The organism is Aliiglaciecola sp. SL4 (genome assembly GCF_041538045.1).
Classification (GTDB): domain Bacteria; phylum Pseudomonadota; class Gammaproteobacteria; order Enterobacterales; family Alteromonadaceae; genus Aliiglaciecola.
Window position 1 is genome coordinate 1 of sequence record NZ_JBGOSE010000004.1, and the last position, 115343, is coordinate 115343.

Below are 115343 nucleotides of genomic sequence, written 5' to 3' on the forward strand. Positions count from 1 at the left end.
CTATGGGTGTCTTCGTAATTGGTCTAACTATGGGTGTCTTCGTAATTGTTTCAAAACTGATCGTAATAGTGCGAAATAACCCCGTCCATTGGCTAATTTAAACTTAGCCAGAAAGATTACCCTTGTGCATTTCGTTATGGGGGGATCAACGTGATTTTGATAACCCTGAATTGTTAGTAATTTTTGCTAGCACTCGTCATCTAAACTACATATTTCACTTCAATAAAACGTTAATTTTTTATTAGTCCTACTGGATTTGAATCAACAAGTGGAAATACACCGAATTTTGTAAGGAAATAAAGTTATTTTAAAAGTAGAATGAGTATTTTCTTATATAATTCAAAGTATTAGCTAGGGTCTAAAAATGAGTATAAACTTAAACTATAAACAGTCGGATCGGGAATGTAAGAACTGTGAACATAAATTACATGAAGTTAGGCGAGGCGCGCCAATGCTTCCTTGGGCTTTTCTTATCGTTATCGCTACAGGGCTCTCTATTCTGTTAATGGTAAGCGGAATGACATGGGCGCTTTTTCTTGGTGTTGCAGCTTGGCTTGCACCTTCAGTTTTAGGTAAAGGTATTTTTATCGGCTGGAGCTGTGAATCTTGTCAAACGGAAATCATCAAAAAAGTTTGAGGTTTCCCTAACAAATAAAATGTTGACCGGCTCTGCTCTAAAACACCCTATCCCTGCATAATTTAAAAAAGCGGGGTGTTAGGCAATATGGGTTTGATGACTTAGATGGGGACTTTGTTACCCTGGCTGATAATGGTAACTATGTTGTTGATAATCTAGAATGAAAGTCCATCTGAGCTTAACTGGGGGCTAATAAATGCGTACCGTCATTGTTTTAGGAGCCACTGGGCTGGTCGGTAAAAACCTAGTTAATCGATTAGTCTTAGATAAGGATGTTAAAAAGGTTATTGCTGTAACGCGGCGGCCAATTGAATATCAATCTAACAAGGTTACTAATCAAGTCGTTAACTTTGACGAGCTAGATAAATACGCTGACATTTTTGCCGGTGATGTGCTCTTTTCATGTCTAGGTACAACCGCCAAGCAAGCTGGCTCTGTGCAAAAACAGCGAAAAGTTGATGTTGAATATCAGTATCAAGCAGCCAAGATAGCCGCAGACAATGGCGTTAATCATTACATTCTTGTTTCATCTAGTGGCGCCAATGCAAAAAGTGTCAGCGCTTATCTAAAAATGAAAGGCGAACTGGAAGATGCCGTTGCTTTGTTACCCTTTGCACGAATAAGCATTTTGCAGCCTTCACTCCTTATTGGGGAGCGGGACAACTTTCGTTTAGGTGAAACCTTGGCAAGTTGTCTACTTCCAGCTTTATGCAAATTGCCGTTTTTTAAACGTTACCGGCCCATCACCGGCGATGAAGTCGCTAAAAAGATGATTTCAATTAGTCATTCTGCAACAACTGCTAAACAGGTATATCGACTTGATGAGCTTTTTAGTTGATTATCTAGATTCAACTCGCCCTCAAACCCCTTGCACAACCTTAGGCTATATTAAAAGTTGGCCACAATAAGTCAGGAGAGCATTATGAAACCGTTTTTTCTATTGATACTATTTTTAAGTGGATGTGCGAACCAGCCCACTTCCCAATTAAAGCAAGAAGCGGAAAAACCAGCCATGGAGCTTGGTAATTTTTCTGTCAGTCTTGCAGTGAAAGATATCGCGGAGTCTCGAAAGTTTTACGAAAAGTTAGGATTCGCAGTGAGAGGGGGGGACCAGCAGCAAAATTGGTTAGTTCTCCAAAATGGAAGCACGATCATCGGTTTGTTCCAAGGCATGTTCGAACAGAATATTATGACGTTTAACCCGGGGTGGGATAACGACGGCGAACAATTACCTGCATTCACCGATGTTCGCCACCTGCAAAAAACCATCAAAGCTAAAGGAATTAAATTGCTTACCGAAACTGATGAGTCAGGCAGGGGGCCTGGGTTTTTTATGCTAGAAGATCCAGATGGAAATCAGATATTGATAGATCAACATGTACCAGCCTTGTAGCCATATTTTGGACTAAATATGACCCAAATAAAGCAGCTCACTCCAGCCATGAGATGGGATATTCAAGCTTGATTGGACGAGATGCACCTTCAGGAGTAGAAATCCCTTGGTAAACTTTAACCAAAACAATGAATATTGGTCAGAAACCTTTACCGAGTTAGATTTATCTGATGAAGAGGTTTCTGGCAAAGAGTTTGAAGGCTGCTCGTTCGATAAGTGCAACTTCAACAACAGCACTTTTAATCGGTGTGTTTTTATCGATTGTGAGTTTACTGATTGTAATTTAAGTAATATCAAAATTGATTTCAGCACCTTTTCAGATGTGAGTTTTCGAGATTCAAAGCTAATTGGTATTGATTGGACAAAAGCGGCTTGGTCAGAGCTAATATATAACTCTCCCGTAAGCTTTCATACATCGATTCTTAATCATAGTTCGTTTTATGGACTCTGTTTACAAGACTTAGATATGCAGGGGTGTAAGGCGATTAGCGTTGATTTTCGAGAAGCTGACTTTAGCCATGCAAACTTCACTTTTACAGACTTGCAAGGGAGTTTGTTTGATAATACAAATTTGACTGCAGTCGACTTTTCAGACGCCACCGATTACCACATTGATATTCACCGCAACACACTCAAAAATGCTAAATTTAGTCGCTTTGAGGCGGTTAGGCTTCTCGAAAGCCTAGATATTCAGCTTATTGACTGAATGCAGTAAGTAAAAAATTAAGTTAGATTTTGTTGTACATCAGCCTTTCAGATAGGGGCAATTTAGGAGTGTTATGAAAATAGCTAAGTGTTTTGGTTTAGTTTTAAGCCTATTAGTTAGCAGTGGTTTATATGCCAACAATAATCCTGAAATAATTGCTAAAAGTAACTTCAGCATTGGAGAGTCCATTGAATTTCGATCGGTCGTTTTGGATGAAAGTAGAACCCTTAATATTTACCTCCCCACTGGTTATGACGCTGCCAGCGATAAAAACTACCCAGTTATTTACCTGCTTGATGGCTCAGCTTCAGAAGATTTCATTCATTTATCCGGTTTAGTACAGTTTGGTTCGTTTTCTTGGATAAATCAGCTGCCAGAAAGTATTGTTGTGGGAATTGAGAATGTTGATAGAAAACGTGATTTTACCTATCCCAGCAGCAATAGCTTAGATCAAGAGGAGTTTCCCACCAGTGGTGGTTCTGCGTCTTTTATTCGATTTATCGAAGAGGAAATACAACCATTAGTTGAAAAAAATTATCGCACTCAATCACCTAAAACCATTATTGGTCAGTCACTTGGTGGTTTATTAGTAACTGAGATTTTGTTTAAGAACCCCAATTTATTTGATAACTATATTATTATCAGTCCCAGCTTGTGGTGGGATGATGGCTCTTTGCTAAAGTTCACAGCATCAAAAGCCAGTTCGCCGAAATCCATTTACATTGGTGTCGGGAAAGAAGGCGAAATAATGGAACAAGCAGCCAACGCGTTATATACAAAAATTGACGTTAATAAGCCTGCAAACTACCAGGTTTACTTTAATTATTTTGAGCAGCTTAGCCATGGCGATACATTGCACCTCGCAGTTTATGATGCCTTTGACAAGATCTTCAAAAACAAACAAAACCAATAATCTTAAAGGCATAATCTAGGAATACTATGTAGGGGCTATTTTAGTTAATCGCCCTTTCAGAACTTTGTTCAAAACAGATGAGTTTAACGATGATAGTCAGGGTTTAACTTTTCCAGCGACCTTGCATAGCGCATTGATTTGCTCGTATCAATATCAGCAAAGATAAAACTCGAAAGTTAGCGGACCAAAGCCCTAGCCAATTAGCAGGTTAGAACACCCAGTAACGAATTAATTTAAGGGAGCCCTATGAAAAAGAAAATTATTGCAGCTTTACAGATTGGTTCGTCTCCTCAAGGAACGGCGCACACGTTACAACGGATCTTAAGTTACAGGGAGCGTATTCTCGAATCAAAATGTGACTTGTTAGTGCTGCCTGAGGCACTTTTAGGGGGCTACCCTAAAGGAGCAGACTTTGGCACCCGAGTAGGCTATCGAACAGAACAAGGCCGAGAAGACTTTTTACACTATTGGCAGCAGGCAATTGATATTGATGGTCCTGAAGTATCAGAGTTGGTTGAACTGGCTAAAAGTTGTGCTACCTCAATCGTAATAGGCATTATTGAACGTGGGGGCTCAACCCTTTATTGCACAGCCTTATTCATTAGCGAAAAAGGTGGAATTAATAAACATCGTAAGTTGATGCCCACCGCCAGTGAACGTTTAATATGGGGTCAGGGTGATGGTTCTACATTGCCGGTATTAGACGTATCTGCAGGGCGCATTGGTGCAGCCATATGCTGGGAGAACTACATGCCGCTGTTACGCTCAGCGATGTATGCCAAAGGTATCGAAATCTGGTGTGCACCTACGGTAGATGACCGTGTTATATGGCAGGCAAGCATGCAACATATCGCCTATGAGGGGCGCTGTTTTTTAGTCAGTGCGTGTCAATATCAGCCATCACCCACGGCGGAAACCCGTATGGATGAAACTTGGCCAAAAGATAAACCGCTAATTCGAGGCGGAAGTGTGATTATTTCTCCCATGGGCGAGGTAGTTGCAGGCCCCTTATACAATGAAGAGGGATTAATTAGTGGTGAGATAGATTTAGACGATATTATTAAAGCGCGTTATGACTTGGATCCCGCTGGACACTATTCCCGCCCCGATATTTTTCAACTAACAGTCAACGAGCAGGCCCGGCCAGCACTGACAATTGTTAACAGTGAGACTAACAAAGATGATTGATTGCTAACTGTGTAATTAACAATTAGTGATGTTTTGCTTGGCTATAAATGGCACAATATTAGGCTGTCGTTTTTGCTTAATTTGGCAAACCATTTTCATTATTAAGTCGAGTTGTATCATTTGCAATATTCACAGCGAGCGCAGGCCATTTCTCCGTTTTTTGCCATGGCCTTTGGGGCGAAAGCCGCAGAATTAGAAGCCCAAGGTCATCATATTGTTAAGCTAAACATTGGCGAGCCGGATTTTGGCGCACCGCCTGAGGTATTGCTGGCAATGCAGGAGTTGGCAACTACAGCGCCTCTTCCCTACACCTCAGCTTTGGGGCTGCCGGAGCTTCGAGAAGCTATCGCCGGGTTTTACAAAACCGCGCATAACGTTGAGCTTAATCCTAACCGAGTGGTTGTTACCGCTGGCGCTTCTGCGGCGCTGTTATTGTTGTCTGCAGCATTTGTGGATGCTGGTGATAATGTCATTATGAGCGATCCCTGTTACCCCTGTAATCGTCAGTTTATTAAGAGCTTTGGTGGCAATGTACAATTAGTGCCTACCCAAGCTCAGTCGCGTTTTCAGTTGAATATGGAGTTGCTTGAAAAACACTGGCAACAAGGAACACGTGGGTTGATGCTTGCTACCCCGTCTAATCCTACAGGGACGGCTGTTGCCCCTGATGAATTAGCGGCAATGTGTGAATTTGCAAAACAACGTGGTGCTTGGCGGATCATCGATGAAATCTATCTAAACCTTCATCACGGTGACAGTAATACTCAGCCGGTCACGGCTTTGGCATTCGATGATGAAGCCTTAATTATCAATAGCTTTTCCAAGTATTTTGGGATGACTGGGTGGCGGTTAGGGTGGTGCGTGGTGCCTGGTGCCTGAACAAGCGGTTCCTGTGATGGAGCGTATGGCGCAAAACTACTATATTTGTCCGTCGACCTTAGCCCAAAAAGCCGCATTAGCCTGTTTTACTTCTGCCTCCATTGCGGTATGTGAATCTCGCCGTGATACCCTCAAATCTCGCAAACAATTGGTTCTAGCTGGGTTGGAAAAGTGTGGTTTAGATGTGCCAGTGCAACCCGACGGTGCGTTTTACGTCTACATTGATGTGAGCCCCACGGGACTCTCGGCTATGGATTTTTGTGACCGCGCATTGCATGCGGCCCATGTGGCGTTAACTCCAGGTAATGACTTTGGTGATTATCACAGTGACCATTTTGTGCGTTTGTCATTTGCTTCGGCTGAATCCGAATTAGAAGAAGGGTTGCAAAGGCTAGCTCGGTTTATGGAAAATATCCAGAGTTCAAAATAAGCCTTAGCGGAGATCACTATGAACTGCACTACATTAGAACTGATGTTAATTGCCGGGTTTTTTGTGTCCTTGTTGTTAGCCAACTTTTCGTCTTGGCGAATGCATAAGTCTACGAATATTAATGGCGACACCGGAGCACAGTGGAAGTTTTGGATAACTGACGCCAACTTACCCAACAAAAAGTTGATGCTCTCAGGCAACTTTTGGCGATGGGTTTCTATATGGGCATTTGTGGCTGTCGTGGTGTTTGGTGGCGCTATTGCCATATTAAACGCCAAAGGCAGTCACTGTTTCGGAATTTCCACTTAGCTAGCCGCTAACCTTCATTTTTACCTTCGATAGCGAGAATTTTAGTGTATATCTCTTCCGCTTCATAAGTGAGCTGAGAATAACTTTTGATATCACCATTACGTTGCGCATGCATGGCCTTTTCCAGTTTTACAGCATGTTGTTTCTTGAGTTTTTTAGTTGGGTCGCTTTTAAATATTGAAAACATGAAATAATTCCTTTTTGTATTAATTTTCCTACGTATAAACAACTAAAAGGTTTAAAATTGGCGTTTAAGCCCAATAATTTACCCGTAAACTGATAGACAACGAGAATTCGCTGAAATTCCATTTACGTGCGGCGACTAATCAAAATAGGGCCAAATATTGGTAATAAATAAGGGATTAATGTGAATTTAGCGGTTGTAAATCGCTGCAATTAGCTTCGCGTTAAGATAGCAAAATGTATCGCCCAGATGCTTAGAATATAGAATTTGCTATCTTAGGGTTGCTGCTATCCATAGATAATTTTACTATTCACTCAAGGTAATGGTTGTCGTTAAAATGAAAAGTAGACACACCGCAACTGCCAAACTAACCAACACAAGGAGAGTTACATGAGTGATAATAAAGAAGAATATTGGGGAATGCCGTTAAATACTTATTGTATGCTTATTCATTTGAGTCAGCTAACGAGTATTATCATTCCAGGCTTAGGGTTTATTTTACCTATCGTCATGTGGGCGACTAACAAAGATAAACATGAACTTATCGATCAACATGGCAAGGTCACTGTTAATTGGCTGATTAGTCTTTTTATTTATTCGATAGTGTGCGGGATTTTAGTGGTTATCGTCGTCGGAGTTTTTGGCCTTATCGCTTTGGCTATACTTAATTTGGTATTTGCCATTATTGCTGCCATTAAAGCCAACAACGGTGAGCTTTGGGTATATCCCCTTAGTATTAAGTTTCTTAAATAGTTTATTGAATCGAAACTTATCAATACAAGTTAAAGTTCAAGTCGTGATGGGTAATTATTTTGCTCTTAACGGCTTGCACGTTTTAACTTCCATGTCATAAAATTCATAATATACCTCGAGGAGGTTATACCCCATGTTGATTACTCGTTTGTTATCTAGCACAGCTTTTTTCCATGCTACTGCGTTTATCCGCTGGACCTTAAAAGGGAGTATTGCTTTGTGTCTTGGCGCGTTAACTGGGTGCGGCGCAACCTCCAATGAAGCCAATGCAACGGCGGTTTATGATGTGGCCTTTACTTGTATGAACGGCGAGAGTTTGCGGGTTCGATTTTATACTGATCAAGAAACGGCTGTGTTAGTGAGACATTCGGATGAAATAACCTTGTCTCAGCGAAAGAGTGCGTCGGGATTTATTTATAGTAATGGCCCCAACACCATTCGTGGCAAAGGCGATAACTTAACCGTTGAAATTGGCAGAATGATGCCGATTCAGTGTGTTAAACAGCCATTATAATATGACGGCTTATAAGTAAGGTCGTGCCTAAGCTATCGCTAATAAATAGCTGCAAAAACTACCGTCAATAGCGTTTTTACTGAGGTTTAAAATGACAGATTCAGCCATTCAAATTGTATGCTCAAGTTGTAATGCAAAAAACCGCCTTCCTAAAAGCAAGCTTGCCGATAACCCTTTATGTGGGAAGTGCGGTAAGCCGATTTTGTCGAACCGTCCTGTTGCTGCAACTGACCAAAACTTTAACCGTTTTATTACTCAAAATGGCTTACCTGTGGTAGTAGATTTTTGGGCTGATTGGTGTGGCCCATGCAAGCAATTTGCGCCTACTTTTGAGCAAGTAGCGGGCGAGATGTCGACTCAGGCCTGTTTTGTAAAGTTAGACACCGAACATAATCAGCGCACGGCTGGTGGCTATCAAATACGTTCAATTCCTACTTTAATGATATTCCACCATGGTAAAGAAATTGCGCGTTTATCAGGAGCCTTACCAGCAGCTCAATTTAAACAATGGTTAGGACAAAATTTACCTGCCGCCTAACACCTACTCCAAGCGACGATGATGGGCTTGGATAGGTTCGGGAAGTGGTTTTTCGCCTAAGATATCCAACAGATTTATTTCAATTGTGCGCGAAATGGCATGAAATGGAAGAGCATTGGCAGACACGCCAAATGGATCTTCTAATTCTTCACTTAACGCGTCCAAATCAAAAGATGTATAGACTATTTGGGCATCGGCCCCCCTAACCTTATTGCGAAAACCAACAAATAACGACAAGGCTACAGGAAATAATGCCTCAGGGTAAAAATGTTTGTCGCCTGCAACACCGGCCCTTAATAAGGTGATAAAGATAATTCTTTAATAGATAAGCGGTATAACAGATCCTCTTATTATAAAAAACAAGCGCAGTGAGTGAGGGTTATCACGTATAATCATAGTTGCCTCTATCTGAATAGTTGTATGCCACTATAATGATATAACGAGCAAATTTCAGCGAACCTTACTATTAGGAGCTAACATGAAAACCGCGTCGTCAGGGAATGGAAAATCCCCTTCATTTGATCCACAAGATAGCCAACGTATTGAAATCAGTTCGCCCAAAGAGTGGGCAGCTGGGATTCCTGCGGTTATTTCTGCGTATAAAAATGTCACATCCAAAGCGGGTCCGTTTAAAGGTACACGTCTACTGTCTGATTTGAATCAAATTGAAGGTTTTGATTGTCCCGGCTGTGCTTGGCCAGATCCTTTAAATAAACGGGCTACCTTTGAGTTCTGTGAAAATGGCGCAAAAGCAGTGGCCGATGAAGCAACCACTAAACGAGCAGATGCAGAATTTTTTGCTAAACATAGTCTTCGTCAGCTAGCAGAGAAATCCGACCGCTGGTTAAACGACCAGGGTCGTTTGGTTGAGCCAATGTGGTTGCCTGAAGGGGCTGAGCATTATCAGCCTATTGATTGGGAAAGTGCCTTTGAGCTTATCGGCAAACAACTAAATGCATTAGATAACCCTAATCAAGCCGCTTTTTATACTTCTGGGCGTACAGGCAACGAAGCTGCGTTTTTATATCAACTATTCGTGCGTAAATTTGGCACCAATAATCTACCAGACTGTTCGAACATGTGTCACGAGTCCAGCGGAGTGGGCCTCAGTGAAACCATTGGTGTGGGAAAAGGTACAGTTAGCCTCGAAGATTTAGAGCATGCCGAGGCGATATTTGTATTTGGTCAAAACCCAGGGACAAATCACCCACGAATGTTGGGCACTCTGCAGGATGCAAAACGTAATGGTGCAAAAATTGTTGCCATTAATCCGTTGGATGAAACAGGTCTCAAACGTTTCAAAAATCCTCAGGAAGTATCGGGTGTTATTGGTCGTGGCACTCCATTACGTGACTTATATTTACCGGTGAGAATAAACGGTGATGTGGCGCTGTTAAAAGGTTTATGCAAGGTTTTAATTGAACGCGACAATTTGGGGCAGCCGATTTTGGATCATGAATTCATCGAGCAGTATTGCCATGGATTTGATGCCTTTAAAACCGATATGGAGCAAACCAGTTGGCAAGATATCGAAAATGGCAGCGGGTTAACCCAAGCCCTTATTGAGCAAGCCGCAGATATTGCTTGTCAGTCGAAAAAGACAATTTGTTGCTGGGCAATGGGCATGACACAACATAAAAACGCTGTGGCCAATATTCAGTTAATGACTAACTTTTTGATGTTACAAGGCAATTTAGGCAAGCCCGGTGCCGGAGTTTGTCCCGTGCGAGGCCATAGTAATGTGCAAGGTGATCGCACTATGGGGATTTGGGAAAAACCTAATCCTGAATTGCTCGATGCCTTAGAGGCCGAGTTTAGCTTTAATCCACCACGGGAAAATGGTGTGGATGCCGTTGAAACTGTGTATGGCATGCAGCAAGGGGAAATTAAGCTGTTATTTGCCTTGGGCGGAAACTTTTTCCGAGCCATGCCAGATCATCAAGCCTGTGAACAGGGACTCAGTCAATGTGAGTTAACGGTGCAGGTGTCGACTAAATTGAATCGCTCGCATTTGTATACGGGTAAACAAGCGTTGATTTTACCTGCTTTAGGGCGCACTGAAATTGATACCCAAGTGAGTGGCGTGCAAACCATCACGGTTGAAAATTCTATGGGGGTTATTCAAACCTCTCACGGCAAAATTCCTCCTGCATCTAATTTACTGAAAAGCGAAGTGGATATTATTGCCCAACTCGCTCAGCGTACCCTTAAAAACGATAGCCTAAACTGGTTAGCTTTACGTGATGACTATCGCCTTATTCGTGACCATATTGGTAATGTGATCCCAGGTTTTGAAAACTTTAACCAGCGTATTGATGAATTAGGTGAGTTTGTTCTTCCCAATGGCGTTCGAGACGCCCGAGTGTTTGTTACGCCTACGGGTAAGGCAAACTTTATAGTGCACAGTATCGACAATGTTGCGGTGCCCGAGGGATGTTTGTTGATGATGACTATTCGAAGTCATGATCAGTTTAATACAACTGTGTACACCAACAATGACCGTTACCGCGGTATTCGTGGCACGCGTAAAGTGTTGTTTATCAATAAACAAGATATTGCAGAGCTAGGCTTGCACAGCGGGCAAAAAGTGAATATTCGTAGCCATTGGCCAAATGATAAAGCCAGTATCCGGGAAGTAACCGATTTTGAGTTGGTGGAGTATGGAATACCCAGAGGTTGTGCTGCTGCCTATTATCCCGAAACCAATGATTTGATACCCATTGATAGTGTGGCAGATAAAAGCAACACACCAGCTTATAAGTCGGTGGTGATCAGTTTGCAGGCCAAGGCATAATTTAACTTAGGGGTTCAATTTATCTAGACGATATTTAGGTGAAAAAACGGCAAGGATTCATACTTTCCTTGCCGTTTTTTAGTTTTTTAGTGTCTGAAACTCGACATTAATGCAGGTATGCCCGGTAGCATACCAACCATAGCCATCACGCTGGTTAAGATAATAAACATGACAAGTGGAATGATCCAACGACTCATGTGCGTTAACTCAGAGCTTCTTTCTTTACAGCCGATTAAACCGAGGTTATCCAGCAGCATGGTGAGTGACCATCCAAACGCAGGGTTCACCAAGGTGGAAGCGAATACCACAATCGCTGCCGATTGCGTGGTTTTCCCTTCCCGTGTCATCTCCATGCCAGCTTCAAGTAAAGGAATAAATACCCCAACGATCAACGCCACACATAATACGGGTTGCCAAATTGCTAGATCCATGGGGTATCCCCAAACACCGGCAATAACACAGAATAAAGCAGTTAAAATTGCACCAGCAGGTATTGGACGTTTGGCAATGGCGGCAGGTACAATATAGGTCCCCCAAGATGATGCAAAGTTAGCTCCCCCTAGAATGGAACCAAAGGTTTGTCTGGCCGATGCACTTAACATAGTGTCATCGATGTTCATTTGTACTTTTTCAGTACGCTGAGGGTAGCTGATTTTTTGAAATACTTGATGTCCTAGGAAGTCAGGAGACCACATGGCTACAGCAAGGATTGCAAAAGGTAAAACGACAACAAAACTTTCGAGGGTAGGCAAACCTAACATCCAGCCAGTGTTTTCTCCCCACCAATACATAGGGTTCATGTTTGGTAGTCCAGGGGCTGTATGGAACTCAAAAGGTGCGCCTAACGCAAAGGCTGTCACTCCACCTAAAACACAGCTTAGTGGCACTGCTAACCAGCGCTTTTTAAAGTGCTCCAAAAAGGCATAAAGTAAAATAGTGGCCAAAATCACGATGAAAGCAATATGGGTTTTATCGATACCTTCAGCCCACACAAACAGCTTTTTGACTTGGGAAATGGTGCCAATAAAGCCTAAATACAGTAGCATGCCTCCACACACGCCTTTACTGGTGAGTCGGGCGAGCAAACTTCCGCCTTTACTGAATGCCAGTATCAAACCAAAGGCACCAATTAGCAGACCAAACGCCATTGGGTGACCCCCAGTGGCAACAACGATGGGAATTAACGGGATTAACGGCCCGTGAGTACCTGCTAAGTTTGCGGTTGGTAGAATAAAACCTGAAAACAAAATAATGAAAAAGGACACTATAAGTAGTTCGTAGCGCACATTTTCTAAAACAAATTCATCGCCTAATCCTAAAGCGCCAGCAAATGTAGCGGCAATGGCGGCAACCATAACTACTTTACCAATGGTCGCGGCCATAGCAGGAATAGTATCTTCGAATTCGAATCGATAATCCTTAAACGGTAAATTAGGCCGCCAACGTTTTGGTTGCATAATTTGCAATTCGTGCTCTAGATATTCATCTCTACTGGCGAACTCAGAGCTTGGTTTGTGCAGTTTTTCGTAGCTTTCGGAAACGGCTGTATTCTCCGTGACCTGTGCAGCCTCAGACGAAATGTCATTTTGCGGCGTGGTATTCATGATTTCCCCGGCAACATAGTTGCTTTTAAAAAATAAAATGTAGCTTTATTTAAAGCAAGTTAATGTTGAGGGCGTAGGATAGATCAGCTTTAAAAAAATTACGATAAGCCTAAGGTCTTACATATTTTCATTAAAATTTGTGAATGCAGGATTTACTAAACTTAAAAAAAGCGATTAATTTAAACATGCAAATCAACTGATTAGCCGTTATAACAAGCAAAAATTCGGTAATTTAGTAAAACTATGGGGATTGTTAGCGTTTCGATAGGTTAAAACAACTTATTGTAGTCTATTCAAGGCCCAAAAATTTCCCAACACAATGCTAATAACTGCGTTAATCATTCAAAAAAAATCTAAAAATTAGACAATAATTTTGCTTTTGACCCTGTTATTTTCTATTCGATGTTGCTTTGTTTTAGGCTTTAAGCACTTCTCAGACCTTTGATGAGCATTGATGTCGGTCAATGTTTTTGTTGTTTGTTCTGCTTGAGGGCGCAATTATTTTGCGCCACCTTGTCGATTTAGAGTATAATTTGTTCAGACTATAGGTTTGTTGTCTTAGCTAATTAGCTTTGAACTGAATAGGCTAAAAACACGCAAAACAGCTCTAATGGGCAGAAAAGTTGGTTTCACGTTCAACGTACGGTATTGATGTCAGCGTAACTGCGCTGTTAAGAATTGGGCAGAAAACTAAGCAATGGTGAGTCGAGCATGATTTGTGTGAATAATATTCTAGACAATCTTCTAGTTAATATTACTTAATTAGCACGTGCAGCTCGAATGCGTTCAAACTGGGGTAGCTCCCGGCAGCATAAAACAGACTAGATTAAGTCAATAGGACATTCGACGCGGTTGTTATTGTGACGATGAAAATGTCTTAGTTGAGTTAATCATTATTTCTATTTTTCAAACTATTTAGTATCAAGGTCCTTCCCTTCAACAGGGATGCTGCCGCAATATTAATTTTTAAGTGAATAAGTGACGTGAGCGTAAAGTAACGACTTTTTCTAAAGCCTCGTTAGCGCACAACTTAAATCAGGCCAAAAATGCTATCTGCACTTAGAAAATCGATACAAAGTAAACCCTCTTACCATGAGATACAGGCTAATGTCCTCGCGGGCTTAACCGTTGGTGTTATTGCCCTTCCCCTTTCTATGGCATTGGCTATTGCCAGTGGCGTACCTCCACAACATGGCTTATATACAGCAATAGTGGCGGGAATTATCATTGCCCTAAGCGGCGGCTCCAAAGTGAATATCTCTGGCCCTACTGCCGCTTTTGTGGTCATTTTATTACCAATTGTGCAACAGTATGGATTAGGAGGGTTGCTGGTTAGTGGATTTATGGCTGGCTTCATCCTTGTGTTGATGGGGGTAGGCAAGTTTGGCAAACTAATTGAAATTGTGCCTTATCCAGTGATTGTTGGTTTTACCTCAGGGATCAGTGTCGTCATCGCCACCTTTCAAATTGGTGACTTTTTAGGGTTGAGCATTGAATCCCTTGATGGTCACTATCTAGATAAATTATCGACTATTCTTTTCGCACTGCCGACCCTGGCATGGCAAGAAACCATAATTGGTGTTTTGACATTAACGGTGTTGTTGGTATGGCCAAAGTTTCGTTCCAAAATACCAGGGCACTTGGTGGCATTGTTAATAGCCAGCACTGCAGCCTGGTTACTTAGTCTATCTGTAGATGATTTTTCGGTTGCCACTATTGGTAGTCGTTTTTCTTTTGATATCAATGGCGTGGTGGGAAATGGTATTCCGCCAATACTGCCTACTTTTGAGTGGCCATGGAATTTACCCGGTGCCGATGGTGCGCCAATTGGGATCAGTTTTGAATTGATTCGTTTGTTGCTGCCATCTGCTATCACCATTGCTATTTTGGGTGCACTTGAATCTTTGTTATGTGCCGTGGTTGCCGACGGTATGTCGGGTAAAAAACATAACTCAAATGATGAGCTTATCGGTCAGGGCATTGGTAATATCGTTTCACCATTATTCGGTGGTTTACCCGCTACCGCAGCCATCGCTCGTACTGCGGCGAATGTTAAAACTGGAGGTAGCCTGCCTCTTTCTTCGGTGATCCACGGTTTGTTCATCTTGCTAAGTATCTTGCTGCTTACCCCTCTTTTATCCTATATACCCATGGCTTCTATGGCAGCCTTATTATTAATGGTTGCGTGGAATATGAGTGAAGCTAAATACTTTATTCGAACTGTAAAAATCGCGCCCCGTGATGATGTGGTGGTGTTGATTTTGTGTTTCCTTCTGACGGTGCTGTTCGATATGACAATTGCTGTTGGTGTGGGTATTGGTTTAGCCGCCATGCTGTTTATTCGACGCAGCATTAGCCTGACTCAAACTGCCGAAATAGAGGCCGATCATGCCGACTATGACATGCCTGATAATACGGTTGTTTATGATATTAACGGTGCGTTGTTTTTTGGTTCTGCCCACAAAGCGTTGAAAACCATCGCCTCTGTGAGACCTGATGTTCGGGTAGTAATCCTAGATATGTCTGAGGTTACTCTTCTTGATATGAGTGCCATAGTGGCGATGGAGTCCATAGCGAATGATTTACAGCAGAAAAACATTGCTTTGATCATCAATAGTTTGCAGCCGCGCATGATTTTAAAACTTAGACGGGCAGGTATTCGCAAAAAAATCGGCAAAATCGCATTTTCCAGAACGTTAAATGACAGTTTCGAGTTAGCCCGCAAAATGCCGAGCTGATCACTAATGCAAACTACCTTTGCAAGGCGCAAAAGATACGGATATTTATTGTGCCTTTTGAAGCCATATAGGCATAACGGCTTTAGCTGTGGTGGAGTGAGAAAGTAGAGTCTGAGACGTCACAAAAAGTCATACTTTAGTATGATTATTCGCAATATTTTTTTGCATATTTTTTCTTGTGCTATTCTGAATGTATAGGTTTGTTGAGTTAAGGGATTTTAACGAGATTTTAGACATGCTTGTTTTATTAAAACTATTTTCACCTAACATTTATCTGACAGCCTTTTGTTAGAAAATCTACTTTTTACACAATTTTCAGTTTGATGATATTTTGTCGAGAGAGCATTTTAATGTTTAGAATTAAGTTTTGCACAGGTTTAGTGCTGCATACCCTATGTCTTGTCGCGTTGATTTTTCAAGGTGGGACTTTGTTTGCCCAGACTCTCGATGGCAGCGGGTCTTCATTACGGATCAGTGGTTTTGGCACTTTAGGCCTGACTAGTACGGATGCACCTGATGGTTGGGGTTTTAGGCGTGATATTGCTCAACCGTCCAATGATGGAGGCTTACGTGGAGATATTGACTCTCGATTGGGGCTGCAATTCAATTATGCGCCAACCGCACAATTTGAACTAGTTGGGCAATTTGTTTTAAAGCGCCGGTCTAGTTATACCCCAGCTAGTGATGCTATAGAGTGGGCATTCGCTGCATATCGACCTTTACCAGACTTCACTATGCGAGTAGGGCGAGTCAATATTGACGCATTTTTAGCTGCAGATTACCGAAATGTTGGATTTGCATATTCATTTGCACGGCCACCAGTTGAGTTCTATGGCTCCTTACCTCACTCTCTTGACGGCATTGATATCAACAAAGATATGCAATTTGATGATAGCTTTTGGCGTTTTAAAGTTTATGCTGGACGTTCACATAGTGGTGACTTGGCCTTTGACGGCCGAACCACAATTAAACCCATTTATGGCCTCACTGTTTCTCGTGAATCTAATGGCTTAACGTTACGCTTAGGACTTGCTTATGCAGGATTAGCAAGCAATCCAACTATCATAAAACCCTTGCTCGAAGGCTTAGACTCAATGGCTGCGGTACCTATTCCAGAGGTGGTGAGCCAAGTCGAAAGTTTTCAATCTCGATTAGATAACACTGACTCCCATGGCATTTATCATTCTTTTGCTATGAATTACGACTTGTTAGACTGGTTATGGACCTTTGAGATGACTAAGGTTACTGGTCACCCAAGCACGCGCTTAACTGCAGGGTATGCAGGTATTGGAAAACGAATTGGCTCGGTTACACTTTTGGCTGGTTATAGTCGTATTTCGACACCAAAGTTACCTGTTTCGGCACCTGATTGGGTAACACCATTGACGCCTATTTTGGGCGAAGCTGTTGCATTTCAAGCTCAAGCTATAGCTTCCGCATCCGCACTAGCTGTCAATAGTTCAGGGGCTAACCAACATTCTATTTCATTGGGGGCTCGTTGGGATTTCCGTCATAACATGGCGCTGAAAGTGCAGTGGGATCAGGTGAGTGTTGATGAGTATGGCGCTAGGTTATGGGCAAACGGTACATTAGAATCAACAAATGCAGACGTATACAGTGTGCTGGTGGATTTTGTATTTTGAACTCACTATTTAGAACAAGGTTACAGTATGCAATATTCTTGATGCTAATTATGTTTGGCAAAATGGCGCACGCTGATTTCTATATAGTTTTGCATGCAAGCAATCCTCAAGAAAGTATGACAAAAAAAGAAGTGGTGAACCTTTTTATGGGCCGCAGCAGGGGGTTTCCTAATGGCGGTTTTGCATTGGTCTTTGATTTACCTAGAGACGATCCTAATAGTGCCGATTTTTATAAAGCTCTGACAGGATGGAGCATGTCACAGGTGAATAGCTATTGGTCTCGCCTAATGTTTTCAGGTCAAAGCATGCCACCACAACCATTGCCGAATGAAAAAGCAATGATTGAAATACTAAAGCGTAACCCAAGTGGAATTGGTTGGTTAAGCAAAGCGCCAGAAGATAATTCGTTACGAACAATTTTAGTCCTTAAGGATTAAGGAGCTTCCTTGAATGAAAGTAAACGCAGATTTGGCCTATTCGCAGGTTTACAAACTCGCCTACTGCTAATCATTATTTTAGGAGCTGTAATTTTTTCAGTTACAGCGGGTTTGTTTGCCTATCATTTAGGTGAACAGCGCGGCATTTCCACTAGCCAAGCTACACTGACCGATCTAGCTCAAGCTGTTGAAAAGACCGTTGCTATTGGGGCTTTTGCATCTGATTCCGTTTTACTCGCTGAAGTGGTCGATGGTCTAGCTCGTAATTCTTTGGTTGCTATGGTGAAGATTGAGGCTGTAAACGGTGATATTTTAGCGCAAAACCCTCGAGCTGAATCGTCCAGTTTAGAAAATTTAGATGTCAATCCGAATACCTACGTGAAACAAGTCTTGTATTCGCCATTTGATGAAACTGAAACTGTTGGCGTGTTGCATATTTATGCTCACCAAGATCTCATCGCTAAGTCTGCAAAACAAGAAGCACTAACCATGGCCTGGATGATGGTTGGACAAACCGTGTTAGTAGCAATCCTTATCTATGCAGTAGTGGCGTCTTTGGTTTCTCGTCCAATAACACGTTTGGCGGAACAGTTACGGCTAATGCCGGCGGGATCTCGTGAGCGCTTAGACACACCTTCTCTGCACCGTGGGGATGAGATAGGTATTTTGATAAATAGTGCCAATGAGTTGTTAGATGCAAACGCCATCGCGTTAAATCGAGAGCGAGAGTTGCGACATGAGATAGAGTTAATGGAGGCACAATATCGTCAAATATTCGATTCCAGTAGCGCGGGAATTTTTGTACTAGACCAAAATGGTGCCTTAATAAACAGCAACCCTACAGTGTCGAAAGTTGTTGGTATACCTTTATCGATGATGCAACAACTCAAGCATGATAACTTTATTGAACGGGTATTTGGGCAACCTGATAAAGTCCGGGCCATGGTACAAAAGTCTATTCTTACTGGTGAGACTGTGCCGGGCGACCTTGAGTTGGTCCAACAAGGAGATGACCATCGTTGGGTACATTGTTTAATCTCTGTCCATACCAGCCCCGCGGAAACAGGTAGTGCCATACCAATAACTACTGAAGGAGTTATGTATGATATCACCGAGCGTAAGAGTCTCGAAACTGCTGTTCGTTACCAAGCTGATCATGATGCTCTCACTGGGTTAAATAATCGCGCTTCAAGTCATACCATTATCGAGCGGTTTTTGGATGAATGCCGAAATAACACCACGGAAGTCAGTGTCTTGTGTATCGATTTAGATGGCTTTAAACAGATCAATGATCAATACGGTCATGAAGCAGGTGATAAGGTTTTAATCGAATGCGCATTGCGCATGAAAAAAGCGGTGCGTCGTTCAACTGATTTGGTTGGAAGGCTTGGTGGCGATGAGTTTGTCGTTGCCCTACGTGATATTGGCCCGAGTGACGAGGCTTTAAGCGTTGTCGCGGATGCCATTATGGATTCTGTATGTCAGCCAATTGTTTTAAAAGACGGGACTAAGGTGCAGGTGGGAGCCAGTATTGGCATCGCTTGTGCTCCAATACATTCAAATGACCGTGTCACCATAATAGATATGGCAGATACCAGTATGTATAAAGTTAAACGAACTGGGAAAAACACATACGCGATGGCCTACCCTAAAAAATACTAAGGACGATGATTTAATAGCACTTATATCATCTAGATCGCAGAATTCTTTGTTAACCTAATCTTTACGCGCTATTCACGAGGTTTTTCAATATACTCTATACTTTAAAAAAAGACTTAGGTAAATCAGCGAACTGCGTTGCCTACGTTTTTAGGCGAAAACCTGAGCTTTCATAGAGAAAGCCAAACCTGACTATAAGAGGGATTTTTTATGTTGAGACGGGCTAAGTCAATCATGATTCTTACCGTGGCAATTTGGGGTTTTGTAGGGGCACTGCATAACTTAATCGATTGGCAGGGAACATTGATCGCTGTGAAAATGGCGACATCGATGATTACCATTCCAGACGGTTCAGAAAGTTGGCAAGCCACCTCAAACCTTATTGTTGTTTGGATTGGCGCGCTGTTTATTTTGGGGGCAAAGTTGACTACTGGCGTTATGTGCACCATCGGCTCAATACGCATGTGGAAAGCGCAAGGTGCCAACAGTAGTGTCTATAATGCCGCGAAACAAATTGCCTTAACCGGCTGTGCGGTGGCGATTATTATGTTGTTCGGTGGTTTTATCATTATCGCTGAAAGCTGGTTTGAGCTTTGGCGTTCAGAAACCATGTTAGCCCCGGTATTGGGCTCTGCTTTTCGTTATGCAGGGATGATTTCCCTGATTTCGATTTTTGTCGCATTGAAGGACTAGCTTTAGTTATTGGCACTAAAAAAGGCGATATAAAAGTACATATCGCCTTAAAAGAGGCATAAAGTTCACCTTTAGTTGGGGTAAACCTTATTTAGAAGTGCATTAGTACATTCACACCATAGGTACGAGGAGCACCCTTTAAGAAGGTGTCAGGGGTTAATCCTGTTGTTGGGAAAAATCCAACATTGTAATCTTCGTCAGTCAAATTTCTCACCCACAATGCAACTTCCCAATTTTCAGTTTCCAAAGCAACTCGCCCATTGGCAATGGTGTATGAATCCACTTGGTCATTGTTATTGATTGTTTGATAATGCTCGCCTGTATTGCTTGCATCAATTTGCGTGCGCAGCATAAAGTTATCATTTATGGAGGTGGCATAAACCACGGTTAGATTCCACGAGAGATCAGGAGAAAAGGGTAAATCATTGCCTTCAATGGTGGTGTCTTCACCTTGGAAGTTATTTATTTCCGATTCAATAATTGCCGCGCCAGCACGAATATCGAGTCCATCGATTGGAGATAAAGTGAGGGCAAACTCTGCACCTTGAATTGTTGCATCTGAGACGTTAGCGCGAACGTTAGTGCTTGCACCTGCTACAAATAAGGTTGCGGTAGATTGATAGTCAGAAAAATCGTAATAAAAAAGGTTAGCTTCAGCTGAAAGTAACCCATCGTCTGAACGATATTTAGAGCCTACTTCATAGGCTACTAAGGTTTCTGAATCAATGGGCAGCGCTTCTTCTGCAGTTAAAATGGTTGAGCCGTCAAAGCCGCCGGCTTTGTAACCTGTGCTAACCGTTGCGTAGAGTCGCCACTGTTTTGCCGGAGTAAAGATTCCGCTAACTTTCCAAGTCACCTCACTATCATCTAAGGATTCGTTGAAAACCAAAGGTGATGATGGGTCAATTGGCACACCAATATACACCTCTCCTGCAGGGAAGAATGTGGGAGCTGTGCCGTAAACGCCATAGGGGTCAAGATTTTGCGTTTGTCCTTCAAACGTCACTTCATCTGAAGAGTAACGAATACCGGCTTCTAGTGTAAACCACTCTACTGGCGTCCAGTCTGATGACGCGAACAAGCCCAATGAGTCACGCTCTTGTACATAATCAGTTTGTACATCGGTTTGCCATAAACCTGAATTCAAGAACAATAGGTTGGTGCCAAAGTCCACTTCATCTTGCAAACTGAATGCACCAAGTAACCAATTAACGTTTTCTGAATAACTACCTGCAAGGCGAGCTTCAACGGTGAATTGGGAAAATTCATTTCTAAATAGATAATCAGCAACGGAAAATGGTAGGTTATCTGAGGTTGTATAGTCACGCTCAAGTGACTCATAACCGATTAAAACAGTTCCCGTAGTACCTGAGGAAAACTCATGTTCAATTTGTAGGTTCGCGCCAAATTGCTCCGAGTCTAGTTTAGGTAGCATATTGGAATACACAGTGAACGGGTCGTTGTCTAATGCATTGGCAAAATCCATTAATGCTGGATCTTGGGGATCCAGAAAAAATGCTGCCGAATTCGCATATTCCACCCAATTATCAGCCGTTACGTCAGGTATGGCTAATTCAGAATTATCTTCACCCAAGGTCACTTTTGCGGTAACTAAGGTGCTGTCTGATACTGTCCATTCTGCGGTCACACGGGCTGAAACACGATCAGTTCCGCCCCAGTCTCCTTGGACTGCAACAGCTTGTTGCGGAGTGATAGTGCCTTCTGCGTAGGTATAGCCTGTTCCAGGGCCCGTGCCTAAGTGTTCATAGAAACCATCTGAAGACTCATATAAGCCAGCAATGCGTACTAGAAAATCATCAGAAATAGGAAGGTTAACTGCGCCTTCACCACGAAATAAACCGTAGTTGCCAACATCTAAGTCTAGGTATCCACCAAAATCTATATCAGGTCGATTGGTTAAGATGTTTACTGCACCAGCGGTGGCATTACGACCGTATAATGTGCCTTGAGGTCCCTTCAATACCTCTACTCTATCAATATCAAAATACTGGCCGTTTAATAAGCCATTTGTGCCTTGGTAGACGCCATTTACATGAATGGCGGCTGATGAAGAACCATTTGGGTTGAAGTCATCATCGCCTACTCCGCGAATGGTGATTCTCGGAGATGAGGCACCAGCATAGGTCTCACTATATATAAGCCCGGGGGTATTTAGTGCTAAGGCTTGGGCATCTGCAGTCCCATTTGCTCGAAGTTGCTTGTTGTTGAGAACATTTACAACGCCAGGGATATCTTGAATTGATTCGACCTTTTTACGGGCGGTTACGGTAACAACCTCGAGGGTTTCTTCCTCTGTATTTGTTACTTGAGCAAGTGCTTGTGAAGGAAGGAGTGTGAGTCCTGAAGCTGCCATAAAAATACCTTTTATGGCTAGGTAAATTGTTTTTTTGCGATAGTTATTCGTACGTACTGTGTGGGTAGTCATATGTGTTCCAAGATTAACGTTAATCATAAACTGCTCATCCAATTGGACGGCGGCTCATTATATTCATTTCTACGTTAACGGATATGGCTGCATACCTTTTATCCATAAATTTAATATAAAATTCATAAAGTTATACTACCTTAATGTTGGCTTATTTGGTTTTGATATAGCTGCTTTGTCTTTCCTTAGGCGCAAAACCGAACTAATCTGGATTGTTTGTTAATCTCACCACGCCACCGCTAATGGATGGCAAATTTGTTTTTAACTCACTGATCAAATTTAGTCAGTCGCACGTATAAATCGCAAACTAAATTCACACGGATTCATTAATCATTATACTAGGAGTGAAATCATTAAAAACTTTGGGAGTGGGGAATGGAAGATTCATTTGAATTCTTAAGCTTAGTTCTTGACTCGATTACTGAACATATTGTCGTAATTGATGAAGCAGGTGACATTAAATACGTCAATCGAAGTTGGTCAGCCTTTGGTAGCAATAATGAGTGTACGGTAGGACATGATTGGCGTGGCGTTAATTATTTAGACGTATGTGATAAAGCCGCTGCTGTTGGCGATGATTTTGGGGCAAATGCCGGTGATGGTATTAGAAGCGTTGTCGCGCAAAACTCCTCTCTTTTTTATTTAGAGTATCCTTGCCATAGCCCTAATGAGCCCCGCTGGTTTATGATGCGGGTATCTCCTTTTGGTCTTGCAGATGCAAACTATTTTGTTATCTCCCATCAAAATATTACGGAGCGAAAACTAGCCGAAGAAAAGGTGCTAAATCTATCTCGAATTGATGAATTAACTGGGGTTGCAAACCGTCGCCATTTTAATGAGTTTATCGAAAGTGAATGGGAGCGATGTCATCGCCATAACATGCCAATTAGTCTTGCAATGATTGATTTGGACTACTTTAAATTATTAAATGATAGCTATGGACATCAAGTTGGCGATAAGTGTTTAAAGTCCATTGGGGAAATACTGCAAAACTATGTTCATAGACCCAGTGATATTTGTGCTCGTTATGGTGGAGAAGAGTTTGCGATAGTGTATGGAGATACTAATTTACAGCAAGCCAAGGGGTTAATTAATAAGCTACTCGAACACATCCGCACCCTCAACATACTAAACGAAAACTCACCCATAGGCCCCACTTTAACGGCTAGCATTGGATTGTATTCGACTCACCCAAATGGTGATAGTAATGTCATTGAACTTATTCGTCGTACCGATGATTTACTCTATTTGGCGAAAAAAAATGGCAGAAACCAAATCTATTCCTAGGTTCATAATCAATTTAGTACCCGTAAATGAGACATATTTTATATGAGGCGATTTTTTAATGCCGATGTTGTTTTTTATAGATGTTATAATTTCTCAACTATTTGCCTAATTAGCCTAGCTGGATACAGCGTTTTGCTATTCTGCAAAGTACTAAGCTTCAACTCGATAAAGCTGAAGTGAGTCCTCAATTAACAGCGCTTTTAGGAAACCTACATGAAAATTTTAGTACGTAATTTAGATCGAACAACCAGTGAAGACGAATTAAAACGTTTGTTCGAGGAGTTTGGTAAGGTGCAATCTTGTAGTTTGGTTATTGACCAAGATAGTGGCATATCAAAAGGCTTCGGATTTGTGGAAATGCCTAAAGCTGGAGAGGCTAAAGCTGCGATCACAAACTTAAATTATAAAATGGTCGGTGGTAATAAAATACGAGTAAAACGAGCGGAAGATAAAAACCTAGATCAAACACCCGAATAATTAAACAAGTTTGATCGTTAGGTATCTGCTTAGTGATATGTAATCAACAAAATGGAATTATGGAATGAGCCAGTCGGCTAAACAACAATTAACGAGTGTGGCGTTGCTGGTGAAAAGTTATGCCGAAGCAATCGATTTTTATACGGATAAGTTAAGTTTTCAAATCGTTCAAAACATCGATATGGGTGAGGGGCAACGATTTGTAAAGGTCTCTCTCGCTAACTCCCATGGCTGTAATTTGTTATTGCTCAAAGCAGAGTCAGAACAACAACTCGCTGCTGTGGGGAATCAAGCTGGAGGCAGCGTTTTTTTGATTATTCAAACTGATGATTTTTGGCGAGACTATCAGCAGATGTTAGCCAAAGGTGTCGTCTTTGATGAGCAACCTCGGGAAGAGCCCTATGGAACTGTGGTGGTGTTTCAAGATTTGTATGGTAACAAGTTGGATTTGATTGAAGTAAAACAACCATAATTAGTTTTTGGTTTAATACCCAGTACCCAAGGATGAGTAACCATGTTTTTAATTATTAAATTGTTTTTACAACTTGCAGCATTGAAGTTGCATGACGTTGTAGATAAACCCATCCCTCCCACACTTTTGTATACTTTGTCGTTAATTTTTATTGGTCTTATTTCTACCTCATTTATTTTGCATACGCTATTTTTTAGTTTAGTGTTAGCTATGTTATCCATGCTTTACTTCTGGTTATTGTCGCATTTTCCATCAGGCACTAAATAATATGGAATTATGTTCGTAGGCAGACTGATTCTAATGCTATTTTAAGCTTTGATGAGCGATTCTTAACAGGTTGAAGGACAAAATGAAACGCGCAATTTTGGGGTATCACCAAGATGATGAAAATCATTGGGTAGCTGAACTAGACTGTGGTCATAACCAACACGTTAGACATACTCCACCTTGGACGAATCGACCATGGGTGCTAACGGTGACGGGAAGAAACGCTAAGATAGGCTTTATGCTGAATTGCAAAAAATGTGATAGAAATGAACCAAAAGATAATTAACATTTATCTATGTCTTTGTTCAATTTTTATAGTTTTGTAGGAATTAAATGTCTGAAATTTTAACCATTGTCTTGCTTACCGGTTTATCAGGAAGCTGCATACTTATAGGTGGCATTTTGGCCACTTTTGACCACATACGGCCGCTTTGGATTGAGCGAGAAGTTCGCCATTCAGTGATTGCTTTTGGTGGTGGTATTTTACTAGGCGCTGTTGCAGTAGTATTAGTACCTGAAGGTATAGCCAACATGCAAGGTTCGCTGTTTTCAATCCCCATTGTGCTGTTGGGTGGCTTTGTTTTCTTTTTCATTGAACGACGCCTAGGCTTAAAAAAGCAGGATTCACCACAACTTATGGGAATGATGCTGGATTACATACCCGAAGCTGTCGCGTTGGGCGGCCTTGTGGCCCTTGGCTCTCCTGTAGCGCCTTTGTTAGCGATTTTTATTGGTCTACAAAACCTTCCAGAGGGCTTTAATAGTTATCGTGAAATCAATAATAAAAATGGCAATAAATCGAGCAAAACCCTTTTGACTATGGCAGGGTTAATTCCCTTAGGTCCAATTGCTGGACTCGTTGGTTATATTTTCCTGTCAGATTACCAAGGGGTATTAGGTGCAATTATGCTGTTTGCTTCAGGTGGCATTTTGTACATCATATTCCAAGATATTGCTCCGCAATCACGTTTGGATAAACACTGGGCTCCACCTTTGGGGGCTGTATTTGGTTTTTGCCTTGCGCTGTTTAGTGACATGGTGGTGAGTACGAGCTAATCGCAGTTAACTCCCATTTATATGAATTATTTAACTACAAAGAAGTTGCCCATGGAAATTAAAAGAATAGTGATAAGTGTGCTGTTATTAAGTTTGTCAGCCTGCCAGACAACCGACACTAACAACACCACAAATTATGAAGCTCAAGGCAATTTGCAATCTAGCACCTCGTTGGGTTGTGTTGGCATGAATGAAGTGATTCCGTCCCACTCCCCTGCGGATTTGTTTTTGGGGTTAACCGCATGCATGGACCAAGGGGATGTTGATAACGCAAGCGATTTATATCTAGTCGCCATGAGCTATGGTTATTTTGACACCCGAAGGGTCGCAGATCGTTCGACGCATCAGGCAATAATGGTATTGAGAATGAATGCTTTTGGCGATATTGAGCAATCCGCTCTAGATTCATTTTTAGCGAGTGTTAAGCAGAAAACCTCTGATAATGCTGGTATGTGTGAGACCTTGAAACAACTAGGCCAACCACGTTACTTCCCAACCTACATGATTCAACATGGTATGGGAGCATTTACTGAGCAACCCCATAGTGCTGGTCTTATTGATAATTTTGACTCTGAGTTAGCTTGGAAAGAAGCGTTATCTGTAGTGGTAAATTGCCAGTAGTATTTATGGTTTTAAATATCAGTGATAGTGAATATGACTGCTAAATATCCCTCAATGTTTGATTTCAATCAAAAAGAGCCGTGTACTAACGTGTTGTAATCAGGTTAGTAGAATCACTCTACTTATATTTCAAACCTAATTCTTGGAGTCATAATAATGTCTTTTAAAAAACACGGTTTATCTATTGGTATTGAGCGCGTTGGTAAAACCTTTTTCTTATCTATGCAAGCAGTGGGAAAGTTAACCCATGAAGATTATGAAATCATAACCCCTTTGATCGATGGCGCTTTGGCACAAGTAAAAGAGCCTAAAGTTAATGCATTCATTGATGCAACTGAATTAGAGGGTTGGGAATTAAGAGCGGCCTGGGACGATTTTAAACTAGGCTTAAAACACAATAATGAATTTCAAAAAATTGCCATCTACGGTAACCAAAAATGGCAGCAACATGCTGCAAAACTAGGCAGTTGGTTTATCTCAGGTGAGATTAAGTTCTTTGATGATGCGCAAGCCGCAATGGAATGGTTAAGCCCCTAATTTGTTTAGTGCAATGGTTTCAATGCCTTGTATATTATGAGTATTTAACGTCAATTTAGGAAAATTATGATATTTACTCCAGGGCAACCAGTGTTGGATCTCATTGCTTGTTACCCAGCAAAACCGCGAGAAGCCTTGTTCGCTTTGCGTGAGCTTATATTGCAGGTGGCAACTCGCTGCCCTGAGGTCAAAAATCTTGAAGAGACTTTAAAGTGGGGAGAACCCAGTTACCTTTGCAAGAGTGGCAGCACATTACGAATGGACTGGAAGCCGAGGGAACCAGACTTTATTTTTATTTATGTAAACTGCCAAACTACATTAATAGAAACCTGCAAAGAGCTCTACGCCGACGAATTAGAATTCGTTGGTCGTCGCGCTATTGGGCTGCCATTAAACATGGCGTTGCCTGAAACCGTGTTATCCTACTGCATTGAACTAACTCTCAAGTACCACAAAATTAAACATTTACCACTATTAGGGTGTTAAAACCTTGGTTTTTGCGTGCTAATATTTCTGTCAGAGTAGATAGATAAGTGAGCCCGATTCAAGGTGAAAAAAACTAACAAAAAGGTATTTTTGATAGAATCCCTTGGGGGGGGTGCGCTGTGGTCGCCATTTGGATCAGCGTTATTAATTCTGGGTTTATCACTGGAATGCATATGATCAGCCGTGGTTTTGAGATTGGCTATTTGATTGTGTTTGGCGTTATTTTGAGTTCAGTTGGGGTGTGGGGCGTGTTTCAATTGCAGTTGAAATTAGTGTTTCCTGACGCCTATGAAGACAGTATCTCGTTCTACCGTTTTCATTTAATCTGCGGGGCCGTGGGCTGCGTACTCTGTACTCTATTTTTCATGGATTGGGACCCAGTTTTTGCTCTTATCTGCCCTTTACCATTGCTCATTTCTATCTATCTGTATCGCAAAAAACTGCGTTTTGAACAGCTTAAATGCTGTTAAATTTATCCCTTGTACAGCTAGCTAGATTCACCTTAGGTTTAGCTTGGATATATCACGGATTAATTCCTAAACTATTGCATGTCGACCCGATGGAAAAAGTGATCACGGTAGCGCTAGGTTTTAACGCCCAAAACAGTTTGATTTTTACTCAGATTGCTGACTTGGCTGAAGTCATTTTGGGTGTCGCCTTAATTTTGTTTTACAAAAATCTCCTACTCATTTATTTTAGCGCTCTAAATTTGGTAGCTTTGTTGGTTTTCACCATTATTTTTGTTGCACAAGTGGTTGTGGCGGCATTTAACCTGGTAACAACCAATATTCCCTTAATAGTATTGAGTGTTGTATTGCTGAAAAATGCTCAGCGTAAACAGACAAACATAACCTAAAGAAGACACGTTTTATGAACACGAAAGCAGTATGGGATAGTAAATGATTAAACGATTAGCAACATTGTTAGGGTCGCTACTTCTGCTGCTGGTGGCTATATATGCAGTGTTATTTATCCTCTTCCAACAACCTGATAGAAGTGTTGCTGAACTTGCACCTAAATGGGCTCCAGCCCCTTCGCAATTTATTGATGTTGACGGCATGCAAATTCATTTGCGGGATGAAGGCCCTAAAAATGATCCTCTGCCAATCGTTTTACTCCATGGTACCAGTGCTTCTTTGCACACCTGGGAAGGGTGGACACAAACATTAAAATCTCAGCGAAGAGTCATACGTTTTGATTTGCCAGGGTTTGGTTTAACCGGTCCTAATCCGCAAAATGATTATTCAATTGAGCAATACAGTCGGACCGTTATTGATGTTATGGACAATTTAGGTGTTGAGCGTTTTGTTTTGGCTGGAAATTCTTTAGGAGGTTATATTTCTTGGGCAACTGCGGTGATTTACCCACAACGGGTAGAAAAGCTCATTTTAGTGGATGCCAGTGGATATCCGTATCAATCTACTTCGGTACCTTTAGCCTTCACCATTTCTCAAAAACCACTGCTCAAATTTTTAATAGGCGACATGTTGCCCCGCAGTTTAGTGGTGAAAAGTGTCAAAAACGTTTATGGTGACCCACGTAAAGTAACGCCTGAATTGGTTGATCGTTATTATCAATTAACCACTCGCGAGGGTAACAGGCAGGCATTAGAAGCGCGCTTTGCACAAACTCAGTCTAACGATTTAATTAACCGAATTCCTGAGATTAAACAGCCTACCTTAATTATTTGGGGGCAAGAAGATCGTCTTATTCCTGTTAATTTAGGAAGGCGTTTTCAAGAAGAAATTGAAAACAGTGAGTTGGTTATTTTTGCTACCCTTGGTCATGTTCCCCACGAAGAAGATCCTGACTCTACGGTGAATAGTGTGATTGATTTTCTGCAGCCCTAAAATGATTTAAGAAGGTAAAATATGACAGAAAACTCATCCACCTCAAATGATGAAAATCCAGCGGTTGGAAAAATACCCGCCAACGTGCGTGTGATGATAGCCCTAGTTGCATCTCCTACCCTTTTGGTGATTGCGTTTTCTATTTACTGCCTTTGGATTGGTAATTGGCAGGAGCCGGGAGTCAGTGGTGTAATTTTTTCTGCTTTAGGAATATTTGCTTACTATGTCGTTATTGTTGGTAGGTTGCCGAAATGGTTTCATTTTAAACGTCAAAAGTAATTTTCTTATTGCTTTAAACCTTGAATCTGTTGTTTAGGTGGTGAGATGGCGTGTGCTTTTCCTGCTGTTTTTGCATGGCGTCGAATAAGGTTAACAGAGGTTGGGTGTCTGTATTGTAAATAAGCTTTAGTGCGTGAGCTGTAGCTTCTAGTGAAGACAGGCTGTGTTCAAGTTTAGATTTACGAATACGGTATTGATTCTGCGGTAAGGTATTAAAATGCCAGTTTGGTAATTCATGCAACCATGGGTTTAACTGCCACATTTTTGTCGCTTTACGCCAAGTGGCATCGATCACGATTAACCTATCGGGAAGCACGTTGGGGCAGTGTGTTTTGTGCTCTTCTAGTGGCTGACTATCTGTGTTGGGATACAAAACCCAGGTATTCTGATAAGTGGTGATAACTCGCTCTCTCACCCCGGTAAAATCTTGTTCATTCTCGCCGACTAGAATTTCCGAATTTTTTATACACAATGGAAGCAATCTTGCTGTATTTTTGCCGTGTTTAGACTCCAGAGGATGTTGTAATATGGTTATTTGTAATGGAACTTTGACTTCATTGATAAATGCACAAATGCATACCGATTGAGGGTAATTACAATGGGGACAAATACAACGTTTTTTCATTGCAGATTTTTCCGTAACAACTTGTCATCAAATGGGTTAAGGTTTTAGTATCTAGTATTGGCCTCCCAAGTTATTTTTTGGGGAACTCAATATCAGTCGCAGAGGCTTACTATAGCTGATAATCTATTAGGTATAAAAATCTTCGTGTGTTTGTTTTATTGTCAGGCGTACGTTTAAGGAATATGGATATAAATCATGTCATTTAGTGAAAACGTGGAAGTGATCCCACCACCGTTCTCAACGGAAAGTTCGGATAGGCGCTCTGAGGAAGAAAGTAAAAAACTGCAAAAACAAAAATGGTGGGTATTGAGTATCAGCTTTTTACTGGTTTTTGTGGTGGCTATGATTTGGATTTGGAGCCGTTCACCTATTTATCAAAGCCAAGCGATAATTCATTTTAGCTATGCCCAACAGCTGAATAATCAACAAACTGCAGTACCTGAGGAGCAAATCACCCTCAACAATAAGCGTCTTACTAGCAACCGAATTCTTGATGGTTTACGTGTGCAACTTGCAGACGAGTATTCGCTCAATTTTACTACTGAAGAACTGGCCCAAATGGTGTCTACCGAAGAGCACCTGGATAGTCGGATTATTAACTTATTCACAACGGGTGAAAATAGAAACCATTTACAACCGGTACTCGAACAATGGCTGGCTTTATATCTGGCTAGATTAGAAGAGGAAACGGAAGAAAACACAGTAGAAGATCTATCATTAGGGCAGGAAAAACTTCTGGCGTTGGAGCAGAAGATTCTTGAACAGCGAGATTTAGTTGAGCAGTACAGCGAAGAAAATAACATTATTTCTATGGAGCGCGATGAGAATCGCGCACTATCTAAAATTAAAAGTATGGGAGCAGCGTTAGATACCGCTGAGACACAGCAAGCCGAAGCGAAGGCAACCTTAGAAAGTGTTAAACAAAGTATAGCCCAAGGAGATTCAGTTATTCACCCTGGAGATAAAGCCCGGCTAGATGGTATTCGCAGCGCTATTAAAGATAGCGAAGCTGAGCTTTACGAGTTATCACAACGATATACTGCTGAATACATGGAATTAGATCCTAGTATTGTGAATAAAAAACGTCGACTACAAGAGTTGAAAACTCGATATGAAGCTGAGGCGGCAGAAAGCCAAAAGAGATTTGTAGAAGATCTGCAACGTACAGTTGTTGCCTCTGAGCAGAAGCAAAAACAATTAGAAATTCAGTTAGATGAACTGGGCAAAGAGGCTCTTGTTTTTAACCAAAAATTAAAAGAGTATGGCCGATTAAATCGTTCTTTAAGTCAGTTGCAAGAACAAGCTCAGCAATTGAAAGATCAACTAGTAGAAACGGAAGTTCAAAAGCCGTTTCAAGCCAAAATTAATGTTCTTGAGCAACCTTTTGTTCCCACTTACCCCATATCACCGAATTACTGGCGTGACTCAGCCATCGCACTTGCTGCAGCAGTATTGGTAAGCTTATTTGCATTGCTCATATTCAGCTTCATTCATCGCCAGAAAACACCTGCACCTACCATGACAAGTTATAATGTGGTTCCTCCTTCTTCAGGGTTAACCTTAGAGCAGCAGGTGGCAGCACAGCAAGCCTTAGAGCAACAAAAGCAGGCACAGTTGGGGCACCAACAAGCACCTTTGCAATTGGCTCAAGCTAGCACGCCAAAAGCGGCTCGTTTATTATCTGAAGCGGAATGTGGCAGTTTATATCAAGTCGCGAATCGTGATGGAAAGTTGGCTATTTCGTTGATTTTAAATGGTGTCAGTCCCAGTGAATTGCTTAACCTTAAAGTTCAAGATATCGATCTAGAAACGCAATCTTTACAAATATCTGGTGAATACGCTAGAAGCGTCCCTGTTAGTCCAGAGTGTATACAGATCATTCAAAACTTGCAGACCAATCAAGCTGAAGACAGTTTACTATTGGGGGGAAGACTTGATGCCCAGCAGCTTGATCAAATGATGATAAATATTGCCCATGATGCCGGTTTGGCTTTTGCTGAGCAGTTTTCAATTGGAGCGTTGCGTCATACTTACCTAACATTTTTAGTCGCCCAAGGAGCAAGACTAAATGATTTAGAGCAGGTGGCAGGTTTCGTAAGCCCTAATGATCTTAGTTTGTATCGCCAAGTTAACCGTCGTGGTGAGCCTGTGGATGTCGAACAATTGAATTTGCAATATCCGTTAGCGTGACTGGCCAATAGAATCGTAACGTGAATCACCAGTATCATCAGCAGATTTGGAATACAGTATTGCAAATTCCAGTCGGTAGAGTGGCCAGTTATGGTCAAATTGCTGATTTGGCGGGATTGCCTGGACGAGCTCGTTTAGTAGGTAAAGCCTTAGGTTATGCGCCCGATTCACTGCAGGTGCCTTGGCACCGAGTACTTCGCTCAGATGGTAACATTGCGTTTCCAGCGCAAAGTGAAAAGTCCAATTTGCAAATAGGCTTATTGCAACAAGAGAATGTTGCTGTTTTTAATAACAGAGTGAAATTAAAAACGTTTCAATGGCAACCTGATCTGGCTGAGCTGCTATTTAAATTGAATTACTAATGCCAATGTAGCTTGCTGCGTTGCTATTAAAAGCGTGTTTAAAAAGCATTCAATTTGACGCATATTTGATTGCAATAAACATCTGATAGTTTTAAAGATTACATAGAGTTTTCTTGTGCCAAACGGCGGTGTAGTTTATGTTTAAGCGTATGTATTTTAATCATCGAGCTTTTGAAACGTGTTAAAAGAAATTTCAATTGATGAATTAAAGCCAGGTATGTTCGTTCAAGCGATAGTTGAACAGCGTGGCAATATGAAAATTAAAAGCCAAGGAAAGGTTTTCAAACGCGCTATTGTTAACCAACTCAGAAAGAAAGGCATTGTTCGACTTCTTATCGATCCTAGCAAGGAATTCACACCCGAGCCCGAATCTGACGTCGACTCTTCCTTAACCTCTCAAGCACAAGACCCCCGCTCCTCTAAAGAGCATATTACCTTTGATGCGGAAATTGAAGTAGCTAAGCAATTACACGAAAAAGGTAAAGTCATTCAAAACAGGATGCTCAAATTGGTAGCCAAAGGCTTACCTGTTGATTTAAAGCTACCTAAAGAATTTACTGAGCAGTTGGTTGGCTCTATCGACCGAAACCCCAATGCATTGATGTGCTTAACTAAAATACGTGAAAAAGATAGTTATCTACTAGAACACTCGCTTAACGTGGCCATTTTGTTAGCCAACTTTGCGCAATTTATCGAGTTGCCAGAAATAGAAGTGCAAGAACTCGCTTTGGCTGGATTTTTACACGATATTGGTAAAATTAAAATTCCAGATAGTATTTTGCATAAAGCTGGTCGCCTGACCGATCCCGAAATGAATATTATGCGTGATCATGTTTTTCATGGCATACAAACCTTAGAAGAAATGGGGCTGCCAGGACATATTATTAAAATAATGTCAGAGCACCATGAGCGTCTAGATGGGTATGGTTATCCTGAAGGTTTACGTGGTGAAGAAATTAGTAAGTATGGTCGCATGATAGCAATCGTAGATACCTATGACGCCATAACCGCCGACCGATGTTATAAATCAGGCATGTCTTCCCAAAAAGCGCTAAAAATACTTTTGGGCGACTCACCCGTTAAATACGATCTGGATCTTGTGCAGATGTTTATTAAGTGCGTGGGTGTTTATCCTGTAGGCAGCTTAGTGAAATTAAATAACGAACAGGTTGGTATGGTGGTGGCAAGTAATGAATCTGCACCTTTAAAGCCTGTCGTGAAAGTGTTTTATTCTGCTCGCACCCAAAACTACTTACCTATAAAAGATATTGATTTAGCGCAGAGTCAAATGAAAGTAGAAAAAGGCGTGAAGCCTAGTCAGTTCGATATTGATTTCAATCGCTACTTTGACCAGCACATTGCCATATAATTTGACGTGCAGATGGATAACACTCACAGGGCTGTGGCTGATAACCAACAATATCATAGCCACTGTCTAAACTTGATGGCTAGGTACTTGTTATCTATCTAACTATCTATCGTTGCCATAAGCACATCGTAAGATTTCGCGCATCTGATCATCAGTAATGTGCGAAGGACACAGGCCTTTATCTACTAACTCTTCTTTTACACTTGCCACTGGCTTATCTGCTATATAAGCGCTGTGCTTTTTGACATAACGTGTTAAATTTTGTTGCAACTTACGAGTTAAACAAGACATACATCACCTGATACTTCTGGGGTTACCAATCAAAAAAACTGTACTTTTCTTATACAGCATAAATCGAACCATGTTTTTAATCTTGTTTAAAAACATAGGGTTGTGATTTTTAAGGGTAGGTGGGTGTTAGGGGAGCTGTCAAAAAGTCTGACAGAATCTGTCAAATCGACACTGAATTACCTGAAAGTAATTCATAAAGGTTCGGGTCATTTTGTTAGAGTCTGTTACTGATGACTTGAAAGGCCTGTTGATTTTCAACTTCTTGATTATTTATTAACTGATTAGGTTTAAATTGAAACCAATGCTAAGTAAACGCAAACATTTAATCTGGACCCCACTACAAATCAAAATTTTTGTATTAGTAGTGAGTCTTTTTAGTATGGTATTTGCGTTAACCCTTCTGAGTATTTATAACGCGGCTTATAATCAAGCCGAACGTCAGTTTTTGTCTCGTTTGAGTGTCGGCCGTAATGTATTTTTGAATGAACTTGCTAACGCTAAGTCCCAACTTGATCTTAACGTCGAAACGGTTTCTAAAGACTGGGCTCTGCGCAGCGCAATTGGTCAAGGAGAAGATTCAGAATCAATCCGCACAATTTTATTTAATTTTGGTAGTCGTATTGATGCCGACGTTGCTTTGGTGTTAGACAAAAAGTTTACCCTTATCTCCCAATATGGAGGTGAAGACGATGAAGTTGTACAGGCCTTGGGTCGAGAATTAAGTGACGAGCAAAAACACCAAGCCTGGATCACTATGATGGGGGAGCATCCCTTTTTAGTTTCCGCTGAACCGATTCGAGCGCCCGGTGTGATTGGTTGGCTGATTATGGGGAAAAAGCTCAATTTAAGTTTGTTTAACCGTATTAAAAGCCTGATTTCCTTGGATATTAACCTGACTGTTGTTAGTGACAATCAGGCATTACTGCCCTTATCAACAATAAATAACGATGACTTCCTCAATCAAGCCATTACAAAAAGCAGTGTAATGCTGCCAGACCAAAGCCGATCAATTGAGTTTCAAACTGTAGACACCCATGACACTGTATTACTGCCATTTATGTTGTTTGAAGATAATCGACGGCAGTTTGTAGTGGTATTACAAGATTCGATTCAGTCATGGCTGAAAACTTTGCGGCAGTTTATGTTTGAGTTGCTGCCGTTTTTTGCCGTGGGCTTATTGTTGGCGGTGATGGGTTCGTATTATATTGCCCGCAGTATTACCCGACCTGTGGGGCGTTTGCTTGATGCTGCCAAATTGGTCGCCAGTGGGAAGTACAATGAAACCATTCAGGTCTCTGAGAAAAGTGAGCTGGGTGAATTAGCCTTAGAGTTTGGCAATATGCAGCACGCTGTTATGGAGCGTGAACAAAAGATAAAGGATCAGGCGGAAGAAATTAGGCAAACCAATAAAGCCAAATATCAAATTGAAATTGTGCAAAAAGAACAAGAATTGGCGAAGTCAGCCAATGAGGCAAAAAACCGTTTTTTAGCCAACGTCAGTCACGAAATACGCACGCCATTAAATTCCATTATTGGATATACCCAAGTGCTAGATGATGCACAAGCAAGTCATCAGGAGAAGCAGCAAGCGACCCAAGCAATTAATAGTAGTGGTCAATACCTGCTCAATATTATCAACGATGTACTAGACCTATCGAAGATCGAGGCGGGCAAAATTCACCTGCAAAATATCGATACCTGTACAGTGAGTTTGTTAAATGAAGTTCAGTCCTACATGCGCCGTTTTGCCGCAGAAAAAAGCTTAGAGTTTAATCTGCAACTGCATTTCCCTTTGCCGCGCTTTATCAATACCGACCCAACTCGTCTAAAACAAATATTGCTTAATTTATGCAACAACGCCATTAAGTTTACCGACGAAGGGAAAGTGGAATTACAGGTTTATTTTGATAGTTATAAACGACGCCTGATTTTTGTGGTCTCTGACAGTGGCGTGGGCATGAGCGAAGAGCAACAATTACGCTTGTTTACCGCGTTTTCCCAAGGTAGCTCAGCGATTAATCGTAAATACGGCGGCACAGGACTAGGTTTATATATCAGCAAACAGCTGATTGAAATTATGGGCGGGCACATCAAAGTGACCTCACAAGAAGGAGAAGGCAGCCAATTTGCTGTGTATCTCCCTTGGGCTGAAGCTCACAACAGAGCTATGTTAACCTCGCAAAAAGAGGCGGACGACATTGCCATGGAGTATCGCCACAACAACGTGGAAATCCCACGTTTGTCTGGCCACATTTTGTGTGTGGACGATAACCAGGATAATTTACAATTAGTGGCTTACCTACTGAGAAAAACCGGTGTAAAAATGAGTTTAGCAAGCAGCGGTTTTGAAGCCCTAGAACTGGCTAAACAGCATCGTTTTGAGTTGATTTTAATGGACATGCAAATGCCCGATATGGATGGTTTAGAAACCACTCAGCGGTTGTTAGAGTTTGGAGTGCAATGTCCTATTTTAATGCTGACCGCTAATGTCGACAGCGAAAGTATTCAACAAGTGATGCAAGCCGGCGCAACGGCACATTTTGGTAAACCCATTAAAACCGAAGCATTTTATGCAAAATTAACCGAACTAATGGATTTAAAAACCTACAATCAAGTTGAACACCAAGGTGTCCAGCCTAGTAACGAGTTTGAACGGTTAATAGAAGATTATAAAAATAGTTTTGAGTCAAAAATTGCCGACATGCAAGCTGCAGCTGACCTGCAAGACTGGCACCAAGTGCAGCAGCTCATGCACAAATTAAAAGGCTCTGCCGGCAGCTATGGCTTTGACCGTATTAGTGAACTGGCGAAACAAGTCGAAGATAACGTTACCCAAGAGCACTTTAGCAATGCAATAGACAGCCTTAATCAATTAAAACAACTAATGAGAGAAGCCTGCGCGGGTAACCACTAACTCGTGCACCCGATTCATTTAGTTATACTGCAATTTAGTCCCAACCTAAGTTTAGTCTATGCTCAATCTAGACCTAATCTCCACAAGCAATCCCAGGGCTTAAAACAAGGAAGTAAGGTGATAGCCTATACAGCAACAGCCGAGACAAAAGCGAACATTCCATTGTAATAACGGTACTATTTAGATTCTCGATTACTGCTAGCATCTAATTCACTAGATTTTGCCTTAGCAAGCCAATAGAGGATCCTTAGATCCTATTAACTTCCTGGATACTTGTCCTGAATAAAGTTGTCTAAAGCTCTATCAGATGTGTAACGGCCTATATCCCAAGTTGGAAATTCAAATAAGTCTTTAGCGATGTCTCGGATAGCTTCGGTTAATTCCACCTGTTGAACGAGCTGCTCATCAATACTATTTAAACCATAAAGCGCTCCCCATAGATTTCCGGAGATAGCACCAGTTGAATCGGAGTCACCATCGTGGCTAACGGATATGCTCATTAGGTGATTGAAATCATTGGCGACTATTGCACAATACAATGAAATGGCTAGCGCCTCTTCTGCTATCCAGCCTTCACCCATTTGTTGAATGGCGTTTGCATAATTGCATTGTGTTTTCGATAACCTTAGAGTCTGTTCAATTGCATCAATGGTTTCGTCAGCGTTTCGTTGCTCTTTAAGTATTGGGATAACCGAAAGTGTCGCATCTACTAGGGTGTAACCGTCTAATATTTGATAAATGATGGCGGAAAATGCCCCTGAGGCCAAATAGCCAGTGGGGTGACCATGGGTAAGTTGCGCCGCATCACAGCCAAGCTTAAAACAATCCTCAAGGGTGAAATTCGTTTTCTCGCGCCAACAAAATAATCCAATGGGGGCAACACGCATCACACCGCCACAACCTTTGCTGTCATTTAGGGCCAACTCATCAAATTCTCCTGCTGTGCTAAGGGCATTCAAACAGGTATTCCCTGGGGCGCGTTGGTCGTGGAGCTCTGGGTATTGCCAAAGTACGCCGTCTGTAATTACCCTTAAATCACTCGGGGATGAATGGGATTGAGTTTGCAACCAGCGCTGATAAGCATGACCAATACACCCTAACCACGACGTCCTTCCTTCGCGTTTTCCTTTCACATAAGCTCGTAACAAACCTTCAGCGGTAAAAAGCGTCATCTGAGTATCGTCGGTAATAGCACCCACTTTGCCGTAGGCTGGCAATAACGAAGTAACACCTTTATCGCCATGCAACGCTAAAATCCGTTCCCGTGAGATAAATTCTACTGGCGCACCATACGCATCACCGATTGCCCCGCCAAGCATACAGCCAAGGAATTTATCTCGAACTTCATTTGCGTTTTGCTCTGCTGTATTTCCTAGATGTGGTTGGATGTTAAGTGCTTCCATGTATTTTTCAAAACAGAAACCTGGCTGGTGGAAAAACTCGCGAACTTGCAATTGTGTACCGGTATGCATCGATGGAATGGCGGTAAGGTCAATTAGCTTTCGCCAATTTTCCACTATCTCACCATTGAATGATTTTCCAAGACCATACTGCCAATAACTAATGTAATTATTGCCTGCATCTGATGCATACGCTTGGGAAATTTTTCCCGAGCGATCAATGTTGTATTTAAATTTCTTTTCTGGGGAACATGCTCTGCCAGCGGGATCTAAATCACTGCAAATCCTCTTAACCATCGATAATGCATTATCATCTAGAAATTCATAAGCACACATGACTAATTGACTGTCTTTCAAGGTAAATGCGGCAACTAAGCGGTTTCTACACTGAATTGTTACTATTTCGTCTTTGGCTAAGTCAATCGAACCATATTTTAGGCTCCAATCAACGCCTGCGCATTCACTTCCCTGTTCAAGTTCTGGCTCATAAAGGACGTAACACAAAGCTTCTAAACCAGGGAGTAATTTGGCTTTATCAATCTCTTTGTCATTAAGTTTTGTTTGTAATCCGTGAAGTAGTAATTCAGGCAGCAATTTACCTTGGTTACTTGCGGCCGCTATTAAGGCTTCAGTTGGTAGAAAATACTCTTGCTCGGGGAGGCTCCATTTTTGCAAAGTTTCGGTGTTTATTTTCAATGCGACAAAACTAGTCATAATATGTCCCTTATTGATTAACCAGAGCAGCAGAAAAAATTTATAAGTTGCCTTGGATCACTTAATCATTCACCTAAATAATCTCGATAAACATAGACGACATCAACCCTTCAGAGCTTGAGATTTAACCCCCCTTTACTAATATGCGGCGGTTGTTTTAAACCAGACGATTGTATTCTAACGGTGTGTTTTAAATCGTCTAATAAGAAATGAATAACCTGAAAAGCATTACTCAATATTCTGGATCTGCCCATTGAGTAGCGGCCTAGCCCCTAACAAACTTAATAACTTACTGAATAAAACGGTGTACTGGAGATAACCCATACAGTATTCAGCTGCACTCCTCTCGTAAAAACCGCTGAGCAATAGCCGTTATATTTTTATCATTAAACTTTCATATTTGTGTCAAGTGAACGTCACTTTTACTTTGCTAGACTTCGGCGCGAATTGATCAGGGCTATGCACTCCGACTCTATCCAGAATGATTTGAAACGCTAATGCTCCGCCGATCTCACACTAAAACTAACTATATTGATGTTTATCACAAGGAATATAAAAATGATGATTGAGTCTAAACTGGCTAAATCTATTCGCGCGCTTTTGATTACTACGCCCGTAGTTTTACTTGCTGCATGTGGCGACGATGGCAAAGATGGTGTAAACGGCACTGATGGCACATCAGCACTAACTAAAGTTGTAACCCAAGAAGCAAATGAAGCCTGCCCATACGGCTCTACATTATTACAAGCAGGGGTTGACGCTAACGCTAATGGTGAACTGGACGTTGCAGAAGTGCAAAGTGAATCAAGCGTTTGTTCAGCTCCTAATGCCTCTGCTCAAATGATTGCTTCTAGCGCTCAAATTAAATTCGAAGAAGTTGCCGCACCACTTACAAATTATGAAAAACGCCAGATTATGGTAGCTCAGGCTAAAGTGGTTGATGGTAATGAAGAGAAAACCTTAGATGCAGGCTATCACATTCTTGCTCGCTCAGGGGATCGTTTTGGCGACGTTGTTTTTGGTCAGCTAATCGATAAATACGGTCAGCCCATGTTTGGCGAAGATGGTGCACGTAAAGTATCTGATGCCAATGAGCATACTTCTTTATTACCTATTGGCGACAAATTATTCTCTGTATCTCAAATGGAATCACTCCCTGGTTCTATGTTCTTAATGGAGTTAAATCAGGATCAGGCGTCAGGTGAATTAAGTGTTAAAAACATGAGTCAAATTGACCAGTCTGGTGTTGACGGTGGTTGGGTACACTGTGCCGCATCTGTCACGCCGTGGACTACCCATTTGGCCTCTGAAGAATATGAACCAGATGCGTCAAACCCAGCTAGCGCTTCAAGAATGAATGAATACATGGGTTTAGTAGGTGATACTAATCCATATTTCTACGGCTGGAATATTGAAATTGAAGTTAGCGAAGATGCCACAACCGACTTGAGCAAGCATTATGCAATGGGTCGTTTAGCCTTCGAATTATCTTACGTTATGCCTGATTCGAAAACGGTTTACATGACAGATGATGGTACCAACGTTGGCTTCTTCATGTTTGTAGCTGATACTGCCGGTGATTTAAGTGCTGGTACTTTGTATTCTGCAAAATGGAATCAAACATCTGCTGAAAATGGCGGTGCTGCTGACCTGTCTTGGGTAAATCTTGGTCATGCGACTGATTCTGAAATTGGTGACTATGTACATGGTTCATCAACGGAAGTGGCATTGAGTTTCACTGATATTTTCGACGTAGATACCGAAAACTGTACTACTATCAGTGCCAACGGAAAAACTGAGTGTTTAGAGCTTCGTGCAGGAATGGAAAAAGCTGCTTCACGTATGGAGACACGTCGTTATGCCGCGTTAATGGGGGCTACGACTGAGTTCCGTAAAGAAGAAGGTGTTACTTTCGCTCCGGATCGTAACAAGGTTTATGTTGCTATGTCTCAAGTCGGGAAAGGCATGAGCGATGGAGAAGGCGATATTCAACTTTCACAAAACAATTGCGGTACTGTTTACGAATTAAATGTCGCTACAGATGCAATGAACGATACTGACGGCAACGCGATTAGCTCCAGCTCGGTTGTTAAAGATATGACAGCGCTGGTTTCGGGTCGTCCTGTATCAGTTGAAGATCCACAAGCAGCTGGATTTGAAGGCAACAACTCTTGTCATATCAATGGTATCGCTAATCCAGATAACGTTACCTACATGGCAGGTCACAATCAGTTAATTATTGGTGAAGATACAGGTAGCGGTCATCAAAACGATGCTATTTGGTCATATGATTTAGATGCGGGCAGCCTGACTCGCATCCAAACCACTCCTTATGGTTCAGAAACCACGTCACCTTACTGGTATCCAAACATAAATGGATGGGCATATCTGATGAGTGTGGTTCAACACCCTTACGGTGAATCTGATGGCGATAAAGACACAGGTACAGGTGAAGGTCGTGCATACACTGGTTACGTGGGTCCATTTCCAGCTAAAGCTGAATAATTTCTGTTCAGTTACTAATAATCTTTAAAAGTTTAGGGGGTAATTGCCCCCTTTTTCCTATCTGGAGGTTGCCATGTTCTTTAATTCCCCATCAGTAGTTGTTCGTTGTTTTGGGGTAGCAACGTTGCTAATGGTGTTACCTGCATCAGCGAAAAAAATGGATGTGATTTATAACGATGTTCTAAGCCATCCAAGTCCATATATTCCTGCACAGTGTTATACCAAACCTGAAGTATCAGAAAATCAAAAAGTTAATCCATGTTATGCCTGCCATACCATGAGCAAGCGGCCCAATGTGCTGAATGATATTGATGTGCAGCTAAATTATGTTTTTCCAACCAGCGTATTAAAAAACCCATGGAAAAACCTGTTTAAAGACCGTAGTAAGCTGATTGCGGATATTTCAGACGAGCAGATATTAACCTATGTCAGACAGGATAATTATTTTGATGAGCAAGGCAATATACGTCTGAAAAAACGTTTAAAGGACGACATCAAGCATTTTGATGCGAACAGCAATAACCACTGGGACGGATACGTGCCTGACAGTTATTTTAATTTTGATAATCAAGGGTTTGATCGTGCTCCCAATGGTGATTACACAGGATGGCGTAGTTATGCCTATTACCCCCTGCCCGGCAGCTTTATGCCTACTAACGGTTCCACCGACGATGTCAGCATTCGCTTAGCACCTGCTTTTCAACAAAACAAGCATGGTGAATTTGATCTCAGTATATATAAAATAAACATGGCAATTGTAGAGTCCATGATTATGGAGCAGGATGTGCCTATTGAGCCCAGTGATGAAAACAAACTGGGTGTCGATTTGGACAAAAATGGTGAACTTAGTACAGCAACCCTGATTAAATATGACTGGGCGCCACTAGAAAAACGCTTTATGTCTTATGTGGGTAAAGCCAAAGTCGAACAACAAAGCGGCAACGTACACATTGCAGCAAAACTCTTTCCTGAAGGCACAGAATTTTTGCATTCGGTACGTTATCTGGACATTGATAATAATGATCAGGTAAAAATGGCGCCACGCATGAAAGAGCTACGTTATGCCAAAAAACACAGTTGGATGACTTATTACCAATGGGAAGTTATCGTAAATGCCGAAATTAAAGAACGCCATGATTTTCCCGATCGTACCAAAACCGTATTAGGGAGTGCGGAAGAAGGTGTGAATGTGGCTCAGGGCTGGAATTACCAAGGTTTTATAGAAGATTATCAAGGTGATCTTCGTCCTCAAACCTATGAAGAGCAAATTACTTGTACTGGCTGTCATGGGGGGACAGGCGTAATGATAGACAGCAATATTTCATTTTATCGTAAATTTCCCAATTCAAGTTTTCAACGTGGTTGGTATCACTGGCTACAAAAGCCCATGCAAGGTGTTCCCGAACCTAAGCGTGAGAGTGATGGTGAGTATGAATACAGTTATTACTTAAAACATAACCCTACAGGTGATGAGTTTCGCGCCAATGATGAGGTTAAAGCCAAATTTTTTGATGAAGATGGTCAGCCTAAAGAGCACATGTTCGACAGGTTACATCAGGATATAGCTGTACTTATGTTGCCCAGTAAACAACGTGCACTTAATTTAAACAAAGTGTACAAAACGATTGTTGAAGAACAAAGCTTTAAACTAGGCAAAGCGCCCTTGCTAAGTCCTGCCGGCCAAGTTGTATTTAAAGAAGTAAAGTTGAATCAAGAAACCGGTATTAAAGAAGCGTTAAGCGCATTTTAACTTAATAATTTACCCTATTAATCAGCAGTCTTTTCTTTACACTGGATTAGGCTGCTATTACATCAACTGGTACACCCCTAAAGAAATGAAAGTCATTAAATCAAATTAGCTCCAACCTGGCGCAAATGAAAGCAGCGCGATAAGTGGAGATGGCATAAAATGTTGGTGACTTCGATGCGAAAATCTGCAAACCGATTTGGACGGGAAAAATAAAAAAGCCCTGTATTTACAACTAAATAACAGGGCTTTTAAGACATTCTTGGACGGGTAAAAAACTATTCGATGTTTTGAATCTGCTCATTGAGCAGCGGCCTAGACCTTAATAAACTCAATGAGTTATCGAAAAGAAACCGTTCAAAAATGCCTGTTTGCTCACCAAACTGCCCACCACTTGCCTATGGCTTTTACTAAATCTTAGTGGTTAGCAATGGAAAAACAGTGCCGTTTTTACGCTGCTGTTAGAGCTAAAACATAGCAGTTTTGAAGGGCTTTATCGAGCACGATTCCCGTCAACATAGCTTTGCCATTTTTTACGCTCAAAATGCGTTGATGCTATTACTATCTTTTGTCATTAACGTCATCAATCGCGGGTGTACAAATAATTTTTCCTTACCGGAATTTATTTCTTGCAGCACACCAATATCCGCTAACTGCTTTAAATACGTTGAAGCAGTTTGGCGTTTTGCAATGTCACGTTCAACTAGATTATTGATACGGCAGTAGGGTTGTTCAAAAATAAGCTGAACTAGCTCATAGCTATATATTTTAGGTAGCTGTGCTTTTATGTAATCGGTTGTACTTTCCATAAGTGCCCTAATCGCTGTGATCTTATCACTAGTCCATATGGCAGTTTGCTCGACACCTTTTAGCATAAATAACAGCCAATCTTCCCAATTCTGATCTTTGGTCACTTGGTTCAATAGGCGATAATAGTCTTGTTTGTTATGAACGATGAAACGGCTTAAGTACAAAATAGGTAGCGTTAAAAGACCGCACTCAATAAGGTACAAAACATTTAAAATACGTCCTGTTCGACCATTCCCATCATAAAATGGATGTATAGCTTCAAATTGATAATGGCTAACAGCCATCTTAATTAATGGATCTATATCATCGTCATCATGAAGAAACCGCTCCCAGTTAGTTAACAAGTCGCGGATAACGTTCTCTCCCGCAGGCGGGGTATAGATAATTTCCCCAGTCGTCTGGTTGCCTATAAAAGTCCCCGGTACTTTACGAATATCCATTTCGGAGTGCTTTAACGTACTGCATACTTCAATGGCAGTCGCTGCGCAAAGCGGCTTTCTCTCAAGTTGTATATAACCTTGATATAACGCTGTTCTGTAGCGTAAAGCTTCCTTTGTTGCATGATCAGCGCCTTTATCTTCTAGCGCATACTGAAAAAGCTTATCGGTAGTGGTGACAATATTTTCAATTTCTGAACTGTCTTTTGCTTCCAGCAAAGGCAATAAGTTAATTAGCATGCTTTGGTTAGGTATGAGTTCCCCTGCCTTTTTTAATTCTGCTACAGCGGCGCGTGCAGAAATACAGGCTTTCAGAACGGCCTTCGTTTCTATGGAATTTAGATTTGGCGGTAATGTGGGTAATTGGTTGTAAGGCTGCTCTGCTTGCCAAGTCATGTTTAAATTTCCAGTTTATATCGACATAAATGAACTATTGGTTCAGTTTATGTCGATTAGATCGACATATCAATTTCATATGTCGATTTTTTACTGTTTTTTCGACATGACTTTCTTGTATGTCGATACACTCGACATATCAACACTCAATCCATACGTCTCACCGAAACCGAGTGTTGAGTAGGAAACTTCAAAGCAGTACGCCATCCCTTGGGCTTTTGGGGCAGTATGGGCAAAGCCTTAATTCACGCAATTTAGCCACGTACCAACCCTGCCCACAGAACAATTATTATTTGGGGCATTATGTCAATTCTGGGGCAGATAGCTACCTGTAACCTCAGAAAGCTGCACGATCTGGACATTTATCTGCCTACTGCGTCCGTTTAGTACTGTCAAACTCCTAACTGAACTTAACAGATCAGTGAGGAAGCAAACGATGAACCCAACCACACAATCCCCCTCAAACTCGGTATACTCAGCGCGTCAGCAGCGGATTTTGCGCTTGCCCGAGGTAAAGGCAAAAACAGGCTTTGGCCGCAGCACCATTTATGCCCTGATGGCCAATGGTGAATTTCCGCGATCCATTCGTATTGGTGCGCGTGCTGTGGGCTGGTTAGAAAGCGATATCGACCAGTGGATTGAAACCCGTCGTGTCGGTGTTGCTTATGACCGCGGATAAACCATCAGTACCAACCCCGTTACCTGCCAGTGAGATGCATAGCAACGCGCCAACATTACCGGCTGGTTTTGCCTATAACGCGCAAAACTGGCTGGTGATGCAACCAGCAGGGCAAGATAGCCCAGTTAAAATTTGCTCTTGGTTGCAAGTAGCGGCACGCACTCGCGATCCGCAAGGGGAAAACTACGGTTATTTATTGCACTGGTTAGACGATGACAATCGACATCGATATTGGGCCATGCCCGCAGAACTCTTGGCTGGAGACGGGAGCGAGTACCGACGAATACTACTCAGCCGAGGCATGCGGCTAAGCAACAGTGTCAAAGCGCGGCAGTTGCTCTCGCTGTTTATTCAACAAATGGGCGAACTGGCTACGCAAAAGGCCATCAGCGTGAACTGCATTGGCTGGCATCATCACGCTTATGTGCATCCGCGCCTCACCTTTTACCCAGGTGAACACAGCAACAACCCGCGCATGGTGCTGCAAACCATGAACCCGATAGAAGGCTTTATTCAACAAGGTAGTAGCGACAGTTGGCGGCAGCACGTTGGTCGTTATTGTCTGGATAACCCGCTATTAATCGTTGGTGCCTGCGCTGCACTGGCCGCGCCTTTGTTGCACTTGTGCGGAGTAGATGGTTTTGGTTTACACCTCTACGGTGCCAGCAGTACTGGTAAAACCGCAGCGTTGTATCCGGCATTATCGGTGTGGGGCGAACCTAATCAGCTGCGCCATAGTTGGCGTGCCACGGCCAACGGTTTAGAAGGCACTGCATTAGCCCATAACGATGCCTTACTGGCGCTCGATGAAATGGGCGAAGTTGATCCAAAAGAAGCGGGCGATGTTGCTTATATGCTTGCTAATGGCCAAGGTAAAACTCGTGCAGGCAAATACGGTGAAATGCGCTTACCCGCCCGTTGGCGTTTGGTGTTTTTATCTACTGGTGAAGTAACGCTTGAAAGCCATCTGGCCAGTATCGGCAAGCGTGTAAAAGCGGGGCAACAAGTGCGCGTGATTGATCTCAGTGCCGATGCTGGAGCGCAAATGGGCGTGTTTAACCAGAGCCATGGTATGAACGCAGCCGATTTAGCCGATCTCCTAAAACAGCAAAGTCGCCAGCATTACGGCAGCTTGGCCTTGGACTGGTTACGGTATTTAACGCAGCACAGCGCGCAGGTGCGCCCCGTTTTCCAAAACGTACGCCAACGCTTTTTAGCCAGTTTACCTCCCGAGTCAGACGGCCAAGTGCGCCGGGTCGCCGAAAAGTTTGCCTTACTGGCCAGCGCAGGGGTGTTAGCCATTCAAGCCAAGGTGCTCGATTGGCCAACCCAAAGTGTCGAAACCGCCTGTTTAAGACTGCTTAACCAATGGATACTCGCCCGTGGTGGTGTGGCTGCCAATGAAGACCAACAAGCTATTCGCCAGGTGCGCAGTTTTATTGAGCAGCATGGCGAAAGCCGCTTTACACCCAAACAAACCGGTTACAGCAGCCAAGTACGTCAACGTGCGGGTTGGCTTGATACTACTGGCCCACAAACTCTCTACCTGTTTTACCCAACCGGTTGGCGTGAAGCCACCGAAGGCCTCAGCCCAGATCGCGCTGCCAAAGCGCTGATGGCCGCAGGCTATCTAATCCCCGATGGTAACCGACCACAGCGTAAAGTCAGTCTGCCCGACAACACCCGCCCACGCATGTACTGTGTTAAAGGCAGCATCTTGGATGACTAAAAAGGCGATGAATCCTGTGTAGGCTTGTCGCCTTGCAGTGTACCGCCAGTCAACCTAAGGGCTGGGCGAGGATTAAAGGCTAAGGCAGACAATACCGCTAGAGCACTGGTGGTACATCTACTGTGATCGGCGATTGCGACTGCACTGAATGATTGAAAATAATCTTGAGATCTAATCAGTAGATGATAAGATATGATTTATGTATAAATGTACAGTTATGAGGGCGCGTAATGGAAGATCTTAAATTGGGCTTCAATTCTAACGATATACCGACAGCGCTGGCTAACAATACATCACCAAATGATACTTGTGCATCTTTCTACTTCCATCAGGGTGGTGAGTACTATTTGCTTTGGGTTGAGCACCAAAATGTTGAGTATCGAGAGAGTGATGACTTACCAAGATATGCCATAAGCTGTGCCATCAACGAAGGGGATGATGAAAGCCCCGAAATTTACAGCGACATATCCAAAAGCGATATTTTTAGATCCGATGATGTTAAAGACTTGATCGCTTATTTCCATTCTTAGGTTTCATCTTCAATTTTAGTCAGTAGAGAAATATGGAAAACCTCAAACAACCGCGTTGCGTGATTGGGATTAAAGGGCAAACGCCTGACCCCGATTTCCCCGTTGATATCTGGTTCGACTCGCTGAAATCGATTGCCAATGTGCTGTCCAAAGAAAACCAGCAGTTGTTAAAAGTAATCGCCGAACAACAACCGAAATCAGTAACTGAACTGGCCACGTTGACTGGCCGAGAGGTCAGTAATGTGTCGAGAACACTGAAAACATTGGGTAAGTACAAATTGGTTGAAATGCAAAGTATAAAAAATATGCTTAGCCCTATAGTCATCCATCAAGAATTTTTAGTAGTAGTGAATAATGACCAGTAAACCATATATGCTTCAAGAAGCAGAAGAGCTTATTAGACCGTTAGTAATAGAGCATGTACCAGAAGGAACCGAAGCACAGGCAGTTATTGATCAATGGATTCATGCGATAGCGACAGATAGCCAATTGTATTGTGATATTTCCATTGCTAGTCCAAAACAATTGAAAATAGATGTCGAATATTTATTAACTATGAATGGTTTTTTTCAATCAAGAGATAAGTTTTTTCAGTTAGTTTTTGGGCATTTAAAGCTAAAGCCAAATATGGATGCTAAGTTTCGTTTTATTGATCTCTTTGCGGGAATTGGTGGAATCAGGTTGGGTGCTCAAGCCAATGGTGGGTTTTGTGTATTTTCTTCAGAGTTCGATTCTTTCGCTCAGAATACATATTCATGTAATCATGGGGAGTATCCATTCGGTGACATAACAAAAGTTCAGGAAAAAAACATCCCGGATCATGATGTTTTATTAGCTGGATTCCCCTGTCAACCATTCAGCTATTCAGGGCGTTGTGAAGGTTTTGAGGATAAAACAAGAGGCACGTTATTTTTCGATGTTCTTAGAATATTGGAGCAAAAAAAACCAAAGTTTGCACTTTTAGAGAACGTAAAAGGTTTTAAATCTCATAATAAAGGGGAGACTATGTTTATAGCGCTCAAAGCGCTAGAAGAGGCAGGTTATGATCCTCATTGGACTATTTTGAACAGCTATGATTATGGCGTGCCTCAATATCGTGAAAGGTGGTACTGCGTTGCTATTCGAAAGGACCTAGGTATTACTGATTTTTCATTTCCAGATTTTAAAGATAGGAAAACAAAACTTAAAGATATAATTAACTTAAGTGAAGATGATCAGTCTTTATCAATCACGGATTTTGAAAAAAACAGAATTAAATATCATTTTGATAATTATGAAAAACAAGAAAGAGTTCAGCATGACAACTCAATGTATGAACCTCATACGAAGAAAGGAAGGCATGGAGTATTTTCTTTCTTGAAGCCTGATGGTTCTCTAAGGTTTCATGTCGGAGACGTTGCAAAAACTCAAATACAAGAAGCTTTTTACGCTTGCTTAGAAACCTATGCCCCCACGATTATTGCAAATAGAGTCCCGAAATTGTGGGATATTCAAAGAAAGCTATCTGTAACAGAATCGTTGCGTCTTCAAGGCTTCCCTGATGAGTTTCATTTCAGAGTATCCAAAGCACAAGCCTATAAGCAACTAGGTAATTCCGTAACAGTTAATGTTGTTCAAAAAATTATTGAAAATATTATAAAAATTAAGGACTGATTATTATGACATACTTGTCTTTAGATAAAATCCGAGAAGCAAGAACCTATGTAGAACAAAACATAAAAAAGCCTGATACCTTTATGGGATTAGTGTTGTTTTTGATATGTGTTGTAGAAAGAAAGAGAAATGGTTCTTATCTAAAGTCAGATATGAAGCGGTTTTCAGAGTTTGCAGATGACGCTTTCTACCTATCTGATGCACAGTCGTCATATTCAGATAAGTACTGGTTTGCATTGCTCACAAATGATTGGGTCGATCAAGTAAAAGATTATTTTCTCAAAGGAAATAAAGTTTCTGCAAATAAAGTTATGCAGTCACTTTTTTGGCTAGATAGCTTTGCCGAACTTAAATCAAAAGCCAGTTTAATTCCAAACGATATTTTTGAATCACTATTCATAGAAGATCTAGATGAATCAGATTTCAATCAAGCCAGTCACGTAACAAAAGCTGATTTGTTATTAAGTTATGATGGGACTCCAGAATCATTAACCATCAAATTTGATGGTTCTTTTGTAAAGAAAAAAGCGGGAGATTTGAGTGGTGCACCTTTTGGTCAGACACTGTATGCAGCTACGGAAATAAAAAAGATAATTTCAATTTATGATTTTGACTTTATAGATAAATTCGACTTGTCCTCTACGGTTGGAAGTCCAAAAGTTAAAGTTGATTTGGTTATTAAATCGATTAGAGAAAAATTTAAGTCATGGATGCTAAGTAAAGGTTTATCTGAAAAAACCGTATCGTCTTATTCGGGATCAGGAATCGCTTATTGTGATAGGTTCATAAGTAATATCACCGGCAATGTACTTAGTTTTTATCAATTAGACTCTCAACAAGTATTAAAGGCGTTAAGGGAACTTGAGCAAGTAGCTGAATGGTTGCAAGCCGATAAAAGTGGTAATTCTATGTATAGTGCAGCTTGTAAAAAACTAGCCGAGTTCTTGGCTGAAGAGCATTCCAATTCATATACGAGCTTACCCAAACCCTTCCTCCTTCTCGCAGGCATTTCAGGCACAGGTAAAACCCGTTTTGTGCGTGAACAAGCTAAAACTTCTGGCCAGTTTGACGAAACCTATTGTTTAGTCTCAGTCCGTCCTGATTGGCACGAACCGAGTGACTTACTGGGTTATGTTTCTCGCCTTGGCCAACAACCACAATATATTGCCACCGACGTGCTGCGCTTCATCGTTCGCGCTTGGAAGGCTATTATTAAGTCAATTGATTTTGATGCCAATGACAAAGCTATTGATTGGACCGGTCGTGATTTACAAGACATTCCGCCCTACTGGCTCTGCTTAGATGAAATGAATTTAGCGCCCGTAGAACAATACTTTGCAGACTACCTGTCGATTTTAGAAACGCGCTGTTGGAATGACCCTGATGTATCAGCAAACTCTAACCGCGATTATGTCTATCAGTGCGATCCACTGCTCAGCGCAGATATTTTCAAAGATTTGGATAGCAACTCTGGCGAAGACCACAACTCAGAAAAGATTAACGCAAAACCATCTACCCTTTTAGCCAAAGATCTTGGCTTAGATTTAACAACACCGCTAGAAAAAGACATTTGGGCTTACTTTTTAGAACACGGCATCAGCATTCCATTCAACTTGATTGTCGCGGGCACGGTGAATATGGATGAAACCACTCACGGCTTTTCACGCAAGGTGATTGACCGAGCGCTGAGCTTTGATTTTGGTGCGTTTTTCCCAAATAAGTTTGATGAGTTTGCTGATTTTGGAACTCCGAAAAGTTGCAATAAGCGCCTTAGCTATCCTATTTGGTCAAACGCCTGTAAAGCGGATTTGGTCAATACCTTTGATGTGGATGGCGCTAAAACCGTTGCGTTTTTATCGGCTGTTAATGAAGTGCTACAAAATACGCCGTTTGAATTAGCATTTCGTGCTTTAAATGAACTTCTTCTCGCTGTTGCAAGCTGCCAACCTCAAGATGACTTGACCCTAAAAGCCGTATGGGACGACTTTATGATGTGTAAAGTGCTGCCGCGAATCGAGGGCGATACCGATAAGCTCACTACATCTGATGGCAAGGCCTTGTTGGTTGAACTTGATACTGTGCTAGCTAATCAGCTAGCTCCCATTTGGTTGGCGTCTGAAACGGACGAAGCTAATCAACGCCCTGACTTGTATCGCGAGAAAATCGTGGCCGATGGTGCTACTGATGAGGAAAAAGTACTTCGTATACCTTGTCGTTCAAAAGCGAAGTTGAAGTGGATGAGCGAGCGATTAGCTAGTGCTACTTTTACCAGTTTCTGGCCTTAAACAATTGGCTTCAAGGAGGGTTAGCGCATGCCAGAATTATTAAGGCTAAAAACAGACGAATTTTTATTTACCGTCAAAGCAGCATCGATTGAAAGCCGAAGCCGAACCTTAAGTAAAACGTTGCTTACTCGCCAATGCACAAATTCTGATGTTCTTGTAAAGGTTGCTCCTACAATAAAACTTAGCGAGCAACCACGAGGCTTTGTCGATGGTTCATGCTCACTTCTGAATGCGGTAGAAGACCTTAACCACACTGATCAAATCAATTTAGACTTCCCTATTTTTTTTGAGAACACACTGTATCAAGTAGAGTGGATTTTTCTTAAAAATGTACAATGGGCAAGCCTAAATCACCGCTCTAAGACTGTTTGTGATGCATTTATATTTACTCCCAGTGAAGACGGCTTAAGTGCACGTTTAACTGGCACTATTAATACCGGCAATGATGTGGGCTGGTTACGTTTGCCACTTACCTTTGAGCACAATGGCAAAACACAGACTCAAAATATTGCTTTTGAAGTGCTGCCAACCAAAATGGCACTGCACCAAGATTTACCCGCCATGTATCAAGCCATCGACAAAGTTTACCCCCTTTGGCGCTTTAGCTTGGTAGAAAAAACTGAACAAGACGCAGCAACCAGCCAGCATCGTGGGCATTTTCCACTAATGTGGTTGGCTAATTTTGCCGCATTAAGGGAACGTTTTGAACAAGGCTTAACAGTGATTTGTGCTGCCCCGCATAGCCGTTTGCAACCAACGGTTGCCAATATCAAAGCGGCCAAATTAAAAGGCCGCTTACCCCATAAGTTAGCCGAGCAAGTCAAGCAAGACTTTGCTAATGGCCAGTACGATAAGCGCTACGCGGTCGAAAAAAAGCAACTGAGTGTTGATACCCCAGAAAACCGCTTTATCAAAATGGCGGTGAGTAAAAGCAAGCGGAAATTAGCGGAGTTTGAACAAAAGCTTAGGCAAAGTAACCAAGCGCCAGAACGGCAACGGTTGTCGGATTCATTTTTAAATGAGCTACATAGTTGGCAGCAACCGCTGCAAAAAGTGCTAGGGCAAAGTTTTTTAAAAGAAGTTGGCGCATACACAGGGTTAAACCGTGAGTCGTTAGTGCTACAGCAAAAAACCGGTTACAGCGCGGTGTATCGTATTTGGCAGGAGCTGAAATTTTATTTAGATGTGTTTGGCAATCAGTCGAGCATTTCAATGAAATCAGTGGCCGAGATTTACGAAGTGTGGTGCTTTTTGTGTTTGAAACAGATTTTAGAGCAGGATCTTGGCTTTGAGTTGGTGGAAAACAGTGCGACGAAGCTCGCCCCAAATGACTTTTTTGAGTACCAACTTAAAGATGGTTTTGCCGGTGCTTTTGGTTTTAAACGCAGCGATGGCGTGACGGCTAGGCTGGCGCATGAGCCTAAATTTACCAAAAAAGGAAAGTCGATCCGTTCCTACTTGGTTAGCCAAGAGCCGGATATTGTGTTGGAAGTAACACTGCCTAAAAGCGCCCATTTAACAAAATCAGACTCAGGCTCATCAGAAGAAAAGCAGTTTATTTGGCTATTTGATGCCAAGTACCGCATTAAAACCGATAAAAACCGCTTTGATGATAATAGCGAAGATATTGACAGTAAGGATTACGTACCAGACGATGCTATCAACCAAATGCACCGTTATCGGGATGCTTTGATTCGTTTATCAGAACCTCACGACTCTAAATCACCATCAAGTGGAAACACTGGCCAATCTCCTAAAAAAAGCCGTCCAGTTTTTGGTGCATTTGCATTATACCCAGGCTTTTTTGATCAAGCTGCAACACCCAACCCATACGCAGCCGCGATAGAAGAAGTGGGTATTGGCGCATTTGCCCTCTTACCTAGTCAAAATGAGCCTAGCCAAAACGAACTTAGTCAAACTGAACCAACCCAAACTAAGAGTAGTTATTCCGGCCACCAGTGGTTGCTAGAGTTCTTACAAGCGCAAATTGGCACAGCGCCGAATGCACAAACAGGGCAAGGCAATGAGGCCATGTATCCTGTGGCTGGCATGGCGGAAAGGCTCTACGTACAAGACGCTGCACGCATACCGTATTACGGCATGCGCCAAGTACTGTATCCTGATTTGACGATGACAGTGGCATTGGGTGGGCAACGTGGCCGTGATAATGGCTACTTTGAACAATTTGAGCAAGGTACAGCGCAGTGGTATCACCTGCCGCAAAGCACGTTTTTGCAGAAATTTAAGCAGCATATTGCCGAGGAAATTCGCTATTTAGCGTTGGCGTCTACCTCAGATACTCAAAGCTCAACCAAGCAAATTGACAAACTTTGGCCGGTTAAACGAGTCACAGTGTTACCACGCTACGCCATTACTGAAGATCAAGCGGGTAAGAAGTCAGGTTCTGCTGATTTGTATTATTTATTTGAGTTAGGTAAACCACTGTCACTGCAAACGCCAGTGACCAACGTGCCACATCGCCCAATGAAAAACTCGATGAAACTCACAACCTTAACTCGCCTAGAGAGCGTCACTAAGTTTACCGAGGTTGAAAGAGTGTACGAAGCGGCAATGGTGTGATTGTGAAACATAGAAAAGAAAACTTCCCTTTTTGGTAACTTTAATTATAATTCCCACCAAGGGAACCTTGAGGTGGTATGCAAGTCTTAGGTAAAGACAAACTTGTCGATTTTTATAAAAAACACGCTAATGTGAAGTCAGCTTTAGAGGCATGGGTTTCTGAAGCTCAAAGCGCTTGTTGGAAAACTCCTCAGGATATTAAAGACCGTTACCGCAGTGCAGATTTCCTAGACGGTAATAGAGTTATATTTAATATCAAAGGTAACCATTACAGACTAGTTGTAAAAGTCAGGTATCAAAATGGCATTGCTGTTATTGAGTGGGTTGGTACTCATGCTCAGTATGATAAGCAACGCTTTTAGGAGGGGAAGATGAGTCACATTAAATTAATCAAATCAGCACACGATCATGAGTCAGCATTGATGCGATTAATGTCATTAATGGACTTGGATCCGCAGCCAGGTTCAGCCGAATCTGATGAGATGGATGTATTGGCATTATTAATTGAAAAGTACGAAGAAGATCATTTTCCAATTAGTAAGCCCGATCCAATAGAAGCGATAAAATTTAGAATGGAACAACAAGGTTTAAAAAATCGAGACCTTATTCCTTTTATTGGATCAGCTCCAAAAGTTTCCGAGATATTGAATGGAACACGTAGCCTTAGCTTGAACATGATCCGAAAGCTAAGCAGTGGGTTGGGTATATCAGCTGATGTTTTGATTCAATTGCCAGAGCAAAAGCACGCAATTCAAAGAGAAGTTGATTGGCAAGCCTTCCCGATAGCTGAAATGCGAAAGCGTGGCTACTTTGATAGCTTCAATGGTTCATTACAAGAGTTAAAGGAATATGCAGCTGAGGCTTTGTCTGATTTTATCGGTTCCGTAAAATCAGGCTTTAATCTTCAACCTGCCTTGTTGAGAGCGTCTTCTCATCTTCGTACCAATGATAAGGAAACAGATCCTTACGCTCTGTGGGCGTGGCAAATTCGAGTATTGCAGAAGGCCGCTGAACAAAAATTACCCTGTCAATATCGCGCTGGTACTGTGAATTTGGAATGGATGCAGAACATTTCCAAGCTATCTTGGCTTGAGTCAGGCCCTTTACTAGCGATTGAGTTTCTAAATAAGTCAGGCATTCATGTAATCATTGAGCCTCATCTACCCAAAACTTATTTGGATGGTGCTGTGTGCATGGGTATTGATGGCAACCCGATTATAGCGCTCACTTTAAGACACAATCGTCTCGATAGCTTTTGGTTTTCACTAATGCATGAAATGGCACATATTGCATTGCACTTAGATGGTAATGAAAGCTGGTACTTAGATGATTTAGATGATTTAGATGATTTAGATGCTCAGGGCGCTGATGAGATTGAGAAACAAGCCGATGATATGGCTAGAGAGGCGTTGATACCACAGAGTATTTGGTGCAGAAGCAGTTTATCGAGCGCTGAAGAAGTAAGGGAGTTAGCAAAAGAGCTTCAAATATCACCTTGTATCGTGGCTGGACGAGCTCGTTTTGAGAGTGGCGATCATAAAAAGTTTGGTTCTTTATTCCGTGACAAGATTAGCGATTATTTTCAACGTTAAGCCATAAGCTCTTGAGTAATCCACACATCATTCTCCGGCCCACAAAGGTGGTGCAGCAGCGCTAGGTTGATCTGGTGGCTGATCACGTTGCCGTTGCGTTTTTGGCTTTCTTTTCTTAAACCGCTCAGTAATAACCCCGTACATGATTTGCCCATTTGCTCCGGCGAACTGGGCAGGCAAAAGGCGCGGTTTTGCTGTTTGGGGTGCAAGGTAGCCCGCTTTCCTGTTTTAGACAAAGGCGTAATGCACCAAAAGATACAGGTGTTGGCGGGCGTGTTTGCTTGCAATGTGTTGGTTTGGCACGTGCCATCCCTATATGTAGGTAACAAATGTGCTGGCAACAAAATCAAGCCGCCTTGCGCGTGGCCATCAACCTCAGGTAAAGGCAACCAATACAGGTTTGGCCATTGCTCAGGGCTCTGCCATTTTTCTACGATCACTTGCGCGCCAATGCTATTCAGCCATTGGTGAATCGGGCAGCCAGGGTGTGCTTGTTTAACGCGAGGCAGTTGATGTATCAGCCAGCGAGTTAAACGTTCGGCTGCATTCTCGCACTGGCTTAGTGCTGGGTAGAGGGTAAACGCGCCATGCCCAACTAGTAAAGCGACCACCTGTTGTATCCATTCTCTATCCCAATTGTTACCACTTGCCCATAACACGTCACTTATCACCTTGTTGGTTTTTCATGCCGTCTATTTTCAGTGGTCGGGTGCAGACTCGGTGGTGAAATAGATGAAAGAAATGGCCATCAAACTAATCAGTCAAATCGGCTTTTCGTTATGACCTGTGCGAGGCTAACTGTTTGAAATATATCGTCCAATACGTCGCTGTTTGGCGGCATTTGGCTAGTGCAAAAAAATCGAGACGCCAAACGATCGTTTGCATTCTGGGTTGGAAAAATCAAACGGTTTGTACTTTGATGCCGAGGTTGGTTTAGGGGGCAAAAAGTGCCAAACCTTTCTTTAAGCCAGTACTGGCAAGGCCTACCAGCTTTGGATTTCAATCGAGAAGCCAAACAGTAAATGGGTAAATTTCCCTGTTTGGCGTTTCGATCCAAAAGCCAAACGGATAGTGGTTTTGGCGTAAGGGGATAAAGGCATGGGGAAGTGTGTGGCGGCTGTTTAAACTCATGAAATGGCAAATGACGCACAGGGGGGAGATTGCATCAATTGGCCAAAGTGGGTAATAGGGGTGGTTGAATCGTCTTAAAGCGAGGTATTTTGTAAACTAGCCACTCTAATTACTACCCCATTGTCCCATCTGTCCACAGCAAGTGAGTACGCGCCTTAATAATTATATATAATTACATATCAAAATACACTTTATGATATATAATAAATAATCAACCTTGTGTTCATTGGATTAGGGTGATATGTTTTTGTATATAATTAATCTTCAGTGATGCATTAAGGTATATCGAAATGAGCTATGTAACAGAGCAGATACTACAAAGCCTTCGAGAAGCTCGGGTACGTAAGGGGTTTAGCCAGAGAGAGCTGAGCGCGCGTTCCGGTGTGCCTCAAAGCCATATATCGAAAATCGAGTCTGGCGGTGTTGATTTAAGAATGTCCAGTTTGATTGCACTTGCCCGTGTTCTCGACCTAGAGTTATTTGTCGCACCAAAAAAATCTGTACCAGCTATCAAGTCGATCATTCGAAGCAGCCAAGGTAGCATCGACGAAGGTGAGATAATGTCGCCCGCATATCAGTTAGGGGAAGACGACGATGACTAATCATGTCTCTACGCTCAACGTGTTGCTTTATGGCGAACCCATCGCAACGATCACTAACGTGGGCAATGACAGAACGCTTTTTGCCTTTATGGATTCGTACATTCATGACGAATCGCGGCCTGTGTTAGGGCTTGGCTTTAAAGATTCGCTAGGTGGCTTGTTGACTAACTTTAAACCGACCCAAACCAAGTTAACTCCCTTTTTCTCTAACCTTTTGCCAGAAGAAACCATGCGAAATTATCTGGCAGAGCGTGCCGGAGTGAACCCAGCGCGGGAATTTTTTCTATTGTGGGTGCTAGGGCAAGATTTAGCAGGTGCGATCACGGTTGAACCGGCCGATGGTGAAGCGCTGCCGCCTAATGTGTATCAAGACATTGACGATGAAACGAAAATTGAAGCCCCTATGCGTTTTTCATTGGCGGGTGTGCAATTGAAGTTTTCAGCCGTACAACAGGCAAACGGTGGCTTGACGATTCCAGCGACAGGTAAAGGTGGCTCTTGGGTTGTGAAATTGCCGTCGTCTCGGTTTGACGCTGTGCCAGAAAATGAATATTCGATGATGGAGCTGGCGCGCAAGTTAGGTATGGATGTGCCCGAGACCCAGCTGCTCCCCATTAACCAGATAGCTAATATCCCAGATGGCATTGGTAAATTTGGCCGCTCTTTTAAAAACGCTCAGGCGTTTGTGATCAAGCGCTTTGACCGTGCAGATGGACAAGCCATACACATTGAAGATTTTGCACAAGTGTTTGGTGTCTATCCTCAAGATAAATACAAAAAAGCCAGTATGCGGAATATTGCTCAGGTTATAGGCATCGAAGGTCAAGAGGAGGACATCGCAGAATTTACTCGCAGATTGGTTTTCAATACCCTAATTGGTAATGCCGATATGCATTTGAAGAATTGGTCTGTGATCTACAAAGACAAGCGCACTGCATCGCTAGCACCAGCCTATGACTTTGTTTCGACCATTCCTTATATCTCGGATGATAGTGCGTCGCTGAAGGTGAGTCGTAGCAAAAAATTCAGTGATTTCACGCTGGATGAGTTATCACACTTAGCGGCTAAAGCCATGCTACCAGAAAAGTTGGTGTTGGATACCGCCAAGCAAACAGTGGCAGGCTTTCATGAAATCTGGGCGAAAGAAAAAGCGCATTTACCGCTTACCAAGTCGATGATTGAAGCCATAGATACGCACTTGCGAAGCATACCGTTACGCTAACATGAGAACCGACGTGTACAAAAATGCAGAGGCGTCGGCCATAGTGGCTTGAAAGCTGTGTTTGAGAAGTCTGTTTGGTGGCTTATTTTGTTAATCCAAGCCCCAATTGCCCCATTCCTTGGGGCAGTTTAATTTCCTCTTATTCACCTTCTAAAGCTTGTGGTATCAAGTGTTGCCCCATTGTCCCAACTGCCCACAGTAAGTGAGTAAATGGGGGCTTGCTAATTTCGCCTGATTGGCTTTTTCGGCATGCTGCTGCGTTTGCCATCGAAGAACGCCAATACTCTGAACCAATAGAGTGATTCTTCATAACCCAAGCTGTACGTTGGGCGTGCAGGCGGGATGAGCCCCAGTTTACGTCCTAGGCTGACAATCACGTAGAACGTGAGTTTTAACGTCAGCCAAGGAGCGAGTACCACGAATACCATCAGGCATTGCCGGGTAAGTGCGTAGCCTACGCCATGAGATTGTTCGAGTAAGGCAATGCCAATACACCAACCAAAGCCTGCCAGCATGGCTATTGGAAAGGTAATAGGGGCGAGTCGCATCATAAATCGCATGTTAAAGCCCTCCTTTGTGGTGGTGTTGTTGGTGTTGTGAAGAGGGTTCAAAGTTCACCAGTGGTTCAACCACATCAGCCACAGTTTGATGAGCGACATGGCGCTCTTCAAAGTAATCGTGGCGGTCATAGATGCCCTCAACGCCTTTTAGCTTATGGTTAAGGCAGCGTTCGGCCACGTTGCCTGCGATACCTAAAGAGGCAGCAAGACTGCGAAAGGTGCGGCGTAAATCGTGTATGGTGAAGTGTTCAAGCTTGCCCATTTTATTGGGAGGCTGTTTTTTACGCCCAGGCTCGCGACCAAATAGTTTAGAAATGGCGCGGTTCAGTGTATCTGGCCCCATATGTGGACGATGACTTGCTCGTCTGGCTGGGAAAACATAAGGCGAGCCACAGGCGCGGATTTGCAGCTCCTTAAACCAAGCAATAGCTTGGCGGGGTAAGGGAATGCTGATTGGCACGCCCGTTTTACTGCGTTCTTTGGGCAGGTCCCATACGCCCGTGGTTAAATCCATTTCACGCCACATGGCTTCACATAGTTCGCTTTTGCGCACGCCCAATACTAGAAACAGGCAGCAAGCGAGGTAGTTATCGCGGCCAAAGCTGTTGATATGGGTATGAAACACACTGAAGGCGTAGTGAATTTCCTCTTTGCTGAGCATCCTGTCTTTACTGGTCTCCACGCCACCGGCATCGTCCACTGTGAAAGCTGCTGCTGGATTGCTCAGCGTTAAATCGAGCTTAATCGCATGTCGAAACAGCTGCTTCATGTACATCAAGGTATCGTTGGCAATGGTAGGGCGGTTACTTTCTCGAATACGCTCTAATACTTCGCGCACATCGCGTGCAGTCACCTCAGCAATACACTTAATGCCAATGACTGGGCTTATGTCTTTGGTGTAAACCCGATACGGGATCTTGGGGTGCTTTAGTCGTCGACTCAGGTCTGTTCGATACCAGTCATGGAACAGTTGATCCACGGTTTCAATGTCAGGTAACTCGATTTTCTGTTTTTCCAGAAGAGGATCTATGCCGTCGCGTACTTCTTTTCGAAAATAAGCGGCGGCAATTCGAGCGTCTGCCAACGACATTAAAGGAAATTGCCCCAAGGTCGCTTCTCGTCTTCCTTTGGCTGTGGTGTAGCGGATCATCCAGTAAGACGAGCCTTGTTTGCGGACGCAAAAGTATAGACCTTCACCATCTGAATATTTTTTTGGGTCGGCTTTGCTGTATGCAATAACCTGTTTTGCTGTGAGTTTTCCCATGTTTACTCCATAGTTGCTGAAATAATGGAGGGGGCAATAATGGCTGCCCACCACCGATTTGCTTATTGAATCAGCAGCTAACCTGTTGTGGTGGCGAGTTAAAAGCGAAAATTGGGTAACTTACTGCCCACCAATTTGCTCACCGCAAAATGCTTATTGAGCAAAAATGAGGGGACTGCCCACCATTCTGCCCACCACTAAACAGGTAGTTGGTAACGGACATCTGCAAACCGATTTGGACGGGAAAAATAAAAAAGCCCTGTATTTACAAGCAAATAACAGGGCTTTTAAGACATTCTTGGACGGGTAAAAAACTATTCGATGTTTTGAATTTGCTCGCGCATTTGCTCAATCAACACTTTCAATTCCACTGCTGATTGGGTGATGTCGGCGTGGATGGATTTTGAGCCTAGGGTGTTTGATTCGCGATTGAATTCTTGCATCATGAAGTCGAGTCTACGGCCGCATGCGCCGCCTTTATTGAGGATGTTGTGGGTTTCGCCAATGTGGGAGTTGAGGCGATCTAGCTCTTCGGCCACGTCGACTTTTTGCGCGAGCATAATCATTTCTTGTTCGACTCGGCCAGCTTCTAGTTCAATTTTTGCTTCTTCGAAACGGCTGAGTAGTCGCTCTTTTTGCCAAGTGATGATTTCAGGCATTCTGGCGCTAACAATTTTCACTTGTTGCTGAATACCGTCGAGGCGCTGTTCGATCATTTCTTTAAGGTTTACACCTTCTGCCGCGCGGGCTTGGATGAAGTCGTTGAGGGTGTCATCAAAGCCTTTCATTATATCTGTTTGAATACTGTCCATATCGGTTTCTACGGTGGCAATAACACCTGGCCAGCGTAGGATGTCGACGGGGTTTACACCGCTTGATTGTCCGTGTGATTGCACCCAGTCGGCGGCGTTGAGTAGTTGTTTGGCAAGGTCTTCATTGAGACTTAGCTCACCTACCGCGGCATCATTTGGAATGTAGCGTAAAGCGCATTCTACTTTACCGCGCTGTAGACGTTTTCTAAAGCGTTCCCTTAGCATGGGTTCTAATGAACGAAACTGCTCTGGAAGGCGGAAAAATGTTTCTAGGTAGCGCTGATTAACCGAACGAATTTCCCAAATTGCGGTGCCCCATTCAGCTTTTATTTCGTTGCGGGCAAATGCGGTCATGCTATATATCATGGGAATTCCTCGGTAATTTAAAATTTTAATGCTGGCATAGTTTACGCGTTATTAACACAATCCGCAGTGGTTTTTGTCATTTGCCCGTTGAGGATCAAGTCGCGAATGAACGATTACGCGGGATTGCGGTAATGCGCGCGGGGCTAAAGCGCCCGCCTACAGGGTAGAGTAGGGTTTGTTTGCTCTTGTAGCATGGCCTTTAGGCCATGGGATTGAAGTTTTGCGCGGGGCTCAAACACACGCCTACAGGGTAGAGTTGGGTTTGTTTGCTCTTGTAGCATGGCCTTTAGGCCATGGGATTGAAGTTTTGCACGGAGCTAAAGCGCCCGCCTACAGGGTAGAGTTGAGTTTGGTTGCTCTTGTAGCATGGCCTTTAGGCCATGGAATCGTGGTATTGCGCGGGGCTCAAACACCCGTCTACAGGGTAGAGTTGGGTTTGTTTGCTCTTGTAGCATGGCCTTTAGGCCATAGAATCGTGGTATTGCACGGGGCTAAAGCGCCCGCCTACAGGGTGGTGTTGAGTTTGGTTGTTCTTGTAGCATGGCCTTTAGGCCATGGAATCGTGGTATTGCGCGGGGCTAAAGCACCCGCCTACAGGGTGGTGTTGAGTTTGGTTGTTCTTGTAGCATGGCCTTTAGGCCATAGAATCGTGGTATTGCACGGGGCTAAAACACCCGCCTACAGAGTGGATTTAGATTTATTTCATTGCTCACTGCAACATTTGGTGGAGTTAGGCTATAATCCTGCGCCATATCAATTAGGAGTTTAAAAATGCGTCCAAGTGGAAGAACTGCCAGTCAAATCCGTCCTGTTACTATTACTCGCCAGTTTACCTGTCATGCTGAAGGTTCGGTGTTGGTTGAATTTGGTAATACTAAAGTTATCTGTAACGCCACAGTTGAAGAAGGTGTGCCGCGTTTTATGAAAGGCCAAGGTAAAGGCTGGATAACTGCTGAGTACAGCATGCTTCCTCGTTCTACCCATACTCGCTCAGGTCGTGAAGCGGCTCGCGGTAAGCAAGGTGGACGTACTTTAGAGATTCAACGTTTGATTGCTCGTTCCTTACGCGCAGCCGTAGATTTGAAACTACTGGGTGAGAACACCATCACTTTAGATTGCGATGTTATTCAGGCAGATGGTGGTACCCGTACCGCTTCCATTACCGGTGCCTGTGTTGCCTTGGTTGACGCCCTAACTTACATGCGTAGTAAAGGTATTTTAAAAGCTAACCCACTTAAGTTCATGATTGCTGCTTTATCCGTAGGGGTTTACAAAGGTAATGCCATTGCTGATTTAGAATACTTAGAAGATTCTGATGCTGAAACAGACATGAACGTAGTTATGACCGAAACAGGCAAACTGATTGAAGTGCAAGGCACCGCTGAAGGCGAACCTTTCAGTTTTGACGAAATGAGTGAAATGCTTGAATTGGCGAAACACGGTCTTCGCGAGTTGTTCGATGTTCAAAAAATTGCATTAAACTAATAACAGGTTTGTAAACTATGCAAGATTATCAAAAAGCATTTATTGAGTTTGCTCTAGCGCGCAAGGTCTTAAAGTTTGGCGAATTTACCTTAAAGTCAGGGCGAAAAAGTCCTTATTTTTTCAACGCTGGTTTATTCAACACCGGAAATGACTTGGCTAAACTTGGGCAATACTATGCCCAGGCCTTGATTGATTCTGGAATTGAATATGACGTGTTGTTTGGCCCTGCCTACAAAGGTATTCCTATCGCCACAACGACAGCGGTTGCTTTGGCCGACAAACATAACATAGATACTCCTTATTGCTTTAACCGCAAAGAAGCCAAAGATCACGGCGAAGGCGGCACCTTAGTGGGCAGTCCTCTTAGTGGCAAAATAATGCTGGTGGATGATGTGATCACCGCAGGAACCGCCATTCGTGAATCCATGCAGCTTATTGATGCCCATGGCGCGAGCCTTGCTGGTGTGTTAATTGCGTTAGATCGGCAAGAAAAAGGTAAAGGCGAGTTGTCTGCGATTCAGGAAGTTGAGCGTGACTTTGGGACGCAAGTGGCTTCCATTATATGCTTAGCCGACTTAGTGGAGTACTTGAAGGAGCAGCCTGAGATGGCGGAACACTTGGAGAATATCGAGCAATATCGGCAGGACTATGGGATCTGATTTTTCAGTTCCGGAGGAGTTCGCCGCTGATTACCATCTGGACGCACTAGGTCTTAGGTGTCCAGAACCAGTTATGATGGTCAGAATGAAAGTCCGCAATATGCAAGAAGGTGAGTCATTGAGCGTGATCGCCGATGACCATTCGACCACCCGTGATGTCCCCAGTTTTTGTCGATTTATGGGGCATACATTAGTGCGTTCCAATACCGAATCCTCCCCCTATATTTATTTAATCCGCAAAGGCGTCTAAACCAATCCCACGGGGCTAAAGCACCCGCCTACAGGTGGCGTTTTAGTTTTGTAGCATGGCCTTTAGGCCATGGAAAGGTTGACGGTCTGGCTTTGTAGCATGGCCTCAGGCCATGGAAAGTTGATTTGGTGCACGGGGCTAAAGCACCTGCCTGAAGCTAGGTGCTTTTATTTAAATCTTCGGGGCCTGAGCCCCGATTATGGGTAAAACGATCTTGCTGAGATTATTCTGGTTTGCGGAATTTGATTGTCCAGCGGTCGGTGTTACCGGTCACTGATCTCGCGCCTACTTCATACTCAAGTTCATCATCTTCGCGGTAATGAATGTCACTGTAATCTACAAATTCAAAACCGGCGTCGATAATTTCTTTAATCGCCTTAACAGGGTCAACACGACGACCATTTGAACTGTTAGATGGTTCCATGTGGCGAGCGGTATGATCTACCACAGCGTATATGCCACCAGGCTTAAGAGCTGCAAATGCCGCATCATTCATGGCTTTACGGCCTTCTATAGAGAAGTTGTGATAGTTTCTAAAGGTAAGCACCATATCAAGATCGTCAACACCGAATGAATCTAAATCTAATGAGTAAAAACGAGCACCGTCTTTACGATAAATTTTTGCATCTTCAGCAATAATATTCATTTTTTCGAAACCAGGCTTATCACTAAGAGATTTTTTAACCCTGCCAGTACCAATAGCAGCATAGTACTCACCTTTATCACTGACCACTGGCGCTAGAATTTTGGTGTACCAACCTCCACCAGGCATCAATTCAAGAATTCGCATATCAGGTTCTAGGCCGAAAAATTCCAAAGTTTCAACAGGCTTTCTGTTGCGATCCCGTTTTATCTCAGCTTCAGTTCGTATATCTGATTTCATGGCTGTCTTGATTAAATCGCCAACTTCGTGATGGGCTGCCATTGAGGATAGACTTGCTGTTAGCCCTAGGGCGGTAAGCAAAGCAATAGCTGTTGAACGTAATTTCATTCTTATCTCCATGTATTTGTTAGATTACTTAATGGTTTATGGTTTTGTTGCTAATCTTTATTAGAGACCCGAGCACAACGACTATTCGTTCTAAAATTTTTAAAAATGTGCTCGGTTTGATTAATTATTGTTTATGGACAAAAACTTCACCGTTTTTCATCACAAAATCGATGTCTTGCATCTCTGTTATGTCGCTTAGGGGATCACCATGTACAGCAACCATGTCGGCAAACTTACCCGCTTCTATGGTGCCTAAGTTGTCTAACTCATTGAGCAATTTAGCACCATGATAAGTGGCGCTGCGAATCGCTTCTATTGGTTTCATTCCGGCTTCGACCATGAGCACAAACTCAAGGCCGTTATCGCCATGGGCTGACACACCGGTGTCTGTGCCGTAAGCGATTTTAACCCCTGCATTAAGAGCATTCTCAAAGGTTTGTTTAATTAAAGGTCCAATCTTAGCGGCCTTGGGACGAACTAAGTCGGGAAAGAAACCATCAATCTTGGCTTTTTCGGCAACCCAGTTTCCAGCCATTATGGTGGGCACATAATAGGTGTCGTTTTTCTTCATTAACTTAAAGATCTCTTTGTCCATGTATGTGCCATGCTCAATGGACGAGACACCAGCCAAAATAGCGCGACGCATGCCTTCTTTGCCATGAGCATGAACGGCGACGGTCATGCCGTAGTCTTTAGCCGTATCAACAATGGCTTTTAATTCGTCATCCATAAATTGTGGATTTTGACCACTCTTGGCCACCGACAATACACCACCGGTCGCGGTGATTTTAATTAAGTCGGCACCGTCTTTATAACGCTGTCTAACTGCTTTTCTAGCCTCAGCAACACCATTAATCACTCCATCCTCTGGACCTAAGTCGCGACGAATGAGCTTGGCTTGACCGTTGGTTGAGTCTGCATGACCGCCAGTTGTGGCAATTGCTGTGGCTGAGGTGAATATCCGTGGTCCTGGGACTTTTCCGCCATTAATCGCATTACGTAGCGCCACGGTTTCGTTATAGCCATCTCCCAAATTACGTACTGTGGTAAAACCGGCATCTAAGGTTTTTTTCGCGTTTACTACGGCTTTAATAGCAAAGTCAGCTTCATTTAACACAAAGCCTTCCATGTATGTGCTGGGACCTTCAAACTGGCTACTTAAATGGGTATGCATATCCATTAAGCCAGGCATTAGGGTGTATTGGCTAAGATCAATAATTTCATCTCCCTCGCCAGCTTCGGTATAACCTTTGTCGATTCGAGCAATTTTGTTATCTTCAACAATAACCGACATTTTGCTTTTTACATCGTCAGTGTCGGCACTAATTAATTTACCTGCATGAATGATGGTGGCAGCTTGGCTAACATTTAATGTTGCCATGCTAAGAAGTAGAAAAGTGCTTTTGAAAAATGAAGGTTTACGGCTAAACATCAAGGAGTCCTTGCCAATATTATGAGAGGTAACAACATTAGGTTAATTTGTCAGACAGGTCAAAAATAGCGTTTCAAACATCTGTAAACTTTTGTTTAAAATGTACCTAAGGTAAAGGTGTATTCGCCACTAACGAGTTGCAGTTGTCGAGTACCATCTATGCTGACTTCTTCAGCTAATTCGATAAGTTGATAATAGACATTTTGGTGCAGTCGAGCCCACAAGTTGCGTCTTACTTTCACATAGGGAAGCATGGCTTGGGTTGTAGCGTCTTGACGTATTTCAACGGGGTTGTCTTTACTGACCACAAAGTTGTCGTCAGTTTGTGTGCTAAAGGTGAGTAAATCGTCTTGTTTATCCCACTGGGTGATAATAAAAGGAACATCATCAACCTTGATACGTACTTTTTCTACGGGGGTTACTAAAAAGTATTCGTCTTGGTCTTTACGCAAAACGCTAGCAAATAGCTTCACTAGCGGTTTACGTCCAATGGGCGTGCCCATATAAAACCAGCTTCCATCATGTTTGATATGAATATCAATATCACCACAAAAATCCGGATCCCACTTTTCTACTGGTGGAATTTTACCTTGTTGCTGGGCAAGCTGACTTTGTAGTTCAGATAAATCCATTAGCTAGAAGCCTTATTTACTTTCGAGGACTGCCTGTTACTGCAATGCATCTCTAACTTCACGCAATTTTGCTTTAATACGGCGCATGTTTTCTGGGCCCGTTCGAAGCAATTGTTTTTGCACAGCAGTTAAACTCTCTAACCGATCATCAGCAAACTTGTACATTACGCTATCGGTATAAACTTCAATAGGAACAGGCACTTCAGGGGTATCCAACAAGTGATTAATCGCGTCCATTAACACAAAGGTAAAATCATCATCAGGATCGCCAATTTCAGCATAAATATCGGCAATTGTCGGTTTGTAGGTTTCGTAAAGTGAAATTAACGAGTTTGTATCAATGGAATCTAAGGTTTCCACATATGGGGTGTATCGTTTGAAACTCGCCGCATCGATAAAACTTTTATCAGACTGTTCATACACTCGAAACTTCTGATCCGGTGGCACAATAACTTGATGGTTAGTGGCAATATCATGATTCGCGGCATTTTCCGTTAGCACCACAAAGCGTCGAAGTAAGTCATCATTCACCAGTAAACTCGCCGCCGCTTCATAATTAGCTAAACTAATAATCGAAGTTTTCACTGCTGCGTCACTGGTATCGATTGGTTCTGGAATGGGCTCAGGGGGAGGTAAGTCGACAATTACCGGCTCTTCTTCAATCATTTCCGCTTCGTCTTCAACAGCGTATTCGTCGTACTCTTGTTGCTCTTCTACCTCAACAATGGGATCGGGAATCGGGGCTTCAATAATGGGGTCAGGAAGTTCTTCAGTCTCATTACTGCCGCTGAAAGCAAAATAACCTATTACTACGACACAGATCACAATCACTGCTAAAATAATGTGCGGCTTGATGGATTTGGGGTTTGATTCGTCAGTCATTTTCTTTCCTAAATTACACGCAACCAGATAATATTATGACAAGCTAGGAAGCAAATCGTTGAATTTTTTTAACGCTAGTCTGTAAATTGTTTATCTTTTCCTGCCAAATTACACAGTGACCTAGGTAACTCTCTTTATAGCCATGGATGCTACCGAATAAAAAAGGGCGCACCGAATAAAGCTGATTTCAAAGATAAACACTCATTAGATACTACTACTTCCAATTCTTATGTCACTATTTGTTTCTACTAATTTTATTGGGATATAACAGTGAAATACAAGGAGTTACCTTAATATCAATGACCTAACTAGTAGCACTGTATCCATCTAGATGAACTAATTCTAGGCAACAAACGTAAGATCCTTTACTGGATTAGCTCTAGCAGAGACAAGCCTAAGATGAAATTTGAATACCAACTTCTAATTAATCAAAATCAAGTTATAGATGAACTAGAGCTGCAATCATTTGAAATGAACATTTATTTAATAAAGTTGAAAATTGGTAGTGAGCAAGGAATGTTATACGACAACGGTAAATTAATGCGTTTCAATAACAGCCAACAGGTTCGTGATGCCTTTGCCGATGTTAAGGTGTTGAGTTCGGTTATGATACATGACTCTCCTTATGATGAGATGATTGGCAACCCTCCTAAAACAGCAGCAAACTTAAAAGTGCCTTTTTCCATGCAACAACCTTACTAAAACATTGAATAATCAAAATCACCCACCATACTATGGGGGCTAGTCATTAATGACTATTTTGTCTAGATTGGTCTTATCAAATTCACAAGCTTAACGTTACTCAAGAGGCAAGTTTTTCATGCAATTTCTACATACTATGGTGCGAGTCGCAGACTTAGACGCATCTTTAAAATTCTATTGTGAACATTTGGGTTTGCAAGAAAGCAAGCGAATTGAAAACGAAAAAGGTCGATTTACCTTGGTTTATTTAGCCGCTCCTGAAGATGCTGAGCGCGCAAAAAAAGATGAAGCTCCTTTGGTTGAGCTGACTTATAACTGGGATCCAGAAACCTATTCAGGTGGCCGAAATTTCGGACATTTGGCTTTCCAAGTTGATGATATCTATGGATTGTGCCAAAAACTTAGTGATGCAGGTGTGGTTATTAACCGCCCTCCCAGAGATGGTCATATGGCGTTTGTGCGTTCACCGGATAATATTTCTATTGAACTATTACAACGAGGTGACGCCCTTGCTCCACAAGAACCTTGGGCATCCATGGAAAATACTGGCGAGTGGTAATTATTCGTTAACCAAGCGTCCCCTGTAGGCGGGTGCTTTAGCTCGTGTACACAATCAACCTTTTCATGGCCTGAAGGCCAAGCTACATGAGGCTTTTGTAGGCGGGTGCTTTAGCCCCGTTTGCACAATCGACCTTTTCATGGCCTGAAGGCCAAGCTACATGAGGCTTTTGTAGGCGGGTGCTTCAGCCCCGTCTGTATAATCTACCTTTTCATGGCCTAAAGGCCAGGCTACATGAGGCTTTTGTAGGCGGGTGCTTCAGCCCCGTCTGTATAATCTACCTTTTCATGGCCTAAAGGCCAGGCTACATGAGGCTTTTGTAGGCGGGTGCTTTAGCCCCGTCTGTATAATCAACCTTTTCATGGCCTGAAGGTCAGGCTACATGAGGCTTTTGTAGGCGGGTGCTTTAGCCCCGTTTGCATAACCAACCTTTCCATGGCCTAAAGGCCAGGCTACAAAACCAAGGGCGCTTACAATCTGGTAAAATGTCTAGTAAATCTATGGCTGAGATAAACTATCGCTTACAGCTAGTGTATAATCCGATTTTTACGATTTAGCCCTAAAACATGAGTTTTAGGCATCAACACTTTATTTGGAGATCGGGTTGAACAAGCAGTCATTAATTCTACTGAAAAATGCCAATATTTTCGCCCCGCAGGCTCTTGGTATTCGTCACCTTTTAGTGGGGGGCGGTCGAATTTTACAGATTTTTGATAGCCTGCCTAACATTGATTCTACCCTCGATGTTCAGCACCTTGATGTGCAAGGGGCCACTTTAATTCCAGGTTTAATTGATGCCCACACTCATATCACCGGTGGTGGTGGCGAAGCTGGATTTGCCACTCGTGTGCCTCCGGTTCCGTTAAGTCAATTTACCCGTGCAGGGGTGACTACCGCTGTAGGTTTGTTAGGTACCGATGACACCACCCGCAACACTGAATCATTAGTCGCGCAGGTTTATGGACTGCGTGAAGAAGGCTTATCTGCTTATTGCTACACCGGCGGATATCATTTACCGCCTACTACCTTAACTGGTTCAGTTAAAACCGATATTGTTTTTGTTGACCCCATAGTGGCAGTGGGAGAATTGGCCATCAGTGACCATCGTTCCAGCCAACCCACCCTTAATGAATTGCTCAAAGTCGCTTCTGAAGCCCATGTGGCAAGGTTGATGACCGGCAAGGCTGGCACTGTGCATTTGCACTTAGGTGACGGTGAGCGTGGTTTAAGTTTGGTGCGTGAAGCCTTATCGACATCAGAAATACCGCCGAGAACCTTCAATCCTACCCATGTAAATCGACAACGTTTTTTATTTGAAGAAGCCTGTGAGTTAGCCAAACAAGGGTGTTGGATTGATGTGACTGCATTTGAAACTGACGGTGAAGGTTATGAACCGGCAGATGCCTTGAGTCGCTATATCGCCAGTGACTTTCCCCAAGACAAGCTAACCATTAGTTCTGATGGTGGAGGTTGTTTACCTTGCTTTAATAAACAAGGGCATTTAACCAAAATGGACTTCGCCAATTCAGAATCTATGACTCAAGTTTTATATGAATTACTGGGAAATGGCGTGGCGTTGCCAGATTGTTTGCCATTTTTCACATCAAATGTTGCTTCTTTGATGAATTTTCATAAAAAAGGCAAGATACAGGCTGGCTTTGACGCAGATCTTGTTATACTTGACGATTCGTCCCGCATCAGCCATGTGATGGCCCTTGGTGTGTGGCACATTTTTGATAAATCTTTTGTAAAAAAAGGTACGTTTGAGGATTGAATATGCCGTCTCCTAATATCGAAGGACAGCAACGTGGTTATGTAATCCCCATCGGCGGAGCCGAAGAGAAAATAGATAACCCTGAAATACTAACTAAATTTGTTGAACTCGCTGGTGGTTCTGATGCTGTGATTTGTGTCATTCCAACGGCTTCACAGTTAGATGATACTGGTGAGCGATATGAAAACTTATTCCATGAATTAGGTGCTGGAAAAACCATTTCATTGCCTATTCGTGAGCGTGCTGATGCGCAAAACCCAGATTATGTTGAACAACTATTAACTTGTACGGCAGTGTTTATCACTGGCGGGAATCAACTACGTCTGTCGACTATCCTTGGTGGAACGCCAATCGCTAAAACGATTCGACAAATTAATGCCAAAGGTGTGCATGTTGCTGGTACATCAGCGGGAGCTGCAATTGTTTCTCAGCATATGATTACTGGTGGAAGCACTGGAATTGTACCCACCGAAGATGGTGTAAATTTAGCCCCAGGTATGGGTCTGATCAATACTGTTGTGGTCGACCAACACTTTAATGAGCGTAATCGTTTATCGCGTTTATTGAGTGCGGTTTCCTACAATCCATTTTTAGTGGGAATAGGTTTAGACGAAGACACTGCAGCCTTTATTGATGACAATAATGAGTTTACAGTCGTCGGTAGCGGAGCCATAACCGTTGTTGACCCAGCCGATATAGAGTATTCGTCAATGGCTGAAGCTCGCAGAGGTGACGCTTTAACCTTGCTTAATTTAAAGGTTCATATTCTTGCCTCGGGCAGTCGATATAATATCAGTACACGCCAAGCATCCGCTTAATTCTGCGTTTATGCTGAATATAAAAACAGTGGCGAATCCCACTGTTTTTATATAGCCTAGTTACGACAATCCTATAAGCTAAAACTGCCATATCTTAAGTCCATTACTTGTAGTATTGTTTTCTTTCTCCTTTCATCAATATGATTCACGATAACGTGTTGTTAAAGCAATTAACACAAGGAAACCCAACTATATGAAGATCCTCAGTAGAAACGTTTATGTCGGTCCAAATATTTACGCTAACTTTCCGGTTATTCGATATCAAATCGACTTAGGAGAGCTAGAAAACTGGCCTTCGGTAAAACTAGGTGAGGATTTTATCAATGGTTTAGTCAATGCGATTCCAAGTTTGCACAGTCACGGTTGTTCTTACCAAGAAGAAGGTGGTTTTATCCGTCGCTTGCGGGATGACGAAGGTACGTGGATGGGTCATATTTGGGAGCACGTTGCCCTTGAACTGCAAAACTTAGCTGGTTCGCCTGTAGGCTTTGGTCGCACTCGCAGTTTAGACAAACCCGGTTGCTACAATGTGGTCTATCAATACAAACAACAAGATGTTGGCTTAGAGGCTGGCGCTTTGGGTATGCGACTGCTTACTCACCTTTTGCCAGAAGAAGTTCAGTCTGCAATTAATGCTGATATTGATGATGATTTTGATTTTAGCCAAGAGCTGCAAGATTTTGTTCGCATGGCTCAGAAAAAAGAATTTGGTCCTAGTACTGGTAGTTTGGTTAAAGCAGCTGAAGAGCGTGATATTCCATGGTTACGTTTGAACAATTACAGCCTAGTACAGTTTGGTCACGGCAAATACCAAAAACGCATTCAAGCCACTATTACCAGTGAAACAAAGCATATCGCCGTTGAAATTTCCTGTGATAAAGAAGACACCCATAATTTATTAAACGATTTGGGTCTTCCTGTGCCTAAACAGTTGATGATTTATAGTGAACGTCAAGCTGTGCGGGCAGCCAACCGTATTGGTTTTCCTGTGGTAATTAAGCCTCTTAATGCTAACCATGGTAGAGGCGTAAGCATCAACCTCACTAATGATGAAGAAGTTGTAACTGCATTCAACGAAGCACAGAAATTCGGGACTAGCCGTGCCGTATTAGTGGAAAGTTACTTAACTGGCTTTGATCATCGGATGCTGGTAGTGAACGATGAGTTGGTCGCAGTGGCGAAACGTGTTCCAGGCCATGTGGTGGGTAATGGTTCCAGCACTATTGAAGAGCTAGTGGATATTGTCAATCAAGATCCCCGCCGTGGTATTGGTCATGAAAAAGTCCTGACCCGTTTAGAGCTTGATAATCAGGCTGAGCGTTTATTGGCTGAAGCCGGTTATGATAAAACCACGGTGTTGGAAGAGGGGCAGGAGTTTTACTTACGTTCAACGGCAAACCTCTCTACCGGTGGAACCGCCATTGATGTGACAGATTCTGTGCATCCAGACAATAGAGACATGGCCGTGCGGGCAATAAAAGCCATTGGTTTAGACATTGGTGGTGTTGACTTTCTAACCGATGACATTAGCAAATCTTACAAAGAAATTGGTGGCGGCATTTGCGAATGTAACGCCGCACCAGGATTTAGAATGCACGTGGCACCTAGTGAAGGTACCCCTCGTGACGTGTCTGGTAAAGTGATGGACATGTTGTTCCCACCAGGAGCGAATTCGAGTATTCCCATCGCTGCTATTACTGGCACAAATGGTAAAACCACCACCTCACGGATGCTTGCCAGCATAATGAAAAGTGTGGGTTACACCACTGGCATGACGTCCACCGATGGGGTTTATATTGATGGGCATTTAACTGTAAAAGGCGATATGACAGGCCCCACCTCAGCACAAATCGTACTGCGTGATCCTAGTGTGGATTTTGCGATTATGGAAACAGCACGAGGTGGCATACTCAAGCGTGGCTTAGGTTATACAGAATGTGATGTTGGGGCATGTTTGAATATCAGTGCCGATCATTTAGGCCAAAGAGGCATAAATACACTTGAACAGCTTGCACAAATTAAACGTGTGGTGGTTGAAGTCGCTAAAGACTGCGTAGTGTTAAACGCTGACGATAGACATTGTTTGGAAATGGCAGATTACTGCTCCGCTAAACGCATTTGTTATGTCACAACCGATTCTGGTCATGGTTTAGTGCGTGAGCATATCCGCAGTGGTGGTTTAGCCGTGGTACTGGAAAAAGGCATCAATGGAGACATGATCACGATTTATGATAAGGGCTCTCATATTCCCTTATTATGGACACATCTTATTCCTGCGACTATTGAAGGCAAGGCAATGCATAACGTGCAAAATGCCATGTTTGCTACAGCCATGGCCTATTGTTTCAATACGTCATTGGAAGATATTAGACAAGGCTTGCGCATCTTCAATACCTCTTTCTATCAAGCTCCCGGTCGCTTGAATATTTATGATGAACACCCCTTTAAAGTGATTTTAGATTACGCCCATAACCCTGCGGCGATTCAAACTATTACCGATTTAGCCTTGCGCTTAGACGTTACCGGTAAACGTCGTTTAGTTATTGCCATGCCTGGTGATAGACGAGATGAAGATGTAATAGAAGCTGCCACTATTACCGCCAAAGGTTTTGATACTGTTATTTGTAAGGCCGATGATGATCGTCGAGGTCGCGGGTTTGACGAAGTACCACAATTACTGCGTAAAACCTACCTTGAACAAGGTATGGCTGATGAAGATATTCAAGTCATACCGTCTGAAAAAGACGCCGTAGATAAAGCCCTTGAGGATTGTCAGAAAGGTGATCTATTGATTATTCTTGGCGACAATATTACCCGTTGTTGGAAGCAGATTGTGCATTTCCAAGCAGATGGCGATGGAGTAGCAAAAGAGGCTCAACCTTCTCAAGATTATCCTGAAAAACTTTATGCTCCAGTGGAACATAAGTTCGAGCTCGATGCCGGTCAAACCCTCGTGCAAGATGAAAGAGGTGTACGTTTAGTGGTTGAACGCGATGAAGATTCAGATTAATGCGTTTAGAACTGGACGAAGTTAGACGACTGACAGGCCCCAACCTACTGTGGGACAAACCTGGAGCCATCTTAGACGTTTTCATTGAAGGTATAGATAGCCAGACTGTTATCACCACTTGGCAAGGTTGGGTCGATAAGCTGTTGCTAAAAATGAATTGGCAACAACGTTATACCTATCGGCTTTATACCGGTGGCGCTAGTTTGGCTATTAGCGCACCTATGGATGCCCTATACACCGCTTGTGACCTCGCTGAATTAGCGTGGGAGTTAACGGTTTCTGAACTCTGTCAGCAACCGCAAGTGGATTGGCTTAGCCGCGCAGAGCAGTTGCAACTTGATTGTGTAGAAGAGCAAAGTCCTGAGTTGTTAAGTCTGTTAGCGGAAGCCAAAACCCATAATGTGACAGCCATCAGTGATGACGACGAATTTAGTTTAGGCACTGGCCCCTCCGTTGATGTATGGCCTATAGATGCTTTACCTACAACTACTGAGCTGCAATGGAATAAATATCAGGATATTCCTCGCGCCTTCATCACAGGTACCAACGGAAAATCTACCAGTGTGCGATTAGCTAGTGAAATAGCTAAAGCAGCTGGCATTTGTGCCGGCGTGACGTCCACTGACTTTATTAAAGTGGGTGATGAGATCATCGACAAAGGTGATTACTCTGGTCCAGGTGGAGCAAGAATGTTGTTGCGTGATAAACGCACGGAAATGGCGTTTTTAGAGGTTGCCAGAGGCGGTATTTTACGTCGCGGCATTCCCATTGAGACAGTGAATGCGGCGCTTATCACCAATGTTGCCAGTGATCATCTGGGTCAATACGGTATTAACACCGTTGAAGAGTTAGCCGAGGTTAAGTTTGTTGTTGCCAAAGGCTTAGCCAAAACCTCAACACTGGTGCTCAATGCCGACAATGAGTTAGTGGTGCGTCAAGGCAAAAAAGTGAACTGTCAGATTTGTTGGTTCAGTGAAGATGCAAATAATCCCTTGATTCTACATAACCAGCAAGCTGGCTTACCCTGTGTATTTGTCGAAAATCAATACTTTGTTTATGTCTCAGCTCAGGGAACCAAGCAAATCATTGAAGATGTTAAGTCTGTGCCTATGACCATGCAGGGGGCGGCGAAACACAATATTCAAAATGCCCTAGGGGTAATTGGCCTTTGTAAGGCGTTAAACTTACCTAAGCAAGCAATTAAACAGGGTTTGCTTAATTTTGGTAGTTCGGCAAAAGACAACCCAGGTCGTGGAAACTTATACCACCATCAAGGTGCAACAGTAATGGTGGATTTTGCCCATAATGCCCACAGCGTTAAAGCCATGATTAATACTGCTAAACAACTAGCGGCGAAGCGCTACATTGTTATGTTCAGTAACGCTGGTGATCGTGCAGATGAAGATATCAAACAACTCACCGATGAAATTCAAAAAATACAGGCAGACCGATATATAGTCGCAGAGCTCGAACGTTATCTACGTGGTAGAGAGCTAGGTGAATTATTACACCTTGTGAGAAACCAATTAGTCGACAAAGGGGTAGATGAGTCCGTTATTGACTGCGTAGATTCGCCATTAACCGGAGCTAAGCGGGCAATAGAGATAGCCAAACCCGGTGATGTGGTAGTATTATTTTGTCTGGATCAGCGTGAAGAAATAGATCAACTTCTACAATAGCCTCACGTCTATAGGATTCCAATATAATTGGAAAAATTCATTTCGTCCCCATTTCTCTTTTTACTTGTAAATTGTGTTTTGTTCTACACGCACTTATTGCAAATACGTCTTTTTAAGTGCAAAGCAAATCCTTGTCTTTAATTGGAGTAAAAGTTGAAATGGAACAATCTTTCAATGAAGCATTATTAAAACTATGTATGGTGCTTTATCGTATTGATGGCAAAATTACCTTATCTGAACAAGATTATTACGATTCCATTTATCGCCATATAAACTGGCAAGGCGAAGATGATCTGGAAGAGTTTCAACGACAATCTATACATCAAGTGCGAGATGCTGTCGAAAACGGTGAAGCAAAACAATTTGTGATGTCACTAAAAGAGCATTTAAGCTTTAATGCTAAAAAGGCCTTGGCCATTGCTCAAGGAATTTGTCTCATAGATGGTGATATTGCAGAACAAGAACAAGAAATTCTTGATTATTTAAAGTTCCGAGTGTTAGCCAAATATCTAGACAAAATCGATATCGAATAACAAACTAAATGGCTATATTAGTAAATAGGCATTAGTGATGTTTTAAATTATTGGTATTGAGCTGAAAATATAAATATACTAATTCTTAGAGTAAAAAATTAGCCGTAGGGGTGAGTTTGTGCCTAGAATGTTTGCAGCCCACGGTACGCTAGATTTATTCGTTAAAGATAGAATTTTGCGTCTAGAAGGGACAGGTCCTTGGAATCTAGAGTCATTAGACGAGTCTGGTGAGTTAGCTGATCCAATGATTGAGGAGCTTATAAAGCAGCCTTGGGCTGTTTTAGTTATCTTACATGGCGAATGTATCTATGTGCACGAAGCGGGGCAACGTTTAACCGAAATAGTCCGTAGAGAGAAGACACAAAATCGCGTGGCAACCGCGATTTTAGTGAATGATTGTGACTCCCCTAATTTTGCTCAACAACATATTGGCGATATTTATAAAAATGCCGGTGAAAAATTCAAATTTTTCGACAACGAAGATTCAGCTGAAATATGGTTAAAACAGCAGTTAGCTGCGGTTGTAAAAGATTAACCTTCCTATTTTTCCATAACTTATAACCCTAATGCCTTGTTTAGTTTGTGAATTGTCGTAATCTACTGATAATTCTTTAAGTAGAGAAAACTGATGCATGAGTTTGAGTGGCAGCGTGCTGTTATAAAAGTCGGTAGCGCATTAATTGCGCCTGATGGTCAGCATTGCAGCGGACATTATTTATTAGCAATTGCGCGCTTTATAACCGCAAGTCGAGAACAAGGCAAAGAAGTGATCTTAGTATCTTCGGGCAGCGTAGCAGCTGGTCGAGGTAATATCCCGATACATCACACCCCGTCGATAGCTGAAAAACAAGCCATGGCATCCATTGGGCAAATGCAAATGATGTCTAATTGGTCTCGCTTTTTTGACTTTCCTTGTGCACAGCTATTGTTAACCTACGACGATTTACATAGTCGAACCCGCTACGTAAATATAAAAAATACTTTGCGTGAGCTGCTAAATCACCAAGCGTTACCTATAGTAAATGAAAATGATACTGTGGCGGTGAATGAACTTAAAGTGGGTGATAATGATAATTTAGGAGCTTACACCGCGCTTGTAGCACAAGCTGATACTCTGATTATCTGTTCAGATGTGGATGGTTTATATGATCAAGATCCGCGACTAAATCCAGATGCGACACTTATATCAGAAGTATCTTGTATTGATGAAAGCACTTTTGCTTTAGCTGGTGGTGCAGGTACAAAAATGGGTACGGGTGGCATGTTAACTAAACTGCAAGCTGCTCAAAAGTGTACTCAAAGTGGTATTCAAACCCTCATAGTCAACGGTCAGAAAGGCGAAGTTTTCGACCAACTTCTAGATGGGAAGATCCAAGGAACCCGTTTTGTTCCTGTGGCAAGTCGTGAAAATGCCCGCCGCCAATGGCTAAAACACACGCTCAAAAGTGGTGGTAAAATTGTCATCGATTCTGGCGCTAAAACGGCCATTCTCAATAAAGGCGCGTCTTTATTGCCTAGCGGTATTGTCGATGTAATGGGAACATTTAGTGCTGGTGATGCGGTCACCATCGAATATCAAAACCATGCTTTGGCTAAAGGTTTAGCACTGTATAATTCATCTGATTTGGGCAGCATAAAAGGAATTCGAAGCAGTAAAATCGAAAGCGTTTTAGGCTACACATCAGGGGAAGCTGTAGTGCATAGAGACGATATGGTTTTGCTTTAAGGTTTTTAATTAGTTCTGTTATCAATAGTGAGTATATTCAAATGACATTTTCAATCGCTGCAGCAGCAGTGGCAGCAAAAAAAGCGGCGAGAGCTTATTCGTCTTTAGGCAGTCAGGCTAAAAATGCGCTTCTGACTGAAATTGCCGATCAACTGATTGTCCAAAAAGAGCAAATATTATTAGCGAATCAAAAAGATTTAGATGCCGCTGAGCAAAATCAAATAGATGCATCTATGCAAGATCGACTGCGCTTAACCGAAGAACGTCTCGAAGGAATTCGAAGTGCAGTTCTTGAGATCGTCCAGCAGCCCGATCCTGTGGGGGAAATAAGCCACGTTCAGCAGCGTCCAAGTGGTATTCGAGTGGGTAAAATGCGCATTCCATTAGGGGTGATTGCGATGATTTATGAGTCACGCCCGAATGTGACTATTGATGCTGCAGCACTGTGTCTTAAGGCCGGCAATGGCGTGATCTTACGAGGCGGAAAAGAAGCGATAAATTCTAATCTAGCCTTGGCGAACTGTATTCAGGTGGCGTTGGAAAAACATCAATTAGACCCCAATGTTGTTGTGGTGGTGCCTAATACTGATCGCAGTGTGATGAACGAATTAATGACCCTAAATGAGTCTATAGATTTAATTATTCCTCGTGGTGGTGAAGGCCTAATTCGTTTTGTTACGGAAAATAGTCGTATACCGGTGATTCAACACTTCAAAGGCGTTTGTCATTTATATATTGATAAGCAAGCCGATCTAAATAAAGGTTTATCCCTTCTAGAAAATGGTAAAACCCAGCGTACTAGCGTATGTAACTCCTTAGAAACCTTATTGGTGCATCAGTCGGTGGCTGACGGGTTTTTACCCATGGCTGCTAAAATGTTGTCTGAACATAAGGTAAAAGTGCACGCCTGTGAAAAAAGCATTAGCTATTTTGACGGCGCTGAAGCTGCTACCGAGGACGATTGGCATGCGGAGTATTTAGCCCTAGAGATTGCCGTGCGGGTAGTGGATGATTTTGATCACGCCATAGAACATATAGGCTTATATGGTTCAGGCCACACTGAAGTGATAGTCACCCAAGACTACTCTGCAGCGAATGAATTTATTCGTGTTGTGGATTCTGCGGTAGTTATGGCCAATGCCTCTTCACGTTTCTCTGATGGCGGTGAGTTAGGCTTAGGTGCAGAAATTGGTATTTCTACCAGCAAATTACATGCATATGGCCCTATGGGGGCTGAGTCACTAACCACTGAAAAGTTTGTGGTTTACGGTGACGGTGAAATCCGTGGTTAATATTGAATTGTTAACTATCTAGTATGGGTAGGAGTTCACCAGAAACCTGGGTATTTTTGTTAGTCATCATTGCCGTTGTGGTAGTCCCAATCCTAGTTGGATTGGGATTCTTCAAGCTTTATAGGCTACTGAAACCTTTCCCTAAAGTACCTCAGCAATCCACTTCATTTACCTTTGATGCGCCAAGTGATAGCTTTTTTAAATGTACCTTTGTGGGGTGGCTAATTTGTGCTCCAATCTTCTATCTGTTCTATGTTTACTTTTAGTTTGACCGACTATCCATTGCTGTTTTCAGATAGCTCTACGCCCGCAGTTTCTTGCAGCATTGCGTGGAAAAATCGAATCGCATTCAGGTAATCTTCCACGGGCAACTGTTCGTTAATGCCGTGGAAGCGAGTTAAGCTTTCAGGGTTTAAACGCACCATCATAAAACGATAGATATTCTTAGAGAGTCCGGTGTAGTAGCGTGAATCGGTGCCGCCAATCACCAAATAGGGTGCCACCAGAACATCGTTATCCAGTTGGCGTATATGTTTTTCAATTAACTTAAACCCGAAGCTATCCGTGGGTGAGACTTCTGACGGGTTAATACTCATAAAGTCGCTGATCATCACACGTTCATCATCAATGGCGCTGATCACATGTTGTTTTACGCTTTCAATTGAATCCCCTGGCAGTATTCGAAAGTTAATTACTGCTGATGCCTGGGAAGGCAAAATGTTGGATTTGGAGCTACCTTTTGCCATTGTTGCCGCAATCGTTGTACGAATACTTGCAGCACTTGATGGTGATTTTACCATGACATTGCTAACAACTGGTTCTAATAACCACAAATTGGCCATGGATAAGCGGCTACTTAATGGGGCGTAAGTGGCGACAGCATCAAAGGTCATTTTGCTAAAGGTTAAATCTGGAGTAAATTGGGCATTTTCTACTTTGACTATTGCGTCACTTAAAATGCCTAACGCCGTGTGTTCAGGTGGCTGTGAAGAATGTCCTCCAGCAGAATTTACCGTTAGCCTGAGGTTAACAAAGCCTTTTTCTGCAACGCCAACCAATGCTACGGGTTGTTCAATACCAGGCATTATACCTTCGGTAATTGCCCCCCCTTCATCCAACACAAATTCAAACTCTACACCTTGTTGTTGCAAGTATTCGGCAATTTTTACCGCGCCTCGAGTGCCGCCGGTTTCCTCATCATGGCCAAACGCTAAATATATGCCTCGCTTGAAGGGTTTGTTTTGTTGTAATAACAGTTCCATAGATTCCAGTAAGGCAAATACCGTTACTTTGTCATCTATGGTGCCTCTGCCCCATATAGTACCGTTCTCGACAACGCCACTGAAAGGCGGTTGTTGCCATTTATCTAGGGTAGCCTCGTCTACCGGCACCACGTCCATATGTCCCATTAACAAAGCCGGTTTTAACGATTTATCTGTGCCAGGAAAATAGTACAACAGGCTATGTTCACCAAAGGTTTTTTGTTGGGCAATTTGGTGTACAAGGGGGTAACTTAGTTTGATGTGCTGTCTAAAATCGATAAAGGGCTGAGCATTGAATTTCTCAGGATCGTCGTGAGATATGGTTTGGAATTGAATGCCTTTGGCAAATCGATTAATTGCCGCATCTGTATCTAACGGTAAGTTGTGTTCTAATTGCTGAACTTGTAGTTGCGTGTCTTTAAATACCGTTTCGGAACGGATCCCTAATATAGCTGCCAGGATAATTATTAATAACAGCAACATGCCAAATAACTTTTTCATATTCCAAGTCCTTTCGTCATAAATAAAATTTAACAATAGTACGCTAACAGCATACTCTTAATTCGTTTCTATGAAAACGATTTGCTACTATGTCGACTTATCCTATTAGCTTACGAGATTTGGCGTGTCGAATGTACAACTTTTTATTAGCTGCACTTTAATTTGGGGCTCGACTTGGATCGCCATTACCTTTCAACTAGGTGACGTGGACCCGGTTTTGTCGGTGGCATATCGATTTACTATTGCTTCAATAATACTCGGCTGTGTGTGTTGGTATAAGAAGTTGCCATTGAAACTACCCATGCATATTCATTTTAAAATGGCCGCAGTGGGACTATGCCTTTACACCCTCGACTACAGTTTTTTATATGAAAGCCAAAAGTACTTAGTTAGCGCTGTGGTTGCACTAATGAGTTCATGCATTATTTATATTAATGTGATTATGCGTCGTCTGCTGTTAAAAAAGCCTATTCGCTTAGAGGTGGTACTTGGCGCAACCTTTGGTTTGGTAGGCATGGCAATGATCTTCGTACCGCAATTTGAACATGCCCAAAGCCAAATGTTTTTGTCATTGGGAATTACTTTGGCATGTATCTCATTTGTCTGCGCAGCTTTCGGGAATGTCATCTCAGAACGAATATTGGATCATGGTACACCTGTGATTCAAATGAATTTTTGGGCAATGACCTATGCTTTAGTTTTTTTATACGGCTATGCCTTCCTCAACGGCGCTGAATTGGTTTTCCCTAGCTCCACAGACTATTACCTCTCGCTGCTTTTCCTTGCGGTCTTTGGTTCAGTACTAGCCTTTGGTGCTTATATGAAACTTGTGCAACAAATTGGTTCGGATAAGGCCGCTTATGTGGTGTTGATGTATCCCTTGGTAGCGTTATTTATTTCTACCCTGTTTGAAGGTTATCAGTGGCAGTTACCCGCATTGATTGGTGTGTTGGTGGTATTGTTGGGGAATGCTATTGCTATGGGGAAAGTGCCCTTATCTTTGGGCGCATTTAAAACTCGTCAAGCTAACGATTAAACTTTCCTAAAGAGTTAGGAAAACAGCGTAGTCTTTACCCAGAATAAGCTACGCTGTTATTCGGATACTCAAAGTGAGTTTATTTTTTTGTTGAGTTCGTAAGCGGGCTCAGTGACTATTTTTTCGAGCACTTGAATGCGTTCTTTTAAGTCTTTAATTTCCTGATCTTTATGGTTGATAGTTGTTTGAAACTGTTGCTCTTTGCTCGGTTTGAAAGGGTTTTGGGTACTGCCATTGAACCAATCGATAAGTTTCCAGTTGTGTTTAGTATCTAACCAAGCCGCAGCTAAATATAAGGATAAGCTAGCCATAATGATCAATGTGATGGTTAATCCGTTCATGATGTTTCCTCTATTATTGTGATTTGTAAAGTCTTGCGCGATAGTCGCACAACATATTTATTTGGCGAATATTTCAACGTAGTTTTATTCGTCGGTTAATGCTTTAGTCTGGTGGTTTTAAAAAACATTACAGATATTTTGTAATATTTTTATTAGACCAGAGACTAATACTCTAGTTTTTGAATTTTTAGGTTGTAGGGATCACTGTTGAGCAAGGACTTTAATGCCATTGTTTCTGAATATGGACCATTACTTAGCCGAATCGCGTCAAGTTACGAGGCTAATCCACACTTGCAACAAGAGTTATTGCAAGAGATAAGCTTAGCAGTGTGGCAATCCTTGAAGGCTTTTAAAGGCACTAGCAGCCTTAAAACTTACATATTACGTGTGGCGCATAATAAAGCGGTGAGTCACGTCGCTTATCACGCAAAACAACCCTCCAGTGAAACCTATTGTGAGGTAGAAAACTCACATTCAAGCAATACGCTTTCTGCCATTGGAAATATTTCTAATAGCAGTCGCCAGTCACCTGAATCTGAATTAGCCAAACAATCTAAGGTGAGTTTGTTAGTTAGCGCTGTTCGCCAATTACCCGTGCAATCAAGGCAAATAGTCACTATGTCAATGGAAGGTTTGGGGTATCAGGAAATTGCCGAGGTGTGCGGAATAAGTTCGACGAATGTTGGGGTTATTCTCAATCGCGCAAAAAAATCCTTAATGGAGATTATTAATCATGAGTAACGACGACTTCAATTTAGACCAAATCTGGCAACAACAAGATGTGGCTGAAGTAGATATTCAATCTTTAAAGCGTCAATGGTGGTTAATGAGAATGAAACAATATTTGTATATGTTGTTTGATGCTTTAGCCGTTATTTCAGTGCCATTAGCAATGTGGCTTTTGCCTAAAAAACTATCTATTTTTGAAGGGATTTGGATTTCTATTGTATTTCTGTTTGTGTGTGTATGGTTCTTCTATCTTTTATGGCTAAGGCGTTTTTCTTTAGGGTTCAAATCTGAAACCGCTTCAACCTCGGACTTTATTGAACGCGTAAAATTGCAATATAAACAGAATATTAAAATTGCTTATGTCAACAAAGTGCTGTGTTACGTTACTCCCATGTTCTTTGTTGGTTATGTCGCATTTGCTTATTGGGGTGACTTTGTTGATCAACAGGAATTGCTGCGAAAAGCGAAGTTAATGCTAGTCCTTAATATAGTGTTCATACCATTAATGTGGCTATGGATGCATAAACGTGAGTTGAAATTTAAACGCCTGTTAAGGGAGTTTGAGTCTCAATCTTTCCAACATTAAAATTAATCTTCTAACTCTGTCTTTCGATCTCTGTGATACCGCTACAAAACAATCACTAATGGCCGATAAAAATCATTTACTTAACGTTTTTAACGCAGATTAAAAGAGATAAACCCTTAATTTTAGACTAGAATTCGTGGATTCTTTTTCTATGGGAGTTGCGCCGTTTTTTGTATGATGGTGTGACCTTGGTTTTTAGGTGAATTTTCATGAATGAAATTGATCAGTTGTTAGAGAATAATCGCAGATGGTCGGAGAGAACGACCAAAGTCACGCCACACTTTTTTAAGTCATTGGCGCAACAGCAAACCCCTAAATTTTTGTGGATTGGTTGTTCTGATAGTCGTGTACCTGCAAATCAAATTGTCGATTTGCCTCCTGGTGAAGTTTTTGTGCATAGAAATGTGGCCAACCTGGTAGTACACACCGATTTTAATTGTCTTTCTGTTTTGCAGTTTGCCATTGATGTTTTAAAAGTAGAGCATGTTATCGTTTGCGGTCACTATGGTTGCGGTGGCATTGATGCTGCAATTCAAGAAGAGCCTCTTAATCTAAGTTTAGTGGACAATTGGTTAGGCCATATTCGTGATATTGCCGGTAAACACGAAAAAGAATTAAATAAGCTCAGCGGTGAGGCTAAATCGGCGCGCTTGTGTGAAATTAACGTGCTTGAACAAACTGAAAATGTTAAACGCAATACAATTATTAGAGATGCTCTTGCGCGTGGTCAAACATTGAAAATTCACAGTTGGGTTTATAGCTTGAAAAATGGTTTAGTCACTGATTTGAGCGTAGATTGATCTGACAACCCTAAAAATAACTAATGTATATATGATTATTAATAAATACTGATTGAGCACTTAATGGGTATAATATGATTTTTAATCTGGATTGTAGCGTATACCTTAAAAAATGTACCTTCTTTTCCTATATAATAGCACTCTAACGTTTACCTATTAACATTTTATCTGCAATTCGATTCGTAGTTGCTTTATTAAAGAGGAATTAATTGTACTAATGATCACTGAAGAGATTGTCGAACATTCTAAATCTAAACTTGGACTGTTTGAGTTTGTTGCCTTAATTGCATTTATGACATCGATCGTAGCCTTGAGTATTGATGCTATGTTACCGGCACTCAATCAAATTGGCAGTGACCTGGGTAGTGAAAGCCCTCAGTATACTCACATGATCATCTCTATTTTCTTTTTAGGGATGGCGTTTGGTCAACTTTATTATGGCCCCTATTCTGACACCAAAGGTCGAAGAGCGGCAATTTTGTCTGGATTGATCGTATTTGCTTTAGGTACGATTATCTGTATATTTTCGAAATCCATGGAGATGTTGTTGCTTGGTAGAGTGATTCAAGCATTTGGCGTTTCCGGCCCTAGAATTGCGAGCATCGCCCTAATTCGTGATCAATTTGAAGGCGAAGCCATGGCCAGGGTAATGTCATTTATCATGATGGTGTTTATTTTGGTACCAATGATCGCCCCTTCATTTGGTAAAACCATTTTATTTTTTGCTTCTTGGCGGGAAATATTTATTTCATTTTTGATTATTGGATTTGCATTGGCAGTGTGGTTTTTCACACGTCAACCTGAAACGTTGCCCAAGTCGAAACGCAAACCTTTTACTTTTGCGAGTCTGTGGATATCGAGTAAATTTATTCTGACTCAAAAAGCAGTAATGATGTACACCTTATCAATGGGTTGTATTTTCGGTTCGTTTTTAGCCTATCTGAGTGCTTCTCAAACCATCTTTGAAGACTTTTACTCACAAGGTGATATGTTTCCCCTAATATTCGCCGTGCTGGCGTTCTCCATTGGTATTGCGTCGTTTATCAACGGTACTCTGGTCATGAAATTGGGAATGCATAAGCTTTGCACCTTAGCAATCTATGGCATTATTGTGATGTCGACTATTTTTGTAATTGTTACATCTCACTATCAGGGTTTGCCACCGTTAAAGCTTACTATCGCAATACTGTTTGTAAATTTCTTCTTTATTGGAGTTTTGTTTGGCAACCTGAATTCTCTTGCGATGATGCCATTAGGGCACATAGCTGGCTTAGGCGCGGCGGTAACAGGATCCCTAAGCAGTGCCTTTGCAGTTCCTGTGGCTCTGTTTATAGGTAGTTTTGTGAAAAACGATATTTTGCCTATATCAATTGGCTTTTTAGTCTTTAGTTTAATTACGATGGTTTGTTTTCGAGTTGCTGGAACTGGAGATAAAGAACCGCAAGTATGTAACACCCGCAAAATAACAAAATAGATAAGACTAAAATTCGTTTAAGTGTTTGCTATTTTGTTATTCAGGAATAAAACGCGGATTACTTAACTAGACGTACTATAGGTGATGGGTTGACGTTCTCTGCAATATCTACAACACGAGGATGTCTTACACCGTTCTTCACTTTATCATAAATCACATTTTTCATTTCTAGCGCTTGGCAAAATTTGTAAAATGTTAGAAAGTCTTTTCGAGAAAAGTCGTCGTTCTCTCGCGTAAGCTGACTGTCTATGTACATTGACTCCCCATTCGCTGTCAATGTAGCTAATGCAGTATAGGGCTCCCCATACTTTTTAACGCGAAGTGCTCTAACCATTTTCACTTCGAAGATCCAATCGCCCATTTGAGTGAATCTTGATATTGATGAACTCATAGTGCTCTCCACTTAGAACATATATTTATTATGATACCGCTATTTTATTACAATAAATGCAAAAAAAAGGCCAATGCTTAAAAGCCCGAAACAAGTCACTCCGGGAAAAATTTATTTAATACTTTGTTTCTGATCAGAGACTAAAACGTGTCTTTGAATCACATTATGATTCAACTTAAGGTTACAAATTACGGCTTAGTTTATGTAAATCAATAAATTAAATAATTTTTATTATAATTTTATTACTGTATCGCTTTTGCGACTTTTTATTATTAACTTCTTTCAAATCTCAAAGAAATTCGATCTTTTTGATCAAGGACTAGAGTTAATACGACTTTTCATTACTTTTCCAGCCTAATTTCGCAATTTTATGCAGAAAACACGTTTTTTTTAACTCTTAGATACTATCTATAAATATATTCAAAACTTTACGGATAATAATATTCTCAGATTTTTATAATTGTTTAAATTATCATCACCTGAACAGGAAAGGGAAAAAATGTCGAAACTTTTTAATCCAGTCGTAATTTTTAGACACCTACAATGGTAAAAATCAAAATAACGCTTCTATTAAATAGAAAAAGCCCGGTCAAATGACCGGGCAAAAAGGGCTTAGTTTTAAGCACCTAACGACAGAAATTGGTACTGTCTATGACTAAACTTAAGCAACATCTACAATTGCTTTCATGTCAGTCATATATCCACGTAAAGTTTCACCAATGGTTTCCACTCCACTTGAACGAATTGCTTTGTTTGCTTCAACCAATGCCATGTTATCTACGCTGTTTGATGCACTGCTCAAACCTTTGCCTACCAACTCAGAAGAGATAGTTGACATAAGTTTTTCACGCAACAAGGGTACTGCAGCATTGGCGAACAAATAGTTACCGTATTCAGCTGTATCGGAAATAACCACATTCATTTCATATAAACGCTTACGCGCAATGGTATTTGAAATAAGTGGTGTTTCATGTAGCGACTCATAATAAGCTGATTCAGGTAGTATCCCTGCTTCGACCATGACATCAAAGGCGAGTTCAACACCAGACTTGATCATGGCAACAATTAAGATGCCTTTGTCGAAGAAGGTTTGCTCATCAATTTTGCCTGTGTACTCTGGAGCGTTTTCAAAAGCAGTTTGGCCTGTTTCTTCACGCCATTTAAGCAGGTTCGCATCACCGTTAGCCCAATCTTCCATCATTGTTTTAGAGAATTCACCGCTGATGATGTCATCTTGGTGCTTCTCGAAAAGTGGACGTAGCATTGCAGTTAATTGATTCGATAACTCAAAGGCTTTTAATTTAGCTGGATTGCTTAAGCGATCCATCATGTTAGTCACACCGCCAATCTTAAGGGCTTCGGTAATGGTTTCTAATCCAAATTGGATTAGCGCACCAGCATAGGCTGGATCCATGCCATCGGCAGTCATTTTTTCATAAGCTAGGATAGCGGCAGTTTGCTGCATTCCGCATAGAATTGTTTGTTCACCCATTAGATCTGATTTAACTTCAGCAACAAATGATGACTCAAGAACACCGGCGCGATCGCCACCTGTTGCAGAGGCTAGTGCTTTAGCGATATCCCAACCTTTATTTTGAGGGTCGTTTTCAGGGTGTACAGCAATTAGTGTAGGTACACCGAAACCACGTTTGTATTCTTCACGTACTTCAGTACCAGGACATTTAGGTGCACACATTACCACAGTGATATCAGAGCGGATTTGCTGACCTTCTTCAACAATGTTGAATCCGTGAGAGTAACCCAAAGTAGCGCCATCTTTCATTAGCGGCATTACAGCTTCAACTACACTAGAGTGTTGCTTATCAGGCGTTAGGTTATACACCACGTCTGCTTCTGGAATTAATTGTTGATAAGTACCAACTTCAAAACCATTGCTTGTTGCTCTTTGGTAAGAGTCACGTTTTTCATCAATTGCAGCTTGACGTAGTGCGTAGGAAATATTCAATCCAGAATCACGCATGTTCAAACCTTGGTTTAAACCTTGTGCACCACAACCAACGATAACAATTTTTTGTCCTTTAAGGGCATCGCATCCTGAAGCAAACTCACTTTTTTGCATGAATCTACAACGACCTAATTGGTCTAACTGCTGACGCAGAGATAATGTATTGAAGTAATTTGCCATTGTGTACCTACTGTCTTTTTAACTTGGAAAATTTGCATTCCCGTTATTTATGCATGAACGGAAATACCTGTTTAATTTTTTCTATCGAGTCAGTGACGACTTGTGATGGATAGAGTCTACTGCTTACGCTCTGTTGAATAAAATGATATATTCGCAATACAGTATTGCAAAAAATGAAATGTTATGGATTTTCGCTCGCTACAGTTGTTCCAACACCTTGCCCAAAGCCTACATTTTGGTAAGACCGCTAACGCGCTATTTGTCAGCCCATCCACCTTGAGTAGGGCTATTCAGCGCTTGGAAGAGGAGTGTGGAGCTGAATTGTTTATACGCGATAATCGTAAAGTGAAAATGACCCTTGCAGGGGAAAAAATGCTAACATTTAGTCAAGAAGTGCTATCAAACTGGAATAGCTTGAAGGCCGATCTGGATATGCTCAACCCCACGTTAACAGGGGAGATTAAGCTATATTGTTCAGTAACGGCCAGCCAGAGTCACTTGCCTACTATCTTAAGTGTTTTTAGAGACAAACACCCACAAGTTGAAGTGCAACTGACAACCGGTGACCCTTGGCTATCGGTTTCCAAAGTGGCAAATAAAGAAGTAGATGTGGCTATTGCGATTTTCGCCCCTGACATGCCCAAAGATATTAAGTTTCAACCTATAGACACGATTCCTTTACTATTGATCTCTGCAAAAGATTCGCAAATCACTACCCTTGAACAGGTGGATTGGCGAGATCATAAAGTGGTATTGCCTGAAGGTGGTCCGTCGAAGCGTATTGTTCACCATTGGTTTTCTGAAATGGGCATCCGACCCAAGGTTTATGGAACTGTTGGTGGAAATGAAGCCATTGTTAGTATGGTGGGATTAGGGTGTGGTTTAGGAATCGTCCCTCAAGTGGTACTCGATAATTCCATGGCGAGTCGTCGGGTTAACCGCATAAAAATTAATAATATTGAACCCTATCAACTTGGGCTTTGCTGTTTAAAATCAAGGCAATCAGAAACCCTAATTGAAGAGTTTTTCAATCAACCAGAATTTCAATAACGTAATTCGTTTATGATATTGTCCAAGGCTCGATAACCAAGGGCTTCTGCTAAATGTACTCGTGTAATTTGTGGCTCTAAGGACAAGTCCGCGATGGTGCGGGCTACTTTTATTACACGGTGAAAAGCGCGCATGGACAAACCAAGCTGCTCTACGGCAGACTGCAAAAATTGTCGGTCTGCTGAGGTAAGAGAGCAGTGAAGCTCCATCTCATTGGCGCTCAATTGAGCATTACACTTTCGGGCCCGTTTGGCTTGCTGTTGTCTTGCCTGAAGCACACGAAATTTCACATCGACGCTGGTTTCAATGTTTTGATGAGCCTTGCTGTACATTTCGTCGTTAGCTAATTTAGGCACATCTACTTGCAAATCGATACGATCTAAAAACGGTCCTGAGATACGATTAATATATTTGAGTACTTGCTCTGATGTACTTCTACCATCTCGTAAACTGCCCGTTGGACTTGGATTCATGGCCGCGACAAGCTGAAATGAGGCTGGGTACTTTACCTGTTTAGCTGCTCTAGAAATAGAGACGAAGCCCGACTCAATAGGCTGTCTGAGTACATCTAATACGCGCCGCTCGTATTCCGGTAGTTCATCTAAAAATAGTACCCCATTATGAGCTAGGCTTATTTCACCAGGTTTAGGATTACTACCTCCACCAACCAAAGCAATAGCTGATGATGTATGATGCGGTTGACGAAATTTGCGTAGTAACCATGTAGTAGGGTCAACTTCATGACCGCTAATTGAATAGACAGTTGCGGTTTCTAAAGCCTGCTGTTGCGACATTTCCGGCAAAATCGTTAATAAACGTTGGGCTAACATGGTTTTACCGGTGCCAGGTGGCCCTACAAATAAGATGTTGTGATTGCCGGCTGCAGCAATTTCTAATCCACGTTTGGCTAACTGTTGGCCTTTGATATCAGCCATATCAAACTCATATTGCTGAACACGTTTTATAGCATTTGGTTGTTGTAAATGCTGTTTTTGTTGGCCGCAAAGGTGCAAATAAAGTTGCGCTAAATTAGTAAAAGCAAATACATTACTGCCTTCAATTAAGCAAGCTTCTGATGCATTTTCCGTTGGCAATATGGCTGTGCGTTTGGCGTTATGACAGGCATAGTTGAAAGGCAGTGCGCCAGAGATAGGACGAATATCTCCGGTCAGTGCTAACTCTCCAGCAAACTCAAAATTTTCTAGTTTTTCAACCGCTATCAAACCACTGGCCGCGATAATACCGATAGCAATGGGCACATCAAATCGCCCACCATCTTTAGGTAAATCGGCTGGGGCTAAATTAATGGTGATACGTTTAGCCGGAAATTCAAACCCTGAATTAAGTAAAGCGCTTCGTACCCGTTCTTTGGACTCACGTACCGCGGCATCAGCTAAGCCCACTAAGTTAAATGCTGGCAAGCCGTTGGCCAAATGCACTTCAATACTAATTAATGGGGCATCTATACCCACAGATGCCCGAGAATATACAACGGCTAACGACATCAACATTTCCCTATGCGGTGCGTTTAACTTTTGTTGTAAAAATAGGAATAATTTTGCAGAACTGCCAGAAACTATGGTCTAGTTTTACCCGTAAATCCTCAATACTGTCCCAATTCTTTTGATTTAGACCTACGTAAATAAATGAATTGGCTGTTAAAGAATAATATATACCCTTTGAAAACTTGATTATGCGGGGGGTTACATGATATTTCTATACAACAGTGGCGATCTTATTAATGTGAATACCAACTTTTATACAACTATCGAGCAAGTGTTGATTGTGATTATTGACGCGCGGGGGATACCCCAGCGAGGGTAGGTGTATGTATAGATTTGCCAAAACCCTCGCAGTAAAACGCGGGGGTTTTTGTTTTTAAAGGCAGAAACATAAACATATTTATTTCGTAAAAATGATATCAATTTAGAGGGTTTTACCATGCCAAAGTTACGTTCATCCACAACCACACAAGGCCGCAACATGGCTGGAGCCAGAGCTTTGTGGCGTGCCACTGGCATGAAAGATGGCGATTTCCATAAACCCATTATTGCCGTGTCTAACTCTTTTACCCAATTTGTACCAGGTCACGTGCATTTAAAAGATATGGGCCAATTAGTCGCTCGTAGCATAGAAGAAGCGGGCGGTGTGGCCAAAGAATTTAATACTATTGCTGTTGATGATGGTATCGCCATGGGTCATAGCGGGATGTTATACAGCCTGCCTTCACGAGAAATCATTGCTGATTCTGTGGAGTATATGGTTAATGCCCACTGTGCTGATGCCATAGTCTGTATTTCAAACTGTGACAAAATCACTCCTGGGATGTTGATGGCGTCTATGCGCTTGAATATTCCTGTTATTTTTGTTTCCGGTGGCCCCATGGAAGCGGGTAAAACGAAACTTTCTGATCAACTTATCAAATTAGATTTGGTAGACGCTATGGTTGCCGGTGTTGATGACAACGTCAGCGATTCTGACAGTGAAGAAGTGGAGCGTTCAGCTTGCCCAACTTGTGGCTCTTGTTCCGGTATGTTCACCGCCAATTCAATGAATTGTTTAACCGAAGCTCTAGGTTTGTCGTTGCCAGGTAATGGTTCTATGTTGGCTACTCACGCAGATCGTGAAGGATTATTCAAACAAGCCGGTAAGCAAATCGTTGAGCTTTGTCGTCGTTATTACAAAGAAGATGATGCTTCCGTGCTACCGCGCAATATAGCTAATTTTAAAGCGTTCGAGAACGCCATGAGTTTGGATATCGCCATGGGCGGTTCAACCAATACCATATTGCACTTATTGGCTGCTGCAGTAGAAGGTGAAATTCCATTTACCCTTGATGACATCGACCGTCTGTCTCGTAAAGTTCCCCATCTATGTAAGGTCGCGCCATCTACACCTAAATATCACATGGAAGACGTACACCGTGCTGGTGGTGTATTAGGAATTTTGGCTGAAATTAATCGTGCTGGTTTATTACACGCCGATTGTCCTCATGTGTTGGGTAAATCCATTGGTGAAGTTATCGCTGATTGGGACATTACTAACCCTGCTAATGAAAAAGCCATTGAGTTTTACAAAGCTGGTCCTGCTGGGATACGCACTACCAAAGCCTTTAGCCAAGATTGTCGCTGGCCTACAGCGGATACTGACCGCGCAGACGGCTGTATTCGGAGTTTCGACCACGCATTCAGTGAGGAAGGTGGTTTAGCAGTACTCTTTGGTAATATTGCTGAGGATGGCTGTATTGTAAAAACCGCTGGGGTAGATGAGTCTATTCACAAATTTACCGGTCGCGCCCGTATTTTCGAAAGCCAAGATGAAGCCGTTGCTGCTATTTTAGGTGACGAAATTGTTGCAGGTGATGTGGTCATTATCCGTTATGAAGGTCCTAAAGGTGGTCCAGGTATGCAAGAAATGTTGTACCCAACCACTTATCTAAAAGCCAAAGGTTTAGGTAAAGAATGTGCCTTGATCACTGACGGCAGATTTTCAGGTGGTACTTCTGGTTTGTCTATTGGTCACTGTGCGCCAGAAGCAGCGAGCGGCGGCGGTATTGGTTTAGTGGAAGAAGGTGACACTATCTTAATTGATATTCCGGGTCGTAAGATTGGTATTGATATTAGTGACGCTGACCTACAAACTCGTCGTGACAATATGAATAATAGTGCTAGACCTTGGAAACCTGCTACCCGTCAACGTAAAGTTTCTTTAGCCTTAAAAGCCTACGCATTATTAGCCACAAGTGCTGATAAAGGCGGCGTGCGTGATGCTTCGAAATTGGAAGATTAAATGAGTTTATCTGCTAATGAGTATTTAAAACGTATTCTACTGTCACCTGTTTATGATGTGGCAGTAAATAGCGAGCTTAATCGGTTAACCAGTTTATCTAACGCTTTAGGTAATGAGATTTATTTGAAGCGTGAAGATCAACAACCGGTGAAGTCGTTCAAGCTGCGCGGTGCTTACAATAAGTTGGCTTGTTTAACTGAACAACAATTGCAGGCAGGTGTAGTAGCTGCATCAGCAGGAAACCATGCTCAAGGTGTGGCGTATTCGGCTAAGATAAAAAAAATACAAGCTACCATCGTCATGCCAGAAACCACCCCTGATATTAAAGTGGATGCTGTGCGACGCTTTGGCGGTGAGTATGCCCACGTAGTGTTGCATGGCACCAGCTTCGACGAAGCAAAAGCGGAAGCTTTGCGTTTGTCTGAAGTCAACGGCTACACCATGGTTGCGCCTTTTGATGATGAAGATGTCATTGTCGGGCAAGGCACCATTGGCCGTGAATTGCTTGAGCAACTGCCTGATTTAGACATCTTGTTTATCGCAGTTGGCGGTGGCGGATTGGCTGCGGGTATTAGTGTTTACCTTAAGCAATTACGTCCTGATTTGAAAATCATTGCCGTTGAATCCGATGAATCTGCATGTTTACAGGCCGCATTACAAGCCGGTGAACCCGTGCCGCTTTCGTCGGTGGGCATATTTGCTGACGGCGTGGCCGTTAAGACCATTGGTACTGAGCCATTCCGCTTATGTCAGCAATACGTGGATGATGTCATCACCGTTAACACTGATGAAATTTGTGCGGCAATCAAAGATATTTTTGATGATACTCGAGTCATAGCTGAACCTGCAGGTGCACTTTCGGTGGCGGGTATTCGAAAGTATCTTTCAGAGCATAATGTGTCCGGTAAAAAAATTGGTGGCATCTTATGTGGTGCAAATATCAATTTTCATACTTTGCGCTATGTATCTGAGCGTTGTGAACTGGGTGAGCAAAAAGAAGCGGTTTTTGCGGTTAAAATTCCTGAACAAAAAGGTGAATTTAAACGTTTTTGTGAACTGTTAGGCGGTAGAACTATTACCGAGTTCAATTACCGCTATTCCAGTGATGGTGAAGCCCATATCTTTGTAGGTATCAAATTACGTTTTGGACGTGAAGAGTATCATCAATTGGAAAAGTTGCTCACCGATAGCGGTTATCAGTGTTTTGATTTGTCTGAAAATGAAATGGCTAAGCTGCACGTGCGCTACATGGTTGGTGGTCGTCCGCCGACGTTACTCAATGAACATATTTTTTCGTTTGAGTTCCCTGAATATCCAGGCGCTTTGATGAAGTTCTTGAATACCCTTGGTGAGTCATGGAATATTACCTTATTCCATTATCGTAATCATGGGGCTGCTGAAGGTCTGGTGCTTGCGGGGTTTGATTTACCGGACCAAGCTAGAGTCGATTTTGATCAGCATTTGGATAAGCTTGGCTACCAATATGATGAACAAACAACGAACCCTGCTTATCAGTTCTTTTTATCTGATTTAGCAAAGTAATTGTCAAAAAATGCAAAAGGCTCCTTAATCGGAGCCTTTTTTATGTCTGAAAGTTAGCTTTGCAGTGCGTAAAGCTTTTCTAAACGCTGGGCTATTTCAGGTGCTATTAGTGCGATAATATCTTGGCGCAAAGTTTCACTGGTTTCGGAATGTTGTAATTGGCCATCTTCGCTATCTGCTAGAAGTTGATTTTCCCTAAGGGCATTCACAAAGCTTGCCAATACATTTTTATCGAAAAATTCTGGTGAACTAATGCCGTGCAATGCAGACAATCGTTCAGCAAATTTCGCACTTGTTCGCTCCAATGCTGAGCGAGTCATTTTCTTTTCTTTTGCTAATAAAGATAACACCAATGCATAACGTTGCAGTGTTTCCTGAACACAGCGATTTAATAACCACAATGAATAGAATGATTCTGCGGTGGAGTGAGCTGGGGCTAGTTTATCTTCTGCGGTCACTATCATGCCCATCTCTAACATGCTTTCAATTAAGCCTTCCACATATTCTTTTGCTTGTTCGCTCGACATGTAAAGGAACCACTCTCGCTGCAACATTGGGTAGAGGCGCATAATAAGATCAAGTAATTTAGATTTCTCCAACCCATTGTGAGCAAATACGATGGCGGCGATTAATCCCGGAATGGCGAATAAGTGCAAAATATTATTGCGATAGTAAGTTAAGGTGACAGCATTACGTTGCTCTAACGAGATAATTTTGCCGAAGCTATCTTCAGAGACGTTCATTTTCCCCAGTTTCAGGGTTTGTTCTACAATTTCATGCCCGCTTTTGTCAGGCAAGCTCACCAACTCACTGTAAGGTGATAATTTTAGCAAGTGAATATAGTCATCCACTGCCTGCTCGAGTTCCAATTGGCCCATTGCGTTTTTCTTAGCTGAAAGTAAACACAATGCACAAAGTGACATACCGCTTATGGCCGCTGTCTGATTAATTCGCACCATAACCTGATTAGCAAGGATATTTACGGTTGGGGTTAGCCAGCTTGGTTTTTTATCAACCTCACTGTTTTGCGCATCGCGCCAACTCGGTACTTGCTCATCAAGGAAATTATTAAGCTGAATAGGTTCACCAAAATTGAGAAAGCCGTGGCCGTAGTTTTTCAACTTTCTAACCACAGAAAATAACCCGAATACGGATTCTTTTTTCTTGGTATTGCCTTTTAATTCGCTAAGGTAGCTACCTACTTCCATCACATGCTCATAACCAATGTAAACCGGTACTATACTGACTGGACGATTAACTCCTTTGATCATCGCCTGTAAGGTCATTGCTAGCATCCCGGTTTTTGGTGGTAGCAGTCTTCCAGTTCGGCTACGTCCGCCTTCAGCATAATATTTAACCGAATAGCCTTTGTTAAACAGGAGTTCTAGATATTCGCGGAATACACTTGTGTAGAGTTTATTGCCAGCAAAACTACGACGTAGGAAAAATGCACCGCCGCGTCGAAAAATGCCGCCAACAGGCCAAAAGTTTAAATTGATCCCTGCTGCAATGTGAGGGGTAACCAGACCTTGATGGTAAATGGCGTAAGTTAATAGCAGGTAGTCCATATGGCTGCGATGACAAGGAACATATATGATCTCATGACCATTTTGGGCTAGTTTCCGGACTTTATCGGCATGACCAACTTCGATTCCATCATAGATTTTGTTCCAGATCCGAGTTAAAACACGGTCGCCGAATCGAATTAAACCCTCACGGTAATCCGCCGCAATTTCGTTTATATAAGATTTAGCATTTGCCTTAGCTTTAGATAGCGGGATTTTTTTTTGTCTAGATTCTTCGTTAATGGCATTAATAACCGTCACAGAACCCAAAATTGAATTATACAACTCTTGCTTTTCTAACAGCATAGGGCCGTTAAAAGCTTGTCTTTTCCGATGGAAATGGGTGCCGGCTAAACGAATCAATTTGTGCGCGATTTCGGCTTCAGTACCAGGCAACTTAGTCATATCTCGAGACGATACTGCTTTACTATAAGAGACAAAATTATCACGGCCTAAAAACAATACGATAAAGAACTTTCGTAACCAACTGGGCGAAGCTTTATCAGCTAATAGATCAGCTAATCCATTGGACTTTCGGCCAGGTGCGCGGCCCCAAAAAACCGTCACCGGCACAATTTGCAAATCAAGATCGGCGTTGTCTTTGTGAAGTTGAAATAAATGGGTTAAGTCGGCGGCGATTTTAGTGCCTTTAATGGTCCTGCCAATGACAGATTGCGGCTGCTCTAGAAAGACACTGGCGCTATGCTCTTCACCACCGATGATGATTTTTTTAGTCGGATTGGGTAAGTCGACTTTTTTGGTCGACATTTTAAGGGCGAGTTGATCAGTAATCGAGTGGGTTCTAAGCAAATATACAATGGGTTTGCTTTTATCTATTCCTAACTCAGTTTCAATGTCAGTGGGAATACTATTGACTTTGACTAGCCATTTTACGGGAAAAGCAAAAATCGAAAGCAGCAAATTATGCAGCCAATCCATATATAACACCTTGAGGTTTCGAGTTCGTTAAAAGCATAGCATGAAGAGTCGAACTCTATTCATGTTTGCATATTAAAATGCGCAGACCAACGTCTATTAGGTTGTACTACCATTTTATATTGTTAGCGTATGTAAAGTCACCCTAATTAAATCAATAGGCTTTTGATAATTCATGAGAAAATATAAAACAACCTTTGTTTTCTCTGGGTAACTGTATATACTAACAGTTAAACTGTATAGAAAAACAGGCTGTTTATGCGTCCACTAACACCACGACAAAGCGAAATTCTTGAATTAATAAAAGCCACCATGTTAGCCACGGGTATGCCGCCAACGCGTGCTGAAATTGCTCGTCAATTGGGGTTTAAATCGGCTAATGCGGCAGAAGAGCATCTTAAAGCATTGGCACGCAAAGGTGTCATCGAAATCCTCCCTGGTACTTCTAGGGGAATCAAATTGAATGTACCCCTTGAAGATGAATTGGAAGAGGCTGGATTACCTTTAGTCGGGCGAGTGGCTGCTGGCGAGCCAATATTGGCCGAAGAGCATGTTGAGTGTCACTACAAAGTCGACCCTGATTTATTTAAACCCAGTGCTGACTTTTTGCTAAGAGTTAGTGGCATGAGTATGAAAGACATTGGTATCTTAGATGGTGATTTGCTCGCAGTTCATCGCACAACTGATGTTCACAATGGTCAGGTTGTGGTAGCAAGAGTTGACGAAGATGTGACGGTAAAACGGCTAGAAAAGCGTGGTAGAGAAGTGATCCTACATGCTGAAAACGACGAGTTTAATCCTATTAAAGTGGATTTGGCTTCGCAGCCTTTTAATATTGAAGGTATCGCAGTCGGTGTTATTCGTAACGCTGATTGGATGTAAACTTCCGTTTCTGTGACAAAGTTACACTGAAAAGTGACCTAAGGGTCACTTTTTTATTATTTTGCATTCAGGACTTTAAAAACTTAAGTTCAAGCTAAGTTTTTGTTAATCCGTTTTATTAGAAAATATTTTTATCCAACCCCTCTATTTTAACTAGATATAAAATGCACATCCTCCCTTGCTAGACACCACTCTTGGAGGTCATCGATAACCATTATCAACTTTAGTTGGTTCCAAAGTTAAAGTTATTTCCATTCGTTATAAATCATAACTTTTCCATCTATTTTGATTGAAAATCAAGCGCTTGTTTAAATTTTTAACAAAAAACACTAGACGTTAGACTTTAGTTGAGTAATTCTTATACTGGTTTTTACAGTTATGTAACATTAAGATCCCAAGTCGTTTACCAGAACTGAGCCTTTTGCGGTTATTAACTCTGCTTTGCTCCTTTGGAAAAGGCTTACATCATCAGGAGGTGTTGAGTGAAAAAGATATGGTCCGGCGTATTGGTAATACTGACCAGTCTAATTGCATTTACAGTGTCTGCAGAATCGACTTCGACTGCTGATCAGTATCAATTGAATTTGCGCAAAGGTGCGACTGAGATTAGTGGCCAAGTTTATGATCTGCATATGCTTATGTTTTTCATTTGCGTGGTTATTGCAGTTCTAGTATTTGGTGTGATGTTTTGGAGTATGATTTTCCATCGTAAATCTAGAGGTGCGCAACCTGCTAATTTTCATGAAAGTGTGAAAGTAGAAATTGCTTGGACAATTGTACCCTTCATTATTTTAGTCGTGATGGCATTCCCTGCCGCTAAAACACTGATCGCCATGGAAGACCCCGAAAACTCAGAGGTCACTGTGCTGGTTACCGGTTCTCAATGGAAGTGGCATTACAAATACATGGAAAATGATGTTGAATATTATTCCGTGATGGCCACCCAGCAAGAGCAAATCAACAACAAATTCGAAAAAGGACATAACTACCTATTGGAAGTTGATCGTCCTCTTGTCATCCCGACTGGCAAAAAAGTGCGATTTTTAGTTACCTCGGATGATGTTATCCATTCTTGGTGGGTGCCTGATTTTGCTGTTAAAAAAGATGCTAACCCAGGGTTTATTAATGAGGCTTGGGCAAACGTCATTGAGCCCGGTGTATATCGCGGTCAATGTGCAGAACTTTGCGGAAAGGATCACGGTTTTATGCCTATCGTTGTGGTTGCCAAAGAACCTGCTGAATACGAAGCTTGGATAAACGCTCAAGAAGAAGTACAGCGTAAAGCCAAGGAAGAAGAGCAAAGATTGTTGGCTATGAATATGAGCATGGAAGAGTTGATGAGCAATGGTGAGCAGGTTTATATGCGTGCTTGTGCAGCTTGTCATCAACCAAATGGACAAGGGTTACCAGGCGTATTTCCAGCCTTGGTCAATAGTGAAATGGTGCTTAATGACATGACAGCACACATAAATATCGTATTAAACGGTAAAACTGGCACTGCCATGCAAGCTTTTGCAAAACAACTAACCATGAGTGAGCTGGCAGCAGTTATTACTTACGAACGAAATGCTTGGGGTAACGATACCGGCGACATGGTCCAAGCTAAAGATGTTAACGCCGTAATGACAGGTCAATAAGGGGAGCAGTTATGAGCACAGCGACAACCGAACTCGATCATGACGACCACCATCATCATGCTCCTAGTGGCATAAAACGTTGGTTATTTACAACAAATCATAAAGATATAGGTACCCTCTATCTGTGGTTCGCGTTCATCATGTTTTTAACTGGCGGTGCTATGGCCATGGTAATTCGTGCTGAATTATTTCAACCAGGATTGCAAATTGTAGAGCCTAATTTCTTCAACCAAATGACCACTGTGCACGGGCTTATCATGGTGTTCGGTGCAGTTATGCCGGCATTTACTGGCTTAGCTAACTGGTTGGTGCCAATGATGATCGGTGCGCCAGATATGGCTTTACCGAGAATGAATAACTGGAGCTTCTGGATACTGCCAATGGCATTTACCATTTTGCTTGCTTCGTTGTTCATGGAAGGTGGTGGTCCCGCATTTGGTTGGACGTTCTACGCACCTCTTTCTACAACATACAGTAATGACACCACAGCATTGTTTGTTTTTTCTGTGCATATTATGGGGATCTCTTCCATTATGGGAGCGATTAACGTGATTGTGACTATCTTCAACATGCGTGCCCCAGGCATGACTTGGATGAAGATGCCGTTGTTCGTGTGGACTTGGCTAATCACGGCATTCCTGTTAATCGCGGTGATGCCGGTGCTTGCCGGTGCAGTGACTATGGTATTAACTGATAAGTTTTTTGGTACTAGTTTCTTTAATGCCGCTGGTGGCGGTGATCCGGTTATGTTCCAACATATATTTTGGTTCTTCGGGCACCCTGAAGTGTATATTATGATTCTTCCTGCATTTGGTATTATTTCTGCCATCGTGCCGACATTCTCACGGAAAAAACTGTTTGGTTACGCCTCTATGGTTTATGCCACCACGTCTATTGCGTTGTTGTCATTCATTGTTTGGGCACACCACATGTTTACTACTGGGATGCCGGTGGGGGCCGAGCTATTCTTTATGTTTGCCACTATGCTGATATCGGTGCCCACAGGGGTAAAAGTATTTAACTGGGTAGCAACTATGTGGCGGGGTTCTTTGTCCTTTGAAGTGCCTATGCTATTCGCTTTGGCGTTTATTGTACTGTTTACCATAGGTGGCCTTTCTGGCTTGATGCTGGCGATTACACCAGTGGACTTCCAATATCACGATACTTATTTTGTGGTTGCACACTTCCACTATGTATTGGTTACTGGAGCAATATTTTCCATTATGGCGGCGGTATATTATTGGCTGCCTAAATGGACTGGTAAAATGTTCGACGTAACCTTAGCTAAGTGGCATTTTTGGTGTTCGTTAATTTCCGTTAATGTGCTGTTTTTCCCCATGCATTTTGTCGGTTTAGCAGGCATGCCACGACGTATTCCAGATTACGCCTTACAATTTGCAGATTTTAATAAATGGATCAGCTTAGGTGGATTTGCTTTTGGATTATCACAATTGATATTCCTAGCGTTGCTTATCAAAGCGTGTCGTAAGCAGGGTGAACCTGTTTCTGCCCAAGTTTGGGAAGGTGCAGAAGGCTTGGAATGGGAAATCCCATCACCAGCTCCTTATCATACCTTCGATACGCCTCCAGTGATTAAGTAAGTGTGATTCGTCATGACTGAACGTTCAAGCAATAGCCAATCTAACAACAGCAAACTGGTTTTAAAACTGGTGGGTGTTGTGATTGGCATGTTTGGCTTCGCATTTGCGTTGGTTCCCCTATATGAAGTGTTTTGCCAAGTTACCGGAATTAACGGTAAAACCAGTGATACGGCAGCAGTATATGAGTCGATCGAGGTGGATCACTCTCGTACTATCACCATCGAGTTTATTACTCGTACAAATACGGGAATGCCTTGGGAATTCAAAGCACAAACTCGGAAAGTCGAGGTGTACCCAGGTGAGATGAACCAAGTGGACTTTTACGTTAAAAACACCACCCACAAAGACTACGTTGCCCAAGCTGTTCCCTCTGTTTCACCGGGCACGGCCGCATTGTATATGAATAAAACTGAATGCTTTTGCTTTAACAATCAACCTTTAGGTGCGGGTGAAGAAGCAATAATGCCAATGAAGTTCTATGTTGACCCGCAGTTACCAAAAGATATTAAGTTTTTCACCCTTCAGTATACCTTGTATGACGTGACGGCAAGTGCCGAAGGCGTTGCAATGAATCAAGGATAAAAGGAATCAAAATGGCACAACAACAAGCTTACGAAAAATATTATGTTCCAGACCAAAGCCCTTGGCCAATTGTTGGTGCGGTAGCTTTATTTCTGATTGCATTTGGTGCAGGCAACTTTGTGGTTGAACAAACCAAAGGCGAAAGTGGATACGGTGGCTGGATCTTACTTGCAGGCATAGTCACCTTATTGGTTATGTTAGTTGGTTGGTTCAGAAATCAGATCCATGAATCTATGGCTGGCAAATACAGCGCTCAACTAGGACGCTCATATAGACAAGGGATGGCCTGGTTTATATTCTCGGAAGTTATGTTCTTTGCTGCGTTCTTTGGCGCATTATTTTATGCGCGAGTAATTGCGATGCCATGGCTTGATGGGGCGGGTAATAATGCCATGACTGCAGAAGTGCTTTGGCCCAATTTTGAAGCCATATGGCCATTGACTAAAACCCCTGGTGGCGTTGAAACAACGGCTATGGGATGGATGGGGTTACCTTTATACAATACTATTATTTTATTGATTTCTTCGGTGACCTGTCATTTTGCTCATGTGGCATTGGAGAAACAACAGCGTGGTAAATTGATTGCATTTTTAGGTGTAACAATTCTGTTGGGGTGTTTCTTTTTAACTCTACAAGTAGAAGAGTATGTGCATGCCTATCGTGAAATGAATTTAACCTTACAATCAGGTGTCTACGGCAATACATTCTTTCTACTAACAGGTTTCCATGGAATGCATGTTACCTTGGGAACAATTATTTTGATTGTATTATTTTTAAGGGTACTCAAAGGTCACTTTACGCCTGACAATCATTTCGCTTTTCAAGCGGGAAGTTGGTATTGGCACTTTGTTGATGTAGTGTGGGTAATGCTATTTTTCTTTGTTTATATTTTGTAGATACACGTTATCGTTTTTGCGTCCCTTAATAGGGACGTGGATTCGGTGTAATTAGTCCCGTTGCTACAGCCAATAATAACAAAATCACAATAATTGCAGAGGTCATCACCCGGCGGCCAATAAATTTACTCATAGGAGGCTGGTTAGGGTCGTTTTTTAACATTATTATCATGGCGCGAAAAAGATTGTAGAGCATAAAAAGCAATAAGCCGCCGACTAATAGTTTAACTAACAAATCGATCACTCCTCAATATATGGTCACTACAACGAATAATTCTAAACATCCTTACTTTGCCACACTTTTGGTGCTGTTGGCAGTGATAATCTTATGTTCTTTGGGTGTATGGCAATTGCAGCGTGGGCAGGTTAAAGCACAACGCATTCAACAAATTGAATTGAGACAAGCAACTAACCCGCTAAATATAGAGGATATTTTAACACTTCAAGATAAGCAGGATCTGCCCTTAGAATTTAAAGGTCGAATGTTAGTGAATAAGATTTTTCTACTCGATAATCGCATAGAAAATGGACAAGTAGGGTTTCAAGTTCTCGTCCCTGTTCGAACCGAATTTGGGATCGTTATCACTAATTTAGGCTGGGTCAAAGCCGGGCAGTATCGTAATGAATTGCCCAAATTTGATTTGCCAAGTTATGAGCAAACTTTGTTTGGCACGAGTTGGGTTCCAACCGTTAATCCAATGGTGACAGAAACAGCACAATTTACCGATGATTGGCCAGTACTGTTACAGAGTATCGACTTAACCTTGATATCGAAGTTTATGGGAGCGGATGTCTTACCCATTGTTTTGCAATTAGACCCGTCATTTCCCATTGGTTTTTCTCGCAATTGGGTGCCCGTCGTCATGGCTCCCGAAAAACATTATGGTTACGCAATTCAGTGGTTTGCTTTAGCAATTGCATGTTTTGTTATTTATGTCATCGCATTACGAAAAAGGAAAGTGCTTAAAGATGTCTGAAGTTGTTAGCAACAAAAAATCGAAAACCCCCATTATCATGTTCATTGTGTTTGTACTCCCGGTTGTGTTGGCATACTTAGCACTGACGTTTGACTGGTTCAACAAAGGGTCAACAAACAAAGGCAAATTGCTTGCTACGCCTCTAGATATGAGTTCGTTAGTTGCACAAAGAGAACCACTATGGCGATTGCTATTTGTGATGCCACAAGAGTGCGCCGAGGAATGTGAAAATGCGCTTTATAGTATCAATCAGATATGGGTCGCTTTGGGTAAGGAATCTGACCGAGTTGAACCCTTAGTTTTAGCTCATCAAAAAAGCCATATTATGGATTCAACTGATACTCAGCGTTACCCTAATATCAAGGTGTTAAAAGTTGATAAGATAAATGTAAATAATTTGTTTAAAGATGAGTCGACAGATGGTATTTTCATTGCTGATACATTAGGAAATGTCATATTAAAGTATCCGGTTAAACAACAGCAAGACGACGCGATTCAACAGAGCCGCGACATTTTGGCCGATTTACGAAAACTGTTAAAACTGTCTCGCATTGGTTAAGGAACGGTAGCAATGAGAAAATTAGTGCTGGCTTCAGTGGTGCTAGCAATAGTCGTCATCGTATTGGGGGCTTACACCCGTTTAACTGATGCTGGGTTAGGTTGCCCTGATTGGCCGGGCTGTTACGGTCATTTGAGTGTTCCGGCTAGTGAGTCTCATATTAATGCGGCCCAAGATGCATTTCCCGAACGCACGTTTGAAGCGCACAAAGCTTGGAATGAAATGATTCATCGTTACGCCGCAGGTACTCTGGGGTTGTTCATTTTACTTATTTTTGCAATAAGTTTGGTTAAACGTTCGTATCATAGCCCCGTTAAGTTACCGTTTTTCTTACTCTGTTTAGTTTGTTTTCAGGCCGCTTTGGGCATGTGGACAGTAACCCTCAATTTAATGCCGTTGATCGTTATGGGGCATTTACTAGGGGGCTTTGCAGTGCTTTCATGTCTGTATTTATTATATTTACGACTGACACCTTACCGAATACCCGGTGGTGACTCTGAGATGAAAGGTTTTGCTAAATACTGCGCTTTCGGTATTCTGATTTTAGTCGGCCAAATAGCCCTAGGTGGCTGGACTTCGGCAAACTACGCGGCCTTAGCTTGCACCGAGCTTCCTCTTTGTGAAAGTGATTGGATAAGTCGTTTAGATTATGTTGGGGCCTACAGTATTCCCCATGCAGAAAATTATGAATTTGGGGTCCATGATTGGGCAGAGAGAATGACAATGCATGTCACTCACCGATTCGGTGCCATAGTGACATTTGTATATTTGTGCTGGTTAGCAATTCGTTTGTACAGCGCAGCGGCCTCTCAATTAATTAAGAGCTTATCTATCAGTTTGGTCTTGATTCTAGGGCTACAAGTTATGCTTGGGGTGAGCAACGTCGTATTCAGCTTACCTTTGACGGTGGCTGTTTTGCACAATGCTGTGGCAGCATGCTTGCTGTTGGTTATGGTGAAACTCTGTTACACCCTTTACAGAAAGACTTAGGAGACTAATGTGAATAAAACGCTTCAGGCTAATTACGCAAAATCACCTTCACAAGTCGCTAGTTGGCGTGATTATTACGAGTTAACTAAGCCCAAAGTGGTGATGTTATTACTTCTGACCGCGTTAGTTGGGATGTGTTTAGCTACCGAAACTTGGGTGAGTTGGCAGGTGCTAATTGCTGGCCTAGGAGGAATTGGCCTATTGTCGTCTTCTGCTGCAGTGATTAACCATGTGGTAGATCGAAACATCGATAGCAAAATGGCAAGGACCTTTAACCGTCCAGTGACCAAAGGGAAAATTAGCCCGTTGCGAGCGACCATCTTTGCGTTTGTACTGGGCGTTGCTGGTTTTATTTGTCTTGAGTTGTGGGTTAACCGATTAACTGCGCTATTGACCTTGGCCAGTTTGGTAGGATATGCCGTGGTTTATACCATGTTTCTCAAACGTGCTACTCCCCAAAACATTGTTATTGGGGGCTTAGCAGGTGCTGCTCCGCCATTGTTAGGATGGACTGCCGTCACTGGCGAGATTCATTCCCATGCTCTGCTTTTAGTGCTTATTGTTTTCACTTGGACACCACCCCATTTTTGGGCTTTAGCAATTCATAGAGTGAAAGACTATGCAAAAGCTGAAATTCCTATGTTACCGGTTACCCATGGAGTGGAATTCACTAAAACCTCAGTTTTATTGTATACCTTGTTACTTACTATTGTGTGTTTATTACCATACTTAACCGGTATGTCTGGGGTTATATATTTATTGGGGTCTGGTTTGTTAAATGTCGGTTTCATGTATTACGCATGGAAATTAAAATATGCGGCTAATGAAAATACGGCGATGAAAACCTTCGGTTTTTCAATCGTTCACTTGATGGTACTCTTTGTTGTATTACTCGTTGACCATTATTTAAAATTCACCCTATGAAACAAAATTTACTAATTGGTATTGTCGCCGTTGTGGCTTTAGCCGCTGGTTTGTATTTTTCTATAGTGATAGCGCCACCAGAAGTGGAAGAGGTGAAATATCTGCAAAAATACCCAGCAGCGCGGGGGTTACCCGACTTTGAACTCTACGATCAAAATGGAGATAAATTTACCAATCAACAACTCAATGGTCATTGGACCTTAGCTTTTGTCGGTTATACGTTTTGCCCAGATATTTGTCCGACTACTTTGGCAGAACTCAAAGGTATCTATCCCCAATTAGAAGCGATTGATACTGATAATCCGATTAAAGTTTGGTTCTTATCTGTTGATCCAAAACGAGACTCTGCTGCCCGTTTAAAAGAATATGTGAATTTCTTTAATCCTGATTTTTGGGCTACATCTGGTGAACATAAACAACTATTTCCTTTAGTTAGGTCAATGGGCATGATGTACGCCATGAGTGATAATACCGATGATCCTAATTATTTGGTGGATCATAGTGCTTCAATTACGGTGATTAATCCCAAAGGTGAAGTTGTTGGGCGTTTTAAACCAAAACTCGAGCCAGGTTCTATTCCCGTAAGTGAGGGGGCACAAATATTAGAAGATATGCCCATCGTCGTTACCATGTAATTTCAATACGATGCTAATTACTCAGGCCAAAGCAAGTCACTACCAACCTCTCGCCAAGTTACTTTTTTCTTCAGGGCCGGATAATTTAATCAGTTTACTCACCGGCCATCAAAGCGCTTTATCACTTCCACAAAAACAAAAAATCTGCATAGCATTTTTAGAAACGGCTTTACAACTTGCTGAAGGACAGTTTGGTTATTTGAACCAACAGGTTGCGACTAAAAATGGTACTGTCTGTGGATGCGTTAGTTACTGGAAAACTCCAATTTCAGATTTATTTAAACAACAAACCTTAGCCAGTTTGGTCACTCATTTTGGTATTTCAGAAACAACCGCCATTCTAAATAACAGTGAAGTTCTGTCGACATTAGTAAGAGCTCCATCTGCAAATGAGTTGAGTATCGGACATTTGGCGGTAGAACCCTCAAACCGAAGGCAAGGAGTGGCGACTTGTCTGTTAGACTATTGTTCAGAAGCTGCCATAAAATTAGGCAAATCAACACTGGTTTTAGATGTAATGGAAGATAATCGAACGGCGATTCAAACCTATATGAATTTTGGGTTTGTGCAAAAGTCTAAATCCCACCCCAGTGAAAAAGGAAAAAAAATAGGCTTTTTACCCCACATTCATATGCAAAAAAGTTTAGTGTAGAGTTAAAAAGCGTTATTTCAATCTTTCAAAAAACCATTTTAGAGGTAGATCTGATGAGTGATAATACGGTTGAAATTCCCCAGCAAGCCTTTGACTGGTATGACGAATATGCCCACGGTGATATAGACAGGCGTACTTTTATAACGCGGATCTCAAGTGTAGCGGTCAGTGGTTTGGCAATCTCTACCATTGCTGCTTCATTGACGCCTAATTATGCTAAAGCAGAGCAAGTTTCATTTAATGACCCCGATATAACCGCATCTTACGTTGAATTTGATTCCCCCAATGGACATGGCACAGGGAGTGGCTACTTTGTAGTGCCTAAAGGCCAATCAGAAAAGCTTGGTACTGTGCTTGTTGTGCACGAAAATCGTGGACTCAACCCCTACATTAAAGATGTGGCTCGTCGTGTTGCCAAAGCGGGCTATATCGCCTTTGCACCTGATGCATTATTCCCATTAGGCGGCTATCCGGGTAATGATGATGATGGGCGTAAAATGCAACGCTCAATGGATAGAGACAAAATGGAAGAAGACTTTAAAGCTGCAGCGTTGTTTTTAAAATCCCATGAAAAGGGGAATCAAAAATTGGCTGTGGTTGGATTCTGTTTTGGCGGCTATATCAGCAACATGCTGGCGGCTAACTTACCCAATGTGGTTGATGCTGCAGTCCCATTTTATGGCACGCCTGGAAAAGACGATGTTGTAAATAAGGTCAAAGGACCATTGCTGATACATTTTGCTGGTCTAGACAAGCGTGTAAATGCCACTTGGCCGGACTATAAAAAGGTCTTAGACGCAAATAATGCAGATTACACCGCCCATACCTATAAAGATGTGAATCATGGCTTTCATAATGACTCTACCAGTCGCTATGATCAACAAGCTGCAGAGTTAGCTTGGCAACGCACACTGAGCTTTTTTGCAGCCCATCTAGCTGCAAAAACAAAAACCACCACACTGGCGTTTTAGTCTTCAGCGCGAATATCAAGTGTCATGCAAACACTATGGGGGTCTTCCTCATAATCTGCAAAGGGAGGGCACTTGATAAATCCGTGGTTTGCGTACAAGGCTCTCGCTGGGGCGAAAAAATCCATGCTACCAGTTTCTAAACTTAAACGATGATAACCACGTTGTTTTGCTTCGCTGATAAGGTGTGTCAGGATCCTTTTGGCTACCCCTTGGCGCAAAAACTGATTCGAGGTACGCATGGATTTTATCTCACCGTGGTTATCCGATAGCGTCTTTAAAGCACCACATCCCGCTAGTTTATCTTGCTGCCATAATCCCCAAAACGTAATGTCGTGGGCGTTGAATTTAGATTCATCTAAGGCGTGTACACTCTCTGGCGGCGAATGCTCAAACATTTCTTGATGATGGGCTTTTAACAGTGCGATCACTTGCTCAGAAATAGGCTTTTCCAGCACAATATTCATTATGTTACTTCCTAAAACTCACTTGTTGAATATAGCTTAATTAATCAAGCCAATTACCGTTCTCATCAGGTACAAACCAGGGTTGAGAAAACCAATAATACTTGCCTGTATACGCAATACTAGGTGCCGTGCAGTTTATTCTTGAACGGCCCTTCGGCAGTGGATCTTCAATACTATAGGTAAAAGAATTATCTTCCCAATCCAACTTTATTGGTTGTCCAGAGTAAAAACAGTTCAGCTGGCTTTTATGCATATCATCCAAATTGACCTTAACGGTTTGAGTGGGGGTTCGCTTGGCAAGGCTCAATTGTGGCTCGGCTACACTTTTGCTGAGTACCGGCATGTCTAAGGTGTTCATTTTTACTTTCAGCGTTTCTAAGTTGGCGTAAATGCCAGCTGCAGGGAAGCGAGGTAAAGCGCCAAAATCACTGTTTTTAGAAATAGCCCCTGATTGCTGCCCAAAGCCAATGTATCCTCTATCCTGCAAACCTTGGCTTAGAGCTTGATTGTATTCACCATAGGGATAAGCAAGATACTTTAAATCGAAACCTGTGTTGCGTTTAATACTCTTTTCAGCGTGTTCAATATCTTCGATGGTGTTAACTAACCAATCATTCTGATGGTTACCTAAGAGTAAATGTTTGTGAAAACGGGTATGGTTAGCGAAACTAACACCTTGTTTGCTTAGTTTGTTTATCTCAGACCAGTTTAGTTGGTGTTTTTGTTTGCCAATTAAATCAGGACTAATAAAAATGGTATAGGGGAAGTCATACTTCAGCATTATCGGGTGTGCATTTTCAGCGATATTTCGATAGCCATCATCAAACGTAATGGCCACGCTATTCTCAGGCAAGGGTTGATCATTCTGAATGTTTTCAATTAATGTTTGCAATGGAATTACATTATGTTGCTCTTTCAAGTACGCCATATGTTCAGCGAACTTTGCTGGGCTAATAGAGGTGCTTGCAGGCGTATCTTCGCTCACATGGTGATATAATAAAACCACACCATGATTAGGGGTAGCGTTAGCCATTTTGCCAAATGCTAGAAATAAAAAGCCGCCAAGCATTAAAAAAATGGAATAATACTTAACATTACTTTTTTCACTCGTTTTGGATTTTATCATTGCCTGAGCTTCCTACTTCAACCTCTTTAAGACCTCTATTCTGGCAAAAAACAGCTCATCTAGAAATGATTGCGTTAATTTTTCCAATGTTATTGGCCAATATTACTGCGCCTTTGATGGGGTTTGTGGATATTGCCGTACTTGGCCATATGGATGGCAGTCATATTTTGGCTGGTGCATCGGTTGCTACATTGATATTGACACAAATTTATTGGATTTGCGGATTTATACGTATGTCCGCTACAGGTCTTAGTGCCCAAGCGAAGGGGCAAAAGTCTAGCCTAGCTAGTTTTAAAGTATTTTATCAAAGTATGTTCAGTGCTGGCATCATTGCGGCATTGCTATTGATCTTCCAACAGCCTATTTTGGCCCTAGGGCTTCATTTTTCCGAAGCTGATGAATTGGTTTCTCAGGTGATTGTTGAATACTTTAATGTTCGGGTTTGGGGAGCTCCAGCAGCGCTGGCTAATTTAGCGTTAATTGGCTGGTTACTCGGCCAACAACGAAATAAGTTGGTGATGTGTAGCCAAGTTTTTGCCAACCTATTAAATATCGGTTTGAATCTACTATTTGTGTTTGTATTCGACTGGCAAGTCGCGGGTGTGGCTGCTGCAACTGTGATTGCTGAGTATTGTATAACCCTAACCGGATTATTTTTTGTCTTTAAAAGACAGCGCATTTTACCGCAAAAAGAATGGCTTGGGATGCAAAGTTTAGCCATTTTAACTCGTCTCAATAGCGCCATGTTGATCCGCAATTTAGCTTTGCAAGCCTGTTTGGTATTCATGACTTTTCAGGGCATTCGTTTGGGTGTGCAAGCAGCCGCGATAAATGCTTTGTTAATGCAGTTTTTTGTACTCATTGCCCTAGGGTTAGATGCGGTAGCATATGCTGTTGAGGCCAGAGTGGGAGAAGCAAAAGGAGCATCCAATGAGCGCTCATTAAAAGCCAATGTCACCTTAGGACTTATTTGGTCGAGTGCTTTTGCACTCGTGTATACCTTAGTGTTTGTAATATGGGGAAACAATATTATTGGGCTCTTGACCGATTTACCGACTCTGCAAAAGGCGGCGGCTGAGTTTTTACCGGTTATTTGGTTACTTCCCATAGTGGCACATTGGTGTTTTTTAATGGATGGTGTTTTTGTGGGACTAACACGGGCAAGTGCGATGCGCGATAGCATGCTAGTGAGTGCGTTGTTAGTGTATTTCCCGGTGTGGTGGCTCTGCCAAGACTTAGGGAACTTCGCTTTGTGGATTGCCTTACTCGCATTTTTAGGAGCCAGGGGGATTAGTCTTTCGGGTTATTTCCTTTGGCTTTATCGTTGGCCTGCTCAAACCGATTAAGGGTTTGTGAAAAACGATTAGCAAATATGCCTAAATACCCTTTGGCGGCGAATATTAATCCTAAAGCTAGCATTAGAACACCAGGTATTTGCAACCAAATCCAAAGTTTTAAGCCTGCAAAAATCGCTATAACACCAGCAATAAAAATAGTCAGGCCGATCTTAAAATCGGCCCAACTTTTATGGGGATCACTACCCATTTTATACAGCCAGTTTTTCAACATTCTCTAATGTTAAAAATGTGACGTGTTATGTTTAATAATACGAGTGTTCACCGGCAGTATGCTCAGTGGCATCTTTAACGGCTGTTATTTCACCTGAAAAGGCTTCTAACATTTGTTTTTCAATACCGTCTTTTAAGGTCACATCAACCATTGAACAACCATTACAGCCGCCACCAAATTGTAAAATGGCTTCACCATTATCAGTGATTTCCATTAACATGACTTTGCCGCCGTGGCTGGCTAATTGAGGGTTTATTTCCGCTTCAATCATATAACTGATACGTTCGGCAAGAGGAGCATCACTGTCTACTTTACGCGCTTTAGCGTTAGGCGCTTTAAGTGTAAGTTGCGAGCCCATCTGGTCAGTAACGAAGTCAATTTCCGCTTCTTCTAAAAACGGAGCACTTTCTTGGTCAACCACAGCGTCGAAACCGTTAAATGTGAGCAACACATCGGTTTTTTCAACGGCATCTGGCGGACAGTAAGACACACCGCATTCAGCACTTGGTGTCCCAGGGTTCACTACAAATACTCGAATATTTGAACCTGGCTCTTGCTTTTCAAGCAGTTTAGTAAAGTGCGCTTGTGCACTTTCAGAAATATTAATCATCAATCATTCCTGATCTTTTAAAATTAGGACAATAGTTTACCAGAAATACCTGAGTAAAACACTCAGGTAATGCGATTCTATTATGAAATTTTTAACTAACAAAGAATTGATGCATAATATACACAAAATACAAGGGAGTTGCTCCAGTCGTTAAAGGCCGGATGGCTTGAGTCCTTTTGCATTAGTCAAAATAATAATTAATTCTACTGTAAAGAGTTTTATATGAATTTAAAGCGTTTTTGCGCCACTGTACTTTTTTTATCCCTTTCTTTTTCTGCTTTCGCCCTATCTGACTTAGACTACCTCCCTAAAACGGTGAGCTACGACCCAAGTATTCCAAAGCCTGAAGATGTGCTTGGTTCTCCCGTTGGTACTTGGCATGCTCGACATGATCAAATAGTCCGGTACATGGAAATTCTAGCTGAATCGTCAGATCGAGTCAGCTTATCAGAAACGGGTAAAACCTATGAAAACCGCCGACTTTTGTTGATGACCATAACCGCTGCTGATAATCAAAAGAATATCAAAAGCATTCAAAAGCGGCATTTAGAGGTTATTGAACAAGGGGCAAAATCAAATGATAAAGATCCATTGATACTGTGGATGGGCTACAGTGTTCATGGTGACGAATCTTCAGGGGCAAATGCATCGTTACTTGTGGCTTACTATTTAGCTGCTGCTCAAGGGCCAGAAGTGGATAAACTCTTAGAAAACAATATTGTGTTGCTGGACCCTGCACTCAATCCTGATGGTTTAGCGCGATTTGCTCATTGGGCGAATATGCATAGAAGTCAAAATCTTGTTTCTGACCCTAATAACCGCGAGTTAAGTCAACGTTGGCCTAGAGGTAGGGTAAATCACTATTGGTTTGATTTAAATCGCGATTGGCTATTGTTAACTCATCCTAGTTCTCGAGCGCGTATCAAGCAGTTTCAGCAATGGCGCCCCCATGTTCTTACTGATTTTCATGAAATGGGACCCAATCGTACTTTCTTCTTTCAACCGGGTATTTCCTCCCGTAAGAACCCATGGACGCCCGATCAAAATGTGAAGCTAACTGAAGCCCTCGGCAATTACCATGCAGCAGCTTTAGATGAAACTAAACAACTGTATTTTACTCAAGAATCATATGATGACTTCT

At 42.2% G+C, this 115343-nt stretch carries 109 protein-coding genes and 1 pseudogene (1 of these 110 running past the window's edge); 83 read left to right on the forward strand and 27 right to left on the reverse strand.

The features are described from left to right. Nucleotides 1-364: 364 nt before the first annotated feature. The 8 genes and pseudogenes from AB6T38_RS07035 (at nt 365) to AB6T38_RS07070 (ending at nt 6455) form a co-directional block, all read left to right on the forward strand. Nucleotides 365-637 carry a hypothetical protein gene (locus tag AB6T38_RS07035; protein ID WP_372546630.1) on the forward strand — a complete coding sequence of 91 codons (273 nt, stop codon included), beginning with the start codon at nt 365-367 and terminating at the stop codon, nt 635-637. A gap of 196 nt (nt 638-833) precedes the next feature. After that, entirely contained in the window at nt 834-1475 is a 642-nt protein-coding gene (locus AB6T38_RS07040) for an NAD(P)H-binding protein (protein ID WP_372546631.1), read from the forward strand. An 84-nt stretch (nt 1476-1559) separates the two neighbouring features. Next, nucleotides 1560-2030 (forward strand): VOC family protein, encoded by a 471-nt coding sequence (locus AB6T38_RS07045; protein WP_372546632.1) that lies wholly within the window; start codon nt 1560-1562, stop codon nt 2028-2030. 106 nt (nt 2031-2136) lie between these two features. Further along, nucleotides 2137-2736, forward strand: a complete 600-nt coding sequence (locus AB6T38_RS07050) for a pentapeptide repeat-containing protein (RefSeq protein WP_372546633.1) — start codon at nt 2137-2139, stop codon at nt 2734-2736. A 73-nt stretch (nt 2737-2809) separates the two neighbouring features. Continuing rightward, nucleotides 2810-3649, forward strand: a complete 840-nt coding sequence (locus AB6T38_RS07055) for an alpha/beta hydrolase (RefSeq protein WP_372546634.1) — start codon at nt 2810-2812, stop codon at nt 3647-3649. Between the two features lie 246 nt (nt 3650-3895). Further along, nucleotides 3896-4837, forward strand: coding sequence for a carbon-nitrogen hydrolase family protein (locus tag AB6T38_RS07060; protein ID WP_372546635.1), 942 nt, complete (start codon nt 3896-3898; stop codon nt 4835-4837). A gap of 120 nt (nt 4838-4957) precedes the next feature. Further along, a pseudogene (locus AB6T38_RS07065) lies at nt 4958-6146 on the forward strand (aminotransferase class I/II-fold pyridoxal phosphate-dependent enzyme). A gap of 18 nt (nt 6147-6164) precedes the next feature. After that, nucleotides 6165-6455 (forward strand): hypothetical protein, encoded by a 291-nt coding sequence (locus AB6T38_RS07070; RefSeq protein WP_372546636.1) that lies wholly within the window; start codon nt 6165-6167, stop codon nt 6453-6455. Nucleotides 6456-6462: 7 nt separating this feature from the next. Here AB6T38_RS07070 and AB6T38_RS07075 read toward each other — a convergent pair whose 3' ends face one another. Further along, the gene (locus AB6T38_RS07075; RefSeq protein ID WP_372546637.1) at nt 6463-6642 is read right to left on the reverse strand and encodes a DUF6435 family protein; all 180 of its coding nucleotides are present in this window, start codon (nt 6640-6642) and stop codon (nt 6463-6465) included. A 387-nt stretch (nt 6643-7029) separates the two neighbouring features. On the opposite strand from AB6T38_RS07075, the gene AB6T38_RS07080 reads away from it, so the two are divergent. The 3 genes from AB6T38_RS07080 (at nt 7030) to trxC (ending at nt 8444) form a co-directional block, all read left to right on the forward strand. Next, nucleotides 7030-7392, forward strand: a complete 363-nt coding sequence (locus AB6T38_RS07080) for a DUF4870 domain-containing protein (protein ID WP_372546638.1) — start codon at nt 7030-7032, stop codon at nt 7390-7392. 133 nt (nt 7393-7525) lie between these two features. Next, nucleotides 7526-7906: an MliC family protein gene (locus tag AB6T38_RS07085; protein WP_372546639.1), complete on the forward strand. Its 381-nt coding sequence runs from the start codon at nt 7526-7528 to the stop codon at nt 7904-7906. Nucleotides 7907-7997: 91 nt separating this feature from the next. Further along, nucleotides 7998-8444, forward strand: coding sequence for a thioredoxin TrxC (gene trxC, locus AB6T38_RS07090; protein ID WP_372546640.1), 447 nt, complete (start codon nt 7998-8000; stop codon nt 8442-8444). Nucleotides 8445-8447: 3 nt separating this feature from the next. Here the strand turns inward: trxC and AB6T38_RS07095 are convergent, their stop codons facing one another. Continuing rightward, entirely contained in the window at nt 8448-8681 is a 234-nt protein-coding gene (locus AB6T38_RS07095; protein ID WP_372546641.1) for a bestrophin family ion channel, read from the reverse strand. Nucleotides 8682-8922: 241 nt separating this feature from the next. On the opposite strand from AB6T38_RS07095, the gene AB6T38_RS07100 reads away from it, so the two are divergent. Beyond that, on the forward strand, nt 8923-11238 hold the full coding sequence (locus AB6T38_RS07100; protein ID WP_372546642.1) for an FdhF/YdeP family oxidoreductase: 2316 nt from the start codon (nt 8923-8925) through the stop codon (nt 11236-11238). An 86-nt stretch (nt 11239-11324) separates the two neighbouring features. Here AB6T38_RS07100 and AB6T38_RS07105 read toward each other — a convergent pair whose 3' ends face one another. Continuing rightward, nucleotides 11325-12842 (reverse strand): DUF3360 family protein, encoded by a 1518-nt coding sequence (locus AB6T38_RS07105; protein ID WP_372546643.1) that lies wholly within the window; start codon nt 12840-12842, stop codon nt 11325-11327. Between the two features lie 1046 nt (nt 12843-13888). Here AB6T38_RS07105 and dauA point away from each other — a divergent pair. The 5 genes from dauA (at nt 13889) to AB6T38_RS07130 (ending at nt 20012) form a co-directional block, all read left to right on the forward strand. Next, entirely contained in the window at nt 13889-15580 is a 1692-nt protein-coding gene (gene dauA / locus AB6T38_RS07110) for a C4-dicarboxylic acid transporter DauA (RefSeq protein WP_372546644.1), read from the forward strand. Nucleotides 15581-15930: 350 nt separating this feature from the next. Then, on the forward strand, nt 15931-17223 hold the full coding sequence (locus tag AB6T38_RS07115) for a hypothetical protein (RefSeq protein ID WP_372546645.1): 1293 nt from the start codon (nt 15931-15933) through the stop codon (nt 17221-17223). A gap of 116 nt (nt 17224-17339) precedes the next feature. Further along, complete coding sequence (locus AB6T38_RS07120; RefSeq protein ID WP_372546646.1) at nt 17340-17660, forward strand: hypothetical protein; 321 nt, start codon at nt 17340-17342, stop codon at nt 17658-17660. 9 nt (nt 17661-17669) lie between these two features. Next, nucleotides 17670-19322, forward strand: a complete 1653-nt coding sequence (locus tag AB6T38_RS07125) for a diguanylate cyclase (protein ID WP_372546647.1) — start codon at nt 17670-17672, stop codon at nt 19320-19322. Between the two features lie 207 nt (nt 19323-19529). Then, nucleotides 19530-20012 carry a DUF2165 family protein gene (locus AB6T38_RS07130; protein ID WP_372546648.1) on the forward strand — a complete coding sequence of 161 codons (483 nt, stop codon included), beginning with the start codon at nt 19530-19532 and terminating at the stop codon, nt 20010-20012. Between the two features lie 91 nt (nt 20013-20103). Here AB6T38_RS07130 and AB6T38_RS07135 read toward each other — a convergent pair whose 3' ends face one another. Next, entirely contained in the window at nt 20104-22458 is a 2355-nt protein-coding gene (locus tag AB6T38_RS07135) for a TonB-dependent receptor (protein WP_372546649.1), read from the reverse strand. A 375-nt stretch (nt 22459-22833) separates the two neighbouring features. Here AB6T38_RS07135 and AB6T38_RS07140 point away from each other — a divergent pair, with 375 nt between their 5' ends. From AB6T38_RS07140 to AB6T38_RS07200, 13 genes are all read left to right on the forward strand, one after another. After that, nucleotides 22834-23745 (forward strand): diguanylate cyclase, encoded by a 912-nt coding sequence (locus AB6T38_RS07140; protein WP_372546650.1) that lies wholly within the window; start codon nt 22834-22836, stop codon nt 23743-23745. A 213-nt stretch (nt 23746-23958) separates the two neighbouring features. After that, nucleotides 23959-24222: an RNA-binding protein gene (locus AB6T38_RS07145; RefSeq protein WP_348491752.1), complete on the forward strand. Its 264-nt coding sequence runs from the start codon at nt 23959-23961 to the stop codon at nt 24220-24222. Nucleotides 24223-24286: 64 nt separating this feature from the next. Further along, entirely contained in the window at nt 24287-24694 is a 408-nt protein-coding gene (locus AB6T38_RS07150; RefSeq protein WP_372546651.1) for a VOC family protein, read from the forward strand. 42 nt (nt 24695-24736) lie between these two features. Beyond that, nucleotides 24737-24961, forward strand: a complete 225-nt coding sequence (locus tag AB6T38_RS07155; protein WP_372546652.1) for a hypothetical protein — start codon at nt 24737-24739, stop codon at nt 24959-24961. 82 nt (nt 24962-25043) lie between these two features. Then, complete coding sequence (locus AB6T38_RS07160; protein ID WP_372546653.1) at nt 25044-25247, forward strand: DUF3565 domain-containing protein; 204 nt, start codon at nt 25044-25046, stop codon at nt 25245-25247. A gap of 47 nt (nt 25248-25294) precedes the next feature. After that, the gene (locus AB6T38_RS07165; protein WP_372546654.1) at nt 25295-26017 is read left to right on the forward strand and encodes a ZIP family metal transporter; all 723 of its coding nucleotides are present in this window, start codon (nt 25295-25297) and stop codon (nt 26015-26017) included. 51 nt (nt 26018-26068) lie between these two features. Beyond that, nucleotides 26069-26638: a hypothetical protein gene (locus AB6T38_RS07170; RefSeq protein ID WP_372546655.1), complete on the forward strand. Its 570-nt coding sequence runs from the start codon at nt 26069-26071 to the stop codon at nt 26636-26638. A gap of 156 nt (nt 26639-26794) precedes the next feature. Further along, nucleotides 26795-27175, forward strand: a complete 381-nt coding sequence (locus tag AB6T38_RS07175) for an STAS/SEC14 domain-containing protein (protein ID WP_372546656.1) — start codon at nt 26795-26797, stop codon at nt 27173-27175. Between the two features lie 66 nt (nt 27176-27241). Further along, the gene (locus tag AB6T38_RS07180) at nt 27242-27661 is read left to right on the forward strand and encodes a DUF1801 domain-containing protein (RefSeq protein WP_372546657.1); all 420 of its coding nucleotides are present in this window, start codon (nt 27242-27244) and stop codon (nt 27659-27661) included. A 119-nt stretch (nt 27662-27780) separates the two neighbouring features. Then, complete coding sequence (locus AB6T38_RS07185; RefSeq protein WP_372546658.1) at nt 27781-28131, forward strand: hypothetical protein; 351 nt, start codon at nt 27781-27783, stop codon at nt 28129-28131. Continuing rightward, nucleotides 28122-28517, forward strand: coding sequence for a DoxX-like family protein (locus AB6T38_RS07190; RefSeq protein WP_372546659.1), 396 nt, complete (start codon nt 28122-28124; stop codon nt 28515-28517). Before AB6T38_RS07185 ends, AB6T38_RS07190 begins: the two co-directional genes overlap by 10 nt. Before the next feature lie 43 nt (nt 28518-28560). Further along, nucleotides 28561-29511 (forward strand): alpha/beta fold hydrolase, encoded by a 951-nt coding sequence (locus tag AB6T38_RS07195; RefSeq protein ID WP_372546660.1) that lies wholly within the window; start codon nt 28561-28563, stop codon nt 29509-29511. Between the two features lie 21 nt (nt 29512-29532). Then, a complete protein-coding gene (locus AB6T38_RS07200; protein ID WP_372546661.1) occupies nt 29533-29790 on the forward strand; it encodes a hypothetical protein in 258 nt (85 codons plus the stop codon). Between the two features lie 13 nt (nt 29791-29803). Here AB6T38_RS07200 and AB6T38_RS07205 read toward each other — a convergent pair whose 3' ends face one another. Further along, a complete protein-coding gene (locus AB6T38_RS07205) occupies nt 29804-30415 on the reverse strand; it encodes a tRNA-uridine aminocarboxypropyltransferase (protein WP_372546662.1) in 612 nt (203 codons plus the stop codon). Between the two features lie 195 nt (nt 30416-30610). Between AB6T38_RS07205 and AB6T38_RS07210 the strand changes: the two genes are divergently transcribed. The 3 genes from AB6T38_RS07210 (at nt 30611) to AB6T38_RS07220 (ending at nt 34336) form a co-directional block, all read left to right on the forward strand. Further along, the gene (locus AB6T38_RS07210) at nt 30611-32605 is read left to right on the forward strand and encodes a tyrosine-type recombinase/integrase (protein ID WP_372546663.1); all 1995 of its coding nucleotides are present in this window, start codon (nt 30611-30613) and stop codon (nt 32603-32605) included. A gap of 20 nt (nt 32606-32625) precedes the next feature. Next, entirely contained in the window at nt 32626-32967 is a 342-nt protein-coding gene (locus tag AB6T38_RS07215) for an MGMT family protein (protein WP_372546664.1), read from the forward strand. A 178-nt stretch (nt 32968-33145) separates the two neighbouring features. After that, nucleotides 33146-34336, forward strand: a complete 1191-nt coding sequence (locus AB6T38_RS07220; protein WP_372546665.1) for an HD-GYP domain-containing protein — start codon at nt 33146-33148, stop codon at nt 34334-34336. A 102-nt stretch (nt 34337-34438) separates the two neighbouring features. Here AB6T38_RS07220 and AB6T38_RS07225 read toward each other — a convergent pair whose 3' ends face one another. Continuing rightward, nucleotides 34439-34627: a hypothetical protein gene (locus tag AB6T38_RS07225; protein ID WP_348491767.1), complete on the reverse strand. Its 189-nt coding sequence runs from the start codon at nt 34625-34627 to the stop codon at nt 34439-34441. Between the two features lie 301 nt (nt 34628-34928). Between AB6T38_RS07225 and AB6T38_RS07230 the strand changes: the two genes are divergently transcribed. Further along, entirely contained in the window at nt 34929-37541 is a 2613-nt protein-coding gene (locus AB6T38_RS07230) for an ATP-binding protein (protein WP_372546932.1), read from the forward strand. A gap of 257 nt (nt 37542-37798) precedes the next feature. On the opposite strand, the gene AB6T38_RS07235 is transcribed toward AB6T38_RS07230, so the two are convergent. Then, a complete protein-coding gene (locus AB6T38_RS07235; protein ID WP_372546666.1) occupies nt 37799-39655 on the reverse strand; it encodes an ADP-ribosylglycohydrolase family protein in 1857 nt (618 codons plus the stop codon). Between the two features lie 558 nt (nt 39656-40213). On the opposite strand from AB6T38_RS07235, the gene AB6T38_RS07240 reads away from it, so the two are divergent. Both AB6T38_RS07240 and AB6T38_RS07245 read left to right on the forward strand, forming a co-directional pair. Further along, nucleotides 40214-42160 (forward strand): PhoX family phosphatase, encoded by a 1947-nt coding sequence (locus tag AB6T38_RS07240; RefSeq protein WP_372546667.1) that lies wholly within the window; start codon nt 40214-40216, stop codon nt 42158-42160. A gap of 73 nt (nt 42161-42233) precedes the next feature. Next, nucleotides 42234-43910, forward strand: a complete 1677-nt coding sequence (locus AB6T38_RS07245; protein ID WP_372546668.1) for a hypothetical protein — start codon at nt 42234-42236, stop codon at nt 43908-43910. Between the two features lie 536 nt (nt 43911-44446). Here the strand turns inward: AB6T38_RS07245 and fic are convergent. Beyond that, nucleotides 44447-45550 carry a protein adenylyltransferase Fic gene (fic, locus tag AB6T38_RS07250; protein ID WP_372546669.1) on the reverse strand — a complete coding sequence of 368 codons (1104 nt, stop codon included), beginning with the start codon at nt 45548-45550 and terminating at the stop codon, nt 44447-44449. Nucleotides 45551-45986: 436 nt separating this feature from the next. Here fic and AB6T38_RS07255 point away from each other — a divergent pair, with 436 nt between their 5' ends. The 9 genes from AB6T38_RS07255 to AB6T38_RS07295 all read left to right on the forward strand — a co-directional run bounded on the left by AB6T38_RS07255 (nt 45987) and on the right by AB6T38_RS07295 (nt 56598). Further along, complete coding sequence (locus AB6T38_RS07255; protein WP_372546670.1) at nt 45987-46229, forward strand: helix-turn-helix transcriptional regulator; 243 nt, start codon at nt 45987-45989, stop codon at nt 46227-46229. After that, the gene (locus AB6T38_RS07260) at nt 46216-47958 is read left to right on the forward strand and encodes a DUF927 domain-containing protein (protein ID WP_372546671.1); all 1743 of its coding nucleotides are present in this window, start codon (nt 46216-46218) and stop codon (nt 47956-47958) included. The genes AB6T38_RS07255 and AB6T38_RS07260 overlap by 14 nt, the downstream gene beginning before the upstream one ends. Before the next feature lie 230 nt (nt 47959-48188). Then, on the forward strand, nt 48189-48488 hold the full coding sequence (locus tag AB6T38_RS07265) for a hypothetical protein (RefSeq protein ID WP_372546672.1): 300 nt from the start codon (nt 48189-48191) through the stop codon (nt 48486-48488). A gap of 32 nt (nt 48489-48520) precedes the next feature. Next, nucleotides 48521-48853 (forward strand): helix-turn-helix domain-containing protein, encoded by a 333-nt coding sequence (locus AB6T38_RS07270; RefSeq protein WP_372546673.1) that lies wholly within the window; start codon nt 48521-48523, stop codon nt 48851-48853. After that, complete coding sequence (locus AB6T38_RS07275) at nt 48843-50141, forward strand: DNA cytosine methyltransferase (protein WP_372546674.1); 1299 nt, start codon at nt 48843-48845, stop codon at nt 50139-50141. Before AB6T38_RS07270 ends, AB6T38_RS07275 begins: the two co-directional genes overlap by 11 nt. A 5-nt stretch (nt 50142-50146) precedes the next feature. Beyond that, nucleotides 50147-52426, forward strand: coding sequence for an McrB family protein (locus AB6T38_RS07280; protein ID WP_372546675.1), 2280 nt, complete (start codon nt 50147-50149; stop codon nt 52424-52426). 27 nt (nt 52427-52453) lie between these two features. After that, entirely contained in the window at nt 52454-55006 is a 2553-nt protein-coding gene (locus AB6T38_RS07285; protein ID WP_372546676.1) for a DUF2357 domain-containing protein, read from the forward strand. A gap of 77 nt (nt 55007-55083) precedes the next feature. After that, nucleotides 55084-55368, forward strand: a complete 285-nt coding sequence (locus tag AB6T38_RS07290; RefSeq protein WP_001197622.1) for a type II toxin-antitoxin system HigB family toxin — start codon at nt 55084-55086, stop codon at nt 55366-55368. A gap of 9 nt (nt 55369-55377) precedes the next feature. After that, complete coding sequence (locus tag AB6T38_RS07295; protein ID WP_372546677.1) at nt 55378-56598, forward strand: ImmA/IrrE family metallo-endopeptidase; 1221 nt, start codon at nt 55378-55380, stop codon at nt 56596-56598. Here the strand turns inward: AB6T38_RS07295 and AB6T38_RS07300 are convergent. Continuing rightward, the gene (locus AB6T38_RS07300) at nt 56595-57257 is read right to left on the reverse strand and encodes a hypothetical protein (RefSeq protein WP_372546933.1); all 663 of its coding nucleotides are present in this window, start codon (nt 57255-57257) and stop codon (nt 56595-56597) included. The genes AB6T38_RS07295 and AB6T38_RS07300 overlap by 4 nt on opposite strands. A gap of 762 nt (nt 57258-58019) precedes the next feature. On the opposite strand from AB6T38_RS07300, the gene AB6T38_RS07305 reads away from it, so the two are divergent. Together AB6T38_RS07305 and AB6T38_RS07310 are read left to right on the forward strand one after the other, a co-directional pair. Next, the gene (locus AB6T38_RS07305) at nt 58020-58331 is read left to right on the forward strand and encodes a helix-turn-helix domain-containing protein (protein ID WP_372546678.1); all 312 of its coding nucleotides are present in this window, start codon (nt 58020-58022) and stop codon (nt 58329-58331) included. Next, nucleotides 58324-59553 carry a type II toxin-antitoxin system HipA family toxin gene (locus AB6T38_RS07310; protein ID WP_372546679.1) on the forward strand — a complete coding sequence of 410 codons (1230 nt, stop codon included), beginning with the start codon at nt 58324-58326 and terminating at the stop codon, nt 59551-59553. The genes AB6T38_RS07305 and AB6T38_RS07310 overlap by 8 nt, the downstream gene beginning before the upstream one ends. Before the next feature lie 221 nt (nt 59554-59774). Here the strand turns inward: AB6T38_RS07310 and AB6T38_RS07315 are convergent, their stop codons facing one another. The 3 genes from AB6T38_RS07315 to AB6T38_RS07325 all read right to left on the reverse strand — a co-directional run bounded on the left by AB6T38_RS07315 (nt 59775) and on the right by AB6T38_RS07325 (nt 62555). Next, on the reverse strand, nt 59775-60113 hold the full coding sequence (locus AB6T38_RS07315; RefSeq protein ID WP_372546680.1) for a hypothetical protein: 339 nt from the start codon (nt 60111-60113) through the stop codon (nt 59775-59777). 1 nt (nt 60114) lies between these two features. Then, nucleotides 60115-61377, reverse strand: a complete 1263-nt coding sequence (locus AB6T38_RS07320; RefSeq protein WP_372546682.1) for a tyrosine-type recombinase/integrase — start codon at nt 61375-61377, stop codon at nt 60115-60117. A gap of 314 nt (nt 61378-61691) precedes the next feature. Continuing rightward, a complete protein-coding gene (locus AB6T38_RS07325; protein ID WP_348491780.1) occupies nt 61692-62555 on the reverse strand; it encodes a YicC/YloC family endoribonuclease in 864 nt (287 codons plus the stop codon). Between the two features lie 175 nt (nt 62556-62730). On the opposite strand from AB6T38_RS07325, the gene AB6T38_RS07330 reads away from it, so the two are divergent. From AB6T38_RS07330 to tusA, 4 genes are read left to right on the forward strand one after another with little or no spacing between them, the layout of a single operon-like run. Beyond that, complete coding sequence (locus AB6T38_RS07330; protein WP_372546683.1) at nt 62731-63324, forward strand: hypothetical protein; 594 nt, start codon at nt 62731-62733, stop codon at nt 63322-63324. Between the two features lie 2 nt (nt 63325-63326). After that, on the forward strand, nt 63327-64040 hold the full coding sequence (rph, locus tag AB6T38_RS07335) for a ribonuclease PH (protein ID WP_372546684.1): 714 nt from the start codon (nt 63327-63329) through the stop codon (nt 64038-64040). Between the two features lie 17 nt (nt 64041-64057). Continuing rightward, nucleotides 64058-64699 carry an orotate phosphoribosyltransferase gene (gene pyrE / locus AB6T38_RS07340; protein WP_372546685.1) on the forward strand — a complete coding sequence of 214 codons (642 nt, stop codon included), beginning with the start codon at nt 64058-64060 and terminating at the stop codon, nt 64697-64699. After that, on the forward strand, nt 64689-64949 hold the full coding sequence (gene tusA / locus AB6T38_RS07345) for a sulfurtransferase TusA (protein ID WP_372546686.1): 261 nt from the start codon (nt 64689-64691) through the stop codon (nt 64947-64949). Before pyrE ends, tusA begins: the two co-directional genes overlap by 11 nt. A gap of 223 nt (nt 64950-65172) precedes the next feature. Here the strand turns inward: tusA and AB6T38_RS07350 are convergent, their stop codons facing one another. The 4 genes from AB6T38_RS07350 to AB6T38_RS07365 form a co-directional block, all read right to left on the reverse strand. Next, nucleotides 65173-65940 carry a class I SAM-dependent methyltransferase gene (locus AB6T38_RS07350; protein WP_372546687.1) on the reverse strand — a complete coding sequence of 256 codons (768 nt, stop codon included), beginning with the start codon at nt 65938-65940 and terminating at the stop codon, nt 65173-65175. A 124-nt stretch (nt 65941-66064) separates the two neighbouring features. After that, nucleotides 66065-67321: an amidohydrolase family protein gene (locus tag AB6T38_RS07355; RefSeq protein ID WP_372546934.1), complete on the reverse strand. Its 1257-nt coding sequence runs from the start codon at nt 67319-67321 to the stop codon at nt 66065-66067. Between the two features lie 146 nt (nt 67322-67467). Then, the gene (locus AB6T38_RS07360; protein ID WP_372546688.1) at nt 67468-68004 is read right to left on the reverse strand and encodes a DUF1285 domain-containing protein; all 537 of its coding nucleotides are present in this window, start codon (nt 68002-68004) and stop codon (nt 67468-67470) included. 36 nt (nt 68005-68040) lie between these two features. Next, nucleotides 68041-68886, reverse strand: a complete 846-nt coding sequence (locus tag AB6T38_RS07365; protein WP_372546689.1) for a DUF3014 domain-containing protein — start codon at nt 68884-68886, stop codon at nt 68041-68043. 399 nt (nt 68887-69285) lie between these two features. Here AB6T38_RS07365 and AB6T38_RS07370 point away from each other — a divergent pair, with 399 nt between their 5' ends. The 10 genes from AB6T38_RS07370 to AB6T38_RS07415 all read left to right on the forward strand — a co-directional run bounded on the left by AB6T38_RS07370 (nt 69286) and on the right by AB6T38_RS07415 (nt 80979). After that, nucleotides 69286-69588 (forward strand): DUF6482 family protein, encoded by a 303-nt coding sequence (locus AB6T38_RS07370; protein WP_372546690.1) that lies wholly within the window; start codon nt 69286-69288, stop codon nt 69586-69588. Nucleotides 69589-69706: 118 nt separating this feature from the next. Further along, nucleotides 69707-70147: a VOC family protein gene (locus AB6T38_RS07375; RefSeq protein WP_372546691.1), complete on the forward strand. Its 441-nt coding sequence runs from the start codon at nt 69707-69709 to the stop codon at nt 70145-70147. Nucleotides 70148-70751: 604 nt separating this feature from the next. Next, nucleotides 70752-71921 (forward strand): beta-aspartyl-peptidase, encoded by a 1170-nt coding sequence (iadA, locus tag AB6T38_RS07380; protein ID WP_372546692.1) that lies wholly within the window; start codon nt 70752-70754, stop codon nt 71919-71921. Nucleotides 71922-71923: 2 nt separating this feature from the next. Further along, on the forward strand, nt 71924-72739 hold the full coding sequence (locus AB6T38_RS07385) for a cyanophycinase (RefSeq protein ID WP_372546693.1): 816 nt from the start codon (nt 71924-71926) through the stop codon (nt 72737-72739). A gap of 193 nt (nt 72740-72932) precedes the next feature. Next, the gene (cphA, locus tag AB6T38_RS07390) at nt 72933-75749 is read left to right on the forward strand and encodes a cyanophycin synthetase (RefSeq protein ID WP_372546694.1); all 2817 of its coding nucleotides are present in this window, start codon (nt 72933-72935) and stop codon (nt 75747-75749) included. Continuing rightward, the gene (locus AB6T38_RS07395) at nt 75749-77428 is read left to right on the forward strand and encodes a Mur ligase family protein (RefSeq protein ID WP_372546695.1); all 1680 of its coding nucleotides are present in this window, start codon (nt 75749-75751) and stop codon (nt 77426-77428) included. Before cphA ends, AB6T38_RS07395 begins: the two co-directional genes overlap by 1 nt. A 158-nt stretch (nt 77429-77586) precedes the next feature. Continuing rightward, on the forward strand, nt 77587-77961 hold the full coding sequence (locus tag AB6T38_RS07400) for a TerB family tellurite resistance protein (RefSeq protein ID WP_372546696.1): 375 nt from the start codon (nt 77587-77589) through the stop codon (nt 77959-77961). Nucleotides 77962-78079: 118 nt separating this feature from the next. After that, nucleotides 78080-78496, forward strand: a complete 417-nt coding sequence (locus AB6T38_RS07405) for a hypothetical protein (RefSeq protein ID WP_372546697.1) — start codon at nt 78080-78082, stop codon at nt 78494-78496. Nucleotides 78497-78589: 93 nt separating this feature from the next. Continuing rightward, nucleotides 78590-79687: a glutamate 5-kinase gene (proB, locus tag AB6T38_RS07410; RefSeq protein WP_372546698.1), complete on the forward strand. Its 1098-nt coding sequence runs from the start codon at nt 78590-78592 to the stop codon at nt 79685-79687. A 41-nt stretch (nt 79688-79728) separates the two neighbouring features. Beyond that, nucleotides 79729-80979 (forward strand): glutamate-5-semialdehyde dehydrogenase, encoded by a 1251-nt coding sequence (locus tag AB6T38_RS07415; RefSeq protein ID WP_372546699.1) that lies wholly within the window; start codon nt 79729-79731, stop codon nt 80977-80979. A 275-nt stretch (nt 80980-81254) separates the two neighbouring features. Here AB6T38_RS07415 and AB6T38_RS07420 read toward each other — a convergent pair whose 3' ends face one another. After that, on the reverse strand, nt 81255-82742 hold the full coding sequence (locus tag AB6T38_RS07420; RefSeq protein ID WP_372546700.1) for a M20 family peptidase: 1488 nt from the start codon (nt 82740-82742) through the stop codon (nt 81255-81257). A 124-nt stretch (nt 82743-82866) separates the two neighbouring features. Between AB6T38_RS07420 and AB6T38_RS07425 the strand changes: the two genes are divergently transcribed. Next, nucleotides 82867-83778 (forward strand): DMT family transporter, encoded by a 912-nt coding sequence (locus AB6T38_RS07425; protein WP_372546701.1) that lies wholly within the window; start codon nt 82867-82869, stop codon nt 83776-83778. A gap of 68 nt (nt 83779-83846) precedes the next feature. Here the strand turns inward: AB6T38_RS07425 and AB6T38_RS07430 are convergent, their stop codons facing one another. Next, nucleotides 83847-84119: a hypothetical protein gene (locus AB6T38_RS07430; protein WP_372546702.1), complete on the reverse strand. Its 273-nt coding sequence runs from the start codon at nt 84117-84119 to the stop codon at nt 83847-83849. Nucleotides 84120-84326: 207 nt separating this feature from the next. Here AB6T38_RS07430 and AB6T38_RS07435 point away from each other — a divergent pair, with 207 nt between their 5' ends. The 4 genes from AB6T38_RS07435 (at nt 84327) to AB6T38_RS07450 (ending at nt 87708) form a co-directional block, all read left to right on the forward strand. Beyond that, nucleotides 84327-84860: an RNA polymerase sigma factor gene (locus AB6T38_RS07435; protein ID WP_372546703.1), complete on the forward strand. Its 534-nt coding sequence runs from the start codon at nt 84327-84329 to the stop codon at nt 84858-84860. After that, nucleotides 84853-85434, forward strand: coding sequence for a hypothetical protein (locus AB6T38_RS07440; protein WP_372546704.1), 582 nt, complete (start codon nt 84853-84855; stop codon nt 85432-85434). Before AB6T38_RS07435 ends, AB6T38_RS07440 begins: the two co-directional genes overlap by 8 nt. A gap of 209 nt (nt 85435-85643) precedes the next feature. Beyond that, nucleotides 85644-86234, forward strand: a complete 591-nt coding sequence (gene can, locus AB6T38_RS07445; RefSeq protein WP_372546705.1) for a carbonate dehydratase — start codon at nt 85644-85646, stop codon at nt 86232-86234. A gap of 217 nt (nt 86235-86451) precedes the next feature. Continuing rightward, nucleotides 86452-87708 carry a multidrug effflux MFS transporter gene (locus AB6T38_RS07450; RefSeq protein ID WP_372546706.1) on the forward strand — a complete coding sequence of 419 codons (1257 nt, stop codon included), beginning with the start codon at nt 86452-86454 and terminating at the stop codon, nt 87706-87708. Nucleotides 87709-87766: 58 nt separating this feature from the next. Here AB6T38_RS07450 and AB6T38_RS07455 read toward each other — a convergent pair whose 3' ends face one another. Together AB6T38_RS07455 and ilvC are read right to left on the reverse strand one after the other, a co-directional pair. Then, a complete protein-coding gene (locus AB6T38_RS07455) occupies nt 87767-88099 on the reverse strand; it encodes a hypothetical protein (protein ID WP_372546707.1) in 333 nt (110 codons plus the stop codon). A 661-nt stretch (nt 88100-88760) separates the two neighbouring features. Next, entirely contained in the window at nt 88761-90245 is a 1485-nt protein-coding gene (gene ilvC, locus AB6T38_RS07460) for a ketol-acid reductoisomerase (protein WP_348491810.1), read from the reverse strand. Between the two features lie 183 nt (nt 90246-90428). On the opposite strand from ilvC, the gene ilvY reads away from it, so the two are divergent. Next, on the forward strand, nt 90429-91295 hold the full coding sequence (ilvY, locus tag AB6T38_RS07465) for an HTH-type transcriptional activator IlvY (RefSeq protein ID WP_372546708.1): 867 nt from the start codon (nt 90429-90431) through the stop codon (nt 91293-91295). On the opposite strand, the gene AB6T38_RS07470 is transcribed toward ilvY, so the two are convergent. Further along, on the reverse strand, nt 91289-92800 hold the full coding sequence (locus AB6T38_RS07470; RefSeq protein ID WP_372546709.1) for a YifB family Mg chelatase-like AAA ATPase: 1512 nt from the start codon (nt 92798-92800) through the stop codon (nt 91289-91291). The genes ilvY and AB6T38_RS07470 overlap by 7 nt on opposite strands. 436 nt (nt 92801-93236) lie before the next feature. Between AB6T38_RS07470 and ilvD the strand changes: the two genes are divergently transcribed. Further along, the gene (gene ilvD, locus AB6T38_RS07475) at nt 93237-95084 is read left to right on the forward strand and encodes a dihydroxy-acid dehydratase (RefSeq protein ID WP_372546710.1); all 1848 of its coding nucleotides are present in this window, start codon (nt 93237-93239) and stop codon (nt 95082-95084) included. Beyond that, nucleotides 95085-96626: a threonine ammonia-lyase, biosynthetic gene (gene ilvA, locus AB6T38_RS07480; RefSeq protein WP_372546711.1), complete on the forward strand. Its 1542-nt coding sequence runs from the start codon at nt 95085-95087 to the stop codon at nt 96624-96626. It abuts the gene before it with no gap. A 53-nt stretch (nt 96627-96679) separates the two neighbouring features. Here ilvA and plsB read toward each other — a convergent pair whose 3' ends face one another. Then, nucleotides 96680-99130 (reverse strand): glycerol-3-phosphate 1-O-acyltransferase PlsB, encoded by a 2451-nt coding sequence (plsB, locus tag AB6T38_RS07485; RefSeq protein WP_372546712.1) that lies wholly within the window; start codon nt 99128-99130, stop codon nt 96680-96682. A 255-nt stretch (nt 99131-99385) separates the two neighbouring features. Here plsB and lexA point away from each other — a divergent pair, with 255 nt between their 5' ends. The 5 genes from lexA to AB6T38_RS07510 all read left to right on the forward strand — a co-directional run bounded on the left by lexA (nt 99386) and on the right by AB6T38_RS07510 (nt 104725). Further along, nucleotides 99386-100009: a transcriptional repressor LexA gene (gene lexA, locus AB6T38_RS07490; protein WP_348491816.1), complete on the forward strand. Its 624-nt coding sequence runs from the start codon at nt 99386-99388 to the stop codon at nt 100007-100009. A 482-nt stretch (nt 100010-100491) separates the two neighbouring features. Then, nucleotides 100492-101646 carry a cytochrome c oxidase subunit II gene (gene coxB / locus AB6T38_RS07495; protein ID WP_372546713.1) on the forward strand — a complete coding sequence of 385 codons (1155 nt, stop codon included), beginning with the start codon at nt 100492-100494 and terminating at the stop codon, nt 101644-101646. 11 nt (nt 101647-101657) lie between these two features. After that, on the forward strand, nt 101658-103247 hold the full coding sequence (gene ctaD, locus AB6T38_RS07500) for a cytochrome c oxidase subunit I (RefSeq protein ID WP_348491817.1): 1590 nt from the start codon (nt 101658-101660) through the stop codon (nt 103245-103247). Nucleotides 103248-103259: 12 nt separating this feature from the next. Beyond that, nucleotides 103260-103829 (forward strand): cytochrome c oxidase assembly protein, encoded by a 570-nt coding sequence (locus tag AB6T38_RS07505; protein WP_348491818.1) that lies wholly within the window; start codon nt 103260-103262, stop codon nt 103827-103829. An 11-nt stretch (nt 103830-103840) separates the two neighbouring features. Then, nucleotides 103841-104725, forward strand: a complete 885-nt coding sequence (locus AB6T38_RS07510; protein WP_372546714.1) for a cytochrome c oxidase subunit 3 — start codon at nt 103841-103843, stop codon at nt 104723-104725. 25 nt (nt 104726-104750) lie between these two features. On the opposite strand, the gene AB6T38_RS07515 is transcribed toward AB6T38_RS07510, so the two are convergent. Then, a complete protein-coding gene (locus AB6T38_RS07515; protein WP_303474714.1) occupies nt 104751-104960 on the reverse strand; it encodes a DUF2909 domain-containing protein in 210 nt (69 codons plus the stop codon). Nucleotides 104961-105042: 82 nt separating this feature from the next. Here AB6T38_RS07515 and AB6T38_RS07520 point away from each other — a divergent pair, with 82 nt between their 5' ends. From AB6T38_RS07520 to AB6T38_RS07550, 7 genes are read left to right on the forward strand one after another with little or no spacing between them, the layout of a single operon-like run. Beyond that, on the forward strand, nt 105043-105702 hold the full coding sequence (locus AB6T38_RS07520; RefSeq protein ID WP_372546715.1) for an SURF1 family protein: 660 nt from the start codon (nt 105043-105045) through the stop codon (nt 105700-105702). After that, complete coding sequence (locus AB6T38_RS07525; RefSeq protein WP_372546716.1) at nt 105695-106261, forward strand: hypothetical protein; 567 nt, start codon at nt 105695-105697, stop codon at nt 106259-106261. The genes AB6T38_RS07520 and AB6T38_RS07525 overlap by 8 nt, the downstream gene beginning before the upstream one ends. A gap of 12 nt (nt 106262-106273) precedes the next feature. After that, on the forward strand, nt 106274-107251 hold the full coding sequence (locus AB6T38_RS07530) for a heme A synthase (protein WP_372546717.1): 978 nt from the start codon (nt 106274-106276) through the stop codon (nt 107249-107251). Nucleotides 107252-107260: 9 nt separating this feature from the next. After that, a complete protein-coding gene (cyoE, locus tag AB6T38_RS07535) occupies nt 107261-108175 on the forward strand; it encodes a heme o synthase (protein ID WP_372546718.1) in 915 nt (304 codons plus the stop codon). Continuing rightward, nucleotides 108172-108810: an SCO family protein gene (locus AB6T38_RS07540; protein WP_372546720.1), complete on the forward strand. Its 639-nt coding sequence runs from the start codon at nt 108172-108174 to the stop codon at nt 108808-108810. Before cyoE ends, AB6T38_RS07540 begins: the two co-directional genes overlap by 4 nt. A 10-nt stretch (nt 108811-108820) precedes the next feature. Then, nucleotides 108821-109462 (forward strand): GNAT family N-acetyltransferase, encoded by a 642-nt coding sequence (locus tag AB6T38_RS07545; protein WP_372546721.1) that lies wholly within the window; start codon nt 108821-108823, stop codon nt 109460-109462. A gap of 53 nt (nt 109463-109515) precedes the next feature. Further along, entirely contained in the window at nt 109516-110433 is a 918-nt protein-coding gene (locus AB6T38_RS07550; protein ID WP_372546722.1) for a dienelactone hydrolase family protein, read from the forward strand. On the opposite strand, the gene AB6T38_RS07555 is transcribed toward AB6T38_RS07550, so the two are convergent. After that, a complete protein-coding gene (locus AB6T38_RS07555) occupies nt 110430-110897 on the reverse strand; it encodes a GNAT family N-acetyltransferase (protein ID WP_372546723.1) in 468 nt (155 codons plus the stop codon). The two genes, AB6T38_RS07550 and AB6T38_RS07555, sit on opposite strands and share 4 nt — an antisense overlap. A gap of 40 nt (nt 110898-110937) precedes the next feature. Further along, nucleotides 110938-112023 (reverse strand): polysaccharide deacetylase family protein, encoded by a 1086-nt coding sequence (locus AB6T38_RS07560; RefSeq protein ID WP_372546724.1) that lies wholly within the window; start codon nt 112021-112023, stop codon nt 110938-110940. Between the two features lie 86 nt (nt 112024-112109). Between AB6T38_RS07560 and AB6T38_RS07565 the strand changes: the two genes are divergently transcribed. After that, nucleotides 112110-113369 carry an MATE family efflux transporter gene (locus AB6T38_RS07565; protein WP_372546935.1) on the forward strand — a complete coding sequence of 420 codons (1260 nt, stop codon included), beginning with the start codon at nt 112110-112112 and terminating at the stop codon, nt 113367-113369. On the opposite strand, the gene AB6T38_RS07570 is transcribed toward AB6T38_RS07565, so the two are convergent. Both AB6T38_RS07570 and nfuA read right to left on the reverse strand, forming a co-directional pair. Then, nucleotides 113314-113592 (reverse strand): hypothetical protein, encoded by a 279-nt coding sequence (locus AB6T38_RS07570; RefSeq protein WP_372546725.1) that lies wholly within the window; start codon nt 113590-113592, stop codon nt 113314-113316. The genes AB6T38_RS07565 and AB6T38_RS07570 overlap by 56 nt on opposite strands. Nucleotides 113593-113623: 31 nt before the next feature. Continuing rightward, complete coding sequence (nfuA, locus tag AB6T38_RS07575) at nt 113624-114202, reverse strand: Fe-S biogenesis protein NfuA (RefSeq protein WP_348491831.1); 579 nt, start codon at nt 114200-114202, stop codon at nt 113624-113626. Between the two features lie 222 nt (nt 114203-114424). Here nfuA and AB6T38_RS07580 point away from each other — a divergent pair, with 222 nt between their 5' ends. Further along, a protein-coding gene (locus AB6T38_RS07580; RefSeq protein ID WP_372546726.1) for a M14 family metallopeptidase crosses the window boundary here: on the forward strand, nt 114425-115343 show its start. It continues 1637 nt past the right edge of the window; the window shows 919 of its 2556 coding nt (coding positions 1-919); its start codon is at nt 114425-114427; its stop codon lies off the right edge, out of view.

Bases quoted from the DNA above. Each gene is read 5' to 3' on its own strand.
- AB6T38_RS07035 (WP_372546630.1), top strand. From the start codon at position 365: ATGAGTATAAACTTAAACTATAAACAGTCGGATCGGGAATGTAAGAAC.
- AB6T38_RS07040 (WP_372546631.1), top strand. From the start codon at position 834: ATGCGTACCGTCATTGTTTTAGGAGCCACTGGGCTGGTCGGTAAAAAC.
- AB6T38_RS07045 (WP_372546632.1), top strand. From the start codon at position 1,560: ATGAAACCGTTTTTTCTATTGATACTATTTTTAAGTGGATGTGCGAAC.
- AB6T38_RS07055 (WP_372546634.1), top strand. From the start codon at position 2,810: ATGAAAATAGCTAAGTGTTTTGGTTTAGTTTTAAGCCTATTAGTTAGC.
- AB6T38_RS07060 (WP_372546635.1), top strand. From the start codon at position 3,896: ATGAAAAAGAAAATTATTGCAGCTTTACAGATTGGTTCGTCTCCTCAA.
- AB6T38_RS07070 (WP_372546636.1), top strand. From the start codon at position 6,165: ATGAACTGCACTACATTAGAACTGATGTTAATTGCCGGGTTTTTTGTG.
- AB6T38_RS07075 (WP_372546637.1), bottom strand. From the start codon at position 6,642: ATGTTTTCAATATTTAAAAGCGACCCAACTAAAAAACTCAAGAAACAA.
- AB6T38_RS07080 (WP_372546638.1), top strand. From the start codon at position 7,030: ATGAGTGATAATAAAGAAGAATATTGGGGAATGCCGTTAAATACTTAT.
- AB6T38_RS07085 (WP_372546639.1), top strand. From the start codon at position 7,526: ATGTTGATTACTCGTTTGTTATCTAGCACAGCTTTTTTCCATGCTACT.
- trxC (WP_372546640.1), top strand. From the start codon at position 7,998: ATGACAGATTCAGCCATTCAAATTGTATGCTCAAGTTGTAATGCAAAA.
- AB6T38_RS07100 (WP_372546642.1), top strand. From the start codon at position 8,923: ATGAAAACCGCGTCGTCAGGGAATGGAAAATCCCCTTCATTTGATCCA.
- AB6T38_RS07105 (WP_372546643.1), bottom strand. From the start codon at position 12,842: ATGAATACCACGCCGCAAAATGACATTTCGTCTGAGGCTGCACAGGTC.
- dauA (WP_372546644.1), top strand. From the start codon at position 13,889: ATGCTATCTGCACTTAGAAAATCGATACAAAGTAAACCCTCTTACCAT.
- AB6T38_RS07115 (WP_372546645.1), top strand. From the start codon at position 15,931: ATGTTTAGAATTAAGTTTTGCACAGGTTTAGTGCTGCATACCCTATGT.
- AB6T38_RS07120 (WP_372546646.1), top strand. From the start codon at position 17,340: ATGACAAAAAAAGAAGTGGTGAACCTTTTTATGGGCCGCAGCAGGGGG.
- AB6T38_RS07130 (WP_372546648.1), top strand. From the start codon at position 19,530: ATGTTGAGACGGGCTAAGTCAATCATGATTCTTACCGTGGCAATTTGG.
- AB6T38_RS07135 (WP_372546649.1), bottom strand. From the start codon at position 22,458: ATGACTACCCACACAGTACGTACGAATAACTATCGCAAAAAAACAATT.
- AB6T38_RS07140 (WP_372546650.1), top strand. From the start codon at position 22,834: ATGGAAGATTCATTTGAATTCTTAAGCTTAGTTCTTGACTCGATTACT.
- AB6T38_RS07145 (WP_348491752.1), top strand. From the start codon at position 23,959: ATGAAAATTTTAGTACGTAATTTAGATCGAACAACCAGTGAAGACGAA.
- AB6T38_RS07150 (WP_372546651.1), top strand. From the start codon at position 24,287: ATGAGCCAGTCGGCTAAACAACAATTAACGAGTGTGGCGTTGCTGGTG.
- AB6T38_RS07155 (WP_372546652.1), top strand. From the start codon at position 24,737: ATGTTTTTAATTATTAAATTGTTTTTACAACTTGCAGCATTGAAGTTG.
- AB6T38_RS07160 (WP_372546653.1), top strand. From the start codon at position 25,044: ATGAAACGCGCAATTTTGGGGTATCACCAAGATGATGAAAATCATTGG.
- AB6T38_RS07165 (WP_372546654.1), top strand. From the start codon at position 25,295: ATGTCTGAAATTTTAACCATTGTCTTGCTTACCGGTTTATCAGGAAGC.
- AB6T38_RS07170 (WP_372546655.1), top strand. From the start codon at position 26,069: ATGGAAATTAAAAGAATAGTGATAAGTGTGCTGTTATTAAGTTTGTCA.
- AB6T38_RS07175 (WP_372546656.1), top strand. From the start codon at position 26,795: ATGTCTTTTAAAAAACACGGTTTATCTATTGGTATTGAGCGCGTTGGT.
- AB6T38_RS07180 (WP_372546657.1), top strand. From the start codon at position 27,242: ATGATATTTACTCCAGGGCAACCAGTGTTGGATCTCATTGCTTGTTAC.
- AB6T38_RS07190 (WP_372546659.1), top strand. From the start codon at position 28,122: ATGCTGTTAAATTTATCCCTTGTACAGCTAGCTAGATTCACCTTAGGT.
- AB6T38_RS07195 (WP_372546660.1), top strand. From the start codon at position 28,561: ATGATTAAACGATTAGCAACATTGTTAGGGTCGCTACTTCTGCTGCTG.
- AB6T38_RS07200 (WP_372546661.1), top strand. From the start codon at position 29,533: ATGACAGAAAACTCATCCACCTCAAATGATGAAAATCCAGCGGTTGGA.
- AB6T38_RS07205 (WP_372546662.1), bottom strand. From the start codon at position 30,415: ATGAAAAAACGTTGTATTTGTCCCCATTGTAATTACCCTCAATCGGTA.
- AB6T38_RS07210 (WP_372546663.1), top strand. From the start codon at position 30,611: ATGTCATTTAGTGAAAACGTGGAAGTGATCCCACCACCGTTCTCAACG.
- AB6T38_RS07225 (WP_348491767.1), bottom strand. From the start codon at position 34,627: ATGTCTTGTTTAACTCGTAAGTTGCAACAAAATTTAACACGTTATGTC.
- AB6T38_RS07230 (WP_372546932.1), top strand. From the start codon at position 34,929: ATGCTAAGTAAACGCAAACATTTAATCTGGACCCCACTACAAATCAAA.
- AB6T38_RS07235 (WP_372546666.1), bottom strand. From the start codon at position 39,655: ATGACTAGTTTTGTCGCATTGAAAATAAACACCGAAACTTTGCAAAAA.
- AB6T38_RS07240 (WP_372546667.1), top strand. From the start codon at position 40,214: ATGATGATTGAGTCTAAACTGGCTAAATCTATTCGCGCGCTTTTGATT.
- AB6T38_RS07245 (WP_372546668.1), top strand. From the start codon at position 42,234: ATGTTCTTTAATTCCCCATCAGTAGTTGTTCGTTGTTTTGGGGTAGCA.
- fic (WP_372546669.1), bottom strand. From the start codon at position 45,550: ATGACTTGGCAAGCAGAGCAGCCTTACAACCAATTACCCACATTACCG.
- AB6T38_RS07255 (WP_372546670.1), top strand. From the start codon at position 45,987: ATGAACCCAACCACACAATCCCCCTCAAACTCGGTATACTCAGCGCGT.
- AB6T38_RS07260 (WP_372546671.1), top strand. From the start codon at position 46,216: ATGACCGCGGATAAACCATCAGTACCAACCCCGTTACCTGCCAGTGAG.
- AB6T38_RS07265 (WP_372546672.1), top strand. From the start codon at position 48,189: ATGGAAGATCTTAAATTGGGCTTCAATTCTAACGATATACCGACAGCG.
- AB6T38_RS07270 (WP_372546673.1), top strand. From the start codon at position 48,521: ATGGAAAACCTCAAACAACCGCGTTGCGTGATTGGGATTAAAGGGCAA.
- AB6T38_RS07275 (WP_372546674.1), top strand. From the start codon at position 48,843: ATGACCAGTAAACCATATATGCTTCAAGAAGCAGAAGAGCTTATTAGA.
- AB6T38_RS07280 (WP_372546675.1), top strand. From the start codon at position 50,147: ATGACATACTTGTCTTTAGATAAAATCCGAGAAGCAAGAACCTATGTA.
- AB6T38_RS07285 (WP_372546676.1), top strand. From the start codon at position 52,454: ATGCCAGAATTATTAAGGCTAAAAACAGACGAATTTTTATTTACCGTC.
- AB6T38_RS07290 (WP_001197622.1), top strand. From the start codon at position 55,084: ATGCAAGTCTTAGGTAAAGACAAACTTGTCGATTTTTATAAAAAACAC.
- AB6T38_RS07295 (WP_372546677.1), top strand. From the start codon at position 55,378: ATGAGTCACATTAAATTAATCAAATCAGCACACGATCATGAGTCAGCA.
- AB6T38_RS07305 (WP_372546678.1), top strand. From the start codon at position 58,020: ATGAGCTATGTAACAGAGCAGATACTACAAAGCCTTCGAGAAGCTCGG.
- AB6T38_RS07310 (WP_372546679.1), top strand. From the start codon at position 58,324: ATGACTAATCATGTCTCTACGCTCAACGTGTTGCTTTATGGCGAACCC.
- AB6T38_RS07315 (WP_372546680.1), bottom strand. From the start codon at position 60,113: ATGCGATTTATGATGCGACTCGCCCCTATTACCTTTCCAATAGCCATG.
- AB6T38_RS07320 (WP_372546682.1), bottom strand. From the start codon at position 61,377: ATGGGAAAACTCACAGCAAAACAGGTTATTGCATACAGCAAAGCCGAC.
- AB6T38_RS07325 (WP_348491780.1), bottom strand. From the start codon at position 62,555: ATGATATATAGCATGACCGCATTTGCCCGCAACGAAATAAAAGCTGAA.
- rph (WP_372546684.1), top strand. From the start codon at position 63,327: ATGCGTCCAAGTGGAAGAACTGCCAGTCAAATCCGTCCTGTTACTATT.
- pyrE (WP_372546685.1), top strand. From the start codon at position 64,058: ATGCAAGATTATCAAAAAGCATTTATTGAGTTTGCTCTAGCGCGCAAG.
- tusA (WP_372546686.1), top strand. From the start codon at position 64,689: ATGGGATCTGATTTTTCAGTTCCGGAGGAGTTCGCCGCTGATTACCAT.
- AB6T38_RS07350 (WP_372546687.1), bottom strand. From the start codon at position 65,940: ATGAAATTACGTTCAACAGCTATTGCTTTGCTTACCGCCCTAGGGCTA.
- AB6T38_RS07355 (WP_372546934.1), bottom strand. From the start codon at position 67,321: ATGGCAACATTAAATGTTAGCCAAGCTGCCACCATCATTCATGCAGGT.
- AB6T38_RS07360 (WP_372546688.1), bottom strand. From the start codon at position 68,004: ATGGATTTATCTGAACTACAAAGTCAGCTTGCCCAGCAACAAGGTAAA.
- AB6T38_RS07365 (WP_372546689.1), bottom strand. From the start codon at position 68,886: ATGACTGACGAATCAAACCCCAAATCCATCAAGCCGCACATTATTTTA.
- AB6T38_RS07370 (WP_372546690.1), top strand. From the start codon at position 69,286: ATGAAATTTGAATACCAACTTCTAATTAATCAAAATCAAGTTATAGAT.
- AB6T38_RS07375 (WP_372546691.1), top strand. From the start codon at position 69,707: ATGCAATTTCTACATACTATGGTGCGAGTCGCAGACTTAGACGCATCT.
- AB6T38_RS07385 (WP_372546693.1), top strand. From the start codon at position 71,924: ATGCCGTCTCCTAATATCGAAGGACAGCAACGTGGTTATGTAATCCCC.
- cphA (WP_372546694.1), top strand. From the start codon at position 72,933: ATGAAGATCCTCAGTAGAAACGTTTATGTCGGTCCAAATATTTACGCT.
- AB6T38_RS07395 (WP_372546695.1), top strand. From the start codon at position 75,749: ATGCGTTTAGAACTGGACGAAGTTAGACGACTGACAGGCCCCAACCTA.
- AB6T38_RS07400 (WP_372546696.1), top strand. From the start codon at position 77,587: ATGGAACAATCTTTCAATGAAGCATTATTAAAACTATGTATGGTGCTT.
- proB (WP_372546698.1), top strand. From the start codon at position 78,590: ATGCATGAGTTTGAGTGGCAGCGTGCTGTTATAAAAGTCGGTAGCGCA.
- AB6T38_RS07415 (WP_372546699.1), top strand. From the start codon at position 79,729: ATGACATTTTCAATCGCTGCAGCAGCAGTGGCAGCAAAAAAAGCGGCG.
- AB6T38_RS07420 (WP_372546700.1), bottom strand. From the start codon at position 82,742: ATGAAAAAGTTATTTGGCATGTTGCTGTTATTAATAATTATCCTGGCA.
- AB6T38_RS07430 (WP_372546702.1), bottom strand. From the start codon at position 84,119: ATGAACGGATTAACCATCACATTGATCATTATGGCTAGCTTATCCTTA.
- AB6T38_RS07440 (WP_372546704.1), top strand. From the start codon at position 84,853: ATGAGTAACGACGACTTCAATTTAGACCAAATCTGGCAACAACAAGAT.
- can (WP_372546705.1), top strand. From the start codon at position 85,644: ATGAATGAAATTGATCAGTTGTTAGAGAATAATCGCAGATGGTCGGAG.
- AB6T38_RS07450 (WP_372546706.1), top strand. From the start codon at position 86,452: ATGATCACTGAAGAGATTGTCGAACATTCTAAATCTAAACTTGGACTG.
- AB6T38_RS07455 (WP_372546707.1), bottom strand. From the start codon at position 88,099: ATGAGTTCATCAATATCAAGATTCACTCAAATGGGCGATTGGATCTTC.
- ilvC (WP_348491810.1), bottom strand. From the start codon at position 90,245: ATGGCAAATTACTTCAATACATTATCTCTGCGTCAGCAGTTAGACCAA.
- ilvY (WP_372546708.1), top strand. From the start codon at position 90,429: ATGGATTTTCGCTCGCTACAGTTGTTCCAACACCTTGCCCAAAGCCTA.
- AB6T38_RS07470 (WP_372546709.1), bottom strand. From the start codon at position 92,800: ATGTCGTTAGCCGTTGTATATTCTCGGGCATCTGTGGGTATAGATGCC.
- ilvD (WP_372546710.1), top strand. From the start codon at position 93,237: ATGCCAAAGTTACGTTCATCCACAACCACACAAGGCCGCAACATGGCT.
- ilvA (WP_372546711.1), top strand. From the start codon at position 95,085: ATGAGTTTATCTGCTAATGAGTATTTAAAACGTATTCTACTGTCACCT.
- plsB (WP_372546712.1), bottom strand. From the start codon at position 99,130: ATGGATTGGCTGCATAATTTGCTGCTTTCGATTTTTGCTTTTCCCGTA.
- lexA (WP_348491816.1), top strand. From the start codon at position 99,386: ATGCGTCCACTAACACCACGACAAAGCGAAATTCTTGAATTAATAAAA.
- ctaD (WP_348491817.1), top strand. From the start codon at position 101,658: ATGAGCACAGCGACAACCGAACTCGATCATGACGACCACCATCATCAT.
- AB6T38_RS07505 (WP_348491818.1), top strand. From the start codon at position 103,260: ATGACTGAACGTTCAAGCAATAGCCAATCTAACAACAGCAAACTGGTT.
- AB6T38_RS07510 (WP_372546714.1), top strand. From the start codon at position 103,841: ATGGCACAACAACAAGCTTACGAAAAATATTATGTTCCAGACCAAAGC.
- AB6T38_RS07525 (WP_372546716.1), top strand. From the start codon at position 105,695: ATGTCTGAAGTTGTTAGCAACAAAAAATCGAAAACCCCCATTATCATG.
- AB6T38_RS07530 (WP_372546717.1), top strand. From the start codon at position 106,274: ATGAGAAAATTAGTGCTGGCTTCAGTGGTGCTAGCAATAGTCGTCATC.
- AB6T38_RS07540 (WP_372546720.1), top strand. From the start codon at position 108,172: ATGAAACAAAATTTACTAATTGGTATTGTCGCCGTTGTGGCTTTAGCC.
- AB6T38_RS07545 (WP_372546721.1), top strand. From the start codon at position 108,821: ATGCTAATTACTCAGGCCAAAGCAAGTCACTACCAACCTCTCGCCAAG.
- AB6T38_RS07550 (WP_372546722.1), top strand. From the start codon at position 109,516: ATGAGTGATAATACGGTTGAAATTCCCCAGCAAGCCTTTGACTGGTAT.
- AB6T38_RS07555 (WP_372546723.1), bottom strand. From the start codon at position 110,897: ATGAATATTGTGCTGGAAAAGCCTATTTCTGAGCAAGTGATCGCACTG.
- AB6T38_RS07560 (WP_372546724.1), bottom strand. From the start codon at position 112,023: ATGATAAAATCCAAAACGAGTGAAAAAAGTAATGTTAAGTATTATTCC.
- AB6T38_RS07565 (WP_372546935.1), top strand. From the start codon at position 112,110: ATGTTATTGGCCAATATTACTGCGCCTTTGATGGGGTTTGTGGATATT.
- AB6T38_RS07570 (WP_372546725.1), bottom strand. From the start codon at position 113,592: ATGTTGAAAAACTGGCTGTATAAAATGGGTAGTGATCCCCATAAAAGT.
- nfuA (WP_348491831.1), bottom strand. From the start codon at position 114,202: ATGATTAATATTTCTGAAAGTGCACAAGCGCACTTTACTAAACTGCTT.